Here is a 115,343-nt window from a genome sequence, read left to right on the forward strand (position 1 = left end):
CAGCGAGCGCAGGCGCCAGCGGTCCGAGGCGATCGGCTCGGTGCTGCGCAACGCGGCGTCGTTCCTCATCCTCGGCACCGCCGCGCTCACCGTCCTCTCGGGGCTCGGTATCAACCTGGGCCCGCTGCTGGCCAGCGCCGGTGTCGCGGGTGTGGCCCTCGGCTTCGGCGCCCGCAACCTGGTGCAGGACCTGTTGGCGGGCATGTTCATGCTGCTGGAGGACCAGTACGGCGTCGGTGACCGCGTGGACGTCGGCGAGGCCTCGGGCGTGGTGCTGGAGATCGGGCTGCGGGTGACGCAGCTCCGCGGCGACGGCGGCGAGATCTGGTACATCCGCAACGGCGAGATCAAGCGCGTCGGCAACCTCAGCCAGGGCTGGGCGATGGCGATGATCGACGTACGGGTCCGGGCGAGCGAGGACATGGAGGAGGTCAAGTCCGTCATCCTGTCCGCCGGCGAGGAACTGGCCCACGACTCCCCCTGGGACGAGATCCTGTGGGAGCCCGTCGAGGTGCTGGGCCTGGACGAGGTGACGCTCGACTCGATGGTGCTGCGGGTCTCGGCCAAGACGATGGCGACCAAGAGCCTGGGCGTGGAGCGCGAGCTGCGCTGGCGCGTGAAGCGGGCCCTGGACCAGCGCGGCATCCGGATCGTCGACGAGGAGTCGCTCGCACTGGAGGCCGCGCGGGCCCCCGTGGACCTCGACAAGGGCGAGGGCATCCCCTTCCAGCAGCAGCGCTGAGGCCCCTTCTCCCCCGGTTCTCCCCCCGGTTCTCCCCCAGGCCCCGCCCCACAGGTTCCGTCGGCCCATTGACGCCTGTCGGGCGGGGCCTTACTGTCCTGCGCATGAATGGGAAACCTTCCTAACAGTACGCGTATGGAGGCAGCGGAGATGGCCGGGACGACGCCGGGGACGCCCCGTGTGCTGCGGGCGATGAACGACCGGGCGGCACTCGATCTGCTGCTCGCGCACGGGCCGCTGTCACGCGGCCGGATCGGCAAGCTGACGGGCCTGTCGAAGCCCACCGCCTCGCAGCTCCTCTCCCGCCTGGAGGCCGCGGGGCTGGTCGTGGTGACGGGCACCAGCGAGGGCCGCCCGGGGCCCAACGCGCAGCTCTACGCAGTGAATCCGGCGGCGGCCCACGTCGCCGGGCTCGATGTGACCTCGACCCGGCTGCGGGCCGCCGTCGCGGACATCACGGGGCGCACCGTCGGCACGCACGAGGTGCCCACCCCGGGGCGGCGCTCGGCCGGGGCCGTGCCGCTGGTGCTGGAGGCGGTCGACGGCGCGGCGAAGGCCGCGGGCGTCCACCGCGGCGACCTCCAGCGCATCGTGATCGGCACCCCGGGCGCCTTCGACCCCAGCACGGGACGGCTGCGGTACGCCTCGCACCTGCCCGGCTGGCACGCCCCCACGCTGCTGGACGAACTGGCCGCGGCGCTGCCGATGCCGCTGGAGTACGACAACGACGTGAACCTCGTGGCCGTCGCCGAGCAGCGCCGGGGCGCCGCGGGCGAGCACGAGGACTTCGTGCTGCTCTGGAACGAGGAGGGCCTCGGCGCCGCCGTCGTCATCGGCGGGCGGCTGCACCGGGGCTGGACGGGCGGTGCGGGCGAGGTCGGCTTCCTGCCCGTCCCCGGCACCCCTCTCGTACGGCAGCCCGCGCAGGCCAACAGCGGCGGCTTCCAGGAGCTGGCGGGCGCCAACGCGGTGCTGCGCCTCGCGCGCGAACTCGGCCTGTCCTACGACCCGCAGGCGGAGATGAAGGACGCCGCCGCCGGTCTGCTGGCCCGCGCCACGGCCGAGGAGCGGGAGAAGGAGCACGCGGAGGCGTACGACACCCTGCTGCGGCGCTTCGCCACCGGCCTCGCGACCGGGCTGGCCTCGCTCGTCGCCGTCCTCGACCCGCAGCTCATCGTCGTCTCGGGCGGCGTGCTCGCGGCGGGCGGCGAGCACCTGCTCGACCTGGTGCGGGCCGAGCTGTCCGAACTGGCCGTGCCGCGCCCCCGGCTGGTGCCGGGCACGGTGACCGACGACCCCGTACTGAGCGGCGCGCTGGAGAGCGCGCTCGCGACGACCCGCGACGAGGTGTTCGACACCTCCCGCTGACCCGACCCCACCACCGGCTCCACGCTCTCCCCTTCTCCACCCCTCTCCGCCCCCACTCCACCCTTCACTGCCAAAGGGAGGCTCCGCCATGCCCGTACACGCGAGCGGAATCCGAAGGGCACCGGTCACTCTGTCCGCCACCGTCGCGGTCGCCGCCTTGCTGGCGAGCGCCTGCACGGGGTCCAGCGGCACCGCCGCGAACGACGACCCCGACGCCGAGACCACGATCACCTTCTGGCACGGCTGGAGCGCGCCCAGCGAGGTGAAGGCCATCGACGCGAATATCGCGGCCTTCGAGAAGAAGCACCCCAACATCACCGTCAAGACGGTCAAGAACGTCAACGACGACAAGCTCAACCAGGCCCTGCGCGCGGGCGGCGACAACGCCCCCGACGTCGTCTCGTCCTTCACCACCGACAACGTCGGCCGGTTCTGCTCCTCGAACGCGCTGGCCGATCTGGACCCGTTCCTGAAGAAGTCGCGCATCGTGCCGGAGAAGACGTTCCCGAAGACGATGCTCGACTACACGCAGTACAAGGGAAAGCGCTGCACCCTTCCGCTGCTGGGCGACGCGTACGGGCTCTACTACGACAAGGACGCGTTCCGGAAGGCCGGGATCGAGAAGCCGCCGAAGACGTTCTCCGAGTTCGACAAGGTGGCGAAGAAGCTCACCGTCGAGAAGGGCGACTCGTACGAGCGGCTCGGCTTCATGCCGAACTACCACGGCTACGAGACGACGATCGAGCACTACGGCGGCCAGTTCGGCGTCCGCTATTTCGACGGCGAGGGCAAGGCGAACGGCGCGCGCGACCCCCGGATGAAGCAGATGTTCCAGTGGCAGCGGGGCCTCGTGGAGGACCTGGGCGGATTCCGGAAACTGGAGAAGTACCGGTCCACGTTCGGCGACGAATGGGGACCCAAGCACCCCTTCCACACCGGCAAGGTCGCCATGCAGCTCGACGGCGAGTGGCGCGGCAAGATGGCGAAGGACGCGGGCGTGGACTTCGAGGTCGGCACGGCGCCGCTGCCCGTTCCCGACGACCAGAAGGACGAGTACGGGAAGGGCTATCTCGCCGGGACCGTCGTCGGGATATCCAACTCCAGCCCCAGGAAGAACGCGGCCTGGGAGCTGCTGAAGTTCATGACCACCGACACCGACGCGGTGGTCGGCTTCGCCAACGAGATCCACAACGTGCCCTCGACGCTGAAGGCGATGAAGTCCCCGAAGCTCGAAGACGATCCGAACTTCCGGACGTTCGTGGACATCGCCCGGCACCCGAAGAGCAGCCACGCGCCCGCAAGCCCCAACGGCGGCTCCTTCCTGCTCACGCTCCAGGACCTGAGTTACGCCGTGGAGTCCGGCAGGCAGAAGGACCTGGACGCCGGGCTGAAGAAAGCCGACGACCAGATCGACAAGGACATCGCGAGGGCGCGGTGAGCGCGGCGAATCCCGGACTGCGGGCGCGGCGCCGCAGGTCGGCGCTGCGCACGCTCGGATTCCTCTCGCCCTGGCTGATCGGGTTCGGCGTCTTCTTCGGCTATCCGCTCGCCGCGACCGTCTACTTCTCGTTCATGAAGTACGACGGATTCGCGGATCCGGTGTGGAACGGATTCGACAACTGGACGTACGTCTTCACCGACTACCCGTTCTTCTGGCCCGCGCTGGGGAACACCCTGTGGCTGGTCGTGGTGATGGTCTCGCTGCGGGTCGTCTTCGGCCTCGGGATCGGCCTCCTCGTCACGAAGATCAAGACGGCGCCCGGCCTCTTCCGCACCTTCTTCTATCTCCCCTATCTGGCCCCGCCCGTGGCCGCGACCATGGCGTTCGTCTTCCTGCTGAACCCCGGTACGGGCCCGGCCAACACCGTCCTGGACTTCTTCGGACTCCCGCAGCCCGGCTGGTTCAACGACGCGTCCTGGTCCAAGCCCGCGCTGACACTCCTCGCGCTCTGGGGAATCGGCGATCTCATGGTCATCTTTCTGGCCTCGCTGCTGGACGTGCCCAAGGAGCAGTACGAGGCGGCGGAACTCGACGGGGCGGGACCCTGGGCCCGGTTCCGCTATGTGACGCTGCCGAACATCTCGCCGATCGTGCTCTTCGCCGTCATCACCGGGATCATCGACACGCTCCAGTACTACACCCAGCCGATCGTCGCCTCGAAGGTCGCCAGCGGCGTGATCGGCGGCTCCGGGCAGCAATTCGAGCCCGGATATCCGGAGAAGTCCACGCTCACCGTTCCCCAGGTCGTCTACAACCTCGGGTTCCAGCGTTTCGACACCGGCGCCGCCAGCGTCGTCGCCCTGGTCCTCTTCGTGATCGCCATGGCCTTCACGGCACTGCTGATGCGCCGCCGCAGCGGCTTTCTGACGGCGGAGGACTGAGAACACCATGACCGCACTCCCGCTCTCCAAGACCGCCAAGCCGCTGCGGCTCGCGGCGCCCGCGCACCGTAAGGCGATGCTGCGCTGGATAGCCGTCCACGCGCTCGCGATTGCCGCCGCGCTCTTCTTCGTGCTGCCCTTCGTCTTCGTCCTGCTCACCGCGCTGATGAGCGACAGCCAGGCCCTCACCCGCGATCTGTGGCCGAACACCTGGGAATGGGGCAACTTCCGCACCGTGTGGGAGACCCCGGGCTTTCTGACCTGGTGGCGGAACACGCTGCTCTACGCCGGGCTCGGCACCGTCCTCGCGGTCGGCTCCAGCGTTCCGGTGGCGTACGCGCTCGCCAAGTTCCGCTTCCGGGGCCGGAATTCCATGATGATGCTCGTCATCGCGGCGATGATGCTGCCGCCGCAGGTCGTCATCGTGCCCATGTATCTGCTCTGGTCGAAGCAGTTCGGCCTCTCCGGGACGCTGTGGCCGCTCATCATCCCGTTCGCCTTCGGCAATCCGTTCACCATCTTCCTGCTGCGCCAGTTCCTGCTGACGATCCCCAAGGAGTACACGGAGGCCGCGCGGCTCGACGGCTGCGGCGAATTCCGGGCCATGGTCAAGGTCGTGCTGCCCATGGCGAAGCCGGGGCTGGCCGCCGTCGCGCTCTTCCACTTCTTCTACTGCTGGAACGACTATTTCGGCCCGCAGATCTACGCCTCCGAGAACCCCGGTGCCTGGACGCTGAGTTACGGCCTGGAATCCTTCAAGGGCGCCCATCAGACCGACTGGAACCTCACCATGGCGGCCACCGTTCTGGTCATGGCCCCGGTGATCGTCATTTTCTTCTTCGCCCAGCGCGCCTTCATCGAGGGCGTCACACTGACGGGAGTAAAGGGTTGAAGCTCGCAGTAGTGGGGGGCGGTTCCACCTACACCCCCGAACTCATCGACGGATTCGCGCGGCTGCGGGAGACCCTGCCGGTCAGCGAACTCGTCCTGATCGACCCCGCGGCGGACCGGCTGGAGAAGGTCGGCGGCCTCGCGCGGCGGATCTTCGCCCGGCAGGGCCACGAGGGGACGATCACCACCACGGACGACCTGGACGCGGGCGTCGACGGCGCCGACGCCGTGCTGCTCCAGCTCCGCGTCGGCGGGCAGGCGGCCCGCGAGCGGGACGAGACCTGGCCCCTGGAGTGCGGCTGCGTCGGCCAGGAGACCACCGGCGCCGGAGGCCTCGCCAAGGCGCTGCGCACCGTGCCCGTCGTCCTGGACATCGCGGAGCGCGTACGCCGCGCGAACCCCGAGGCGTGGATCATCGACTTCACCAACCCTGTGGGAATCGTCACACGCGCCCTGCTGGAGGCCGGCCACCGCGCGGTCGGCCTGTGCAACGTGGCCATCCACCTCCAGCGGAAGTTCGCCGCGCTCCTGGACACCGAGCCGGACCGGGTCCACCTCCAGCACTACGGGCTCAACCACCTCACCTGGGAGCTGGGCGTCACCCTCGGCGGCGGCCCGGACGGCGCGGGCGGCACCGACGTGCTGCCGAAGCTCCTCGCCGAGCACGGCCCGCGCATCGCCGAGGACCTGCGGCTGCCGCCCGGCGTCCTCGACCGCCTCGGCGTCGTGCCCTCCTACTACCTGCGCTACTACTACGCGCACGACGCGGTCGTCGACGAGTCCCGCACCAAGCCCTCCCGCGCCGCCGAGGTCGCCGCCATGGAGCGCGAGCTGCTGGAGATGTACGCCGATCCCGCGCTCGACGAGAAGCCCGCCCTGCTCGCCGAGCGCGGCGGCGCCTTCTACTCGGAGGCCGCCGTCGCCCTCGCCGCCTCCCTGCTGGGCGCCGACGGGGGCACGAGCGTCCAGGTCGTCAACACGTACAACAACGGCACCCTGCCCTTCCTCCCCGACGACGCGGTGGTGGAGGTCCCCGCGAGGATCTCGCGCGCGGGCGCGGCGCCCCTCGAAGCGCCGCCGCTCGACCCGCTGTTCGCGGGGCTGGTCTCGCACGTGACCGCCTACGAGCGCCTCGCGCTGGACGCGGCGCTGCGCGGCGGGCGCGAACGGGTGTTCAGGACCCTGCTGGCGCACCCCCTCGTCGGCCAGTACGACCGCGCCGAGCGCCTCACCGACCTCCTCCTCTCCCACAACCGGGAGCACCTCGCGTGGGCCTGACGAGCACCGGAGCGGGCGTGTGCGTCGCCGTCGACGCGGGCAACAGCAAGACCGACGTGGCCGTCCTCGACACCTCGGGACGCGTGCTCGGCGCGGCACGCGGGGGCGGCTTCCAGCCGCCGACGGTCGGCGTGGCCGAGGCCGTGGGAGGGCTGGAGCGGACCGTGCTGCGCGCGGCGGAGGCGGCCGGGGCCTCCCCCGCCGACTTCGCCCACGTCTCCGCCTGCCTCGCCAACGCCGACCTGCCGAGCGAGGAGCGCGCGCTGGAGTCGGCGCTGCGGGACCTGGGGTGGGGCGGGACCGCACATGTGGCGAACGACACGTTCGCGATCCTGCGCGCGGGGCTGCCCGACGACGGTTCCGTACGGCACGGCGCGGCGGTCGTGTGCGGCGCGGGCATCAACTGCGTGGGCCGCGCCGAGGACGGGCGTACCCACCGCTTCCCCGCCGTCGGCCACCTCTCGGGCGACTGGGGCGGCGGCTCGGGGCTGGCCTCCGAGGCCCTGTGGCACGCGGCCCGCGCGGCGGACGGCAGGGGCGCTCCGACGGCGCTCGCGCGGGTCCTGCCCGCGCACTTCGGGCTGCCGACGATGTACGCGCTGATCGAGGCGCTGCACCTGGGCGAGCTGCCGATGGCGCGGAAGCACGAGATCACCCCGCTGCTGTTCGCGTGCGCGCGGGAGGGTGACCCCGTCGCGCTCTCCCTCGTCCACCAGCAGGCCGACGAGATCGTCTCCCTCGCGGTCGTCACGCTCTCCCGGCTGGACCTGCTGGAGACGGCGAGCCCCGTCTTCCTCGGCGGCGGCGTGGTGACGGCCCGCCACCCCGAGCTGGACGCCCGTCTCGCCGAACAGCTCGCCCTCCGGGCCCCGAAGGCGACCGCGCACCTGGTGACGGCCCCGCCCGTGCTGGGCGCCGCGCTCCTCGCCCTCGACCAGGCGGAGGCCCCGCGGGACGCCCACGCGCGCGTGCGGGAGCACTACGCGTAGGGGCGGGCGTACGTACGAGGAGGGGCCCGGCGCGGTGTGCGCCGGGCCCCTCCTCGTACGGGGCGGGTCAGCCCCGGTGCAGCGTGATCGTCGTCCACGCGCCGACGTGGACGCGGTCGCCCTCCTTCAGGGGGACGGGGACGAACGGCTGGATCGGGTCCTCCGCGCCGTTGATCGTGGTGCCGTTGGTGGAGTCCTGGTCCACCACGGACCAGCTCCCGTCGGGCTGCTGCACCAGCACCGCGTGCTGGTGCGAGACGCCCGGGTCCTCCGGCTGACGGGCCAGGTCGATGTCCGGGGCCTCTCCCGTCGAGGCCCGGCGGCGGCCGATGGTGATCTGGTTGCCGGTCAGCGGAAGCTGCTGCTCCGGGGAGTACGCGGGCAGATTGAGCGCCGCGGCCTCGGGGCCGCTGCGGCCCATCATCGCCGTGAAGTACTCACGGTCCGGCGCGATCACGGCCACCCACGAACCGGGGCCCTGCTGCCCGTAGTCGGGCTGCCCGTAGTCCGGCTGGGGCGGCTGCTGGTGCTGCTGCTGCGGGAAGGGCGGCGGGCCCTGCTGGCCCGGCCCCTGCTGCCCGTAGTCCTGGTGCGGGGACGGGGGCGCGCCGGGGTAGCCCTGCTGGCCGCCCGGGGGCGGGCTGAGCACCCAGTCGCCGCTGGGCTGCGCGCCCTGGCCGGGCGGCGGGCCCTGCTGGCCGGGGTCGCCGTACGGCAGCGGCTCGGCGGGCCGGTTCATCTGCGAGGGCCGCGAGCGCTCGTAGTCGAGCCCCGGATCGTGGCCCTGGCCCTGCCCCTGGTCGTGGTGGCCGGGGTACGGCTGCTGGCCGCCCGGCGGCGGGAAGCCCCCGGGGCCGCCCGGCGGCGGACCCTGCTGGCCCGGGCCGGGGCCCTGCTGCTGACCGTGCGGGACGTACGTCGTGGGCGAGTGCGTCAGGAAGTTGTAGCGGCACTCCTCGCAGAACGGCGCCTGCACCTCGCGCGGGGTGCCGCACTGCGGGCACAGCTCGGGCCGGGCGCCCTGCTCGCCGCCGGGCGAGCCGGGACCGGGATAGCCGTATCCCTGGCCGGGCACGCCGGGACCGGGCGGCGGGCCGCCCTGCTGGCCGGGGCCGCCGGGACCGGGGTAGCCGTAGCCCCCTCCGTGCGCGGGCGGCGGCGGAGGAGGTGGCGGTACGGCACCAGCGGGCGCGGCGGGCGCGTGGGTCATGCGGTGACCGCACACCTCGCACCAGTCGTCGGCCGCCGACTGGTGACCGTTCGGGCAAGTCGGCATGGTGAGTGCCTCCCCCTCCGTGCTCCTGCTCTTCAGTACCTCTGGGTACGTGCTACTTCTTCACGCGGACCGTCTTGGTGGACCGCGTCTCCAGCGTCATTTCGTCCGCCTCGGCGACCTTCGCCTTCAATCGAACAGTACCCGCCGCCGCGTCCACGACGTCGACCACCTTCGAAAGCAATTTCGCAGTATCCGCGTTCCCGGATTCATTGGCCAGTTGTACCGCACGCCCGAGTTTTGCGGTTGCGCCCGCTTCGTCCCCGGTTTTCCGCATATCGAGACCGGCCTGGATGGCCTGGGCCAGCTCGGCCTGCCCCGTGTAGTGCGCGACCTGCGGATTGATCGACGTGGTGGCGACCATGTCGTCCGTCCACACGGCGCGGATCAGTCCCTGCGAGAGGGTCTGCGCCGGGCCGCCGTCCGGCGCCGGGAGGACGAGCGAGACGCGCGCCGCGAGCATCTCCTGGCCGACCCCGGCCGCGGGCACCTCGACGCACACGTGGTAGTCGCGGGACTCGTCGCCCCAGGAGCCCGTGGGATAGTCGCCCGCCCGCGCGCCCGACTGGGTACGGCGGTCGGTCAGCTCCTCCACCGTCGGCGCGACCTGCTTGACGAACTTGACCTCCGAGCCCTGCGGCGTCCACAGGCGGAGCGCCACATCGGCGACCTCCTTGCCCATGGCCGACTCCATCATCCGCGTGAAGTCGTCGGCGAGGCCGCCCGGATCGGCCACGATGTCCGCGGAGCCGAGCAGCGCCGAGGCGATGCCCGTGACCTCCTTGACCTCCCAGTCGGTGCCCACGCCGCGCGCGTCGCACGTGAAGCGCCCCGCGCAGGCGTCGAGCGCGGCCCTCAACTGCTCGGGCTCCTCGTGCTCGTTGCGCCCGTCGGTCAGCAGGATGCCGTGCCGGATCGCCACGTCCGCCGAGTTGAGCAGCCGGTCGGCCAGCCGCAGCCAGGTGCCGATGGCCGTGCCGCCGCCCGCGCTCAGGCTCCGCAGCGCGTCCTTGGCCTGCGCCCGCGTCGCGTCGTCCGCGACGGCGAGCCCCCCGCCGCCCGGGAACACCTCCTTGGCCTGGTGGGTGCCCGCGACGACCGCGAACGCGACGCCGTCGCGCACCGTGTCGATGGCGGCGGCCGTGGCGTCGCGCGCGTTGCGCATCTTGGTCGGCGGGTAGTCCATCGAGCCCGAGCAGTCGACCATGATGACGACGGCCGCGTCGGGCCCGTCGGACAGCGCCGCCCGCGCCGGGTCGGCGACCGGCAGGGGCAGGCCGCCCGTCGTCCCGCCGCCCGTCGAGGTCACGGTGACGATCGCGTTGACCTCCTGCGCGCCCTCCGGCAGGTACTCGTTCTGGTACACCTCCACCGAGAAGCGCGGGGCGTTCGACTTGGAGAAGTTGGCCATGTGTTCCGCTCCTGATGCTCTACAACGACAAGTAGACAAAGGGGCGGGCGGAAGTGCGGTGTCTCGCGGTGCTTCCCCCCGGTTCCGTTCTAGGACCGTCCCGGCATCAGGCCGATCCTGCCCGCCCGGACGGCGCGGGGAACGGGACCACGGCCACTGTTACGTTGTCGTGGCCCCCGCCGTCCAGGGCGTAACCGACCAGGTGCTGCGCCGAGTGCAGCGGCCGGTTGAGGGCGTCGTGCGGCACGGCGGCGGCCATCTCGTCCGCCGACTCCGCGTAGTTCCAGAGCCCGTCCGTGCACACCACCACTACACCCGCCCGGTCGGGCTTGAAGGAAGCGGTGTGCGGGTCCAGTTCGTACGCGTCGGCGCCGAGCCAGCCGGTGATGGCGTGCGCGCGGGAGTCCGCGTACGCCTCGGCCTCGTTCATCAGCCCGGCGGCGACCATCTGCGCCGCCCAGGAGTCGTCCTCGGTCAGCCGCGCCGCGGGCGCCGAACGGTCCTGGGGCACCCAGTACGCGCGGCTGTCGCCGACCCAGCCGACGGTGAGGATGCCGTCGGCGGTCAGCGCGCCGACGATGGTGCACGCGGGCGCGTTCTTCGACGGCTCCGGAGGGGTGTCCTCCGCCAGCACGTTGACGGCCTCGGAGGCGGCGACGAGCGCGTCGTGCATCGCCTGCTGCGGGTGCGTGCCGCGCACGACGGCGTCGCTCAGCGAGGCGCTCGCGGCCACCGCCGCCGCGGCAGAGGCCTCGTCGGGTCGGGTCGCGGAGGAGACCCCGTCGCAGACGACCGCGATCGTCGCGGGCACTCCGGAGGGGCCCGTCGTCTCGGTCACCGCGAAGTAGTCCTCGTTGCGGTGATGGCGCAGCCCCCGGTCGCTGGCGGCGGCCACGGTGTCCAGGGCGCGCTCCATGTGGTCGCGCTCGCGGGGCTGCTTGTGGCCGCAGTGCTCGCAGTAGCCGTCGTCGTCGATGGTGCCGGTGCCGCACGCCACGCAGCGCGGGCCCAGCAGTTCGGGCCCGCTCATCCCGCTGGGCACGTCGCCGAGGGGCTCGGAGCCCGCGCGCCGCGCGGGCTCGCCGCCGCCCACGTCGAGGAAGACGGTGCCGTCCCGGTCGTCCCCGCCGTCCCTGTCGTCGTGCCCGTCGTGACCGCGCGGCCCGTCCTCGCGCAGCGCGCGCGGATCGGCGGCACGGGGATCGGGCGCCGGGGCCGCGGACGGCGAGGGGGTGGCCTCCCGCGAGGCGCCGGGCCGCTCCTCGGTGGGCTCCGTCGGGCGCGCGGGCTGCAGCGTGAAGTCGGCGTCGGCGGAGGGGCGTCGGCCCGCGTCGGCGGACGGCCGCCGGGCCTCGCCGGCGGCGCCGAGACCGGCCTCGCCGCGCGCCGCGTCCGCGCGTCCGGCCTCCGCGTGCCGCCCCGGCGGGGGCGTGACGGGCAGGGACTCGCGTGCGGGCACGCCGTTGACCGGCAGCGTGGGCCGGTCCTCCCCCGGCGCGCCGGCACCGGCCTCGGCCGCCCGCCGCGCGGCCGCCAGGTCGGCGCCGCACGCGCCGCAGAAGCGGTCCCCCTCCTCCAGCGGCTCCGCGCAGCTCGGGCAGACGGACAGTTGGTCGAGCTGTGGCATGGTCACACCCACGTCCTGGGGCGGAAGCGGTTGGCCCGCTCCACCAGTTCGATCCTCTCGGTTCCCGTCTGCGCGAGCCGCGCGAGCAGGCGGTACGAGCGTTCCAGGCCGAAGCGCAGCCCCTCCTCGGTGAGCGGGCTGCCGAGCAATTGTCTCCCGGCCTCGTCGCCCGGGGGCGCGCCGCGACGGCACAGCGTCCAGTCGAGCGCGCAGCCGAGCACCTCGGTGGTCAGCTCCTCGCGGCGCACCGCGTCGAGGCTCACGTGCTGGAGCTCCTCGACCTGCCGCGCGGCGGCCTGGAGGTCGTCCAGCAGCGGCTCCTGCGGGGAGCGCTGGCGCAGCCGGGCGCGTACGGCGGCCACGCGCGCCGCCGTGAAGTGGATGGACGCCTCGGGGACGGACTCCAGCGCCCGTACGGCCCCGGTCCTGTCCCCCGCGGCGAGCCGCACCCGGGCGAGGCCGAACGCGGCGCTCACGTACGCCGGGTCGGTGGCCCACACCAGGCGGTAGTACTCGGCCGCGTTGTCCAACTGGCCCAGCACCTCGGCGCAGATGCCGAGGGCGAGCTTGGGCGCGGGCTCGCCGGGGAACGCGTCGTAGACCGCGTCGAAGGAGAGCGCCGCGGTCTCCCGGTCGCCGGAGACCAGCGCGGACAGGCCCCGGTACCAGACGACCCGCCAGTCGTCCGCGTGTTTGGCCTCCAGCGCGGCGAGGGCCTCGCCGGACGCGGCGGCGTCGTCCATCTCCAGCAGGGCGCGCAGCTCGCGCAGCCGCCGCTCGACGGAGTCGGTGGGCGCGCCCTCCAGCGCGGCCAGCAGATCGGCGGGCGCCGAGGCCATCAGGCCCGCGAGGAAGCCCGCGTTGGGGTCGGACGGGTCCACGCGCGGCACGGGCAGCGCCATCGCGGTGGGCCGCGCCTGGAACGGTACGAGCGCGACGGCGCCCGCGGCCTCCTGGGCGGCGGGCGTGCCGCCGTCGGGCCGCCCCGGCAGCCGTACGTGCGCGGGGGTGGTGCCGAACGCGCCGTGCGGGCCGCCGTTGGCGCTCTGCGCCATCAGCGTGGTGGCGGGGGCTGCCTCCTGGGCCGCCGGGGCCTCCTGAGCCCGCTGGGCCGGGATCGCGGGGGGTGCGGGCGGGGCGGGGAGGGCCGCCGGGGAGCCGGCCCCCTTGCCCCGCTTGCGGCCCGGCGCGGTCCGGCGGGCGCCCAGCAGCGAGGTGTCGCCCGTCACATGGGCGAGCAACTGCGTGTCCACGACGCGCAGCTCCGGCCCGAACAGGGTGGACATCGCGGGCCTCGGCCGCCCCGTCTGGAGCGCGACGACCTCCCGCAGCACGCCCAGGAGCTGCTCGGCCATCTCCTGCGCCGAGGCGAACCTGCGCTGCGGGTCGGGGTCCGTCGCGCGCACCAGGAGGCGGTAGAAGGACTCGTACTTCTGGAAGACCTCGATGTTCTCGGGGTCGGGCAGGGAGTCGACGAAGACGTTCGTGTAGCCCTGGAAGTCGAAGGTGAGGACGGCGAGCGTCCGCGCGACCGTGTAGAGGTCGGAGGCGACGGAGGCGCCCTCCTCGGCGACCTCGGGCGCCTGGTAGCCGACCGTCCCGTAGATCGCGCTGTCGTCGTCGTCCATCCGGCGCACCGCGCCCATGTCGATCAGCTTGAGCTGGTCGTCCTGCTGGATGGCGTTGTCGACCTTGAAGTCGCAGTAGAGCAGGTTGCGGCTGTGCAGGTGGCCGAGGGCCTCCAGCGCCTCGATGCCGTACGCGCACGCCTGCTCGACCGGCAGCGGGTCGCGCTTGCCGTCCGGGGTACGGCGGCCGTTGGCGATCTCCTTGAGGGACTTGCCGCCGACGTACTCCATGACGATGTAGCCGTCGAGGCTGCCGGTGCGCTGGTCGAGGTGCTCGACGAAGTTGTAGATGCGGACGATGTTGGAGTGCTCGATCTCCGCGAGGAACCGCCGTTCGGCTATGGCCGCCGCCATCGCGTCCTCGTCGCCCGTGTCGAGCAGGCCCTTGAGCACCACCCAGCGGTCGGAGACCGCGCGGTCCACGGCGAGGTACACCCAGCCGAGCCCGCCGTGCGCGAGGCAGCCCGCGACCTCGTACTGGCCGTGCACGATGTCGCCCCGGTCCAGCTTCGGCACGAACGAGTACGGGTGCCCGCACTTGGTGCAGAAGCCCTCCGTACGCCCCGTCCTGCTCCCCCGCGAACGGCCGACGGGCGCGCCGCACTCGCTGCTGGAGCAGAACCGCTTCCGCTCGGGGACCTCGGGGTTCTCCAGCACGACCGACGCCGGGTCGGGCTTGGGCACGTCCGGTATCTGCACGAGCCCCGCGCCCAGCCTGCCGCGCGAGGAGGAGCCCGCCGTCGAACGGCCGCTGCGCACCGAGACCGAGCGGGCCGAGGTGCGCCCGGACAGGTTCCGGGAGAGCCGCCCGGAGACCGAGCGGCGCGAGGACTGCGAGCGCGAGGAGGCGCGCGAGGACGAGGAACCGGTCCGCGTGGACCCGGTCGAGCCCGAGGAGCGGCTGTCGCGCCCCGCGCTCGTCATCCCGGTCGGCGCGGCACCGAGCATGCCGCCCGGCGCGACGACCGGGGCGAGCCCGCAGGTGTCGCAGTACAGCTCGCCGCCGCCCATGTCCTCGTACGTGCCCTCGCACTGGGGCCGCTGGCACGGCTTGTTCAGCACACTCGACTGCTCGCTCACGGCCTGTGGCCCCCTCGCCCCTCGTTCACTGCGTCTCCGCGCCGGTCTGCCGCTGGCCCGGCACCAGCACCTCCCGTGCCGCCTGCTGGTAGCGGAGCACCGCGTCCTCCGCCGCGCGCAGGTCGCAGGGCGCGCTCCACAGCATGCGGCGCGCCACGTCGTACCGCTCGATCAGCATCCGGTCCTCCGCCATGCCGTGCTGGGCGACCTTCGCCTTGTACGCGTCCAGCCTCCCGCGCAGCTCCGCGCGGACCGCGAGCGGGGCCGTGACGGCGGACAACTGGGCACGGGCGCGCTCCAGTTCGTCCTCGGCGCGCCGCTCCAGGCTCTCCAGCAGCGGCGAGAGCCGGTGCCACTGCGCGTGCCGCCGGTACTCGGCGGCGGTCGCCAACTGCTCCTGGAGCACCGTGGGCGGGCCGCTGACCGCGGGCACCTCGGACGCGGCGATCTTCGCCAGGACCTCGCCGCGCGCGGACCGCGCCTCGGCGAGCGTACGGTCCGCGCGGGTCAGCAGATCGCGCAGCTTCATCAGCCGCTGCTCCGCGTCCTGCCGCACGGTCAGCACCGCGTCGATCTCGCGGCGCACCTCCTCCAGGGCGCGCGCCGCCGCGTCGTACCGCGTGGTGTCCGGGCGTCCGCCGCCCGGGGCGCTGCTGCCGCCGGTGGACGCCCAGAAGGCCAGCGGGTCGGCGACCACCTCGGCGCGCAGCGCGGTCAGTTCCGCGGTGGTGCGCTCCAGGTCGTCGCCCGCCGGGTGCTCGCCGGGGCGGACGCCCACCGAGTGCGCCAGCGAGCGGACACGCTGCAGCTCGGCGGCGAGCAGGTCGATCCGGGCGGGCAGCGCGGACCAGACGGAGTCGGCGGCGGCGACGACGTCCAGCGCCTGCGCGTACCACTCGTTCATCCGCTCGACGAGCTGGCCGAGCGTCAGCTCCTGGGCCAGCCGCGGCCCCTCGGTCAGGCTCATGCCCTGCGCTCCGGCCGCGACGCCCGTCAGGCCGCCGGAGACGGTCAGGGTGCCGCGCAGCAGCCGGGTCAGCTCGGTCAGGTCGTCCCGGCTGGGCCAGCGGCGCCTGGCCCGCAGCTCGCGTGCCGACTCCAGGGTGCGGGAGTAGGTCTCGAACCCGTTCCACAGCAGGGTGATGGCCGCCTCGGCCTGCGCCCAGCGGTGCGCGGTGACGCCGGAGAGCTGGGCGCCCTCCAGCAGCCTGCGCCCCGCGTGGTCCTGGAGGGCGAGCAGCGACGACTCGACCGCCTCGTGCTCGGCGTCCAGCCGCTCCAGAGCACGATCGGCCTCCTCCCGGCTCATCACCGGTCCGGTGGGTCCCGCGGGCCCCATCGATCACCTCGCTGTTCTCTCGTACGAACGCTCGGACCGTTCGCTTCCCTCAGCGCCGCCCGTTCAGTCCTGTCAGTCCTGTTACGGGCGTCTCAGTCCCGGTAGACGGGCTTGGGAGGCGTGTCCTCGTCCTTCGTACCCCCCAGGTTCCCTTTCAGCCACTTGTCGTACGAGTCGCGCCACTGGTCCTTGCGGAACTCGCCGAGCACCTTGTTGACCCTGCGCACCAGGTCCTCGTCGTCCAGGTTCATCGCGATGCCGTACGGCTCGGTGGTGACCGGCTTGCCGATCAGCTCGACCGAGGGGTCCTGCGCGGCCTGTCCGGCACCCAGCGCGCTGTCGGTGACGGTCGCGTCGGCCTCGCCGAGCTGGAGCCTGACCAGGCAGTCGAGCTGGTTGGGGACGACGACGGGCTCGGCGCCCAGCTTCTCGTAGCGGCCCGAGGTCATGAGCTGCTCGGCGGTCGAACCCGAGGCGTAGCAGACCTTCTTGCCGCGCATGCTCTTGTCGAAGCCCTTGACCTTCGCGCGCTTCTTCGGCACCAGGAGCTGCTGGCCCGCCTCGAAGTAGGCGGTGGAGAAGTTCACCTGGAGCTTGCGCTCGCAGTCGATGGTCATGGTGCGCACGACCATGTCCACCTTGCGGTCGCGCAGCGCGGGGATGCGCTGGTCCGTGGGGATCGTCTTGAACGTCAGCTTGCCGTCCCTGTCGTCGCCGCCCAGCAGGTCCTCGGCGATGGCGCGGGCCAGGTCGATGTCGAAGCCCTCCAGCTTGCCGGTCGTGGGGTCGCGGAAGCCCCAGCGGAAGCTGTTCTGGTCGACGCCGACGACGAGCTTGCCCTTCTTCTTGATCTCCTTGACGGCCTTCCCGTCGTCGCCGTCGGGCCGCAGGCTCGCGGCGGCGGGCTTGCCGTCGTCGCACGTCTCGGGCTTGAACGGGGCCGCGGGCGCGGCGGGCGCGGCCGGTGCGGCGGCGGGTGCGGCGCCCTTCCGGTGCGGCGAGGACGGTTCCGGCGAGGCGCCGCCGGAGTCGCCCGCCGACAGCACGGTGGAGACCAGCACCGCGCCGACGACCGCGAGCCCGCTCGCGGCGACGGCGGCGGGCCTGCCCGGCCGGCGACGGCCGGATCCGTACGGGCGCCGACGCCGACGGCGCTCATCGGTGTGCTCTGCGCTTCCCATGGCTGTCTCCCCCCTCACCTGTACTCCGCGAGCCTGCGTCCGATTCCCCAGATCGCCACGGCCGCGCCCACGAGCGCGAGCACCAGGGCGCCGATGCCGAGGCCGTCGAACCAGCCGCGCCCGTCGTCGGCCGCCTTCTCGAACTGCTTCTGCTCATGGGCGCTGGCCACGCCCAGGCTGTCGTCGACCTCGTCGAAGCTCCGGCCCGTGCTGTCCTCGGCGCCGATGACCTTGGTGACGGCCTTGTCGTACTCGCCGCGGTCGTCCATGCGGCGGGCGTCGGCGTGCTGCTTCCGCCAGGTGTCGACGGCGCCCTTCGCGTCCTCGACGGCCTTCCGCCCGGCGCCGTCGTCGGCCATCGCGAGCGCGTCGTCGAGCTGGCCGCCCGCGCCCCTGCCGGAGCCGCGGCCGTCCCCGGCGACGTCGGCCATCTGCTTCTTGTAGCTCTTCTCGTACGCGGCTCCGCCGCCGCGCGCGACCAGCGTCATGTTCTCGTCGCCGCGCGCCTGGAGGGCCCCGATCCACGCCTCGTTGAGCGCCTGGAGGGAGCGTGCCCCCTTCTCGTCGGACTCGGCGAGCCCGGCGCGAGCCATGGCGTGGCCGCCGGTCAGCCACACCATGACGGCGAGCGTGGCGGCGGTGGCGGCGAGCAGGCCCGGGTTGAACACCCGGTTGGTGCGGCGGAAGTTGCGGCGCTGGGCCCAGACGAGGCCGCCCAGCGCGAGCACCCCGGCGCCGATCGCGAGGAACGGCCAGGACTTCGCGTCCTCGTAGTCGCCGCCGAGCCGCGCGGTCTCCGCCGTGTAGAGCTTGCGGGCCGCCGGGAGGAGTTCGCCGCGCATCTCCTGGTTGGCGTAGCGCAGATAGGCGCCGCCGAGGGGCAGTCCCTGGCGGTTGTTGGCGCGGGCCGACTCCACGAGGCCCGTGTAGCGCGGCAGTCCGCGGTTGAGTATCGCGATCTGCTTCTGGGCGCTCTCGGAGCTCTTGGAACTGGCCGCGGCGTTGACGAGCAGCTCGGACGCCTGGCGGATGTCCTTCTCGTACCGCTCGCGCACGTGGTGCGGCTCGTCGCCGCCCGCGAGGAAGCCGCTGGAGGCCGAGGTGTCGGCGTCGGCCAGCGAGCGGTAGACGCGGGCCGCGGCGGCGCTCAGCGGCTGGCTGTGGTCGACCACGGCGTCGGCGGACGACCGACGGTCGGAGACCTGCCAGGCCGTCACGCCCCCGAACAGCACGACGAGCGCGGCCAAGGCCGCGCCGATGGTCCTGAGTCTGCCGGGCTCCGTGAGGACGGCGCCCCGTATTCGGTGGACGCCCTCGGCCCAGGCGGTGCGCCGGGGAGCCGTCGCGGGCCCTGAGGCGGCGGCGGGGGCCGGTGGCGGAGCCGGTGCCGGGGAGGCGGGAGGCGTCGGTGGCGCCGGTGGCGCAGTCGGCGGCTGTGTCACGGCTTGGAGACCTCCCCCTGGGTCGCTGGCATGGGCCCTCCCCGATGTGCCCTCCGTGTGGTCTCACGCCGGGAACCGAGCCTTGGCCAGCAGTATGGCCGCAGGGAGCGGCAACCACACGGCTTTGGCTGGGATCTTGTTCGGATCGCGACCAGAGCGTACGCCCTCCATCACGCACCGGACGGGTCCGCGGTTCCCACGGCCGTCCCGCCCGTACCGCCCAGTGGCCAGGCGTACGGGCCGTACGGGTCGTCCAGCCAGGCCCACTGCCGGCCGTCCGCCACGGTGACCCCGTACCGCTCGCGTCCCGGGCGGCCCTCCCGGTGCCACAGGGCGTAGGCCTCCTCGGGCTCCAACCGGCCCCCGGAGACCGCGAGGAGGAAGCGGAAGCTGTCGTCCCGGCGGGCGTGCCCGGGCACCCCGGGCGTCGCCGGGGGCGGGGGCGGCGGCGCGGGGGTGCCGCCGCGCAGCGGCACGAAGTAGGCGGGGGTCGGCGTGAAGTGGCCCGAGGCGGCGGCCTCTTCGCGCTCCGGGGCTGTGTCCTCCGCGTGCCCGCGCTCTGCGGAGGCGGTCTCTCCGTGCCCCGAAGCGGCGGCCTCCCCGCCCACGCGCAGCGCCAGCAGCCCCGTGGCCAGCGGCGCGAGGATCAGCGCGTCCTTGGCGCACTGCGCGAGCCACGCGGGCGGTACGGACGGCAGGGCGCAGGTCGCGATGATCCGGTCGTACGGCGCGTGCGCGGGGCAGCCCCGGGCGCCGTCCCCGGTGATCACCCGGGGCCGGCGGCCCGCCGCCGCCAGGTGGGCGCGGGCCGCGTCGGTGATGTCGGGGTCGAGGTCGACGGTGGTGACGCGGGAGTCGCCGAGGCGGTGGCAGAGCAGCGCGGCGTTGTAGCCGGGCCCCGTGCCGATCTCCAGGACGGTCATGCCGTCCTCGACCCGGAGGTACTCCAGCATCCGCGCCATCAGAGAGGGCTGGCTGCTGGAGGAGATCAGCTCGCCGTCCCGGATGCGGGTGGCCAGCGGCTGGTCCGTGTAGACCCCCTCCCGCCAGCGCGCCCGGCGCTCCGGATCGGGGTCGTCGCGCCACAGCCGCTCGTACCCGCCGTCCCTCGCCGCCGCGTAATAGAACGGCACGAACAGCTCGCGGGGCACCTCGGCGAAGGCCGCGCGCCACGCGGGGTCGCTGAGCGCCCCGCCGGCCACGATCTCCCGGACGAGATCACAAGGTGCACCCATATTTCCAATGTGAGGGCAAAAAAGTGATCACGCGAGACCGGAACGAGATGTCCCGTGATTACGGTCTCCCCATGGCCGAGAACGCGATCATGGCCGAGGGGCTGCGCAAACGCTACGGAGGGACCCAGGCCGTCGACGGCGTCTCCCTCACCGTGGAGAGCGGCGAGTTCTACGGAATCCTCGGGCCGAACGGGGCAGGCAAGACCACCACCCTGGAGATCATCGAGGGGCTCCGGGAACCCGACGAGGGCGAGGCCCGCGTCCTGGGGCTCCCCTCCTGGCCCCGCGACCGGTCGCTGCTGCGCCGCATGGGCGTCCAGCTCCAGGCCTCGGCGTTCTTCGAGAAGCTGACCGCGCGCGAGCAGATCCGCACCTTCGCCGCGCTCTACGGCATCCCCGAGGAGCGCGCCGACGCGATGCTGGAGCGCGTCGGCCTGACCGAGAAGGCGGACGTCCGCGACGACAAGCTCTCCGGCGGCCAGGCCCAGCGGCTCTCCATCGCCTGCGCGCTCGTCCACGACCCCGAACTCGTCTTCCTGGACGAGCCGACGACCGGCCTCGACCCGCAGGCCCGCCGCAATCTGTGGGACCTGCTGCGGCAGATCAACGCCGAGGGCCGCACCGTCGTCCTCACCACGCACTACATGGACGAGGCCGAGACGCTGTGCGACCGGGTCGCCGTGATGGACCACGGCCGCGTGCTGCGCGTCGGCCCGCCGCGCGAGCTGATCGAGGAGCTGGGGGCCGACTCGCTGGAGGACGTGTTCCTGCAGCTCACGGGGCGGGAGTACCGGGAATGAGACGAATGGGACCCTTCTGGAGCCTTTCGGCCGCGATGACGAAGGGGCTGCTGCGCGACCGGGCGGCCGTCTTCTTCACGCTGGTCTTCCCGCTGATGTTCCTCCTCCTCTTCGGCGCCCTCTTCAAGGACCAGAGCACCCCGCAGGCCGAGATCACGCAGGTCGGCGACGTGAAGGTGCTGGACAGCATCCCCGCCAAGGAGCGCGAGGGGCTGCGCGAGGTCCTGAAGATCGAGAAGACGGACGGCTCGGCCGCCGCCCGCGAGGAGGCCCTGGAGGAGGTCCGCAAGGGCGACACCGACGCGGCCGTCTTCCAGCGCGGCAACGGCAAGGTCGAGCTGCGCTACTCGGCCGCCGACCAGACCCGCTCGGGCAACGTACGGGGCGTGCTCGACTCCCTCGTCCAGCAGGCCAACCAGCGCGCCACGGGCCAGCCGCCCGCCTACCGGCTGACGACGGCGACGCTGGAGGACCAGTCGACCAAGCCCATCCAGTACCTCACCCCGGGCCTGCTGGGCTGGGCGGTCGCGATGGGCGGTGTCTTCGGCTCCTCGTTCAACCTCGTGAGCTGGCGCAAGAAGCGCATCCTGCGCCGCCTGTGGCTCGCGCCCATCGGGCCGGGCGCGGTGATCGGCGCCCGGGTCGGTGTGAACCTGGCCATGGCCTTCGCGCAGACGGCGATCTTCCTGGGCGTCGCGCTGCTCCCGTATTACGGCCTGGAGCTGACCGGCCACTGGTGGCTGTGCCTGCCGCTGATCGCCTGCGGCACGCTCGCGTTCATGTCGATCGGCCTGCTCGTCGGCTCCTGGGCGAAGTCCGAGGAGGCCGCCAACGGGCTGGCCCAGATCATCATCCTGCCGATGGCCTTCCTCTCCGGCGCGTTCTTCCCCCTCGACGCGGCGCCCTCCTGGGTGCGCACCGTCTCGGAGTTCCTGCCGCTCAAGCACCTCTCGCAGGCCATGCAGGACGTGCTGAGCCGGGGCGAGGGCTGGGGCGCGGCGCTGCCGGTGATGGGCGGGCTGCTGCTCTTCGCCGCGGTGGTCTCGTTCCTCGCCTCGCGCCTCTTCCGCTGGGACGCGGCGTGATCCCGGCGGGCCGCCCGGCCGGTCCTAGGCCCGGAGTCCTCCGCCGGGCATCTGCGACCATGGAACGGTGATGGAGATTCCGCGCGGCAGCCTGGAGACGCAGACCTTCTACGAGCAGGTCGGCGGCGAGGACACCTTTCGACGGCTCGTGCACCGCTTCTACCAGGGCGTCGCCGAGGACCCCCTGCTCCGGCCCATGTACCCGGAGGAGGACCTCGGGCCCGCCGAGGAGCGGCTCGCGCTCTTCCTGATGCAGTACTGGGGCGGGCCCCGGACGTACAGCGACCAGCGCGGCCACCCGCGGCTGCGGATGCGCCACGTCCCGTTCAAGGTGGACCGCGCGGCGCACGACGCCTGGCTCCGGCACATGCGGGACGCGGTGGAGAGCCTGGAGCTGCCCGAGGCCCAAGAAGTCCGACTCTGGGACTACCTGGTGTACGCGGCCGGGTCTATGGTCAACTCCGCGGACTGAGGGACCGCCCCGCCGCCGACCCCCTCCGGGCACCGACCGGCCCGTCGCAGGAGCGCGCCGGTGACGGCGCGAGGAACAGGGGGAACGGGGGAAAGGGTTGACGGGCTTCGTACTGCTGCGGGTGCGCGCGCACCTGCTGCTGGTCGCCGCCGCGCTGCTGGCGGTCGTCCTCGCCACCTCCGTCCTCGCCGCGCTCACCGCCTTCTCCTCCGCGATCGGCGACGCGGGCCTGCGCCGGGCGCTCCAGCACCAGTCGGCGCCGCGCACGGTCCTCGACGTCCGCTCCGACGTCACCCCCGAGGACAGGGAGCGCACCGACAAGGCCGTACGGAAGGCCGCGCTCCGGTCGTTCGGCGGGCTGTCGGCCCGGGTCTCCGGGAGCACCAGTTCGGGCTCGTACGCGCTGCCGCGCGCGCTGCGCCCCGCCGATGCCGGGGGCGGGGACGAGGGCGGGGGCGGGGGCGGGGGCGGGGGCGGGGGCGGCAAGGACGCCGACCTCACCCGCTTCGCCTCGCTCGACCGCGACCGCGTCCGGATGACCGCCGGGAACTGGCCCTCGACGGCACGCGGTTCGGGCCCCGTCGAGGTCGCCGTGCCCGAACCGGCCGCGAGACGGCTGAAGCTGAAGCCCGGCGACACCTTCCGCGTCACCAGCAGACTGAGCGGCCCGCCGCCCGTACGCGTCAAGGTCACCGGTGTCTACGCGCCCCGCACCCCCGGCTCGCCCTACTGGCGCCTCGACCCGCTCAAGGGGCAGGGGATCCAGACCCTCGACTACACGACATACGGGCCGCTCGTCCTGCCCGACGGGGGCTTCGCCGAGGGGGCCGGGCGCGAGGCTGCGGAAGCGGGAGCGCCCGTTCCGGCGGAGGCGCGCTGGCAGGCCCGGGCGGACTTCTCCGGGCTGACCGCCGGACGCGTCGACGAGCTGCGCGAGCACGTCAAGGGCGCGGTGGCCTCCTTCGGCCGCGGCGACGGCACCTCGGGCGCCGTCGCCACCAGCGAACTCCCCAAGCTGCTGGACTCCTTGGACCGCACGCTGCTCGTCACCCGGTCCACGCTGCTGATCGCCGGGCTCCAGCTCGTCCTGCTGACGGGACTCGCGCTGCTGCTCGTCGCACAGCTCCTGGCCGCCGAGCGCGAGGGCGAGACCGCGCTGCTGCGGGCGCGCGGCGCCTCGCGCACGCGGGTATGCGCGCTCTCCGCGCTGGAGGCGCTGCTGCTGGCGCTGCCCGCCGCGCTCGTCGCGCCGCTCCTCGCGGAGCCCGCCGTACGGCAGTTGACCGGGCACGGGGCGCTCGCCCGCGCGGGCGTCGAGCCCGTCGTACGGCTGCCCGCCGGGAGCTGGTGGGTCGCGGCGCTCACCGCGCTGGGCTGCGCGGCGGTCCTCGTGCTGCCCATGCTGCGGCGGCGCGGCGGCGCGGGCGCGGGCGACCCGGAGCACGGCGGCGGCCCGAGCGCCGCGGGCGCCATGGGGGCCACGGACGGCGGGGGCACCGCCTCGCGCCGCCGCCGGGGCGCCGCGACGGTGCTGCGCGGCGGCGCCGACCTCGCGCTGATCGGCCTCGCGGCCGTCGCGTACTGGCAGTTGGAGCGCCGCGCCGACGGCTCCGGCGTGCTCAGCGGCGGTGGCGACGGTGGCGGTCGCGGTCGCGCCGGGGACGACATCGGCGGCGCCCTCGGCATCGACCCCGTACTCGTCGCGGCGCCCGCACTGGCGCTGCTGGCCGGGACCGTGCTGGTGCTGCGGCTGCTCCCCCTCGTCGCCCGCCTCGGCGAGCGCCGCGCGACGCGCGGCCGGGGCCTCGCGGCGGCCCTCGCGGGCTGGCAGCTCAGCCGCCGCCCGCTGCGCGGCGCGGCGCCCGCGCTGCTGCTCGTCCTCGCCGTGGCGACGGGCGTGTTCGCGGTCGGCCAGGGCGCGAGCTGGGACCGCTCGCAGGGCGACCAGGCGGACTTCCGTACGGGCGCCGACGTGGCCGTCGAGGGCACCTCGGCGGGCGCGCTCGGCCTCGGCGGGCTCTACGACCGGATGGACGGCGTCACGGCGGTCGCGCCCGTGGCCCGCTCGGAGGTCACGGCGCAGGGCGACCGCACCGTGCGGATCCTCGCCACGGACACGCGCGCCGCGGGCGACGGCCTGATGCGGCTGCGCGGCGACCTCGCGGACGAGCCGCTGCCCCGGCTCCTGCGCCCCCTGGCGGGGCCGGGCCGCCACGGCGCCGGAAAGGACCGCGCGGGCATCGTCCTGCCCGAACACACCCGTGCACTGCGGCTCGGCGTCCGCGTGGACGTACCGGATGTATCGGACGTACCTGGCGTATCGGACGAGGATTCCGAACGGAAGGGATCCAAGGACGCGGACGACGCCGAGGGCTCGGACGATGCCGAGGGCACCGTGGCGGTCACCCTGGAGGACCGGTACGGGATCCCGTACCGCCTCATCCTGGGCGGGGTCCCCGCCGACGGGAAGGAGCACACCCTCACCGCGCGGCCCGCGACCCCCGGCGGCGCCCCCGCAGGACCGCTGCGCCTCACCCGGCTCAACATCTCCTACCCCGCGCCCGAACGCGCGGGCGAGCGGCGGCTGTCCGTCATCTCCCTGCGCGCCGTGGACCGGAACGGCACGGCGCGGCCCGTGAAGACCCCGCCCGGCTCGCGCTGGCGCGGCACGTACCGCGCCGACGACCCCCTCAACGTCCTCGGCAAGGGCCCGTACGACAAGCCCCGCGCGGGCACCGGCCAGGTGCCGGACGGCAAGCGGCAGTTGGAGTTCCGCTACGCGACGGGCTCCGCGCCCGCGCCTCCCCCGCCCGCGGACCCGGTCCTCGTCTCGCTCGACTTCGTCGCGGAGGGCGCGCAGGCCGCGTCCCCCGGCGCCCCCGGCACCTCTCGGGGCCGGGCTCCGGCGCTGTCCGCCGTCGCGACGGACGCCTATCTGCGGACAACCGGCGCGAAGGTCGGCGACCGCGTCAAGGTCCAGCTCTCCGGAGCCGACCTGACCGCCCGTATCGCGGGCTCCGTACGCGAACTCCCCACCGTCGGACACCCGCCGGGCGGCGCGCGGGACGCGGGCGCGCTGCTGTTCGACCTGGCGGCGCTGGACCGGGCGCTGCTGGACGGGGACGACGATCCGCTGATCCCCGACAGTTGGTGGCTGTCCACGCGGCCCGGCGCCGCCGATGACATCGCGCGGGAACTGCGGGCCGACCCGGCCGTGGACAGCGTCCGGGTCCGCGACGAACTGGCCTCCGCCCTGCGGGACGACCCCCTCGGCGCGGGCCCGCGCAGCGCCCTGACGGCCATCACCCTGGCCGCAGCCGCGCTGGCGGCGACGGGCTTCGCGGTCAGCACGGCGGGCGCCGCACGCGAACGCGCGGGCGAGTTCGCGGTGCTGCGGGCCCTCGGCGCTTCCCGCCGCCGCCTCGCCCAGGCCCTCGCCGCCGAGCAGGGCCTGCTGGTGGCGCTGTCCCTGGCACTCGGGCTCGCCCTCGGCGTACTGCTGACGCGGCTCGTGGTGCCGCTGATCGTCCTCACCCAGGACGCCACCCGCCCGGTGCCGGACCTGCTGGTGACGCTGCCGCCGGGGCGGCTGGCGCTGCTGCTCGCCGCGGTGGTGGCGGTTCCCCTCGTCGTGGTCACGGCCACCGCGTTCCACCGCACGGACCCCGTCGAGGCCCTCCGCACGGAAGGCGGTGACTGACCCGTGCCCCTGCCCACACACCGACCGGCCGTACGCCGCCAGGCCGTACAACGACTGCCCGCACACCGACAGCTCGCCCACCGACTCGCCGCGCACCAACTGCCCGCGCACCGACGCGGCGACCTCACGGGGGCACGCACGCCCCGGCGCGCCCGCGCCGGCGAGGCGCCCGGCGCGGCTGCCGGAAGCGCGACAGCGGCCGGAACGGCCGGAGCCGTCGCCCCGGACAGGGGGTGCCGGATATGAGCCGGCTCGCCCTCCGATGGTTGGCCCCCTGGTGGCTGCGGGCGCGGTGGCGGGCGGCGCCCGGCGGGGCGGCGGCGTTCGGCGCGCTCGTGCTCGTCACCGCGTTCGTCGCCGCCGCGCTGCCGCGCGCCGTGGACGCCTCCGCCGACGACGCGCTCGCCGCGGCGCTGGACCGGGCCCGCCCGGGCGACCGGCTGCTGAGCGCGACGACCGTCGCCGACTCCGGCGCGGGCAGCCCCGGAGAGCTGCGCGAGCTGCTGAGCCCCGGCTCCGTCCGCGCCGCCGAACGGGCGGTGGCGGACGCCGTGAAGCCTCCGCTGCGGGTGGACCGTACGGACGCGGCGTACGGCGTGCACAACGCCAGCCCCGCGGACTCCGACACCCCGGGCCTCCCCCGCCCCTCCCGCGACCTGGACCCGAAGGCGACGCTGGTCGCGCAGGCGGGGCTCGGCGAGCGGGCCAGGGTGACCGAGGGCAGGCTGCCGGACGGGAGGACGCGCGGCGCGGAGGGGAAGCGCCGCGTCCAGGCGGCCGTCAGCGCGGCGACGGCGCGCACGATGAAGCTCCGGCCCGGCGACTCGTTCCGCCTCCCGTCCGGCTTCGGGCACACGACCGTCGAGGTGACCGGGATCGTCACGCCGCGCGGCACCCGGCAGGAGGTGCGCGGCAGCGCCTTCTGGAACGCCGAGGAGAGCATGGCCCGGCCCACCCTGGTCACCGTCCCGCAGATGGGCGGCTCCCCGAAGAAGTACTGGCACTTCACCGCGTACATCTCCCCGCGCACCACCCCCGCGCTGCTCGATCTGCGCGACGGGGCCGAACTCTTCTGGCACTACCCCGTCGTCCGCGGATCCCTGCGTGCCCACCAGGTCCCCGGCATCCAGCGGGAGCTGACGGCGCTGGCCGACGGGGCCGGGGCCACCCGGCTCCAGGACCGCGCGGGCGTCGGCACGATCACCTTCGACGCGGGGCTGTCGGAGACGTTCGGCGCGTTCCGGCACGAGCAGGACGCGATCTCACCGCTGCTGCTGATCGCCGGGCTGGGGCTGGCCACGACGGGCGGCACCGTGCTGCTGCTGGCCGGGGTGCTCGCGGCGGAACGGCGGCGGGAGGAGTGCGTCCTGTTGCGCTCGCGCGGCGCCTCGCTCCGGGGCCTCGCGGGACGACTGCTCGCCGAGACCGCGAGCGTCGCCGTGCCCGCCGGTGCCCTCGGCGCCGGGCTCGCGCTGCTGGTCACCGACGGGACGCGCGTCGGCTCCGCGCTGCTGGCGGCCGCTGCCGCCACCGCCGTCGCCGCGCTGGCGCTGCCGGTGCGGGCGGCGCTCGGCCAGCGGCGCGTGCGCGTCACGGCGGCGCGCGAGGACGTGACGCGCGCCCGGCCCTCGCGCCGCCGCACCGTCGTCGAACTGACCGTGCTGGCCCTGGTAGTGGGCGCCGTCGTGGCCGTACGGCAGCGCGGCACCTCGGACGGCGACGCGCTGCTCGCCCTGGCGCCCGTGCTGCTCGCGCTCGCCGCCGCGCTGCTGCTGTCGCGCTGCTACCCGCTGCCGCTGCGGCTGCTGAGCCGGGCGGCGAACCGGCGTCCGGGCCCGGTGGCGTTCCTGGGTCTGGCGCGCGCCGGGCGTGCGCCGTCGGCGGCCGTGTCGGGGCTGGCGCTGATCGCGCTGCTGGTGGCGCTGACGGTCGCCTCGTTCGGCGGCACGGTCCTGGCGGGCATCGCGCACGGCCGGGACACCGCGGCGCTGCGCGCCGTGGGCGCCGACGCCCGCATCGCCGCCCCGGAGAACGCCGAGCTGACCGCCTCCCTCGCCGCCCGCGCCCGCGAACTGCCCGGCGTCGACGAGGCGACGGGCTTCCGCCTCAACAGCGAGGCCGAACTCACGGGCGCCGACGCGGGGGTGACCGTCGTCCTCGCCGACGCCGACTCGTACAGCCGCCTGGCACGGGACACCGGCCAGGGCGCGTTCCCCGCGCGGGCGCTCGGCGGCAGGGGCGATTCCGCCTCAGGCGCCGTGCCCGCGCTGGTCTCGCCGGGGCTGCAACGGCGCATGGGCGGGGAACCGGCCGACCTGGTGCTGCCGGGCTTCCAGTTGCGCGTACGGGCCGCGCTCGCGCGCGAGCGGACCCCGGCGGCGCTCAGCGGCGCGTTCGTGGTGCTCTCGCGCGAGACGGTGGCGCGCGCCCACCCGGACGCGCGGGGCACCGCCCTCCTCGCGCCCAACACGGTGCTGGTGAGCGGCGACTCGCCGGATACCGGCGCGCTGCGCGCGCTCGTCCGGCGGAGCGACGCCGAGAACGGTCTGCGCGGCGACAACCGCAGTGCCCTGACCCTCCGCTCCCACGAGCGCGCCCGGTTCGCCGACACCGTCCTCCAGTCGGGCGCCGAACGCCTCTACACCGCCGCCGTCCTGGCCGCCACCGGGTACAGCGCGCTCGCCGTGCTGCTGTCGCTCCTCCAGAACGCGCCCGACCGCATCGCCCTGCTCTCCCGGCTGCGCACCCTGGGCCTGCCCCGGCGGCAGGCCCGCGGGGTGCTGCTGCTGGAGAGCCTGCCGCTGTACGCGCTGACCGCGTGCGCCGGGGTGCTGACGGGGCTGGCCACGGTGCCGCTCCTCGAACCCGGAATCGACCTCACGGCGCTCGCGGGCACACCCGACGACCTGCCCGTACGGCTGAGCGCCGACCCCGTCTCGCTCGTCCTGCCGCCGCTGGCCCTGCTGGCGCCGGCTGTCGCCGGAGCGCTGGTCCAGGCCAGACTGGCGGGGCGAGGGACCCACGACCTCCGCATGGAGCAGCGATGACGACCGGAACCGATCCCGTACGCACCGCCGGGGGCGCCTCCGAGGCCCGACCCGCCGCCCGCGCCGGCCTGACCGACCTGGAGCGCCGGGCGGCCGAGGCCGCACGCGAACGCCCGTACGGCGAGGACGCGCTGATCGTCTGCGACCGCCTGGTCCGGATCTTCAGCACCGACGGCGTGGAGGTCCAGGCGCTCCAGGGCCTCGACCTGCTGGTCAGGGAGGGCGAGCTGACGGCGCTGGTGGGCGCCTCCGGCAGCGGCAAGTCCACGCTGCTCAACATCCTCGCGGGCCTGGACACCCCGTCGGCGGGCAGCGCCACGGTCGCCGGATACGACCTGCTGTCGATGAACGCCAAGTCCCGGCTGCGCTACCGCAGGGAGACCGTCGGCTTCATCTGGCAGCGCACCTCGCGCAATCTGCTGCCCTATCTGACGGCCGCGCAGAACGTCGCGCTGCCGATGCGGCTACGCGGCGGCCCAAACGGGGAGCGCCGGTGGGGAAGGGGCCGGGCCGAGCGCGCCCGCGCCCTCGAACTCCTCGACCTGCTGGGCATGGCCGACGCCCGCGACCGCCGCCCGGCCCAGCTCTCGGGCGGCGAGCAGCAGCGCGTGGCCATCGCGGTCGCGCTCGCCAACAACCCGTCCGTCGTCCTCGCCGACGAGCCCACCGGCGAACTGGACACCGCCACCGCCGAACAGGTCTTCGCCGCCCTGCGCCGCGCCAACTCCGAGCTGGGCACCACGATCCTGGTCGTCACCCACGACGACGGCGTCTCCTCGCAGGTGAGCCGCACGGTCTCGATCCGCGACGGCCGTACGAGCACGGAGACGCTGCGCAGGACCGAACGGGGCGAGGGCGGCGGGGAGTCGACGGTCAGCCGCGAGTACACCACCATCGACCGCTCCGGACGGCTCCAGCTCCCCCCGGAGTTCACCGAGCCCCTCTCCATCCGCGACCGCGTCCTGCTGGAACTCCGCCCGGACCACATAGAGGTCCGCCCCGGCGACGAGGCCGGGGCGGAGACGGAGGACGAGGGGTCTTAGACGAGGGTGACGGCTAGACGGGCGTGACGCTCAGGCCCGCGCCCGCGGTGCCCGCCGTGCCTTCCCTGCGCACCAGCACGGAGCCGTACGGCGTGCGCAGCCGCTTCCAGGCGCCCGCCTCCAGCAGGCTCACCGGCTCCTCGCCGCGCAGGAAGCCCAGCGCGTGCGCGGCGTGCACCGCGCGCAGCGGAAGCCCGGTGCGGCCCAGCGGGCGGGACCAGATCTCCTCGGCGAGCGCGTCCAGCACGGGGCGCGTCCGCTGGTCCTCCGGCAGCTTGTCGGCCCGCTGGCGGAACTCCCCGACGGCTGCCGCCGCGACCGTACGCACCGCGTCCACCGGCACCGTCCCGAACTCGCTCCAGCCGCCGCGCGGCGGCAGCAGCCCCGCCCAGGACGGGCCGGTCACGGCGCCCGGCACGGCGACGGTCTCGCGCTCCTCGTCGATCCGCTCCAGCAGCTCACCGGCGGAGACGGTGACGTCCAGCTCGACCGGCTCCAGCAGCCTGCCCGTACGCACGGCCAGCACCTCGAAGCGCGCGGGCTTCGCGAACACGGCCGCCACGCCGTCGCCCGCCTGGATACGGACGGCCGCGTTCTTCTCCCAGCGCAGCAGCCTCCCGAGGAAGGCGGCGAGCCCCGCCGCCTCCCCGGGATCGGCGAAGACGAGCCCGCTAGCCGCGGTGACTGTCATCGATGTACCCCTCCAGGAAGGACTTCTCCTCGGCGGTCAGCCGCCGGGGACGCTCCTCCTCCAGGTCGTACGGCACGACGATCGTGCTGGCCCGCACATACGGCGCGCCCGCACGCCCGTCGCCCGCCGCCTCGGCCTCCGCGTCCTTGATCTCGTACGCGAAGGTGATCGAGGCGGCGCTCAGCTTGGTCACCCACATCTCGATGGTGACCGGGTCGTGCTGATGCGTCAGCGGGCGCAGATAGTCGATCTCGTGCCGCGCCACGACGGAGCCCCCGGTGAAGGCCGAGGGCGCCGACTGGCGTGCCAGCCGCGACGTGAAGTCGATCCGCGCCTCTTCGAGATAGCGCAGATAGACCGCGTTGTTCACGTGCCCGAAGGCATCCATGTCGGACCAGCGCAGGGGGCATCGGTAGCGGAACCGCACGCCGCTCAGCTCCGGGTCAGCTTCTTGTAGGTCGCCCGGTGCGGTCGGGCGGCGTCAGGGCCCAGGCGCTCGATCTTGTTCTTCTCGTACGACTCGAAGTTGCCCTCGAACCAGAACCACTTGCTGTCGCCCTCGTACGCGAGGATGTGCGTCGCGACGCGGTCCAGGAACCAGCGGTCGTGGGAGACGACCACCGCGCAGCCCGGGAAGTCGAGCAGCGCGTTCTCCAGGGAGGAGAGGGTCTCGACGTCGAGGTCGTTGGTCGGCTCGTCGAGAAGCAGCAGGTTGCCGCCCTGCTTGAGGGTGAGCGCGAGGTTCAGCCGGTTGCGCTCGCCGCCGGAGAGCACGCCCGCGGGCTTCTGCTGGTCCGGGCCCTTGAAGCCGAACGCCGACACGTACGCCCGCGAGGGCATCTCGACCTGGCCGACGTTGATGTAGTCCAGCTCGTCGGAGACGACGGCCCAGAGCGTCTTCTTCGGGTCGATGTTCTCCCGGCTCTGGTCGACGTAGGAGATCTTGACCGTGTCGCCGACCTTGATGGCACCGGAGTCCGGCTTCTCCAGGCCCTGGAGCATCTTGAACAGCGTGGTCTTGCCCGCGCCGTTCGGCCCGATGACGCCCACGATGCCGTTGCGCGGCAGGGTGAACGACAGGTCGTCGATCAGCACCTTCTCCCCGAACGCCTTGCTGAGGTTCTCGACCTCCACCACGACGTTGCCCAGGCGCGGGCCCGGCGGGATCTGGATCTCCTCGAAGTCCAGCTTCCGGGTCTTCTCGGCCTCGGCGGCCATCTCCTCGTAACGCGTCAGACGCGCCTTGGACTTGGCCTGGCGCCCCTTCGCGTTGGAGCGGACCCAGTCCAGCTCTTCCTTGAGCCGCTTCTGGCGCTTGGCGTCCTTCTGGCCCTCGACCTTGAGGCGGGACTGCTTCTTCTCCAGGTACACGGAGTAGTTGCCCTCGTAGCCGATGGCACGGCCACGGTCCAGCTCCATGATCCAGCCCGCGACGTTGTCCAGGAAGTACCGGTCGTGGGTGATCGCCACGACGGTGCCCGGGTACTGGGCGAGGTGCTGCTCCAGCCAGTTCACCGACTCGGCGTCGAGGTGGTTGGTGGGCTCGTCGAGCAGCAGCAGGTCGGGCTGCTCCAGCAGCAGCTTGCAGAGCGCGACGCGGCGCTTCTCACCGCCGGAGAGGTTGGTGACGGGCCAGTCGCCGGGCGGGCAGCCCAGGGCGTCCATGGCCTGCTCGAGCTGGGAATCGAGGTCCCACGCGTTGGAGTGGTCGAGCTGCTCCTGGAGCTTGCCCATCTCCTCCATCAGCTCGTCCGTGTACTCGGTCGCCATCTGCTCGGCGATCTCGTTGAACCGGTCGAGCTTCTGCTTGGTCTCGGCGACACCGTCCTGCACGTTCTCCAGCACGGTCTTCGACTCGTCCAGCGGGGGCTCCTGGAGCAGGATCCCGACGCTGTACCCGGGCGCGAGCATGGCGTCGCCGTTGGACGGCTGCTCGATCCCGGCCATGATCTTCAGCACCGTCGACTTGCCGGCGCCGTTGGGACCCACGACACCGATCTTCGCGCCGGGCAGGAAGCTCAAGGTGACGTCGTCGAGGATCACCTTGTCGCCGTGCGCCTTGCGCGCCTTGCGCATGGTGTAGATGTACTCAGCCAAGAGGAACCGTCCGGCAATCTGTAGGTGTTGATGAGCGGCCGCGCCGCGGGGATCGCTGTACAGCCGAGCCGCGTATGGACATACGCACCCCATCTTGCCGCACGCCCCGCCTGACCGGGAAACGGGATACCTCCCGCCCCTCCGCCGCCCCGCCCCCACGCCCGGCCCGGGGCCCCGACGCACGCGCCGCCGGGGGCGGATGAGAACCACGGGGAGTCAACAACCGCACACAGGGAGCGACATCCCCCCTGCGGGCAGCCGACTCCCCCGGCGGCAGACGGTCAGCGATCCGGCGGGCGGTCGGCGTGAGAGGTCAGCTCTCCCGGCGGCGGTCGGCGTGGACGGTCAGCTCTCCCGACGGCGGACGGCGTGGACGGTCAGCTCTCCCGACGGCGGACGGCGACGATCGTGGCGGCACCTATCGCGAGGAACGCGAGCGCCGCGCCGACGATCAGCGAGGTGTTCCCGCTGCCCGTCTGGGCGAGGTCGGTGGAACCGCCCATCGGCCGCTGCCCGCCGCCTCCGACCGTCGCGGGCCGCTCCGCCGGGGCGGCGGCGCTCCGCTGCTCCAGCCCTCCCTGGGACGTGGCGGGCGCGCAGTCGAGCACGCCGCTGAACGTCTTCTCGTACCCCCGCGGCCCATGGACCGGGATCCGGTACGGCTGGTCCTCCTTCACCGGCACCGTGACCGTCCCGCTCTTCCCCTCCGCTATGTCCTCGCGCTGACCGCCGACCCGGAGCGGGAAGGAGGCGTCCCCCTTGTTCGCCACGGTGATGTCGACGCCGCCCTTCGCGCAGTTCTCCGTGGCGTTCGCCGCGGGTATGGCGCCGCTGTCGGCCCAGTCCGCCGTCGCCTCGGCCGAGACCGTGGACTGGCTCGATCCCGCCAGGATCTGGGCCTGGCTCCGCCCCCGCACGCCCACGCCGGTGAACACCCGGCCCACCGGGATCTTCGTGGCCGCCTGCACGGTGAGCGAGGCGCCGCCCGGCTCGGCATCGCGGGGCACGTCGAAGTAGAGACGCGAGCCGTCGCGTGCGGAGTCGACCCGCTTGCCCTTCGCATCCACGATCCGCACACCCTGCGAGCCGGTGTCCGGGCCGGGAGTGACGGTGACGCCGGGCGCGTCCGTCCGCACGGTCACCGGCCCGAGCCGACCACCGCTCTTGCCGGACACCCCCGAGGGTTCGAGCGCCAGGGACGCCTTCGGTTCGGCGGCGCTCCTGGCCTTCTTCACCAGGAAGTCGGCCAGGCGCTCGGCGGCCGGGTCGACCGCGTCCACCCGGGGCGCCTCGACACCACGGGCCGCCCGCTCGGAGAACCGCCATATCGCGACCTGCGTCCCCGCCGCCGCGGTCCGCGCCGTGAGCTTCTTGGCGCCCGCCGCCTTCGCCAGCGCCTCCAGATCGTTCATCCGGGGATAGGAGTGCTGGACGATCCAGCGGATCTTGCCCGCGTTCCGATTGCCGTGCAGGGGCGAGGACTTCCAGTCCGACTCCTGATAACGCGTCTGGTCCTGCGCCGGGTTGAGCATGTCGACGCCGTACGTCTGGAGGGTGCCGCCGTCCTCGACGGACATCTCGAAGAGCCCGGCGCTGACTTCCTGCCGCTCGCCGCCGGAGCGGACGACCGCGTCACCGTAGGCCGTCAGCCCGTCGAGCGTGGCGGTGGCGCCGCCCCGCTGCTCGGGGACGCCCCCGGCCACGGCGGTCCCCGCGCAGGCCGCCATTCCGGCGGCGAGCAGCCCGGAGGCCACCGCGACAGCGGTCAGACGGCCGGTCAGCCGTCCGCGTGCAGAAGTCATGGTCTTCCCCTCTTGGCGGGCGGCCGGTCACAGCCGCATCTCCCGCCGCAAAGCTCTCAACCCCCGTGCTACCAAACCTCGTCGGTACCCGAGGGATAGTAGAGAGCAGACGCAACACAGTCCCCACGAACCCCGTCCATCAAGCATTCCGCATCGGAATCGTTATCACCGAATCCGGCGGATTGGGATGATCACGGCGCACCCCCCTGACCTGGAACGCTTCCTTCCGCCCCCTCCCCCATGCCCGGCACCGCGGCCCCGCTCGCCGCCATCTCGTGGGGCGCGAACCCGTTCCTGTCGGTCACTCCGGTCAGTCCCGGCTTCGCCGCCGATACCCGGACGAAGGCCGTTGTCCCCCGCGAGAGGTCGTGGCCCACCGAGGACGCCGTCAGATCGGCGGAGACATAGCGCCGCCCGTCCCTCTCGTTCTCCTGCACCCGGAGCTGGCCCTGCACGATGACGGGCTCGCCGCGCGACACCGACGACGCGATGTTCGTCGCGAGGGTGCGCCACGCCCACACCGTGAAAAAGCTCGTGAACGCGTCGGCCCAGCTTCTGCTCTGCTGGTCGAAGCGGCGCACCGTGCTCGCGAGCCGGAAGCGCGCCACCGGCACCCCTGAGGCCGCCACCCGATAGTCGACCGGTGTCGCGACATTGCCGACCACCGTCACATGGGACTCGTTCATCCCCACTCGCCTCCCCCTCGGCCCACCCCCGCGGGCCGTGTCGTCAGAAATTCCGGTTCCGGACCGGACCAGGCCGGACCAGGCCGGACCAGGCACTCGGCCCGGGCCAGGCACTCGGCCCGGGATTCCGTCCGGATCTCCGCCGCCTCCGTGCGCAGCGGAGATTCCAGACTGCCCCGCTCCGCCGAACCCGGCGGAGATCAAGGAATTTCTGTGGACGACCGGCTAGCTGTGGAAATCTCCGTCACCCGCACGAGTGAGTGCGCCGTCCACCGGCGCCGATGCCGGCGGCACCGCCGACGCCGCCGCTGACGCTGACGCCGCGACCGACACCACCCCCGCCGCGATCGCGTACTGCTCGCGCACCTCGCGGTAGCGCACCAGCTCTGCGGCCACCGGCTCCAGCACCCGCGACCGCCCGCAGGCAGCCGCCAGCCGTCGCAGCCTGCGCTCCTCCTCCTGCCCGAACGCCCGCGCGGGGCCGCGAGCGGCGACCATGCAGAGCCACGCGAGGAGCGGTCCGCCCGCCGCCCCGACGGCGACCAGTGCCGTCGCGAGCGGCCATGCCGACGCTCCGCCAGCCATTCCGAGCACGGCCGCCACCAGCCACAGGGCGCCCAGCACCTGGAACGCGAGCAGCAGCCCCTGCCCCGCGACCACGGCGCCCCGCCACGGCAGGCGGGGCACCCCCGGCCCCCCGCCCTTCTCGTCCCGCATCACCGCGTCGAGCGCCTCGGGCAGCCCGTCCGAGCCCCGCCGCGTGGTGTCCCGTACGTTCCGCGCCCACGCCTCCGGCAGTCCGCGCGACGCCTGGCCGGCGAGTTCCCGTACGGCCCGTGCGACCACGGGGCGCGTCGCCCGCGCGGCCGAACCCACGGGGCGCGGAGCACCGGGCTCCGCCGGAACGGGCGTCTCCACGGCGAAACCCGGCAGGTCCGTGCCGGAGGAGCTGGACAGGCCGGACGGGCCCGATGCACCGGAAGGGCCGGATGCACCGGATGCACCGGGCGTACGGGCCAACCCCCTGGCAATGGCCCGCGCCCGCGTCCGCTCCCCCTGCCAGCGGCGGAGATGGGTCCACGGGGTGGCCGAGGCGCGCTCGGCGTGGCGGAGCCAGGCGCGTTCCGCCGCCTGCCCCACCGCGGCGGCGCCGACCGCGAGCGCGAGCCGGTCCTCGAAGTCCTCCCGGACCTCGTCGGTGAGGCCCTGGGGCGGCACATCGCCGTACGCGTCCGGAACGGCGCCGGGGCCCGGCTCCGCGTAGACGGGGCGCAGCCTCTCCATGGCGCCGTCGAGGTCGGCGGTCAGCCGGAGCGTGGCGGCGCGCCGGGAGGCGGCGAAGCCGCCCAGCTCCTCGCGGAGGTCAGCGACGCCCTCGCCGGTGAGCGCCGAGGCCGACAGGACACACGCGCCCGGTTCGCCGTGCTCGCCGAGGGCCATGCCGTCGTCGTCCAGCAGCCGCCGCAGATCGTCCAGTACGGCGTCCACGGCGTCGCCGGTCAGCCGGTCCTTCTGGTTGAGGACGACGAAGGTGACCTCGGCGTGTCCCGCGAGGCGCCGGAGATAGCGCTCATGGAGCACCGCGTCCGCGTACTTCTCCGGGTCGACGACCCAGACCACCGCGTCCACCAGTTCCAGCATCCTGTCGACCTGTTCACGGTGGCCCTGGGCGACGGAATCGTGGTCCGGCAGGTCGAGCAGCACCAGGCCGCCGAGTTCGGCGTCGTTCCTGCGGTGCCGTGCGTGGGGGGCGATGCCGAGACGGTCGAGGAGCCCGTCGGCGCCGTCCACGCCCTCGGCCTGCCAGGTGCAGGCGACCGGTGCCGCCGTGGTCGGACGGCGCATGCCCGTCTCGGAGAGCTGGTCCCCCGTCAGGGCGTTGAAGAGGGACGACTTTCCGCTGCCCGTCGCGCCCGCGAGGGCCACCGTCGTGTACGCGCTGGGCAGGCCGCGCCGTGCCGCCGCCTCGTCCAGCACCCGCCCGGCCTCGGCGAGCACCTGTGTGTCCAGGCGCGTACGGGAGAGGCCGACCAGTTCGCGCAGTGCCCCGAGGCGCTGCCGCAAGGAGTCATCCGCCGCGTCTCTTTCTCTCGCGTCCTCCCGTGCGGTACGGCCGTAGGGCTCCGTCCGGCCGTACGGAATGGACGTCGCCGGAAAGGGCGTATCGGCCCTGGTCAGGGGCGAGGCTGCGACGGGTGCGGAGGGACCGGAGGGCCCGGCGCTTTCATGCGCCCCTTCCTCCGGGGGGCATGCCGCCGTTTTCTCGGGCCGTTTGGGTGCCCCACGCGGAGCCCCACGCCGTACCGGCAGTACGGGGACCCTCCGTACGACCCCTCTGACGCGCCCTTCGTCCGTACCGTCCTCGGCCGGGACGGCCGGAACGGCCGCGCGTCGGGCGATCAGCCCGTCGTCCCAGGACCTGCTCTGCCCGCGCACGGCGTCCCGCACGGCGTCGCCGCCCTCCGCGCCCTCCGCGCCCCCCGCGGCCTCCTCCGGAACGTCCGCGCCGTCGGCCCCCTCCGTCATCTCCGTCATCGGATTCACCTCTCCCTCTGTCCGCCCGAAGGCGAGAGTTCCTGCGCCGCGCGTCCGCCGGCCCCCGGCCCGCCCGGACCGCCCGGCCGGTGCGTCCCCAGTCCCGTCACACGCTCCGCGCCGACCCGGCTCAGCAGGGAGAACGCGGCGACCAGTTCCGCCTGCGGCTCGGGGCCCGCCTCCAGGGCGTCCAGCGGGGCGAGCCTCCTGTCGCGCTCCTCGTACAGGGCGCGGTCCACGCAGCCGTTCAGCAACTGGGCGGCGCGTTCCCGCAGGCCCTTCACCCTCTTGTCGCCCAGCAGCGCGTTCAGCGATCTGCGCGCGCCGCGGACCCGCCGCCCGCCCAGCAGCATGGCGACGAGCAGCGCGGCCGCCCGTTCGGCGTCGTGCGCGGAGGCGTTCTCCGCCGTACGGGCCTCTTCCTCGGCCAGCTCCTCGACGCAGCGCCGCCAGCGCCGTACGAGAACGCCCGCGCGCCCGTGCGGGTCCCGATCCTCGGCGCCGTCCGCCGTGCCGGGCGGGTCGAGGAGGTCCGCGAGGTCCGCGAACGGTCCGTTCCTGCGGGCCTCGGCGATCCGCTCGTCCGCCGCCGCGACAGCGCCCGCGAGCAGCGCGGTCAGCCCGTCCTCGAAGGCGTCGAGCAGCTCCTCTCCGGCGCTGTCGCGGGGGAAGCCGCGCCAGCGCGCCGCGGCGTCACCGGCGAGCAGCTCGCCGTCCGCGATCCGCTTGCGCGCCCGCGCCCCGGCCTCCTCGTACGCCCTGTCGGTCTGCTGGGCCAGGTGCAGCGCCGCGGCGTACTGTGCGGCCGAGGCGCCGGCCAGCGCGGAGATACGGGCGCGGAGCGACCCGATCGCCCCCGCGGCGGTCCGTTCGGCGACGGCCTCCCTGGCCTCGGGGTCCTCGGCGCACCGTTCCAGCCACCCCTTCAGCCCGGAGACCGCCGAGACGGGCAGCAGGCCGGAGCCGCCAGCGGACTCGGGCAGCTCCGGGATGGTGAAGCGGGGCACCTCGCCCAGGCCCTCGCCCTCCAGCAGCGTCCCGTACTGCCGTGCGACCTCCGCGGCCATCTGGTGCGGCACCCGGTCGAGCACGGTGGCGAGCGTGACGTCGTACTCCTTGGCCGTGCGCAGCAGGTGCCACGGCACCGCGTCCCCGTACCGCGCGGCCGTCGTGACCAGCACCCAGATGTCCGCCGCGCAGATCAGCTCGGCCGCCAGGTCGCGGTTGCGGGCGACGAGGGAGTCGATGTCCGGCGCGTCGAGCAGCGCGAGCCCGGCGGGCAGCCCGACGTCGGTCTCGATGCGCAGGGCGCGCGGTCTCGCGCCCGCGCCGCCGGAGCCGCCGGGACCGCCGCCCTCCTCCCGCTCCTCGTCCCCGCCGTCCGCCGCGTCCGCCGCGTCCTGCGCGCTCTCCTGCCGGGGCACCCAGACCCGTTCCAGCCGGGGCAGTACGCGCTGTCCCGCGAACCACGCCCTGTCGTCCGGATGGCAGACCAGAACAGGCGTGCGCGTCGTCGGACGCAGCACCCCCGCCTCGGTCACCCTGCGTCCCACGAGCGAATTGACGAGGGTGGACTTGCCCGCCCCCGTCGATCCGCCGATCACCGCGAGCAGCGGCGCCTCGGGGGTACGCAGCCTCGGCACGAGGTAGTCGTCGAGCTGGGCGAGCAGTTCGGCACGGGACCGGCGCGCCCGTTCGGCGCCTGGCAGCGGCAGGGGAAAGCGTGCGGCAGCGACACGATCGCGCAGTGCGGTGAGCGCGTCGAGCAGTTCCGGCCGTACGTCCAAGATCGCCACATGTGCAGAATGCCCAATTTTGGGGCGTATTTGAAGCGTATTCGCGGTACGGGGCACCGAAAATGGCAGCTTTCGGCAGTCAATGGCCCCATTCGCCCCTCATGACCCACCCTGCAACCCCGCCGCAGCCATAACGAGTGCGCAACACCCTCACCCCGCAGCGCCAAAAGCGCTGCGGAAATCGCACCCGCCTGCGATTATCGGGATCGCTTCACTGAACCTCCACACGGCGTCGCGGACGTGAAGCGAGCAGGACGAGCCTCCCGGCCCCCTATCCTTGACCCCGCCATGGTCGCTCCGGGGGCGCGCCCGCCGACCGCGACGAAGACCGGCCCCCGTAGCTCAGTGGATAGAGCAGGTGCCTTCTAAGCACTTGGCCGCAGGTTCGAGTCCTGCCGGGGGCGCTCTCCTCAGCCCTCCTTCGGAGGGCTTTTTTGCTGGTCAAGGTGCCTTCTGGCACTCGCCCCCGCAAAGCGGAGCACTTCCTTCCATGCGTGGAATGACCCCGCGCATGTCATGCGCCCGCTCGCTCATCGGGCTCTTGAACTCGCGTTCGATCGGGGTTGCCTTGCGGGCCTTGGCTCGGACACGCCGACAGACCGGCCCCGCGGGCATGCCGCGACGCGCGGACGCGATCCCGCTCGGCACGCCCGGTGCCGTCCGTGAGCTGGACGCTCCCCGGTGGTGCTCCGCGTCTACGACGGTCTTGACACGGCGAGGTTTTGATACGCGGACGATATGTGCCCGCTCGTAACATCGGGAGTATGCGTGTGTCGACCGTCGAGGACGAACCCTGTGCGGCGGCAGCCATGCGCGGTGACCTGCGCCTGGAAGCGATCGCGGCCGACCGCCCCACGGAACGGTTCGCACTGCGGGAACTCGTCCTCCGGCTCCCGGCGCTCGACCGCGGGCGTGCACCGCGCGAGCGTCTCGGTGAGCCGTGGATCATCGCCGCGGTCTCCGGCGGCGGCTACCGAACCGGTGCACAGCCGCGGGCCGGAGCCGGGGGAGAGAACCATGGGTAGAGCGCCGGGATTGAGTGTCCGCCTCAAGTTCACCCTCAGCTACGCCGGATTCCTCGTGCTCGCCGGTGCCCTGGCGCTCGTCGCCGTAGGAGTCTTCCTCCTGCGACAGGGGTGGTTGCAGACCAACGAAGAGGGGGCGTGGAAAAGCAACCCGGTCATCGACTTCGTGCGGGATTTCGCGCCCACGGCAGCCGCGGTCATGGTGTTCCTCCTCGTATTCGGCCTTCTGGGAGGATGGGTCCTCGCCGGTCGTATGCTCGGCCCCCTGGCTCGCATCACCAATGCCACCCGCACGGCCGCCACGGGATCGCTCTCGCACCGTATCCGGATGCCGGGACGCCAGGACGAGTTCCGCGAACTCGCCGATGCCTTCGACGCGATGCTCGCACGGCTTGAAGCACACGTCGCCGAGCAGCAGAGATTCGCGGCGAACGCCTCGCACGAACTACGCACCCCGCTGGCCATCTCGAAGTCGCTCCTCGACGTGGCCCGCACCGATCCGTCGTACGACACCGGCGAAGTCCTCGACCGCCTCCAGGCTGTCAATACCCGGGCGATCGACCTCACCGAGGCGTTGCTCTTGCTCAGCCGGGCCGACCGGCGGTCCTTCACCCGAGAACAGGTCGACCTGTCCCTCCTCGCGGAAGAAGCCACCGAAACGCTGCTCCCTCTCGCGGAAAGGAACGGCGTCACCATCGAGACCCGCGGCGACATCACCCCCGCGAGCGGATCGCCGGCGCTGCTGCTGCAACTGACCATGAACCTCGTGCACAACGCGATCGTCCACAATCTGCCTGGACAGGGCAGGGTCTGGGTCATTACCGGCGTCCACTCCGGCGCCGTGATGCTCACGGTCGAAAACACCGGCGAGATACTGCCTCCGCACCTGGTCTCGACGCTCACCGAACCATTCCAGAGGGGCACCGAGCGCATCCACGCCCATCAGGCGGGCGTCGGGCTCGGCTTGGCCATCGTCACAGCCATCACCCGCGCACACGACGGCACCCTCACTCTCACCCCGCGCGACACCGGCGGCCTGCGCATCACGGTGGCACTGCCCGCGCGTACGTCCCCCCAGTCGTAATACGCGCCCCGCCATGTGCGTGGCCCTGCTCTCGACGGCCTCGCCTGCGGCCGGCACCCCCGGACCGATAAAGCGGACCGGTAAAGCAGGCCGGCAACGTATCGGCAGCGTATCGAAAACTGCATACGCGCCCGCAACACCCCGTTTCCTTGAATGGGGGCATGACCTACAGCGAACCAGTGGGAATCACCGCTTTCGGATGCGGGCGGGACGAAGCCGCACGGTTCCGGGAGCTGGCGCCCCGATTCGGGGTGACGTCGACGATCACGGAATCCGCGGTGTCGGAGGACAACGTCCGCCTGGCATCCGGAAACCGGTGCATCAGCGTCGGACACAAGACGCCGATCACCCCGGCGACACTTCGCGCGCTGCGCCGGGCCGGTGTCTCCTACATCTCCACAAGGAGCATCGGGTACGACCACATCGACGTGGATTACGCGGGCCGCGTCGGCATTTCCGTCGAGAACGTCTGCTACTCCCCCGACGGCGTCGCCGACTACACGGTGATGATGCTGCTGATGGCGGTGCGCCACGCCAAGTCCACCGTCCGCCGCGCGGATGTGCACGACTACCGGCTGCACCACGTGCGGGGGAAAGAGCTGCGCGACCTGACCGTCGGCGTGGTCGGAACGGGGCGCATCGGCACGGCCGTCATGGAAAGGCTCCGCGCCTTCGGCTGCCGGATATTGGCGTACGGAAATCGCGCCGTTGAATCCGGCCGCCCTGGTCCCCCCGGTGCCCCCGGCGGCCCCGGCGCCTCCGACGACCCCGGCGACGAGGTCTCGCTCGATGAATTGCTGACGTCGAGCGACGTCGTCACGCTCCACGCACCGCTCAACGCCGGGACGTACCACCTTCTCGGCCGTGCACGCATTCAGCGGATGAAACCCGGCGCGTTCGTGGTCAACACCGGGCGCGGTGCCCTCATCGACACCGTCGCGCTGGTCGCGGCGCTGGAGGACGGGCGCCTGGGCGGTGTCGCCCTCGATGTCGTCGAGGGCGAGGAAGGCGTGTTCTACGCCGACCGACGGAACGCCCCCATCGACAGCAAGCCACTGCTGCGGCTGCAAGAGATGCCGAACGCTTTCATCAGCCCGCACACCGCGTATTACACGGACCGTGCCCTGAGCGACACGGTCGAGAACTCGATCACCAACTGCCTGGAATTCGAAAGCAGGAATCAGCATGTCTAAGGCCAAGCTTCAGGTCGGAATCCTGTTCGGAGGCTGCTCGGAGGAACACCCCGTCTCCATCAAGTCCGCGCGGGAGATCGCGCGGAATCTCGACCCGGACACGTACGAGCCGCACTTCATCGGGATCACCCGCGACGGCGCCTGGAAACTCTGCGAGGGCCCCGCCGCGGACTGGGAGAGCGGCGCATATCAGTCCGTCGTGCTCTCCCCGGACCGCGGCGTGCGCGGACTGCTCGTCCTCGATCAGGGGAAGTACGAGACGATCGGCCTCGATGTCGTAGTGCCCGTCCTGCACGGCAGGCTCGGGGAGGACGGCGCGATACAGGGCCTGCTCGAACTGTCCGGAATCCCGTACGTGGGCTGCGACGTCCAGAGTTCCGCGCTGGGCATGGACAAGTCCCTCGCCTATCTCGTCGCCGCGGGCGCCGGAATCGCCACGCCGGACTTCTGGACGGTCGCGGCGGGCGAGGACATCGACGCCGAGCGGCTCACCTATCCCGTCTTCGTGAAGCCGGCCCGCTCGGGATCGTCCTTCGGGGTCAGCAAGGTGGCGAACGCGGAAGAACTTCCGGCCGCGCTGGACGTCGCCCGGCGGTACGACACGAAAGTCCTGGTCGAGGAGGCGGTTGTCGGCAGCGAGGTCGGATGCGCCCTCCTGGGCGGCGGAGCGGACCTGACCGCGGGAGAAGTCGACCACATCGCCCTGTCCCACGGATTCTTCCGGATCCACCAGGAGGACGAACCCGAGACCGGCTCCGACAATGCGACGCCGATCGTCCCCGCCGACATTCCGGCCGAATCCCGGGCACGCGTCCAGGAAGTGGCGAAGGCCGTCTACCGGGCCCTGGGCTGCGACGGACTCGCCCGCGTGGACCTGTTCCTCAAGGACGACGGACAGATCGTCCTCAACGAGGTCAACACATTCCCCGGCATGACCTCCTACAGCCGGTATCCGAGGATGATGGCCGCCGCCGGGATTCCGCTGTCCGAAGTGCTCGACCGCCTGGTGACCGGGACGCTCGCCCGGGCCCTGACTCCGACGGAGCAGGCCGATGCGTGACGACTTCGTCTTCATAGACGAGTACATGCCCGGAGTCCGCTGGGACGCCAAGTACGCCACCTGGGACAACTTCACCGGAAAACCGGTCAACGGATACCTGGCCAATCGCATCGTCGGCACCAGGGCCCTGTGTGCGGCATTGCAGAGCGCACGGGAAGAGGCGGCCTCGCACGGATTCGGCCTCCTCCTCTGGGACGGCTACCGCCCGCAACGTGCCGTGGACTCCTTTCTGCACTGGTCGGAGCAGCCGGAGGACGGCCGCACCAAGCACCGCCACTATCCCCATATCGACCGGCCGGCGATGTTCGAGAACGGATACGTGGCCGCCAAGTCGGGCCACAGCCGCGGCAGTACCGTCGACCTGACGCTGTACCACCTGGAAAGCGGCGAACTCGCCGCCATGGGCGGCGACCACGACCTGATGGACACGGTCTCGCACCACGGAGCGGAAGGAATCCCGCGCGACGCGGCGGAAAACCGCAGGCGTCTTCGCGCCGTCATGGAGACCAGCGGATTCAGCTCCTACGCATGCGAGTGGTGGCATTACACGCTCAAGGACGAGCCCTACCCGGACACCTATTTCGACTTTCCCATCACACAGGTGAGTCTGGGATGAAGGGCTGTGGGCTCCGGCGGTCCGGCGGTCCGGCGGTCCGGCGGTCCGGCGGTCCGGCGGTCCGGCCGGAGCCCACCACCAGAGCACTCCACCAGAGCCCACCACCTATCGCCCGCGTATCGAGAACCGCATACGCCCCGGCAACACCCCGCCTCCTTCACTGAAGCCATGACTCAGAGCCAGCCGTCCCTCACCCCGCCCCCGCCCCCGCCCCCGCTCTCCCTCGCCGAGATCGCCGCGCTCGTCGGAGGCCGGGTCACGGGGGACGCGACCGTCGCGGTGAGCGCGCCGGCCGTACTCGACAGCCGGTACGGCGAACCGGGCGGTCTCTTCGTCGCCATGGCCGGTGAGCGCGTCGACGGCCACGACTACGCGGGCCGCACCCGTGCGACCGCCGTTCTCGGCTCACGGCCGACGCCGCTCCCCACGGTCGTCGTCGACGACGTACCGGCCGCACTGCAGATACTCGCCGCCCACGCCGTGACCCGGCTGCGCGAGGCGCTGACCGTCGTCGCGGTGACGGGCTCGCAGGGCAAGACCAGCACCAAGGACCTGCTGTCCGTGGTCCTTTCGGGCGCCGGGCCGACCGTCGCCACACACGGTTCGTACAACAACGAACTCGGCGTGCCCCTGACCATGCTGCGCGCCCACGCGCGGACCCGCTTCCTCGCCCTGGAGATGGGCGCCCGCCACCTCGGCGACATCGCCCACCTCACCGGCCTGGTCGCCCCCGACATCGCGGTCGTGCTCAACGTCGGCCAGGCCCACATCGGGGAGTTCGGCTCGCGCGCGGCTATCGCACGGACCAAAGGCGAACTCGTGCGCGGCCTCGCGCCCGGCGGGACCGCCGTCCTCAACGCCGACGACCCCCGTGTCACCGCGATGCGCGCGCTGACCGACGGGCCGGTCCTGACCTTCGGCCGCACCGGACACGCCGACGTGCGTGTCCAGGACCTGGTCCTCGACCGCCTGGGCCGGGCGACGTTCACGCTGCGCGCCTCCGGCACCTCGGCCCGCGTCGCGCTGCCGCTCGTGGGCGCCCACCAGGCACTCAACGCGGCGGCCGCCGCCGCGGCGGGACTCGCGGCCGGCATCCCCCTGGTCACCTCGGCCGTGGCCCTCAGCACCGCCTCACTGTCCGGGCGGCGCATGGAGCGCCGCGCCCTGGCCTGCGGCGCGACCCTGATCGACGACTCCTACAACGCCAACCCCGACGCCACCCGCGCCGCCCTGGACACGCTCGCGGCCATCGCGGGCCGCCGCCGTATCGCCGTACTCGGCGCGATGCTCGAACTCGGCGCCGACAGCGAGGCCGAACACCGAGCCGTGGGCGAGTACGCGGCCGCGCGCGCCGACCTGGTGGCCGTCGTGGGCGAGACCGCCCGTCCCGTCGCCGACGCCGCGGGGGAACGGGCGGTCCCGCTCACCGACAACCGGGCAGCCACCGCCTGGCTGCGCGAGACCCTCACCGGCGGCGACGTCGTCCTCGTCAAGGCGTCGCGCGGCGCCCGCCTCGACGAGGTGGCCGCCGCACTCGGGTGACCGCGCGGCGCGGGCTCAGCGCCCGCGCCGCCGCATGTACAGGTCGAAGGCGCGGTAGACCAGCGGTCGCAGCGGCAGGTCCCACTCCCCGACGTACCGCACCGCCCGCCCCCCGGTGCCGACCTTGAACCGGATCAGGCCCGCATGGGGATCGGCGCTGTCGAGCGTGGGCGTGATGCCCCGCAGGTCGTACACGTCGCAGCCCGCCGCCAGGGCGTCACGGATCATCGCCCACTGGCACGCGTGGGATCCCCGCACCTCACGTCTGGCCGTCGAGGAGGCGCCGTACGCGTACCAGGCGTGCGCGCCGACCCGCACCAGGATCGCGGCAGCCACCAACTCGCCCTCGTGGCGTGCCAGATAGAGCGCGATCCGCCCGGGGTCCTCGGCGCTCAGCTCCCCGAACATCGTCTCGAAGTACGCCAGCGGCCGCGGCGTGAATCCGTCGCGCGCGGCGGTGTGCGCGTACAGCTCGTGGAACGCCGCGAGGTCCGACGCGGCACCGGCCGTGACCTCGACCCCCGCCTTCACGGCCTTCTTGATGTTGCGGCGCCACTGCTGGTTCATGGCCTTCAGGACGTCGTCCTCGGACCGTCCCGCCAACGGCACCTCGAACGTGAACTGCGGCTGCCCGGCCCCGAACCCGTCCTCGGGGTTCTGCGGCAGCCAGCCTGCCGCCCGTAGCCGTCGGCTCACCGCGGCACCGGCCGGGTCGACGTGGCCGTCGGGGATTCCGGTGAGCCGCCGCACCCCCGGATCGGCCAGGCCGTCCTTGACCCGCGCCGCGTTCCAGGTGTGCGTCCGCAACGGCGGGCACAGCCGGATCGCGAAAGCGCCACGGGCCCTGAGATACGCCGCCAGCGGGTCGAGCCACGCACCGATGTCCCCGGCCCAGTCGATGTCGGGACCCCACGGCACATACGCGAGCGTGAACCGCGACAGGCCCGGCACCGGCCGGTGAAGGACGAGCCCGGCCCCCACGAGCCGCCCGCCGTCGAGCCATCCGAGCGACTCGGCGCGCCACTCCGTCTTCACCCGCCCCCACGCCGGGGTCTGCGCGAAGTTCACCGACCGCCGCGCCCGTACGAAGGCCAGGTGCTCGGCGTCGCTGATCGGCGCGACGACCGGCGTCACGGGGAGGGGCAGGGGTGCTGGTTCGCAGGAGGACATGACGCCAGCCAAGTCGGCCGTGTGTTGCCGGCGCGTATCCGCTTTTCGATACGCCGACGATATGCGCCGCCCGGGCGCTCCGCGCCGACCTGCCCCTGAGAGTTCCGAGGTGTTGTCATGTGCCGGAAGAACGCAGGGTGGTGCGCAGCGGGCGGCGCACCGGGCGCCGCCTCAACGGGGAGGTTCCACCATGCGCAGGATCTTCAAGGCCGCCGCGATGCCGCTGGCGGCGTTCGGCGCGACGTGCGCGCTGGCGATGCCGGCCGCTGCCGCGCCCGGCGACGGGCCGGCCGTGCGGGGCAGCAACGAGAAGGTCAATGTCTACGACTATTCCAACGGCTACAAGGACTTCGCGGGCTACGTGAAGTTCAAGCACAAGGGCGACTGGTTCCACACCTACCGCCAGAAGAGCCCTGGCAACCGCATCTACGTCCAGTACGACAAGGACAATGTCCCCGACAGCGTGAAGACGATCGAGGGCGGTCTGAACCCGGGCGACCGCACGAAGCGCAACACGAACCTTCCCGAGGGGACCGTCTACAACATCAGGGGCTGCGTGCAGGTGGACTGGGGCTCCGACTACTGCTCGGGCTGGCAGAAGTTCACCGCCTGACTCCGAGTGCGGGCGAGGCCCGGGGCGTCGGGCGGGGAGCCCGCCGCCCCGGGCCCTGCCCCGCCCGCCCCGGCCCTCCCGGGAGGGCTTCGCTCAGGGGCTCCTGGTGCGTGCTCGGCCCAGGGGGAGGATGTTGTCGGCCCGGGTGCCCTTGGCGTCGAGGGTCAGATCGAACCGGACCCGCTCGCCCGGGAGCAGGGCGCGGGTGGCGGGGCCGAGGACGGCCGAGTGGTGGGCGGCGATGTCGGGACCGCCGTGGTCCTGGGCGATGACTCCTACGCCCTGTTCGGAGTCGAACCACACCACGGTCCCTTCGGGCACAGGTCACCACCGCCGTCGTGAGGGGGCTCGGGATCGCGCACAGCGTCCACCCGCGCGCGAACGGCAGCAAGATGTGCCGCGCCGGTCGCGCGAGGCGCACCCCCGGCGCCCGCCGCGGCCCGCACCACCCCCGGGGGGCACCGCTCAGGCGATCTCCAGGACCGCTTTGCCGTGGAGCCGGCGGTCGAGGAGGGCCTCGGCCGGTTCGGCGGCGCGGGTCCAGGGGCCGCGCCAGGTGATCTGCGGGTCCAGGGCGCCCGCCGCGAGTTCGGCGGACAGCCAGGTGAGGTCGCGGGCGAGGCCGTGGCAGGCGGGCAGGTAGAACGTCGCGATCGTACGGTCGTGGCGGCCCCCGTCGCCGAAGAAGGCACCGGCCGGGAAGCTCTCGCGCAGGTCGGGGGCGTGGCCCACGGCGACGAGCGTGCCGCCCTCGGCCAGGCGCTGGTGGGCGGCGACGAGTTGGGGACCGCCCACCAGGTCGATGACGGCGTCCACCGGGGACGTGAGGGCCTCCGGGCCCTCGACGACCTCGTGGGCGCCGAGGGCCCGGAGGCTGTCGCCGTGCCGGGCGGGGTCGCCGGTCGAGGCGGTGACGTGCGCGCCGCCGCGCCGGGCGAGCTGGACGGCGTAGCGTCCGGTGCCGCCCGTGGCACCGGTGACCAGGACGCGGCGACCGAGGACGGGCCCCGCGCGGTGCAGCGCGCGGAGGGCCGTGGCACCCGCGACGGGGACGGTGCTCGCCGCGCCGAGATCCGCGCCCTCGGGGACGGTGCCGATCAGGTCGGTGTCCACGGCGCGGAGTTCGGCCCAGGCGCCGCCGAGGGCGAGGGTCGTCACGGGGGTTCCGGCGGCGGGGCCCGAGCCGTCGGCGGCCGGGCGAGCGACGACGCCCGCGGCGTCCCAGCCGAGGACGGTGCCGTCCGGCGCGTCCTCCAGGCCGTGCTTGATCTCGCCGTAGTTGAACGAGGTCGCGGTCACCCGGACCAGCGCCTGGTGGGGCGCGGGGTCGGGGTCCTGGACCTCGCCGAGGCGGAAGCGGGCGGGGGCCGTGCGGTCGATGAGCAGGGCGCGCATGAGGGCACCTTCCGGAGGGCGGATGAGGAGACGTCGTCCATTTATGCCACTCAGTGGCACTTGCTTTCAAGTGGCGTTCGCTTCTCCATGGCGCCCCCGCTAAGGTGGCGGCATGCCCGAAGCCGCCCCCGCCCCCGCCCCCGCCCCCGGCCGGCAGGACCGTCACCGACTGCCGCTCCGCGAGCGCAAGAAGCTGCGCACCCGTCAGGCGCTGATCGAGACGGCCCTCGACCTGTTCACCGAGCGGGGCTTCGACGGGGCGACGCTCGACGAGCTGTGCGAGCGGGTCGAGGTCTCCAAGCGCACGTTCTTCCGCTACTTCACGAGCAAGGAGGACGTGGCGATGGCGCCGACCCAGGACATGTGGACGGCGCTGCTGGAGGACCTGGAGAGCGTGGAGCCCGAGGGGCGCACGCTGCTGGCGGTGCTCCAGGACGTGCTTCTCGGCGCCCTCGCGCGGATGCCGGACGACGGCTGGGCGCGCCGGGTCCGGCTCAGCCACCGGCTCGCCGAGCGGTCACCGTCGATGGACGCGCACGGGCTGCACTTCTGCGACCGCACGGGCCGGGCCGCGCTCGACGTGCTGCACCGCCGGTTCGACCTGGGCGGCGCGGCGGACCCGCGGCCCCGGCTGGCGCTGGACCTGGTGATCGCCTCGTTCCACTGGGCCCTGCACACCTGGATCGCGCGGCCCGGCTCCCCGGGGCGCGCGCGGCTGGCGGACGATCTGCGGGACGCGTTCGCGGCCGTACCGGGGAGTCTGACACTCAAGCCGGGGCCGACGACGGCCCGTTAGACCCCTGAGGTCTCTGAGGTCTCTGAGGCCCTTGAGGCCTCGGCGGGCCGGACGTCCTCGAAGTCCGGCGTGCCCGGTTCGGGCGCGAGCCGGGCGGCGCGGGCCGTGAAGCTGATGGCGTGGTACCAGCCGCAGAGCATCAGTAGATCCAGTGCCTGCTCCCGGGTGAACTCGGCCATGAGGCGCTCCCACAGCGCGTCGTCCAGGTCGTGCTCGGCGTGCAGCGCGTCGGCCATGTCGAGCAGCACGCGGTCGCGCTCGTCCGTCCAGCAGGGGTCGGCACTCGAACCGTGCGCGAGGGAGGAGACCTGCTCGTCCGTCAGCCCGGCGCGGGCGGCGAAGCGTGCGACGTGGACGCCCCATTCGTACGCGCATCCGCACAGCGCGCAGGTGCGGTCGATGACGATCTCGCGTTCGCGGACGCCGACACCGAGGCGGCGGCTGAGCTGGTACGCGCCCCAGCCGTGCATGGCCTCGGCGAGCGGGACGCTGCGCGCGAGGGTGCGGAAGAGGGCGAGGGGAGGCTCGTCGCCGGGCATCATGCGGCGCAGCACCGCGTCGGCGTCCGGCGGATACGGGGCTTCGAGCGGCGGGACACGCGGAGTCGGCGTCATGGGCGGCGGGTCCTCCTTCGGGCCGGAGCGGCGCGCTTCGGTTTGCGAAGCACACCGCCGCACCGCACGGTACTGCTTCTGTTTCCGAAGCACCATCCCCTGAGGGCCCTCAGAAGGGGCCCCGGAAAAGTCCTAGCCCCCTGCCCGGTGGATCTCGATGTCTCCGTAGCTCGTACGGGCGTGGACCTCGACCGTCTCTCCCGTGCCCGGGCCCCGTGTCGGTTCGAGGGAGCTGTGGACCGTGCCCGCCTTGGAGTGGACGTCGAGCCAGGCGGCCGTGCCCTCGCGGACGCCGATCCGGAGGTCGCCCGCCGAGGTCTCCAGGCCGATCGTGCCGCGTACGACCTCGCCGAGGCGGAACGAGCCGTTCGCGGACCTGGCCGTGACGTCGCGGTGGGCGAGGCCGACGGTGGCGCCGCCGTTGGCGAGGCGCAGCCGGAGGTCGCCGGTGACCTCGCCGATACGGGTGTCGCCGTTGGAGTTCTTGACGACGGCCTCGCCGTCGATCACGCCGATCCGCACCTCGCCCGAGCCGGTGGTGACCTCGGCGCGGCCCGCCACATGGTCGGCGGCGATGTCGCCGTACTGGGTGGTCAGCCGCGCCGCCTCCGTACGGCCCGTCCGGATGTCGCCGGCGGAGGTCTTCAAGCGGCACTCCCCCAGCGCGCCCTCGCACACGAAGTCGGCGAGCGAGGCGACGCCGTCCAGCCGGGAGCCCTCGGGGAGCGCGATCTCGACGGTGACCGAGCCCGGCCTGCCGAAGAGGCCGCGCGCCTTGGGCGACCTGACCTGGAGCGTGCCGTCCGCGTAGCCGACGCGGACCTGTTCGACGGCCTTGCGGTCGGCCTCGCTCTCCTCGGAGCTGGGGCGGACGGTGACGGTGGTGTCCGTACGCGCGGCGGCGTCGATACGGACGGCGCCGACGGTCAGTTGGAGCGAGACAGCGATCGGCCCCGGGGTCTCGAAGCGCTCCATGGTCAGCGCACCCAGCCGGTGAGGCTCTGCTTGCCGCGCCCCGCGCGCCCGGCCGTACCGGTGTCGCGCCGGGCGGCGCCACCCTCGGGGTCGAGCGCGGAGGAGAGGGCGCGGACGAGCCAGGCGTTGAGGGAGAGGCCCTCGTGCGCGGCGGCCTCCTCGGCGCGGAGCTTGAGCTGGGCGGGCAGCCGGAGGTTGATGCGGGAGGTGCCGCCCTCGTCCGCCGCGAGGGCCGCGGCCGTGCCCGGGGCCCCGCCCGGACCCGAGCCCGGAACCGAGCCCGGAACCGGACCTGAGCCCGGGCCCGCGGCCGGCGCCGATGTCGCGTCCGGCCCGTCCGCCGGGCCGCCCTCCTCGCCCGACGGCGGCGCCGTGACGACGAAGTCGGGGTCGAGGCCGCGCAGGCGTACGTCCACGGAGCCGGGGGCGAGTTCGCGGGTGATCTCGCCCATGGCGTCGGAGAGCACGTTCAGCAGAGCGAGACGGGCGGCCGACTCCAGCGGCGCGGCGAGGCGTTCGGCGAGGACGCGCGCGTCCTCGCCCCCGGCCTCGGCGGCCACGGCCAGCTCGCGCCGGAGGTTGTCGACGTACGGCGTGAGGTCCATGGCGCCATTATGGCGCCACCCGCGCACTGTCCAGCCCGCTGTCCCGCGCGGTACGGCGGAGGGCGGGCCCCGCGCTGTTAGCTTGCGGCACATGGGGCACGATCACGGGCCTCCCGGTGGCGCGCTCTCCGCCGGGGGACGGCACCGCAGGGCGCTCGCCGTCGCGTTCTTCCTCACGCTCGCGTACGCGGGCGCGGAGGTCGTCGGCGGCATCGTCTTCGACTCGCTCGCGCTGCTGTCCGACGCGGCGCACATGGGCACCGACGTGCTGGGCCTCGGCATGGCCCTGGCCGCGGTCACGCTCGCGCGCAGGGAGGGGCCCCGGCAGCGCACGTACGGCACCTACCGGCTGGAGGTGCTGGCGGCGCTCGCGAACGGGGTCCTCCTCTTCGGCGTCGCCGTCTACGTCCTGGTCGAGGCGGTGCTGCGGTGGGGCGAGCCGCCCGAGGTGCCGGGGCTGCCCCTGCTGCTGGTCGCCACCGGGGGCCTGGTGGTGAACCTGATCAGCTTCCGGCTGCTCTCCTCGGGCGCGAAGGACAGCCTCAATCTGAAGGCCGCCTATCTGGAGGTGCTGGGGGATCTGCTCGGCTCGGTGGCGGTCATCGTGGGCGCGGGGCTGATCCTGCTGACGGGCTGGCGCTACGTGGACCCCGTACTGGGCGTGGGGATCGGGGTGTTCATCCTGCCGCGCGCGGCACGGGTGGCGGGGCAGGCGGTGCGGATCCTGATGGAGGCGGCGCCACCGGGGCTGGACGTGGCCGCCGTCGAGGCGGACATGGCGGCGCTGCCCGGCGTGGCGGAGGTGCACGACCTGCACATCTGGACGGTCACCTCCGGCATGGACGCGGCGAGCGGCCATGTGGTGGCCGAGCCGTCGAGCCGCCCGACGGAGGTACTGGAGGGAGTGCTCGCGCTGCTGGACGAGCGGTACGGCATCACGCACGCGACGATCCAGGTGGAGGAGCCGGGACAGCGGCGTGACGGGCACGAACACCCGGAACATTAAGGGCAGATCGGACATCCCGCCAGGCGAGGGGGCGGGGCCATTGCGCAGATCACAATCAAACCCCCCTCTCCTGTGACGCTTGTCTCCGACGTCTATGTCACACCGGGTCCGCCGGTTTCGCTCGTACTCGCACCACCTGCACAGACGCGACTCAGGGGTGTCAAGTGCCCTTAGCGATCTTTGCTGGAGCTTTTGGACGCATCCGGACACGTGTGCTTACTGTCGCTCCGCTCGACCCGCTCGCCTCTTCCCCGTGGTGAGCAGCCGCGACTGTAAGGAAAAGAAAGACCATGCTGTTCTCCGGCAAGGGCCGTCACCGCCGTCCCTCCAAGGCCGTCCGTATCGCCACCCTGACCGGTGTCGCGGGTGCCGCTGTCGCCGTTCCGCTCATGTCCGCCACGGGCGCCCAGGCCGCTTCGGTCGACACCTGGGAGAAGGTCGCCCAGTGCGAGTCCGGCGGCAACTGGTCCATCAACACGGGCAACGGCTACTACGGCGGCCTGCAGTTCAACAACTCCTCCTGGGCCGCCGCCGGTGGCACCAAGTACGCTCCCCGCGCCGACCTGGCCACCAAGGAGCAGCAGATCGCCACCGCCGAGAAGCTTCTCGCCATGCAGGGCCCGGGTGCCTGGGCCTGCGCCGGTGCCGGCAACCTCCAGGCCGGTGGCCCCTCCGCCAACGTGAGCCCGGGTGCCTCGCAGCAGCAGAAGCCCGCGCAGCCGAAGCCGGCCCAGCCGCAGCAGAAGCAGGCCGCGCCGAAGCCCGCGCAGCCCAAGCCCGCGCAGCCGCAGCAGCAGGCCCCGAAGCCGGTGCAGAAGCCGGTCCAGCAGGCCCCGCAGCAGGCGCCGCAGACCGGTGAGGGCAACTACACCGTGAAGTCCGGCGACACCCTGTCGTCCATCGCCGCCGCGCACGGCACCACCTGGCAGAAGCTCTACCAGGACAACAAGAGCACCGTCGGCGGCGACGCCGACCTCATCCTGCCCGGCCAGAAGCTGCAGATCGGCTGACGCCGACGCGCCTCTGCCGTACCGCAGACGCACCGCAGACCGCCGTGGTCCGCGCCCCTACCCCCGAGGGCGCGGGCCACGGCTTCTGTGTGCCCGCAGGTCCCGCGTGCGTCCGTATGCCCAGCGCGGGTCCGTACGCCCTGCGCGGGTCCGTACGCCCTACTGCCGTGACCTGAGGCCGTCCGCCCTGTCGATCGTCTCCGCCAGGGTCGAGACGGCCCCGTCGCCCGTCTCCTTCGCGAGGCCGCGTGCCTCCGCCCCCAGCGTGCGGAGCGAGGGCGCGCCGGGCAGCGCCGGGCCCGGCGCGTCCGAACGCAGGGCGTGCGCGAAGTACGCCGCGACCGCCGCGAGGCGGAGCCGGGGCGGGGTGCCCTCCGCGTTCTCGCCCCACAGCCCGTCGCCGGTGAGCGCGTCCACCCCGATGCGCCGGGACCGCTCGTGCGGCGCGCGGGTCTCCGGGTCCTGCCACCGTACGGTCGCCCGCGCGGCGTTCCCCTCCGCGTCGTGCTTGAGGCGTACGGCGTAGAGCGCGGTGACGGTGTGGCCGGGGCCGATCTCGCCGCCGTCGACCGAGTCGTCCCGGAAGTCCTCGTCGGCCACGGCCCGGTTCTCGTAGCCCAGCAGCCGGAAGCGGGCGACCGCGTCCCGGTCGAAGGTGACCTGGGCCTTGGCGTCCCTGGCGCGCACCACGACGTTGCGCGGCAACTGCTCGACGAAGACCTCGCGGGCCTCTTTCTCGCTGGAGACGTAGGCGGTGTGGCCGTCGCCCCTGTTGGTGAGGCGCTCCATCAGGTCGTCCCCGTAGTCGCTGCCGACGCCGACGCCGAAGAGCGTGATGCCGTGCTTCTTCCGGTTCTCGGAGACCTTCTCCAGGATCGAGCCCGCGTCGGTGCTGCCGGTGTTGGCGAGCGCGTCGGAGAGCAGGACGACGCGGTTGGTGCCGCCCTCGCGCCTGCCCTCGGCCGCCTCCTCGTAGCCACGGGTCACGCCCGCGCCGAGGTTGGTGTCCTGCTGCGGCTCCAGCCCGGCGACGGCGTCGCGCAGCCGTTCGCGTCCGCCGCCGCCCAGCCGGGTCATGGGCAGCACGGTCTTCGCGGTGTCGCTGAAGGTGACGAGGGCCGCCGAGTCCTCGGCGCGCAGGTGGTCGGCGGCGGTCCTCAGCGCCTTCTTCGCGAGGTCGAGGCGGCCCGGTTCGGCCATGGAGCCGGACACGTCGAGGACGAACGTCAGCGCGGCGGGCGGCCGGTCGGCCTCGGGCGCCTGTGCCTTGGTGGCCAGCCCGACGCGCAGCAGCGACCATCCGGCACTGGTGGTACGCGCCCCGTCGGCCGAGACGGAGAAGCCGTCGCCCTCGGGGCGCGCGTAGTCCTGCTGGAAGCTGTTGACGAACTCCTCCGTACGGACCGTGCCCGGCGCGGGCAGCCGCCCGCTCTTGAGGGTGCGGCGCGCGTAGCTGTACGACGCGGTGTCCACGTCGAGCGCGAACGTCGAGCGGAAGTCCGGCCGCCGGGAGGTGTCCTGGGGCTCCCCCGACTCCCCGGGCTGCCCGGCGTCCCCCTCCGGGCCCGGCGTGCCCTCCCCCACATAGCCGCCGCCCGGCCCCCTCGCGTCGGGGGCCGCCTCCTTCGCGCCGCCCTTCCGCGCGTGGTCGGCCGAGTCCGTGTCCCCGCCTCCCGAGCATCCGGCGGCCAGCAGGGCGGCGGCCGTCACCGCCACCACCGTCCAGCGCCCCGCCGCCCGTGCCCCCGCCGCCCGTGCCCCCGCTGCCCGTACTCGCGTCGCCCGCGCTCCCGCCGTCCGTACTCCCGCTGTCCGCCTCATCCGTCCGCCCCCGACTTCCTCGTCCCGGGTGTCCCGCTCCTGACGGGAATGTGACGCACTCCGGGCGATTCCGGCCCCGGGACGAGGGTTGCGAAGGCGTGACGATACGGACGCGGAGCGGCTCGTTCCTCCGCCGCTCCGTGCCCTACGGGCGGGCCGCGGGCTGCCAGCCCGGGGCGAGTTCGTCGAGGAGCGCGGCCGTGCGCGGCGGCAGTCCCCGGTCGGCGCCGTGGAGCTGGGCGCTGCGCTCGGTCACCCAGGTGACGGCCTCGCGGAGCAGCGTCTCCTCGCCGGTCGCGTGGGCGGTGCGCAGCAGCTCCTCCCACAGCCGCTCGTCGGAGGGCGCCGTGCGCAGCGCCGCGCGGACCGCGCCCAGCGCTCGGTCGGGCTCCTGCGCGCGGGCGTGCTCGGCGGCCAGCGCGAGCCCCGTCTCCGCGACGAGCAGCGGGTGCTGCGCCTCGGCGACCTCGTGGGCGAGCCAGCCGTAACGGCCCTCCGTCCGGTCGGCGAGCAGCGGTCCCCGCGCCAGCTCCATGGCGTCGGTGAGCTGCCGCCTGCGCACGGCGGCGGACAGCCGGGCCCCGCCCGGCCCCGTCGTGCCGTGGTGCAGGGTGCGCAGCACGTCCCAGTCGGAGACGACCGAGGAGGAGAGCACGAGCCGCCCGTCGCCGTCGGCCGTCAGCCGGGGCCTGCCGTCCGGGTCACGGCCCAGCCAGTCACGCAGCCGCGCGACGAGCGCGTCCCGTACGTCGTCGGTGACGCCCTTCGGCCACAGCGCCGAGGCCAGCACCCTCGGGTGCACGCCCTCGCGGCGCAGCAGGAGCAGCGCCAGGGCCTCGTGGAGCAGCGCGCTGCGGGACTCCTCGGGCTCGGGCAGCCCGAGGATCTCGTACGGGCCGAGCAGGCGCGCGTAGACGCCGGGCCGCCCGCCGTCGCTGAGGTCCACCCGGAAGCCGGGGCCCTGCTCGGGCGCGGCGGGGCTCTCCGTGTCGGCGAACAGCTCGACCACGGCGGCGCGCAGGTGGTCCGGCAGGAGCTGGGCGCGCAGTTCGAGCCCCATCTGCGGCGCGCGCAGCACGCCGTCCGGCGCGATGTCGAACTCCCAGACGGCGCCCGGGAGCTGCCGCCTCCCCGTGCTCACCAGGAAGCCGATGCCGAGCGGATCGGAGGCGCCCGCGAGCGCCGCGAGGCGCGCGGCCTCCTCGTCCGTAGGATCCGAGCCGACGACCACGAGGTGCGGCACCCACTGGTGCTCGCCCCGGGCCGGGCCCGTACGCCCGGCGAGCACGGTGTCCTGGCCCGCGCCGCGCAGCGCCCCGCGCCGTACGCCCGACTCCGTCTCCATCGCCTGGAGCAGCCCGGAGAGGTCGGCGACGTGCCGGACGCGGGCGGGCGCGAGCGGCGTCAGGTCCTCGCCGAAGCCGACGAGGGTGAGCGTCATCCTGTCCGCCCAGCCGCTGGTGGCGAGTTCGGCGACGAGCGAGGCCAGCACGGCGGAGCGCTCCTCCGCCTCGCCCGTGACCGTGACGAGGCCCGGCACCGACTCCAGGTTCAGCAGCAGCCGGGCGTCGCCGCGCATGCCGAGGCTGACGAGCCCGGGGTACGGGGCCGCCACGGAGCCGCCGACATCCACCCGGGTGTGCGTGCGCTGGATGCTCCAGAAGCTCGCGTTCTGCCCGAACCGCCAGGGGGCCGGGGGCTGTCCGCACTCCTCGGACAACTGGAGGTGCAGCTCCTGGTCGGTCAGCCAGGCCGCGTAGACGACCGGCAGGGTCCTGCCCTGCGCGCCGAGGTCCTCCGAGAGCCCGCGCAGCGCGCGGTCGAGGAAGCGGACGGCGCCCGGGTCGGCGCCGACGAACAGCGCGTCCCGTACGAGCGCCGCGGGCTCGGAGGGCGGCGGGAAGTCGTGCGCGGGCGTCCGGCCGCCGCCTCCGGTGACGGCCTTCCACAGCGCCTCGCGGCGCCGCCTGCCGAGCGCGGCCAGCAGCCCGGCGGCCAGCAGGGGCGCCCCGATGAGGGCCTCGGGCAGGCCGATCGGCGAACCGCCCTCGTCCCCGCTCCCGTCCCCGCCCTGGTCCCCGCCCTGTCCCGCGTCGGCCTGGGGCGTGTGCTTCTCGTCGGCCTGTACGTCGGGCCCCGAGGTGTCCGCCTCGGGCGCGGGGGCCGGGTCGGTCTCGGGGGCGGGGGCGGAGTCGGTGTCGGGGGCGGACGGCGCTTCGGAGGGCGCCTGCGCTGCCGGGTCCTGCTCGGGCGCGGGGTCCCCCGCGTGCCGTCCCTTCTCGCCCTTCTCGCCCTTCTCGCCCTTCTCCCCGGTCGCCGTGTCCGGTGCGGGGCGGGCCTCCGTGTCGCCCGAGGCGTCGGTGCCCTTGTCCCCTCGGGACGGGCCCTCGGCGGAGTCCGACAGGTCGGTGGACGACTCGTCGCCCGCGCCGGGCACGCCCGCGTGCGCGAGGTCGGAGCGCGGGTCCTTCTTGCCGCCGCCCTTGTCGGCGCCGTCCTTGCCGCCGCCGTCGCCCTTGCCCGCTTCGGGCTTGTCGGTGTCCGGCTTGCCGGTGCCGCCGTCCCGTACCGCGTCGTCCTCCGAGGCGCCACCGTCCCCCTTGCCGGGCGCGCCCTTGTCGGGCCCGGCCTTGTCGGGAACGTCCTCCGCGATGTCGCCGGGCTGGTCGATGCCGGGGCCGGTGTCGTCGGACGCGTCCTCCGAGTCGCCGGGCCGCGTCGGCTCCTGCGCGCCGGGCCGCTCCGGGACGGACTGCTCCTGGCGGTCGGGGGTGTGCCGGGACGGGGGGACGTCGAGCTTCTCCTCCTTGCCGTCCCGCTCCTCCGGCCGGTCCGGCGACGGGGACGCGTCCTCGGACGGCGTCGACCGGTCCGGACGGCCCTGGTCCGTGCCGCCCTTGTCCGCGCCGTCCGGCCGGGACGGCGTGTCCGGCCGGCCCGCGTCGTGGCGTGCGCCGCCGTCCGGGCTCTGGGAGTCCCAGTCGCCGCCGTTGCCCTGGTACTCCTCGAACTGCCGGCGCTGCTGCTCGCTGATCTCCGGTGCCTCGTCGGGCATCTCGACCAGCTCGCCGCCGTGCGCGTCGGCGGGCATCTCCATGATCCAGCCGGGCCGGATGAGGCTGGCCTCGGACAGCTTGGAGCCGTCGGGCTGCTCGCGGTCCTTGTTGAGGCGGTAGATCTCCTTGTAGCGGCGGCCGTCGCCGAGGTGGCGCTCGGAGATCTCCCAGAGCGAGTCGTGGTGGCGGCCCTCGGGAGGCTGGATCCGGTAGAACTTCGTGGACCCCTGCGTGCCCCCCGCCTTACGGGCCTCGCCCGAACCGCCGGTGGAGTACGAGGCCGGGGTCAGGTGGTCGCTGCCGCCCATCGTGCCCATGCCGGAGCCGCCCCGCCCGTCGGCGTGGGCCGCGCCCGTACCGTACGCTCCGTGCCCGCCGTGCTGGCCCGGGAGGAGCTGGGCCGCGGCCACGGTCCGGCCGTCGTTCTGCTGCGGGAAGGACTGGCCGAGCTGGGCGATGCCGGGCGCGAAGCTCGCCGCGGTCGAGCCCAGCAGCAGGACGGCGGCGACGAGTTGCCGGGCCAGCATCTGGCTCGGCCCCGCGCCGGGCACGTGCGCGGGCAGCCCGACGCCCGAGACGGCGGCCTTGACCTCGACCAGGACGCACGCGGTGAACTGCGCCCAGGCCAGCCACACCACGACCGTCAGCACGTTGATGAACATCCCCGCGCTGACCTCGTCCTGGAGCGAGCCCAGCGAGGGCAGGCTGTGCGGCAGGGGCCAGCCGATGAAGTACGCGAGGGCGCCCGGCACGCCCACGAGCAGCACCGTCAACGCGAGGAAGGCGAGCAGCGCCTTGACCACGTCGCCGAACGTCCGCCGGGTCCGCACCTGGACGGGCGTACGCGAACGGGGCGTACCGGAGGGTCCGGAGGGTGAGGTGCTGCGGCGGGCCATGTCGTGTGCTCCCCGTGAGACGTCGCTGATGCTGTGGAGTTGCCGCTGCTCCTGACGGCGCGGCCGGTCCGGCGCTATCCCGTCACGGACTCCGCCTTCGCCGTGCCGTGGACCTCGACGGGCTCGGTGTAGAAGAGGCCGGTGAGCACGGGCCGGTAAGTGAGCCGGATGCGCACCTCGACCTGTTGCGCGCTGGCGGCGACGCAGCCCGACGCGGCGACGTCGGCGCCGGACAGCCCCGACTGCTGGGCGAACTCGGTGACGCGTGGCTGGCAGTTCTCGTAGTTGATGGGCGCGTTCTTGCCCTGGCTCTCGCGCAGGGCCTCCTCGTCGATGTCCTGCGCGGCGTACCGCGCGGCCTGCTCGGCGATGTCGGCGGCGCGCTCGCGCTGCGAGATGGACAGGCCGCCGTCGACGACGAAGGCGGCGAGCACCATGAACAGCACGGCGAAAAGGATCACGGCCCCGGCGCCGGATCCGCGGTCGCCCTCCCGCCGGTGCCACGCGCGGAGCGCGGCCAGCCGGTCCCGTACGACCTGGCCGTTCACCCTGTCCTCCGGTACGGGTCGATGGGGGAGCTGGACTTGCCGGTGATGGTCTTGCCGATGTCGAGGCCCAGCATCCCCAGGCCGCGCACCTTGCAGCTCACCTCGACGGTGAAGATGCCGCCCGAGCGGTAGTCGCCGCCCGCCCGGACCTCGATGCCGTTGGCACAGGTGTCCTTGAGGGTGGCCTCGGCCGCGTCCCGGGCCGCGCCGGTGGCGGCGTTGAAGTCGCCGTGCTGGAGCGAGCCCGCGCGCGCGGCGTCGCGCGCCGCGCCGTCCACCTGGCCACGCCCGTCGACCAGTTGGCCGAAGGCGACCAGCACCAGGATGAACAGCATCATCACGGGCGCGAGGATCACGACCTCGATCGTGGAGAGACCTCTGTCCTCCCGTACGCCCATCAGCCACCCCCGTCCGGGACGAAGCGCTCGACGGGCCCCTGCGAGACCGCGTGCACCGTGAAGTCGAGCCCGGGGAAGACCGAGGGCACCTTGGCCTCGATCTCCACGCCGACCGTGTCCTGCTCGGGCTGGAGCGTCGTCACGTCCGGCTTGAGCACGAGCTGCGGGCCGAGCTGGTCGATGTACTCGCCGACCTTCTGCTGCGCCTCGCCGCGCCAGCCGCCCGCGTTGGCGTCGGCCTGCTGCCGGGCCTTGCGGGCGCCCGCCTGCGCGGCGGCCTGCGCCACGTGGTCGGCGAAGAAGTAGAGCGCGAACTGCACCGTGGCGAAGATCAGGAAGAAGAGCACCGGGGTGAGGATCACGAACTCGATTCCGCTCATGCCGCGGTCGCCGCGGTCGGAGATCTCCTCCCACCTGCGGCGTACGCCCCGCACGAACCGGTCCCGTCCCACCTGCCGACGCCCTGTCCCTAGTCGCAGGTTCCGTTGGCGTCCGCGTCGTCGATGCAGTCGCTCACCTTGTCGGCGCCGTTCTTCAGCGCCATGTTGATGATCGCCGCGACCACGCCGACGATGGCGACGACGACCGCGGAGATGATCACCCACTCGACGGCCGAGGCGCCCCGGTCGAGTTCGCCGGAGCGGGCCCGCTGGATACGGCCGCGGAGGAAGGTCACCATCAGGTCGACGGCGGGGTGGCTCGTCGGTTTGAAGGGGTTCACCGGCATCGTTCTCGGTCCTTTCGGAAGAGGAGAGGTGGGGGAGGGAGGGCCCGGTCAGATCTGGAAGACGCGCATGGCGGCGGGAAAGATGAGAAAGACGAGAAAGCCGGCGCACAGCATGAGCTGTGCGACGAGCATCGACTGCGACTTCTCCCCGGCGCTGCCCTCGATCTCCGCTAGCTCCCTGTGCCGCATCGTCTCGGCGCGCGACGCGAGCGAGGCCCGCACCTTCGCGCCGTCGTCGGCGACCAGCGCCAGGGAGGCCGACAGGTCCTTCAGCTCGTCCACGCCCAGCCGTACGCCGAGCTGGCCCAGGGCCTGCCACTGGCTCTGCCCCGTGATCCGCGCGTCCGCGAGGGCGTCCCGGATCCGGCGCAGCGCCCATCCGTCGCTGACCTCGCTGGCCGCCTTCAGGGCCTCGGGCAGGCCGCGCCCGCCCGCGAGGTTCATGGCGACCAGGTCGAGATAGGCACCGACCACGCGCCGCAGGTCACGCCGCTTGTCGGCGGCGTCGCGCCGGACCTCCAGGTCCGGCAGCATGAAGAAGAGCCCGGCGAAGAAGAGCGCCAGCCACACCGGGATCAGCGGGCTCTGCCCGAACCCGGCGAGCCAGGCCAGCGAGAAGAGGAACGGCCCGAAGAAGAGCCCGGTCGCGCCCAGCAGCACCTTCGTCGCGAGGAAGTTCTCCCAGCCGCGCTCCAGGACGTCCAGGTCGGAGCGGAGGCTGCGCATCTCCCAGCCCTGCCGCACATAGAACGCGGCGAGCCGCTCCCCGAGCCGGGCCCGGGGCTCCGCGAACGGGCCCGTCAGCTCGGGCCCGGTGGCGGCGCCCGGCACGGGCTGGTGCGCGGCGGCGCGGGCGCGCAGCGCGTCGATCTCGGCGACCGAGGCGACGGCCCCCTTCTTGCCGGGCGCGATCGCCCGTACGAGCAGGAAGAGGCCGAGGCCTATGAGGGCGCCGGTCAGCGCGGTCAGCGTGAAGGTGTTCATCGCGGCAGCGCCTCCCCCGGGGACGCGGGCACGCCGTCCGCCGCGCCGGCCGCGGGCTGCTGCCCGTCCCGGGGCGTCAGCGCGCCCTCCTCGGCGCGGGTCAGGAACCGCTCGGGCGTCTCGATCCGCGACAGCTTCCGCAGCCACCAGAAGCCGCAGGCGAACATCGCGCACACGCACAGCAGCACGACCTGGCCCAGCGGGGTGCCGTAGGGCTTGACGAAGTCCCGGTTGAAGACCGCGAGTCCGAGGACGAACGCCACGCTGACGCCGACCACGATCTGCACGCTGCGGCGCGTCGAGGCGCGCTGCGCCATCACGCGCTGCCGCATGTCCACCTCCTCACGCGCCGACTTGGCGAGCGCGCCGAGCACCTCGCGCAGACCGGGCCCGCGCAGCCGCGAGTTGAGGATCAGCGCGGCCACGACGATGTCCGCCGAGGGGTCGTTCAGCTCGTCGGCGAGGTGCTGGAGCGCGTTCGGCAGCGGCGTACGGGCGCGCAGCCGGTCGATCAGCGCGTCGAGATGGGGACGGAGCGAGGGCGCGGCGGCCCGCGCCGAGGCGGGGATCGCCTGTTCGAGGCCGACGGCGCCCGCGATGGTGTCGCGCAGCGACTCCGTCCAGGCGGCCAGCGCCTCCACGCGGCGCATGGCCGCGCGCTCCTCGGCCGCGCCGCCGAAGAGCCGGTCCCAGAGGAAGACGAGCACGCCCGTGGCGATCGCGGCCACCGGCCAGCGCGTCAGCAGCAGCACGAGGAGACCGCCGCACACGGCGATCGAGCCCCGCTTGCTCATGAACCGCGCCAGCTCGGAGGCGCGTTCGCCCGCCTTCTCCTTCTCGGCGTGCGACTTGGCGGGCAGTCCGCGCACCGCGACGATCAGCAGCGCGAGGCCGCCGCCCACCGCGACGCCGCAGCCCAGCGCGTACAGCGTGTCCAGGGAGAAGATGCCGCTCATACCACCCGTGACAGGCACTTCTCACCCCCAGTTTCCGGTCGGCTTGTATCCGTAGACGGACAGTTCCTGCGCACAGGAGATCGGGGCGTGGGCCATGACCCGCCCGTCGGGCGTCTCGGTGAACACCTCGCTGGAGAGCACCCGGCCGTCCACCCCGTTGATCTCCCGTACGGAGGTCACGGAGCGGCTGAGACGCCCGCCGGTCTGGTAGGCGTTGCGCCGCTCGACGAAGACCACGAAGTTGATCGCCCCGGCCACGAGCATCTGGCTGGCCTCGATCGGCAGCCGCTCGTTGGCCTGGAGAGCGTAGGTCGAGATGCGGTTGAAGACCTCGCTGGAGCTGTTGGCGTGAATGGTGGACAGGGACCCGTCGTTGCCCTGCGACATCGCGTTGAGCATGGTCACGATCTCGTCGCCGAGGACCTCGCCGACGATCACCCGGGACGGGTTCATACGCAGCGACCTGCGCACCAGTTCGGCCATGGTGATGGCGCCGTGCCCCTCGGAGTTCGGCAGCCGCTCCTCGAACGCGACGACGTTCGGGTGCAGATCCGGGAAGTGCTCCAGGCCCAGCTCCAGCGCGCGCTCGACGGTGATGAGGCGCTCGTGCGCCGGGATCTCGTTGGCGAGGGCCCGCAGCAGTGTCGTTTTGCCCGCGTTGGTCGCGCCCGCGATCATGATGTTCTTGCGGGCGCGGACGGCGGCGGTCAGGAAGCTCCCCAGCTCCGGGGTGAGCGTCCCGTTCCCAACCAGGTCGGAGACGAAGACCTTGCCCATGCGGGCACGGCGGATGGAGAGCGCGGGGCGCCGCGTCACGTCCATCACGGCCGAGAGCCGGGAGCCGTCCGGGAGCCGCAGGTCGAGCTGCGGGTTCGCGGAGTCGAACGGCCGCGAGGACAGGCCCGAGTAGGCGCCCAGTATCTGGATCAGCTCGACGAGTTCCTCGTCGGACTCGGCGACGGGCTCGCCGCGCGTCTCGTGCCCGTTGGCGTAGCCGACGAACACCTGGTCGTAGCCGTTGACGTCGATGTTCTCGACCTCGGGGTCGTCCAGCAGCGGCTGGAGGCGGCCCACGCCGAAGAGCGCGGCGTGCACGGCGGCGGCGTACGCCTCCTCCGCGCGCGCGTCCGGAGGGGTGCGCCCGGCGGTGATCTCCGAGCGCGCGTACTCCTCCAGGATCTGCGCGATGACGGCACGCGCGAACTGCCGCTCGTCCTCGGTCGTCATCGGCGCGACGCCGGACGCCTGATCGATCCGACGCTGATCGGCGATCCGGTCCCCGGCCTCCTGCCGGAACCGCTTCACCAGGGTGTGGTCGACGGTGGTCTCACTCACGCCGGCCTCCCGAACGGTCGGTATACGGGCCGAACAGAGACTGCCCCTTGCCGTGCTTCGCGGGGAGCGCCGAGCATCGTGGCCGCTCGCGCAGTTCCCCGCGCCCCTGACGGGGCACGTCTGCTTCTCCCTGCTGTGCTTGGGAGGTCTGCCACTGGGGGTACCCCCTGCTCGAAGAGCTTGGGGGAGCAGGGCTGGCAAGCGCAGCCCTCTTCGCCGGGTGCGTGGTGCTCATTGGCCTGCCCCCTCTGCCCGGGGCAGTCGGAATTGCTGGGTCTCGTCCGGAGTGGGCTGGGGCTGAGGCTGGGCCCGCGACTGGAGGTTGCCGCCCTGGAACCGCCGGGCACGCGCCTGCTCCAGGTCCTCGGAGAGGGGACGAGGCTGCGGCATGGGCTGGGCCGGAGGCTGAAGCTGAGCCGGAGGCTGAGGCTGAGCCGGAGGCTGAGAGGCGGGCGCACCCTGGGGAAGCTGGCCCGCGGGCCGGGGCCCAGCCGCGAGCTGACCCGGCGCCTGCTGAGGCGAGGACGGCGCCGTCGTCCACGCCGCCCCGTACTGCCGGTGGAGGTCGACGGCGACCTTGCGCACCGACCGTACGAGCAGCGACTTGTCGACGCGCCCCCTCCGCCGCCCCGCCAACTGCGCCGCCCCCGCGGAGTCGTGCGCCAGCACACCCATCACCTGGGCCCCCGCGCGGGAAGCGACCAGCATGTCGTTGACCTGCCCGGCGATCTTCGCGCTGCCCTGCGCCTCGGCGATCAGGACCACGCCGATCAGCGGCTGGGCGAGCTGCGCCGCGCCCCGGTGGCCGCCGTGCAGCCGCGCGGAGAGCGTGGCGGCGCGGTCCCGTACGCGCGCGAGCTGCTCGGGCTCCGTACGGGACAGCAGCAGCACCAGCGCCGCGTGCTCGAAGAGCGCGACGGACGCCGACTCGGGTCCCACGCGCCCGCAGTCCGCGATGACGTCGGCCGCCGACGCCGGGTCCGGCACGTCGGCGAGCGTGGCGAACGCGCGGCCGAGCGTGGCCCACTGACCGGCGAGCCCGGCGGACTGCTCGGCGTTGCCGAGGCCGACGAGCACGTCGAGGCCGCCGGAGAGCCGCTGGGTGTGCTCCCAGAGCTGCTCGGGGGCGAGCCCCCGGCGCGCGCTCGCGGCGAGCGAGAGCATGCCCGTGTTGGGTTCGAGCGGACCCCCGTCCGCGCTCGCGCTCCGGTAGACGAGGTCGCCGCCGGCCGTGTCCACCTCGGCCAGCAGCGCGCGGCGCGGCCACACCGCGGACAGGGCGACCGCCGCCGTGGTGACGCCGGGCGCGCCCTTGTCCGCGGCGAGTGCGATCAGCGCCATCTAGCTCCGCACCTTCTTCCCGCTGTCCCCGTTGTCCCCGCTGGTCCTGCTGTTCCTGCTGTTCCCCGTTGCTCCCCCGTGCCCTCCGCCGGGGAGGGCCGGTTCCCGCTCAACTGCCACTGCCGGACCCGGGTCCGAGAACCAGGGACACTTCGCCGCTGGAGGCCGCCGAGGTCAGGGCCGCTGCGTCGGACTCGTCGACGACGACGGAAACCGGAAGATCCCCGCTGAACGAGGAATCCTCGGTGTTCTTCTTGATGGACTGCACCCTCGCGCCCTCGGTAATCAGCGTGTCGGTCCTGCCGGAAGAACTCCCGCCGCCCGTACCGCCATTACCGGAACCGCCCGTGCCGCCGCCGGAGGAACCCCGGTCGCCCACGCGGTACGCAGCGACGGAATCCCCTTCTTCGAGCCGGGCCGGATACTGGCCGCTCTTCAGGGAGAGACCGACGACGACCTTTCCGTCCGCGAGCCCCTTCTCCTTGGTGAGCATGCTGCCCACGAGAACGGCTCCGTCGACGAGATCGGTGGCGGCGCGGTACTTCTTCAGCAGACCGCGCTGTTCCCAGCGGACGTACTTGATGTCGCTGTCCTCGGCCACCATCACCGATTTGATCGCCGAGTCCGGCACGGGCTGCCCCTGGGGCACCCGCTCCGTGATCGCGATCGCCTCGATACGGTCGCCCGCGCGCATCACCAGGACGGTCGCGCCGAGCGCGCCGAGCAGCACCAGCAGCACGGCCAGGGCGGCCAGCGCGGGCTTGCGCTCCCGGGGAGCCGAGGGCAGCCGGTCCCCGGCGAGGGCCGTGCCCGTGGCCGCGCGATTCGCACCCGCGGCGCTGCGCTCCTGGGTCTTCATATCACCACCCCCGTCACCATTTGCACCAACTAACCCCCGTCACCTCTATGTCGGACATACCCCCGTGAACCGACAGGTGACCACGCCGTGTAAATCCAAGGCACAGTATCAGCGCCCCACGCCCCCCTCAAGGCGCTTCCTGGCCCCAGGAACGCCCTGCAGAAGGGGAGTTCCCTGTGTCTCACGCAGGGACAGGAAGAACCGGTTCCACAATCTGTGCCAGCTTCACGTATTCGCCGCGCGGAGTTCTCCGCAAGGGGCGCGGGAACAGCAAAAGTTGACGATGCAACCGCGAACACGGAGCCCCCGGAAGGCCCTTCGGAAGATCACCGCATGCGTGCTGGACAGCGCCGCGGTGCAGACAGAAGAAGAGACGGAACAGGGGAAAGGGGAGGGACTCCGATGAGCGGCAGGACCGAGAGGGTCATGCGGACCGCGGCACGCGGTCTGCTCGGGACGGTGGGACGCGCGAGCAAGGGCGTCCGCATCGGCCACCGGCACGGCTTCGACAGCGCCCTGGCACACGACTACGTGTACGCGAACACGCCGCACGGCCTCCTGGGCGTCCTCGGCGCGGGACGGCTCGTCGACCGCGCGTACCTCGGCGCCCGGGAGGCACGCGCGCTCCGCGCCCGGTACGCGCTGCTCCAGCGGATGCTGCGCGAGGAGATCGCGGGCAGGGGCGGCGAGATCGTGGTGCTCGACGCCGCGTCGGGCCCCGGGCGCTGCCTCCAGGACCTGGTCGCCGAGGAGCAGCCGGGCGGCCAGCTCCGGGTGGTCTGCCGGGATGTGGCGCCCGAGGCACTCGCGCGGGGCCGCCGCCTGGCGCGGGAGCGGGGGCTGCCGCCGGGGGCGCTCACGTTCGAGTGGGGCGACGCGCTCGACCCCGCGCCGCTCCCGGGCGGGCTGCGCCCGGACCTGGTGGTGGTCCCGGGGCTCTACGAGCGGATCGCGGACGGCGAGACGGTGCGCGCCTCGCTGGAGGCGCTGCGGGCGCTGCTCGCGCCCGGCGGAACGCTTCTGTTCACGGCGCGGCGCGGACGGCCGGCCGACGAGGCCGGGATCTGGCCCGTGAAGGCGGGCTTCGCCGAGGACGCGGTCAGCAGCCGCCGCGAGGCGAGCGGGCGATTCTCGGTCACGCGCTGCGCCACCGTGTGATGTCCGGAGACGTACGAACCCGGCAATCAGCGTCCCGGAGGCTCCCCGCGCGGACCGCTCCCGGCGGCGCGTGCGGCGGGGCCCGGTCGCGACGGAGAGCCGATGCCCCCACCCCCGTCGAAGGCATCGGCTCCCGTCGGACACCGCGTCTCCCCGTCGCGGTGTGCCGTCATCCTGACACTCCCCGTCGCGAAGACACACTTCCTGATCCTGGCAATCTTTACGCCCCATTTACGTCCGGCTCGGGGTGGAACCGTGCCCGGTTCCAGCGGTGATCGACACCTGTGCCACGTCTCCGCCACGGAACGGGCACAGATCTCCGGACAGGGAACGGGCGAGCGAACCCCCGAAACGGGCATGCGTGATGTGGGAACGGGCAGCGGGAGCGGACTACAGATCGTTTTCCGGCCAGCCGAGCAGCCGGGCGCCCAGCTCCGCCGTCTCCAGCGTGAAGCGCTGCAGGGCGTCGCCAGGGTCGTAGCCGGTGAGGGTGCGGATGCGCTCCAGGCGGTAGGAGAGGGTGCGCACGCTCACGCCGAGCCGGCGGGCGGCCTCCGCGTTGACGTAGCCCGCGGCGGCGCACACCTCCAGCGTCTCCAGCAGCGGCCGGGCCCCGCCGCGCGCCTGACCGAGCGGCCCGAGGACGGTCCGTACGAGGTCCGCCATGGCCTCCCGGTCGCGCAGCAGGACCGGGAAGACGAGCATCTTGCCCGCGTGCACCCGCACGGCGGGCACGCCGATGCGGTCGGCGAGCCGCAGCGCCTCGACGGCCTCCTCGTAGCTGCGCACCACGCCGCCCGCGCCCGCGTGCTCGCGCCCGAAGGCCACGCGCCGCGCCGCCGCGTAGCCGCGCCCGGGGTCCTCGGCGAGCCGCGCGAAGGCCTCCATCACCGTGCTGTCGCCGCTGCCCGCGATGCACACGAGCCGCCCCTCCTTGGTGGAGAGCAGCACGTCGTGCTCGCCGAACCGGCCCAGCAGCTCGCGCTCCACGCGCCGCACGGTGGGGTGCACGTCGTCGTACTTCTCGGCCGCAGCGGCCACCGCCACCACGTGCCGGTCCGCCAGGTGCAGCCCGAAGCGCTGGGCGCGCTCGGCGAGCCTGCCCAGGTCGCTGCGCCCGTAGAGGAGGTCGTCGATGAACTCGCGCCGCTCGCCCTCCTCCTGCCGTACGGCCAGCCGCTGCGCCCGCTCGTGCCCCTCCCCCAGCGCGGCGACGACCGCGTCGACGGCGCCGAGCACGGAGTCGCCCGTACGGATGTGGCCGCGGGGCCCGAGGGCGCCCGCTCCCAGCACGCCGGGCAGCGTGGCCCACAGCCGCCGGGTCTCGGTGAGATAGAGGCCGACGAGTCCCCGGAGCCCGTAGCCGCTCTCGGCGGCGCGTTCGCCCAGCTCGCGGAAGGCGTCCAGCTCGTCGCGGCGCGGCAGCCGCCCGGTGTCCGAGATCACCGCCAGCAGGCGGGGGTAGGAGCCCAGGAACTCGCTGGGTATCGGCTCGCGCTTCATAGGACGGGCTTCATCTGGGTCGCTGCTTCTCCGGGTCGGCGGGGGCACAGCGTATGCGAGGTCCCCTTGCGCACGTCCGTACGCGTACGAGTACGGTGTCAGGGAGACGTCAAGATCACGTCAAAGGTGTGCCGGGAAGACTGGTCGGCGGCGCGGGAGCCCCTCCCCGGGGGCCACCGCGTCCCCCTGCCGTTCCCGCACCCGCACGGAGAGCCTCCCCATGACGTCCCCCTCCCCCTCGCCCTCCTCCTCCACGTCCCTGTTCGGCCGCCCCTCGGCCAAGGAGCGCAAGCACCTCACGGACGCGCTGCGCACCGAGACCGTGGGCGGGATGGTGCTGCTGTTCGCGGCCGTGGTCGCGCTCGTCTGGGCGAACACCCCGCTGAGCGGCGTGTACGACACGGTGCGGGACTTCCACTTCGGCATCCCGGCGCTCGGCCTGGACCTCTCCGTGGAGCACTGGGCCTCGGACGGCATCCTGACGATCTTCTTCTTCGTCGCCGGGATCGAACTGAAGCGCGAGCTGACCGTGGGCGAGCTGCGCCGCCCGGCCGCCGCGGCGCTGCCCGTGGTCGCGGCGGTCTGCGGGATGGCGGTGCCCGCGCTGTTCTACGTCGCGGCGAGCGCGGCGGGCGGCGGGCAGATGCAAGGCTGGGCCATCCCGATGGCGACGGACATCGCCTTCGCGCTCGGCGTCCTCGCGGTGATCGGCACGAACCTGCCGTCCGGGATCCGCGCCTTCCTCCTCACCCTCGCCATCGTCGACGACCTGGGCGCGATCATGGTGATCGCCGTCTTCTACACCTCGACCCTCAACTGGTGGGCGTTCGGCGGCGCGGTCGCCGGGCTCGTCCTCTTCCGCGTGCTGCACGTCAATCTGCGGGTGCGGGGCTGGTACGTGTACGTGCCGCTGGGCCTGGTGATCTGGGGGCTGATGTACAACAGCGGCGTGCACGCGACGATCGCGGGCGTGGCCATGGGCTTCCTGCTGCGCGTCTCGACGAAGGAGCCGGACGAGGTCTCCACCGGGGAGCGCGTCGAACACCTGGTCCGTCCGCTGTCGGCGGGGTTCGCGGTGCCCGTCTTCGCGCTGTTCTCGGCGGGCGTGGCCGTCTCGGGCTCGGCGCTGGCCGAGACGTTCCGGCAGCCGGAGGCGCTCGGCGTGATGCTGGGGCTGGTCGCGGGCAAGTTCCTGGGCGTCTTCGGCGGCACGTATCTCGCGGCGCGCTTCACCCGGGCCCGCCTCAACCCCGAACTGGCGTGGTCGGACGTGGCGGGCGTCGCGATGCTCGCGGGCATCGGCTTCACCGTCTCGCTGCTGGTGACGGAGCTGGCCTTCACGGGGCCCGCCGTGACGGAGCACGCGAAGGCGGCGGTGCTCGTCGGCTCCCTCTTCTCCGCGCTGGTCGCGTGCGTCCTGCTGAAGGTGCGCGACGCGAAGTACCGGGCGATGTGGGAGGAGGAGACCCGCGACGAGGACGCGGACGGCGTCCCCGACATCGACCAGGACCCGGACCCGTCCCGCCGCCCGACGGAGGCGGCCCGCCGCACCGAGGGCTCCTAGCCCGTGCCGGGCGGCACATGGCTGCCCTCCCCTCAGGGCTGGGCAGGGGGTGCCCCTGACGGGGCGCTCAGAGGAGTGCCCTCAAGGGGCGCGGGGAACTGCGCACCCAGCCACGGCGCACTCGCACCCTGCGAAGCACAGCACGGGGCACCCTCTGCTCAGCCCCCGTCCCGGCCACGCCCTATTTCTTCTTCGCGGGCGACGTGACCAGTCGCAGAAAGCGGGGCCGGTAGTAGGCGACGTCCTGGTGGATGACGCTGGAGTTGTTCATGACGTTCACGTCGTAGCTCATCAGCAGCTCGCCACCGCTCGTGTCGAACTCGGCGTGCGCCTGCGGGTTGTAGGGGACCGCGCCCGCCTCCTTGCCGCCCGGCGGCAGCGGCGGCGCGGCGACCTTGCTGGGTCCGTGCCAGGGCCCGGTCGGGGTGCACGACCAGTACGAGACGACGTCCGTCAGCCCGCTGCCGCCCGCGTCCATCGTCATCAGCAGCCAGGTGTCGCCCCGCCGTACGACCGTGTACGTGCCGGTCGCGCCGCGCTGGTCGGTCTCGCCGACGAGTATCGGCACGGACTTCGCCGGGTCGCCCTGCCAGCCGAGCCCCTTGGCGCCCGCGCTGGACTTGCCCTCGGTGCCGCGCCCGGCGCCGCCCCAGTACTCCCACGCGTCCTTGTCCGCGAGCCGCCCCTCGGGGGCGCGCGCGACGTGGGCCCGCGAGGGCTTGCCGCTCACGCTGCCCTCGTCCGCGCCGAAGACGTACGTCCAGCCGCCCTCGGTGATCGCCGAGGTGCCGTAGAGCACGCGGCGTTCGACGTCGGTGTGGCGCGGCTCGTAGATCGTGCGGATGTCCTCGACCTCGAGGTCGGGCAGCGAGAGGGTGGCGACCTCGCTCGCCCTCGGCACCCCGAAGATCCAGGGCGCGGTCCCGGCCTCGCGCTGCCAGAGCAGCACCCGGACGACCTTCTCCTTCGACCCCGGCGACCTCGGCTCGACCACGCCCTGTACGGGCCAGCGCCACGCCTCGCGGCCGTCGCCGGTGGCGGTACCGGGGAAGAGCGCTGTCGGCCGGCTCTCCTCGCCGCCGAGCAGCGTGCGCTGGAAGCGGCCCTCGGCCGACATCACGAGCCCGGAGTTGCGCACCCAGACGGGGTTGGGCTTGCGGCTCTTGCCGCCGTAGACCTCGTCGAGGAAGGTGTCGGCCGACAGCCACAGGGTGCGGCCGTCGGGCAGCCGTACGGTCCGGGTGCCGTCGCCGCCCGTCCAGTCGTCGAGGCGCGCGTTGTCGTTCCCGTACCGCGCCAGCTCCGCGTTCATCCCCTCGGCGGCCCGCCACCCCGTCACGCGCGCGCCGGAGCACCCCCGGTCCTCGCCGCTCCCGGGCGCGGACAGCAGCACGGCCACGAGCAGCAGGGCCGCGGCCAGCCCGAGCCAGGCGGTCTTCGAGGTGACAACGGTGGGGACGGTGGGGGGAGTTCTGCGGAACGCTCTCCGACGCGGCATCACGCCACAGGCTAGGCCGCGCCACCCCTCCCCCGATTGTCACGCGCCTCACAAATCTCGGGGTTATGGTCGCATGCTTTCCGTGTCGCCCCCTGTGGTCTACGCGCGCGCAAGACACCTGGCGGGACGCCCGGTCCTGGACAGGACGGGAGGTGACCCGTGTTCTCGCATGTCACGACATCACCGGCACTCCGCGAATATGGCCTGAATACCGTTACCCAAAGCTTTCTCAGGTCTTTTTCGGAGAACGCTCTCAGTCGTACGCTTACCGCGCCGCAGCACGCGTCCCCAGAAATTCGCGGTCTGCTCCTCCTTTCCCTCTCTCCGCGTTTCTCTCCGGAATTCCCCGCGCGGCACACCCTTGTTTCCGAAAGGAGATGTCAGAGCGATGTTCGGTGCCCTGCTCACCGGCGGATTCGCGGCGCTTCTCGCGTCCACGACGCCCGCCCAGGCCGTACCGGCGGCTGCCGAGATCCCGCCGCAGAAGATCGAGGTGTCCGTCCAGACCGTCAACGGTTCCGGATGCCCCAGGGGAACGACCGCCGTGGGCGTCTCCCACGACAACACCGCGTTCACCGTCACGTACAGCGATTATCTCGCGAGAGCGGGCGGCGACTCCGATCCGACCGACATGCGCAAGAACTGCCAGCTCAACCTCAACGTGCATGTGCCGCAAGGATTCACCTACGCCATCGCCGCCGTGGACTACCGCGGATTCGCGCACCTGGAGAACGGCGGCCAGGGCCTCCAGAAAGCGAGCTACTACTTCCAGGGCTCCTCCGACACCGCGCGCCAGAGCCACAGGTTCGAGGGCCCGCTCTCCGACAACTGGCAGACCAGGGACAGCACGGACTACAGCGCGCTGGTCTGGGCGCCCTGCGGCGAGGACAAGAACTTCAACATCAATTCCGAGCTGAGGGTCAACGCCGGTTCGAGTGGCGCCAAGAACACCAGCTTCATGTCCATGGACTCGACCGACGGCAGCGTGAGCACGGTCTTCCAGCTCGCCTGGAAGAAGTGCTGAGCACCGAGTAGCCCCATCCGCCACCAGAAATGAGGGAACCATGCCCGGTGCTCTTCTGGCCGGCGGCGCCTTGGCCGCCCTGCTCGCCTCGACTCTCGCCGGTACGTCCGCCCACGCGGGCGGCCCGGTCTTCGAGGACCCGCCCGACGACTCGATCGTCATCAAGATCGCGACTGTCAACGGCTCGGGGTGTCCCCAGGGCACCGCCGCCGTCGCCGTCTCGCCGGACAACAAGGCGTTCACCGTCACCTACTCCGACTATCTGGCCCAGGTCGGCAAGGGCGCCAAGCCCGTCGACTTCCGCAAGAACTGCCAGCTCAACCTGATCATGCACGTGCCGCAGGGCTTCACGTACGCGATCGCCAGCGTGGACTACCGCGGCTACGCCCACCTGGAACAGGGCGCCTCCAGCATCTCCAAGGCGAGCTACTACTTCCAGGGCTCGCCCGAGACCACGACGCACACCCACAACTACGCCGGGGCCTACGACGACAACTGGCAGGCCACCGACAAGACCGACTACGCCCATCTCGTCTGGGCCCCCTGCGGTGAACTCCGCAACTTCAACATCAACACCGAGCTGCGCGTCAACGCGGGCACCTCGGACACCAAGAACACCACGAGCTTCATGACCATGGACTCGACCGACGGCGACGTGAGCACCGTCTACCACTTCGCCTGGAAGAAGTGCGACCAGCCGCCGAAGCGGCCGCCGCAGCGCCGGTAGTGATCCGACCGGTCCGACCCCGTCACGGGCGGGTCCCGCGCCCCTCGGACCCGCCCGTGACGGCTCCTTCGGGCGTACGCATACAGTGCGGGGACACACAGCGCGACAGCACGGGGGAGAGCTTCAGATGGCGGCGGGTGCGGGACAGCCCGGGGAACTGCTGCGGCGCGAGCTGGCCGGGCGGCTGCTCTTCTCGTGGACACTGCTCGTCCTGGGGCTCTGCGCCGGTACGGGCATGATCTTCGCGGGCATCCACGACCGGGTCCGGAACACGGCCACCAGCCCCACGGCGGCGCTCGGTTCGCTGATCGCCGGAATCCTGGTCACCCTCGCCGCGCTCGCCCTCTCCGCGCTGCTCGCCCTGCGCAGCCGGGACCGCGTCCGGCTCTTCCGCGCGCACGGCCCCGAGGTGCTCGCGATCGTTCCCCCGCTGCGCGGAGCACGGGCCGCGTGGACCACCGTCTCCACGCTCGGACTGCTGCTCGGCGCGCTCTTCCTCGTGGCCGGACTCGTCGAGGCGGCCAAGGACGACCCGTACGAGCAGGCCGACCCATACATCTACGCCGCGCTGCTCCTGTGGGCCGTACTGGTGTGCGCGGCGGGCGTGGCGGGGATCGTGAAGGCCCGCCGCTTCACCTCCCCCGGTCCCGGCACCGGTCCCGGCACCGCCCCCGTGGACCTCGCCAAGCCGGGGCGGGGCACCGCGCGTCCGGCCCGCCCCACCGCGCCGCCCCTCTACCTGCGGATCAGCGGCGAGCCCCTCGCCCCGCACCGGCTCAGTCCGCGCCTCGCCGCCCGTATCGCCGGGCTCTCCCGGGGCGCGGCCGTCGCGCTCGCGCTTCTCGCGACGCTCGTCGGCGGCGTGCTGGCGGCGGCCACCGCGCTGCTCCCCGTGCACCTGGGCACGGGCACCTTCTGGCTGCTGTTCTTCGGCACCGGGCTCTATCTCCTCGTGCTCTACCTGGAGTTGATCCACTACGGGCCGCGCCGCCGGTACGCCGTGCTCCTCGCGGGCGCCTTCATCGGGCTGCTCGTCGTCGCGGGCACCGGCTTCAGCACGGCGGTGCTGCTCGACCGGGGCCGCTGGGTGGACACCACCGTGGAGAGCGTGCGGGACTCCTCGAAGGGCGGCCCGAGCTGCGCGCTGCTGCCGGAGGGCGACGACACCGTGCTGAGCAGGCGGATGAGCTGCCGCGGGCTCGACGTCGGCGACGAGGTCCGCGTCTTCCACGACCCGGACGGCGAGGCCTCGCCGCGCCGTTCGGAGCCCGGCGGGATGACCGGGTTCACCGTCGGGTGGAACGCCGTCACGGCCGCCGCGCTCGGCCTCGCGCTGATGTCGGCCCTCTACGGGCACCGCCGCAGGCGCGAACTCGCCCACGCCCAGGACCCGGGCGCGGACAGGGGCAGGGGCACGGGCACGGGCCGGAACCAGGGCACGGGAGACACGGAAGACACGGGAGACGACTCATGACCACCGCCCCCACCCCTCCCTCCTCCGGGCCCCGGGCCGTCTATCCCGACCTCGCGGGCAAGGTCGCCGTCGTCACCGGCGGTTCGCGCGGGATCGGCGCCGAGACCGGGCGCGCGCTGGCCGCGCAGGGCGTCGCCGTCTGCCTCGTCGGCCGGGACAGGGCCGCGCTCTTCTCCGTCGCGGAGAGCATCGGCAAGGCGGGCGGCCGGGCCACGGGCGCCGTCGCCGACGTCACGGACGCGCGGGCGCTCGGACGGCTCGCCGAGCGGGTCGCCGGGGAGCTGGGCCCCGTCGACATCGTCGCGGCGTTCGCGGGCGGCCGGGGCACGCCCGTCCCCGCGCTCGAACTCGGCGAGGACCGCTGGCGCCAGGCGCTCGACACGGAGCTGACCTCGGCGTTCCTGACCCTGCGTACGTTCCTGCCCGGCATGGTCGAGCGGGGCGGGGGCGCGTGCCTGACGATCTCGTCGCCGCCCGAGCGGCGGCCCGGCGGCGCCAACCTCGCCCACGGCGTCGCGAACGCGGGCCTCACCGCGCTGACCGCCCAGCTCGCCGCCGAGGTCGGCCCGTACGGCGTCCGCGTCAACTGCCTGGCCCCCACCACGGTCCGCACCGGACGGGTCGCCCGGCAGATGCCGCCCGAGGCCCAGCGGGAGGCCGCGGCCCGGCATCCGCTGGGGCGGCTGGGCGAGGCGGCGGACGTGGCCTCGGCCGCGCTCTTCCTCGCCTCGGACGCCGCCTCGTGGCTCACCGGGCTGACGATCGACGTCGCGGGCGGGCGTATCACCAACTGAGCTTCGCCCGCCGTCAGTTGCGCGGCGACCTGGGTGCGGCTAGAGAAGACACCGTTCCTCCGCACCAGAGAACGGACGTCGCCATGCCACTCGACTGGAAGCTCGTCATCGACTGCGAAGACCCGCACCGCCTGGCCCACTTCTGGGAGCGGGCCCTCGGCTACACGGCCGAGGACAACAGCGCCCACATCGAGCGCCTGCACAGCATGGGCGCGATCACCGAGGGCCAGATCGCCACGGACGACCGGCACGGCGGACGCAAGGCATGGCGGCACGCCGCGGCCATACGCCACCCGCACGACCCCGTCGACCCCGACACCGGGGCCGGACTGGGCAGACGCCTGCTCTTCCGCACCGTCCCCGAGGAGCGACAGGGCAAGGACCGGCTCCACCTGAACCTGCACCCGGGGCCCGACGCGCGCGAGGCGGAGGTCAAACGGCTGGAGGCGCTGGGCGCGACCACGCTGCGCGTGGTCGTCGAGCCGGGCGGCCACCTCGTGGCGATGGCCGACCCGGAGGGCAACGAGTTCGAGGTCCGGTGAGTCCCTGACCGGCAGCCGCGCCCCTACTTCGGCTACTTCGGCTACTTCGGCTACTTCGGCTCGACCGCCTCCGCGAGGTCGTCCAGCGCGTCCGTCAGCAGGTCCGCCGTCCGCAGCCCGACGGGCGGCGGATCGCCCGCGCGCGCGTTCCACCGCTCCAGCGCGGCATGGACCTCGCTCCAGTCCACCGGCTCGCTCTCCCGTACGGCCGTGACGGCGGCGGCGACCGCGGGCGCCAGCGCGGCGGCGAAGTCGGCCGCGCCCCGCGAGGGTTCCGCGTCACGGCCCGGGATGTGCGCCTCCAGCAGCATCGCCGCGCGGCCCATGGTCACCAGCGCCGACTGCGCGCCCGTCGCGGACCGCTGGGAGAGCCGCCCCCGGTGCCGTACGGGCTCGGCCTCGGCGCGGCTCACGGACTGGTCCCACTCCTGGCGCGCGGCCCGCGCGTCGAGCAGGGCCTCGCGCACCTGGCGCGGGGCCCGTTCGGCGGGGTCGGCGAGGGTGTCGAAGAGGGCGATGGCGTACCGCCCGTTCGCCTCCAGCCAGTCGGCGAGCCGGTCGCGCAGCAGCGGGGTCTCCCAGGCGGGGAAGAGCGCGTAACTCAGCATGGCCAGCACCCCGCCGGTCGCGGTCAGCCAGACCCGTTCGAACGCGGTCTGCGACCACAGGGTGCCCGCGATGCCGAGCAGGAAGACGACGTACGCGCCGGTGCAGGCCGAGGTGATCGCGTACCCCGTCCCCATCAGCAGATACATCAGCCCCACCGCCACCACGGCGAGCCCGGCGCTCAGATACGGGCCGGGCCCCAGCACGGCCATCAGTCCGCCCGCGACGCCGACCCCGACGAGCGTCCCCGCGAAGCGCGCGACGCCCCGCTCGTACGTACGGGAGAAGTCCGGGCGCAGCACCATCACGGCGGTCAGCGGGACCCAGTAGCCGTGCGCGGGCGGCAGTGTCTTGCCCAGCAGATAGCCCGCCGAGGCGACGGCGCTGACGCGCACCGCGTGCCGCAGGATCGGCGAGGACCAGCGCAGTTCGCGGCGGAAGGCGCGCAGCGCGATCGGGACCATCGCGGCGAGCGAGGGCCGGTGCAGATGCCGGGGCCGCTGCGGCTTGCTGACCGGGAAGCCGTGCCCTTCCCACTCCCCGTCCAGCGTCTGCCAGGTCTCGCGCGGCCGCAGCCCCGTCCTGCTCACCTCAACGGGCTCCTGCGCGGCCTCCACCGCGTCGTCGGTGAGCGCGATCAGCCGCAGCGCGGCCTTGCGCGCGGGCCCGCTCAGCACGCCGCCGCCCTCGGGCACTTGGAGGATCTCCAGCGCCTCCTCCGGGATCCGCACCCGCTCGCCGCGCCGGATGGCCCGCGCGGTCGCGTCGAGCACGGTCGCGGCGGCGCCGAGCAGCTCCCGCACCCGGGTCCGCTCGGGCCCCTCCAGCGGCGCCCCGCCCACGACGGGGTCGGCGAGCGAGCCGAGCACCGGCCGGAACCGCTCGGCCATCGCCCGGTACCCGTGCAACTGCCGGGGCCTGCGCCGCGCCTGCCGCGGCGTGATCGCCGCCGCGCTGCGCGCCTCGATCAGCGGCTCGGGGTCGAAGGGCGCCATCGGATCGTGCCGCAGCCGCCGCGCGTAGTCCGCGACGCCCGCGAGCGCGTCGGCCAGCGTGTCCCGCCGCTCGCCCCACGGCCGTACGGGGAACAGCACGATCAGCCCCGCCTGCACCACCCCGCCGAGCGCGATCAGCCCGGCGTGGCTGAGCGCGCCCAGCAGGGTCGTCGGCAGGGTGACGGTGATGAGCATGACGGCGACGTTCAGCGCCGCCACGACCCCCGAGGTGGGCCCTATCCCCCACGCCATCCCGGCCAGGAACGCCCACACCGCCACCAGCAGCACGAACGCCGACGTGGAGCCGATCAGCAGATACCCGAGGAACGTCGAGAGCGCCAGCCCCGCCGCCGCGGCCAGCGCCAGCACGGGCCGCGGCCGCCAGCTCCGCTGAAAGGTCGCCACCCCCGAGGCGAAGGCCCCGAACGCGCTGGACACCGCCAGCTCCGGCGACCCCACCGCCAGCGCCACCCCGATCACGACGGCCACCCCGCACGCCCCCCGCAGCGCGATCAACGGCGTCAACGAGGCCCGCTCCACACTCAGCCCGGACACGGCCGTCTCCTTGAGCGCCCGGAGCCAGGGCAGGGGTGTCGCCATCACACCCTTGAGAATACGGGGACAGAAGGGGACGAAGACACTGGTGTGCCCGTCCCCTTCTGTCGCGCCGTGGCGTGCCGTGCCACGTGGTGGCGTGCCGTGGCGTGCCGTCAGTGGTTGCTCGGGAAGCCCAGGTTGATGCCGGCGCTGTCGGACGGGTCGGGCCAGCGGGTGGTGATGACCTTGCCGCGGGTGAAGAACTGGACGCCGTCGTTGCCGTAGATGTGCAGGTCGCCGAAGAGGCTCTGCTTCCAGCCGCCGAAGGAGTGGTAGCCGACGGGGACCGGGATCGGGACGTTGACGCCGACCATGCCGGCCTCGACCTCCAACTGGAAGCGGCGGGCCGCGCCGCCGTCGCGGGTGAAGATGGCGGTGCCGTTGCCCCACTTGCTGGAGTTGATGAGGGTGATCGCCTCGTCGTAGGTCTCGGCGCGGACCACGCACAGGACGGGGCCGAAGATCTCGTCCTCGTAGGCGGCCATGCCGGGGCGGACCTTGTCGAGGAGGGAGACGCCGGTGAAGAAGCCGTTCTCGTGGCCCGGCACCGTGAGGCCCGTGCCGTCGACGACGACCTCGGCACCCTCGTCGGCGGCGCCCTTGACGTAGGAGGCGACCTTGTCGCGGTGCTCGCGGGTGATGAGGGGGCCCATCTCGCTGGCCTCGTCGTTGCCGGGGCCGATGCGGAGCGCCGCCGCGCGTTCGGCGATCTTCGAGACGAGGGTGTCGCCCGTGTCGCCCACCGCGACGACCACCGACACCGCCATGCAGCGCTCGCCCGCGGAGCCGTAGGCCGCGTTGATCGCGTTGTCGGCGGCGTGGTCGAGGTCGGCGTCGGGGAGCACCATCATGTGGTTCTTGGCGCCGCCGAGCGCCTGGACGCGCTTGCCGTTGGCGGTGGCCTCGGCCTGGATGTACTTCGCGATGGGCGTCGAGCCGACGAAGGAGACGGCGGCCACGTCCGGGTGGGTCAGGAGCCGGTCGACGGCCACCTTGTCGCCGTTGACGACGTTCAGCACGCCGTCCGGAAGGCCCGCCTCCGCGGCGATCTCCGCGAGGCGGTACGAGGCGGAGGGGTCCTTCTCGCTCGGCTTGAGGACGAAGGTGTTGCCGCAGGCGATGGCCAGCGGGAACATCCACATCGGGACCATCGCCGGGAAGTTGAACGGCGTGATGCCCGCGACGACGCCGACCGGCTGCCGGATCGAGGCGACGTCCACGCGGGTGGAGACCTGGGTGGACAGCTCGCCCTTGAGCTTCTCGGGGATCCCGCAGGCCAGTTCGAGGATCTCCATGCCGCGGGCGACCTCGCCGAGCGCGTCGGAGTGCACCTTGCCGTGCTCGGCGGTGATCAGCGCGGCGATCTCGTCGCGCCGCGCGTCGAGCAGCTCGCGGTACTTGAAGAGGAACGCGGTGCGTTTGGCCAGCGACGACTGGGACCAGGAGGCGAGGGCGCCCTTGGCCGCCGCCACCGCCGCGTCCACCTCCTCGACGGAGGCCAGGGAGACGCGGGTGGGCTGCTCGCCGGTCGTCGGGTCGTAGACGGGGCCGAAGGTGCCGGACGCGGACTCGACGGGCTTGCCGCCGATCCAGTGGCCGAGGGTCTTCTGGGATGCCATGGGTGCGGGACCTTTCTCAGGGGAGTTCATCGGGGCGGGGCGGCGGCGTTCATACGTGGCGGCGCCGGCGGGCGGCCTGGCGTTCGTACTCCTCGCGCGCCTCCCGGGCCGCCTCGCGGTCCGAGGTCTCGGCGACGACGACGTCCCACCATGCCTGCGCGCCGGGGGCCGCGACCTCGGAGGAGGTGTCGGTCTCGACGTACACGCACGTCGGCCGGGACGAGGCGCGCGCCGTCTCCAGCGCCTCGCGCAGTTCGGCGTACGTACGGGCGCGGAGCACGTCCATGCCGAGCGAGGCGGCGTTGGCGGCGAGGTCCACGGGGAGCGGGTCGCCGGTGTAGGTCCCGTCGGGGGCGCGGTAGCGGTAGGCGGTGCCGAAGCGCTCGGCGCCGGTCTGCTCGGAGAGGCCGCCGATGGAGGCGTAGCCGTGGTTCTGGAGCAGGATCATGTTGATGTTGATCCCCTCCTGCACGGCCGTGACCAGCTCGGTGGGGAGCATGAGGTACGTGCCGTCACCGACGAGCGCCCATACGGGGCGGCCGGGGGCGGCCATCCGCACGCCGATCGCGGCGGGGATCTCGTAGCCCATGCAGGAGTAGCCGTACTCCAGGTGGTACTGGCGCGGGGAGCGGGCGCGCCACAGCTTGTGCAGGTCGCCGGGGAGCGAGCCCGCGGCGTTGATGACGATGTCCGTGTCGTCGACGACGGAGTCGAGCGCGCCGAGGACCTGGGTCTGGGACGGCACGGCCTTCTCGTCGGGCACCGCGTACGCCGCGTCGACCACGCGTTCCCAACGGGCCCTGCCCTCCGCGTACTCCGCCTCGTACGCGCGCCCGACGTGGTGGCCCGCCAGCGCGTCCGTGAGCGCTTCGAGCCCGGCGCGCGCGTCGGCGACGAGGGAGCGCGCGCCCAGCTTGTGCGCGTCGAACGAGGTGATGTTGAGGTTGAGGAAGCGGACGCCGGGGTCCTCGAAGAGCGTCGAGGAGGCCGTGGTGAAGTCCGTGTAGCGGGTGCCGACGCCGATCACGAGGTCGGCGGTGCGGGCGAGTTCGTCGGCGACGGCGGTGCCGGTGTGGCCGATGCCGCCCACGTCGGCGGGGTGGTCGTGGCGCAGCGAGCCCTTGCCCGCCTGGGTGGAGGCGACGGGGACGCCGGTCGCGTCGGCGAAGGCCCGCAGCGCGTCCTCGGCCTCGCTGTGGTGGACTCCGCCGCCCGCGATCAGCAGGGGCCGGCGCGCCGCGCGTACGGCCTCGGCCGCCTCCGCGACCGCGTCGGCCTCCGGCACCGGGCGGCCCACGCGCCACACGCGCTCGGCGAGGAACTCCTCGGGCCAGTCGTACGCCTCGGCCTGCACGTCCTGCGGCAGCGCGAGCGTGACGGCGCCGGTCTCGGCCGGGTCGGACAGCACGCGCATCGCCTGGAGCGCGGCGGGGATCAGCGCCTCGGGCCGGGTGACGCGGTCGAAGTAGCGGGAGACGGGGCGCAGCGTGTCGTTGACCGACACGTCGCCCGCGTACGGCGATTCGAGCTGCTGGAGCACCGGGTCGGGGGCGCGGCTGGCGAAGATGTCGCCGGGCAGCAGCAGGACGGGCAGCCGGTTGACCGTGGCGAGGGCGGCGCCGGTCACCAGGTTGGTGGCGCCGGGGCCGATGGAGGTGGTGACGGCCTGCGCGGACAGCCGGTTGTGCTGGCGCGCGAAGCCGACGGCGGCGTGCACCATGGCCTGCTCGTTGCGGCCCTGGTGGTACGGGAGCGGGGCGCCCGGCCCCTGGCCGTTCTCGACGAGCGCCTGGCCGATCCCGGCGACGTTGCCGTGGCCGAAGATGCCCCAGCAGGAGTCGACGAGCCGGTGGCGGACGCCGTCGCGCTCCGTGTACTGCGCGGCGAGGAACTGGACGAGCGCCTGCGCGACGGTCAGCCGCACGGTCCGGTCGGCGGTGGTCACTTGGCGCCCTCCTCGTCCTGGGAACCTGCGGAATCCTTCGCCCCGTACAGCGGCAGCCTTGGATCCACCGGCGTATCGGCCCACGCGCCACGGATCCATGCGTGATCAGGATGGTCGCAGATAAGCCACGCGCGATCCACCCCCGGACCGGCCATCACATTGAGGTAGTACATGTCGTGCCCCGGCGCCGCGATCGACGGCCCGTGCCAGCCGTCGGGGATCAGCACGGCGTCGCCGCTGCGCACCTCGGCGAGCACGTCGGTGCCCTTGCCCTGCCCGCTGGGGGTCACGCGCTGGTAGCCGAGCCCTTCGGTACGGCCATGGGGCGCGATCTCGTAGTAGTAGATCTCCTCCAGCTCGCTCTCGACGCCGTCGCGGAACTCGTCGTGCTTGTGCGGCGGGTACGAGGACCAGTTGCCGCCCGGGGTGAGCACCTCGACGGCGATGAGCTTGTCGGCCCCTTCGAAGACTCCCGCGGCGCCGAAGTTGTTGACCTGGCGCGAGCAGTTGCCGGAACCGCGCAGCTCGACAGGGACGTCCTCGGCGGCGCCGTACCGCGCGGGCAGCCGCCGCTCGCAGCGCGCCCCCGTCAGCGCGAACCGGCCGCCGCGCTCGCTGGTGATCCGTACGTCCGCGTCGCGCGGCACGTACGCGAAGTCGCTCACGCCGCTGAAGACGCTCGCGCGGCCACGCAGCGCGAAGCTCTCGCCCTCGGTCTCCACGGTGCAGCCCCCGCTGAGCGGCAGCACGATCCACTCGCTCCCGCCGGTCCCGAACGCGTGCGCGCCGCCCGGCTCCAGCTCCAGCACGCGCAGCGAGGAGTACCCCCAGTCGGCCCGCTCGGGGTCGATGTCCAGCGCGTACGGCCCGGCGGCCGCGGTTCCGGCCGGCAGGTGGAAGCCGTGCTCGAAGTCGGTGTCCGTCATGTCTCCGTGGCCCCTTTCAGAGCAGCCCGACGGCCGTGTCCACGGCCGCGCTCACATCGCCGTCGGCGGGATAGAGCAGCGAGCGTCCCACCACCAGGCCCCGCACCGTGGGAAGGCTGAGCGCCTTGCGCCACTTCTCGTACGCCCCCTCCTGGTCGCCGTTCACCTCGCCGCCCAGCAGCACGGCGGGCAGCGTGGAGGTCTCGCACACCCACGCCATGTCGTCCGGGTTCTCGGTGACCGGCAGCTTCAGCCAGGTGTACGCCGAGGTGCCGCCGAGTCCGGAGGCGATGGCGATCGACCGTGCGACGGCCTCCGCGCCCAGGTCGTTCTTCACCTTGCCCTCCACCCTGCGGGAGAGGAACGGTTCGATGAAGAGGGGCAGCCCGCGCGCGGCCATGTCGTCCACGGCACGGGCGGTGGACTCCATGGTGCGCAGCGAGCCCGGGTCGTCGTAGTCGATGCGCAGCAGCAGCTTGCCCGCGTCGAACCGCAGCCGCTCGATGTCCTGCGCGCGGTGCCCGGTGAACCGGTCGTCCAGCTCGAACGCGGAACCGGCCAGACCGCCCCTGTTCATCGAGCCGAGCACGACCTTGTTCTCCAGCGCGCCGAGCAGGAGCAGGTCCTCCAGGATGTCGGCGGTGGCGAGCACGCCGTCCACGCCGGGCCGGGAGAGGGCGAGCGTGAGCCGCTCCAGCAGCTCGGCGCGGTTGGCCATGGCGAGCTTGTCGTCGCCCACGGAGAGCGCCCCGCGCGCCGGGTGGTCCGCGGCGACGATCATCAGCCGCCCGCTCTCGCCGAGGAGCGGCCGCCGCTCCCGGCGCGCGGCGGCCTCGGCGACGGCCTCGGGATGCCGGGCCCGCGTGCTCACGAGCGAGGAAATACTGACGGAGTTCAACGGGGACTCACTTTCGGAACGTGACGGGAGGTGCCCCGAAGGGGCGCGGGGCTGTGTTGATCTTGCGGCTCCGCCGCGTGGGCGCGGGCAACCACAACGCACGCGAGGACCGGAACGCACCGGCAGGGGCAGCCCCTGCCCGGCCCCCGGAACGGAGGCCCGCGGCGGGGTGCGGCTCAGCCACGGAGCAGCTCCTCGACCTCGTCGGGCCGCGGCATCGCGGAGGAGCAGGCCAGCCGCGAGGCGACGAGCGCGCCCGCGGCGTTGGCGAACCGCATCGTCCGCTCCAGGTCCCACCCGGCGAGCAGCCCGTGGCAGAGGGAGCCGCCGAAGGCGTCCCCGGCGCCGAGCCCGTTGACGACCTCGACGGGACGGGGCGGCACCTCCGCGGCCGTACCGTCGCGCCGCATCGCGAGCACGCCCTTCGGGCCCTGCTTGACGACGGCCAGCTCGGCCCCGGACTCCAGCAACGCCTCGGCGCAGGCGCGCGGTTCACGGGTGCCCGTCGCGACCTCGCACTCGTCGACGTTGCCGACGGCGACGGTCGCGTGCGCGAGCGCCTCCCGGTAGACGGTGCGGGCCGCCTCCTTGGCCTCGTCCTCGGTGAGCGTGCCGTCGGGGCCCGCGCCCCAGAACATGGGCCGCCAGTCGAGGTCGAAGACGGTGGCGACGGCCGTACCGCGGACGGCGTCGCGTGCGGCGAGGGCGGCGAGGGTCGCCGTGCGGCTCGGCTCCTCGGACAGCCCCGTGCCCGTCATCCAGAAGATGTCCGCGGCGGCGATGCCGTCGAGGTCCAGCTCCTCCGGGTGGATCTCCAGGTCGGGCGCCTTGGGGCGGCGGTAGAAATACAGCGGGAAGTCGTCGGGCGGGAAGATCTCACAGAAGGTCACCGGGGTCGGATACCGCCGAACGGGTGTCACCCAGCGGTCGTCGACGCCGAAGTCACGGAGTGCCTCGTGGCAGTACGTGCCGAAAGGGTCGTCGCCGGTACGGCTGACGACCGCCGTCGTACGGCCGAGGCGCGCGGCGGCGACGGCGACATTGGTGGCCGAGCCGCCGAGGAACTTGCCGAAGGTCTCGACCCGCTGGAGCGGCACCCCCGTCTGGAGCGGATAGATGTCGACGCCGATGCGGCCCATCGTGACGACCTCGTGCTTGGCCATGGGTGGGGTGCCCTCTCTTCCGACCTCTTCCGACGCGCAACGAGGTCCATCGTCCGCCGCGGCGGGGGCGACTGTCAATAGTTTGTCCTTACATACTGACGTAGCTATGGGTGGATGGTCACGAGCGTCACCGTTACTCGGGCTTCGCGTCACATCCGCACCACAGGCACGCGCATGGCGTCACTCTGCGTCGTTCACCGGGCACGGGCTGAGTGATCAACTGCCACCCCCTGGGAGGTGCGAGAGATGACCGACCGACGACTCTGGTCGTACAAGGAGATCGCCGCGCACATCCGCGTCCAGCCGGACACGGTGCGCTCCTACCGGAAGCACGGCCTGCTGCCACCGCCCGACCTCGTGGAGGGCGGGAGGCCCTTCTGGTACGCGGACACCATCCGCGCCTGGGTCGCCCGGCGCCCCGGGCACCGGGGAGGGAGGTGACTTGATACCTCCGGGGGGTATAGCCTGGTGCGCGAGCACGCCGCACGCCACACAGGAACGATTGCGAGGACCGGCCCATGAGCACCGTCACCACCGTCTACCAGGTCTCCGGAATGAGCTGCGCCCACTGCGAGAACGCGATCTCGGAGGAGGTCTCGAAGCTCGACGGCGTCTCGGCCGTGAAGGCCGTGGCCTCGGCCGGAGAGGTCACCGTGACCTCGGCGGCGCCGCTGGACGACGAGGCCGTCCGCGAGGCCGTCGACGAGGCGGGTTACGACCTGGTGGGCCGAGCCTGACCCCCGACCCCGAGAACAAGAGCCCCGGGGATATGCCCCCGGGCAGCGAAAAGCGCCCCGTCGTCCAGGTCCCCCCACGGGCCCGTCGACGGGGCGCTTCCGTTTCCCGGTCATGGATTCCCCCCACGGGATCCTGGCCGGGCGCTTGCTGGCTGCACGTACGGGCGGGAGGGCCGCTCAAAGCTCCCCGGGCACGTTCACCCTCTCTGCACACCAAGCACATCCCCCAAGACGTACCTGGTGACTGGCTCCAGCTCCGCCGGGAGGCCGTTGCCAACCGGTTAGACACGCGACCCCCGCCAATGGTTACCCCCCAAAAACTGTGATCTACGTCTCTCCCCTCATCTGCACATACGGAAGGCCCTGGTCCGCTTGGACCAGGGCCTTGAGGGCGGAGAGGGACAGGCTCAGCGGGCCTCGACCGGCACGTACTCGCGCTCGACGATGCCCGTGTAGATCTGCCGCGGGCGGCCGATGCGGGAGCCCGGCTCCTTGATCATCTCGTGCCACTGGGCGATCCAGCCCGGCAGCCGGCCGAGGGCGAAGAGCACGGTGAACATGCTCGTCGGGAAGCCCATGGCCCGGTAGATCAGGCCGGTGTAGAAGTCCACGTTCGGGTAGAGCTTGCGCTCGACGAAGTAGTCGTCGGAGAGGGCGTGCTCCTCCAGGCGCAGGGCGATGTCGAGCAGCTCGTCGCTCTTGCCCAGCGCGGAGAGGACATCGTGCGCCGCGGCCTTGATGATCTTCGCCCGGGGGTCGAAGTTCTTGTAGACCCGGTGGCCGAAGCCCATGAGCTTGACGCCGTCCTCCTTGTTCTTCACCTTGCGGATGAAGGAGTCGACGTCGCCACCGGCGGCCTGGATGCCCTCCAGCATCTCCAGCACGCTCGCGTTGGCCCCGCCGTGCAGCGGGCCCCACAGCGCGTTGATGCCGGCGGAGATCGAGGCGAACATGTTCGCCTGCGAGGAGCCGACGAGGCGGACCGTGGACGTCGAACAGTTCTGCTCGTGGTCCGCGTGGAGGATCAGCAGCTTGTCGAGGGCGTTGACCACGACGGGGTCGAGATCGTACTCCTGCGCGGGGACCGAGAAGGTCATCCGGAGGAAGTTCTCGACGTACCCCAGGTCGTTGCTGGGGTAGATGACCGGGTGCCCGACGGCCTTCTTGTACGCGTACGCCGCGATGGTCGGGAGCTTGGCCAGCAGCCTTATGGTCGACAGGTGACGCTGCTGCTCGTCGAACGGGTTGTGGCTGTCCTGGTAGAAGGTCGACAGCGCGCTGACCACGGAGGACAGCATCGCCATCGGGTGGGCGTCACGCGGGAAGCCGTCGTAGAACCGCTTGACGTCCTCGTGCAGCAGGGTGTGCGAGGTGATCTCGTCCTTGAAACCGGCGAGCTCGTCGACGGTCGGCAGCTCCCCGTTGATCAGGAGATAGGCCGTCTCCAGGAACGTGCCGCGCTCCGCGAGCTGCTCGATGGGATAGCCGCGGTACCGCAGAATGCCCTGTTCACCGTCGAGGTAGGTGATGGCGGATTTGTACGCGGCGGTGTTGCCGTAGCCCGAGTCCAGGGTCACCAGACCGGTCTGGGCGCGCAGCTTGCCGATGTCGAAGCCACGGTCGCCCACCGTGCTGTCGACGACCGGGTAGCTGTATTCGCCGTCTCCGTAGTTGATTACTACGGATTTCTCGCTGTCGCGGTGTTCGCTCACGTCATCCCTCACCGACGTAGTGCCTCTTCTTCGAGGTGCCCTGACTCTTTCCACTCTCCCCCATTTAGCGCAGTGCGGTGCACTCGGGGTCAGCCAAGGGGCTCCATGGTGGCACGGAGTGCCGCCCTTTATAGCTATCCTGCACCCTCGAAGCCGCCGGGGTCACCCCCTGGAGCGCCGCCGCCCCCGGTGCCGCCCGCGAGAACCCCGCTGAGACGGTGCGCCAGCGCCGTATGACGCCGTCCTGCCGAGACCGTGCGCACTGCCTGCGCGAGCGCCCTTCGCGAGCCCACCAGGACCACCAGGCGCTTTGCCCTGGTCACAGCCGTATAGAGCAGATTGCGCTGGAGCATCATCCAGGCTCCCGTGGTGACGGGAATCACCACGGCGGGATACTCGCTGCCCTGCGAGCGGTGGATGGTGACGGCGTAGGCGTGGGACAGCTCGTCGAGTTCATCGAAGTCGTACCCCACCTCCTCGTCCTCGTCCGTGAGCACGGTGAGCCGCTGCTCGTCGGGGTCGAGAGCGGTGACGACGCCGACCGTGCCGTTGAAGACGCCGTTCGCTCCCTTCTCATAGTTGTTCCTGATCTGAGTGACCTTGTCACCCACACGGAAAACCCGCCCGCCGAAGCGCTTCTCCGCGAGGCCGGGGCGGGCCGGGGTGACCGCCTGCTGCAACAGCCCGTTCAGCGTGCCCGCGCCTGCCGGGCCGCGGTGCATCGGGGCGAGCACCTGGACGTCGCGCCTCGGGTCGAGGCCGAACTTCGCGGGGACCCGGCGGGCGGCCACGTCCACCGTGAGCCGGCCCGCCTCCTCCGTGTCGTCCTCGACGAAGAGGAAGAAGTCGCTCATGCCCTGGGTCAGGGGCTGCGCGCCCGAGTTGATCCGGTGGGCGTTGGTGACCACGCCCGACTGCTGAGCCTGGCGGAAGATCCGCTGGAGCCGGACCGAGGGGACGGGCCCCTCCTCGGCGAGCAGATCGCGCAGCACCTCGCCCGCGCCGACAGACGGCAACTGGTCGACGTCGCCGACGAGCAGCAGATGGGCGCCCGGGGGCACGGCCTTGATGAGCTTGTTGGCCAGCAGGAGGTCGAGCATCGACGCCTCGTCGACCACCACCAGGTCGGCGTCGAGCGGTCTCTCCCTGTCGAACGCCGCGTCGCCGCCCGGCTTCAGCTCCAGGAGCCGGTGCACGGTGGACGCCTCGGCCCCCGTCAGCTCCGCCAGCCGCTTGGCGGCCCGCCCGGTCGGCGCGGCGAGCACGACCTTCGCCTTCTTCGCGCGGGCCAGCTCGACCACCGAGCGCACCGTGAACGACTTGCCGCAGCCCGGGCCGCCCGTGAGCACCGCGACCTTCTCGGTGAGGGCGAGCTTGACCGCTTCCCGCTGCTCCGGGGCGAGTTCGGCGCCGGTGCGGGTGGCGAGCCAGCCCAGCGCCCTGTCCCAGTCGACGTCCCGGAAGGAGGGGAGGCGGTCCTCCCCGGTGCGCAGCAGCCGGAGGACCTGCGCGGAGAGGGACAGCTCCGCGCGGTGGAAGGGCACGAGATAGACGGCGGTCTGCTCGCGCCCGGGCTCCTCCGGGTCGGGCACCTTCTGCCGGACCACGCCCTCCTCCTCGGCCGCCAGCTCGCCCAGGCACTCGATGACCAGGCCGGTGTCGACCTGGAGGAGCTTGACCGCGTCGGCCAGGAGGCGCTCCTCGGGGAGATAGCAGTGGCCCTGGTCGGTGGACTGCGACAGCGCGTACTGCAAGCCGGACTTGACGCGCTCCGGGCTGTCGTGCGGGATGCCGACGGACTGGGCGATGCGGTCCGCGGTGAGGAAGCCGATGCCCCACACGTCGGCCGCCAGGCGATACGGCTGGTTCCGCACTATGGAGATGGAGGCGTCCCCGTACTTCTTGTAGATCCTCACGGCGATCGAGGTCGAGACGCCGACGCCCTGGAGGAAGACCATCACCTCCTTGATGGCCTTCTGCTCCTCCCACGCCTCCGTGATCTTCCTGGTGCGCTTGGGGCCGAGGCCCGGGACCTCGATGAGGCGGGCGGGCTCCTTCTCGATGACGTCCAGCGTGTCGAGGCCGAAGTGCTCGGTGATGCGGTCGGCGAAGACGGGGCCGATGCCCTTGACGAGACCCGAGCCGAGATAGCGGCGGATGCCCTGGACGGTGGCGGGCAGCACCGTCGTGTAATTCTCCACCGTGAACTGGCGGCCGTACTGCGGGTGGGAGCCCCATCGGCCCTCCATCCGGAGCGACTCCCCGACCTGGGCGCCGAGCAACGAGCCGACCACCGTGAGCAGTTCGCCACCGCCTCTTCCGGTGTCCACGCGCGCGACGGTGTACCCACTGTCCTCGTTCGCGTACGTGATCCGCTCTAGGACCCCTTCGAGCACGGTGGCTTGGAACGTCATGTCACAGACCGTAACGCCGCATGCGCCCGCCCCGGCACCCCTGTGGATAACTGGCGGGAGATGGACGCGAGTTGTACGAAGCGCGCACACAGCGTGACATGGTCACGATCTCGCATCGGCCCCTTGCGTTCCGGCGCACGCATCACTTCTCATTACCGATGTAATCGTTTCCACGCGAGCAACGGCACATGTTCCGGCACCCGTCCGACTGCCGCGCGTCTGGGGACACTTCCACCCCCCGTTCACCCTGGGAATCCGGCACCGCAATGGCAGGCATCAAGGACGTGGCGGCACGTGCCGGCGTCTCCGTCGCCACGGTCTCCCGTGTCCTGAACGGGCACAGCGGCGTACGCGCCGACACCCGTTCGCGCGTCCTCTCGGCGGTCTCCGAACTGCGCTACCGGCCCAACGCGGTGGCCCGTTCGCTGCGCACCGACCAGACGCGCACGCTCGGGCTGATCATCAGCGACGTACTGAACCCGTTCTTCACCGAACTCGCCCGCGCCGTCGAGGACGCGGCACGCAGCCGCGGCTACAGCGTCATCATCGGCAACGCGGACGAACGCCTCGCGCTCCAGGACCACCACGTCCGCACGCTCCTCGACCGCCGCATCGACGGTCTCCTGGTCTCCCCCGCCGAGGGCGACTCGGTCGCGCTGCGCGAGGCGGCGCTCTCGGGGATCCCGATGGTGTTCGTGGACCGCTGGATCGAGGGCATCGACGTCCCGGTCGTACGGGCCGACGGGCGCGCAGCGGTGCGCGAGCTGGTCGGGCACCTGTACGGGCTCGGCCACCGCCGCCTCGCGATCATCACGGGCCCCGTGGCGACCACCACCAGCAACGAACGCGTGGAGGCCTTCCGTTCGGCCCTGCGCGAGTACGGACTGCCGCTGCCCGAGGCGTACATCGGGCAGGGCGACTTCCAGACCGAGAGCGGCAGGCGGGTCACGAGCGCGTTCTTCGGGCTCGACGAGCCGCCCGAGGCCGTCTTCGCCACGGACAACCTGATGGCGCTCGGCGTGATGGACGAACTGCGTCTGCGCGGGCTGCGCGTGCCCGACGACATGGCGCTGGCGGCGTTCGACGACATCGCCTGGTTCCCGCACATCGACCCGCCCGTCACGGCGATCGCGCAGCCGACGCCCGAGCTGGGGCACCGGGCGGTCGCCGCGCTCACCGATCTCGTGGAGGGCCGGAGCGCGGACTCCGTCACGCTCTCCGCCCACCTCATACCGCGCCGCTCCTGCGGCGAAGACGAAAGGAGCCGCCGTTGACCACCCCCGATCCTCCCCCGGCACGGGAGTTGCTGCGCATGGAGGGCATCAGGAAGGTCTTTCCTGGCGTGGTCGCCCTCGACGGCGTGGACTTCGACCTGCGTGCGGGAGAAGTGCACGTGCTGCTCGGCGAGAACGGCGCGGGCAAGAGCACCCTCATCAAGATCCTCTCGGGCGCCTACCGCGCGGACGCCGGACGGATCCTGCAGGGCGGAAAGGCGGTGCGGATCTCGGACGCGGAGTCCGCGGAGAAGCTCGGCATCGCCGCCATCCACCAGGAATTCAACCTGGTGCCCCATCTGTCCATCGCGGAGAACATCTTCCTGGGCCGCCAGCCGCGCCGCATGGGCCTGGTGGACCGCAAGAAGATGGAGGCCGACGCCGCCGTCCTGCTCGGCCGGGTCGGCGTGGACGCGCCACCGCGCACCCCGGTGAAGGACCTGGGCATCGCGGGGCGCCAGATGGTGGAGATCGCCAAGGCGCTCAGCCTCCGGGCGCGCGTGCTCATCATGGACGAGCCGACCGCCGTGCTGACCGCCGAGGAGGTCAACCGGCTCTTCGCCATCGTGCGCAAGCTGCGCTCCGAGGGCGTCGGCATCGTCTTCATCACCCACCACCTGGAGGAGATCCCCGCCATCGGCGACCGGGTCACCGTGCTGCGCGACGGGCGCACCGTGGGCCAGGTCCCGGCGAAGACCCCCCAGGACGAGCTGGTCCGCCAGATGGTCGGGCGCAGCATCGAGCAGCAGTTCCCGCGCGACACCGGCCACGTCGCCCCCACCGACCAGCCGCTCCTGCGGGTGCGGGGGCTGCGCAGGGCGGGCGTCTTCCACGACATCGGCTTCGAGGTGCGCGCCGGTGAGGTCGTGGGCATCGCCGGCCTGGTGGGCGCGGGCCGTACGGAGGTGGCCAGGGCCGTCTTCGGGGCCGACCGGTACGACGCGGGGACCGTCGAGGTCCTCGGGCGGAAGCTGCCGGGGAACGACGTGTGGGCCTCGCTCGCGGCGGGGCTCGGCCTCGTGCCCGAGGACCGCAAGGGCCAGGGTCTGGTCGCGGGCGCTTCCGTGCAGGAGAACCTCGGCCTGGTCACGCTGCGCAAGGCCACGCGCGGCGGCTTCGTCGACCGGGCGGGGCAGCGGCGCGAGGCGTCCCGGATCGCCGACCGGCTGGGGGTGCGGATGGCCGGGCTCCAGCAGCAGGTGGGCACCCTGTCCGGCGGCAACCAGCAGAAGGTCGTCATCGGCAAGTGGCTGCTCGCGCAGTCGCGCGTGCTGATCCTCGACGAGCCCACACGCGGCATCGACGTCGGCGCCAAGGTCGAGATCTACCAGCTCATCAACGAGCTGACGGCCTCGGGCCACGCCGTACTGATGATCTCCAGCGACCTCCCCGAGGTGCTGGGCATGAGCGACCGGGTCCTGGTGATGTCCCAGGGCCGGATCGCGGGAGAACTGACCGCGCGGGAAGCCTCCCAGGACGCCGTGATGGCCCTGGCAGTCGGCACCTCCGCGCCTGGAGCGAACGAGACGATGGAGGACTCTCCCCGTGGCCATTGACACGCAGCCGGGTCACCGCCTGGACAAGCGCCCCGGCAGCAGCGGGCCGCCGCAGGTGATACGCAAGATCCTGCTGGACAACGGCGCGTTGAGCGCGCTCGTCGTGATGGTCGCCGTCATGGCCATCCTGTCGGGCAACTTCTTCACGACGACCAACCTGGTGAACGTCGGCGTCCAGGCGGCCGTCACCGCGATCCTCGCCTTCGGTGTCACCTTCGCCATCGTCTCGGGCGGCATCGACCTGTCCGTGGGCTCCGTCGCGGCGTTCTCCGCGGTCATGCTGGGGTGGTTCGCCAAGGAGGGCACGCCCCTGTGGATCAGCGTGATCCTCGCGATCCTCGTCGGCACGGCGTGCGGTCTCGTGAACGGTGTGCTGATCTCGTACGGCAAGCTCCCGCCGTTCATCGCCACGCTCGCCATGCTCTCCGCCGCGCGCGGCCTCGCCATGGTCGTCTCGGACGGCACCCCGCTCCTGCTTCCCCAGGGCATCTCCTGGGTGGGTGAGAACCTCAACGACTACATCGCCACCCCCGTGATCATCATGGTGCTCATGGGTCTGGTCGCCGGGCTCGTGCTGACCCGTACGTACAGCGGGCGTTCGATGTACGCGATCGGCGGCAACGAGGAAGCGGCGCGCCTTTCCGGAATTCGCGTAAAGCGGCAGAAGCTCGTCATCTACGCACTGGTGGGCGCCTTCGCCGCCATTGCCGGAATTGTGCTGGCTTCCCGGCTCGTCTCGGCGCAGCCGCAGGCCGCCACAGGTTACGAACTGGATGCGATTGCGGCCGTCGTCATCGGCGGCGCGAGCCTCGCGGGAGGCGTCGGAAAGGCCTCCGGCACGCTGATCGGGGCGCTCATCCTGGCCGTTCTCCGCAATGGTCTCAATCTTCTGGATGTGTCCGCTTTCTGGCAGCAGGTGGTCATTGGGGCGGTGATTGCGCTGGCTGTGCTTCTCGATACACTGCGTCGCCGCGCATGATCTTTGTGCGACGGGGGAGTACGCGTAGTTCATTCATCTGCCGACTGCAAGGAATGCAGCAATGAGCATGAGAAAGAGCACGTCCGCGGTCGTGTTGGCGACGGCTGTCGCCCTCACTGTGACCTCCTGCGGATCCGACTCCAAGTCCGGAGACGGAAAGGAAAAGGTGAAGCTCGGCTTCGCCATATCCGCGCTGAACCAGCCGTTCATGGTTCAGATGAAGGAGGGCGCCGAAGCGGAAGCGAAGGCCCAGGGCGCCTCGCTGAGCGTCCAGGACGGAAACGATGACGCCTCGACCCAGGCGAACCAGGTCCAGAACTTCACCTCGCAGCAGGTGAAGGGCCTCATCATCAACCCGGTGGACTCGGACGCGGCGGGCCCGTCCGTGAAGGCCGCGGCCAACGCCAAGATCCCGGTCATCGCCGCCGACCGCAGCGTCAACAAGGCGAAGGTCGAGGCGACGGTGGCCTCGGACAACGTCGAGGGCGGCAAGATGGCCGCCAAGGAGCTGGCCGACCAGCTCGGCGGCAAGGGCGAGATCCTCCAGATCCGCGGCCAGGTGGCCACCTCCGCGGCCCGCGAGCGCAACAAGGGCTTCACCGAGGGCCTGAAGAAGTTCCCGGGCATCAAGGTCGTCGCCAAGCAGCCCGCGGACTTCCTGCGCGCCAAGGGCCTGGACGTCACCCAGAACGCCATGCAGGCGCACCCGGACATCGACGGTGTCTTCGCCGAGAACGACGAGATGGCCCTCGGCGCCATCAAGGCGCTCGGTGCCAAGGCCGGCAGCGATGTCAAGGTCGTCGGCTTCGACGGCACTCCTGACGCCTTCAAGGCCGTCAAGAAGGGCACGATGAACGTCACCATCGCGCAGCAGCCGTCCGAGCTGGGCAAGATGGCCGTCCGTAACGCCATGCGGGTCATCGACGGTGCCACCATCGACAGCCAGATCAAGGTCCCGGTCAAGGCCGTGAACAAGAAGAACGTGGACCGGTTCGCCTGACGGGCGGAACGGAGCGCAAGGGGCCCTTAGGGGCCCGCACAGGGCCCCCGCACGGGCCCGAAAGGGAGCACCGGATGCACGATTACGACCTTCTGGTCGTAGGGTCCGCCAACGCCGATCTGGTCGTCGGAGTCGACCAGCGGCCCGCGGCGGGCGAGACGGTGCTCGGGTCGGATCTCGCCATCCACCCGGGCGGCAAGGGCGCGAACCAGGCAGCGGCGGCTGCCCGGCTCGGTGCCCGTACCACTCTGCTCGCGCGCGTCGGGGACGACGCGTACGGGCGGATGCTGGGGCAGGCCCAGAGGGACGCGGGCGCCGACACCACCGGCCTCCTGGAGGGCAAGGACGCACCCACCGGCGTCGCCCTCATCACGGTGGACTCCGCCGGTGACAACAGCATCGTCGTCTCGCAGGGCGCCAACGCCCGGCTCACGCCCCAGGACGTGGCCGCGGCACGCCCCTTGTTCCAGGCGGCAGCGGTCGTCTCCCTCCAGTTGGAGATCCCCTTGGAGACGGTCGCGGCGGCGGCGCTGACCGCCGCCGGTTCGGGAGCGCGCGTCGTGCTCAACCCCTCGCCACCAGCGCCGCTCCCCGACGACGTGCTCGGCCTCTGCGACCCCCTGGTGGTCAATGAGCACGAGGCCCGCCGCCTGCTGGAAGGCCGCACGGAGGGAGGTTCCGGGAATGACCTGCCCGGAACGCCCGAGGCGTGGGCCGAAGCCCTGCTGGAACTCGGACCGCGCTCCGTCGTGGTGACCCTGGGCGCCGCGGGCGCCCTCGTCGCGACACCCGGGACCGCCACGGTCCGCGTGCCGAGCCCCGCCGTCGAGGCCGTGGACACCACGGGCGCGGGCGACGCCTTCACGGGCGCGCTCGGCTGGCGGCTGGGACGCGGGGACGGGCTGGTGGACGCGGTGCGGTACGCCGTGCGCGTCGGCTCGTTCGCCGTGACACGGGCAGGGGCGCAGGAGTCGTACCCCAGCGCCGAGGAGATCGAGAAGGCCGGCGGGACCGGTGGGACCAGCGAGAAAGGCACGCTCACGTGAAGAAGTCCGGAATACTCAACCGCCATCTCTCCGGAGCCCTGGCCCGGTTGGGGCATACCGACCTCGTCATGGTGTGCGACGCCGGACTGCCGATCCCGGAAGGCCCCGCGGTCGTGGACCTCGCCTTCCGCGCCGGGGTGCCGTCCTTCGCCGACGTGCTGGACGGACTGCTGGAGGAGCTGGAGGTCGAGGGCGCGACGGCGGCACGCGAGGTGCGTGACGTCAACGCGGCCGCCAGCGGACTGCTCGACCGGCACTTCTCTGAGCTGGAGCTGGTCCCCCACGAGGAATTGAAGTCCAGGACGCACCTGGCGCGGCTCGTCGTGCGTACGGGCGAGGCCAGCCCGTACGCCAACGTGCTGCTGCGCTGCGGCGTGCCGTTCTGATGTGACGCTCTGACGGGCCGTCCCCGACCAGGGCGGTCCGAGGAGCCGGGAAAAACTCGAAGGGCCCGGTCCACAGGACCGGGCCCTTCGCTACCCCCCTCGGATCCTCCCCCTCGTTTCCCCCCGGGGAGTTCCGATACAGGTTTGACCCGCGTCCCCCGGCAAGGGTTGTACCGGCTCTGCTGATTTCCTTCCGGCTCAGCCGAGCACGTGACGGACGTACCGTTCCGCCGTCTCACGCGCCACTTCCGTCCCGTCGCGCTCCCACAGCGCGGGGTTGAAGATCTCGACCTCGACGGCTCCCCCGTATCCGGCGGCGTCGACCGCGCGGCGGAAGGCCCGCAGATCCACGGAGCCGTCCCCGAGCTGACCCCTGCCCAGCAGCACACCCTCGGGCAGCGGCGTGACCCAGTCGGCCACCTGGAAGGCGGCGATACGCCCGGCCGCGCCCGCGCGGGCGATCTGTTCGGGCACCCGCTCGTCCCACCACAGGTGGTAGGTGTCCACGACGACGCCCACCTCGTCGGCGGGGAAGCGCTCCGCGAGGGCGAGGGCCTGGCCGAGCGTGGAGACGACGCAGCGGTCGGAGGCGTACATGGGATGCAGCGGCTCGACGGCGAGCCGCACCCCGCGCTCCCTGGCGTACGGCCCGAGTTCGGCCAGCGCCTCGGCGACCCGTTCGCGCGCGCCCGCCAGGTCGCGGGAGCCCTCGGGCAGCCCACCGGAGACGAGGACAAGGGTGTCCGTGCCGACGGTGGCCGCCTCGTCCACGGCCGCGCGGTTGTCGTCGAGGGCCCTGCGGCGGGCGGCGGGGTCCCCGGCGGTGAAGAAGCCGCCCCGGCACAGCGAGGTCACGGTCAGCCCGTGGTCGCGCACGAGCCGCGCCGCCTTCTCGGGCCCGTACCGCTGGACGGGCTCGCGCCACAGGCCCACGCCGGGGACGCCCAGCCCGGTCAGCGCCTCGCAGAGGGCGGGCAGGGAGAGCTGGCGGACGGTCTCCTGGTTGAGGGAGAGCCGCGCGAGGTCGCCGGTCACTGGGGCACCCCCTGGAGCGCCAGCAGGGACCGCATACGGGAGGCGGCCAGGCCGGGGTCGGGGAAGAGGCCGACCGCGTCGGCGAGTTCGTAGGCCCGCGCCAGATGGGGCAGCGAACGCGCGGACTGGAGACCGCCGACCATCGTGAAGTGGTCCTGGTGCCCGGCCAGCCAGGCGAGCAGCACGACGCCCGTCTTGTAGTAGCGCGTCGGCGCCCGGAAGAGGTGCCGGGCGAGCGGGACGGTGGGGTCCAGGGCCGCGCGGAACGCCGTACGGTCCTCCGTGTCCAGCCTGCGCACGGCGTCGGCGGCGAGCGGCGCGAGCGGGTCGAAGACGCCCAGCAGCGCGTGGCTGAACCCCTCCTCGTCGCCCTCGATCAGCTCCGGGTAGTGGAAGTCGTCACCCGTGTAGCACCGGACGCCCTCGGGGAGACGGCGCCGCAGCGCGACCTCGCGCCCCGCGTCGAGCAGGGAGACCTTCACGCCGTCCACCTTGCCGGGGTGGGCGGCGATGACGCGGAGGAAGGTCTCGGTGGCCGCGTCGAGATCCGCGCTGCCCCAGTAGCCCTCCAGCGCGGGGTCGAACATCGGGCCGAGCCAGTGCAGGATCACCGGCCGCGCGGCCTGCCGCAGCAGGTGCCCGTAGACCTCCTCGTAGTCCTCGGGTCCCCTCGCCGCCGCGGCGAGGGCGCGTGAGGCCATCAGGATCGCCTGTGCGCCGCTCTCCTCGACGGTCTGGAGCTGGCGCTCGTAGGCCGCGCGCACGGCCGTCAGCGGGTGTTCCGCGCCGGTCAGGTCGTCGGTGCCCGCGCCGCAGGCGAGGAGGCCGCCGACCGCCTTCGCCTCGGCCGCCGACCGGCGGATCAGCTCGGCCGCGCCGTTCCAGTCCAGGCCCATGCCGCGCTGCGCGGTGTCCATGGCCTCGGCGACGCCCAGCCCCTGGGCCCACAGATGGCGCCGGAAGGCGAGCGTGGCGTCCCAGTCGAGCGCCGCGGGCCCGTCCGGCGTGCTGTCGGCGAACGGATCGGCCACCACGTGCGCGGCGGCGAAGACCGTACGGGACGACAAAGGCGCGTCCTCTTGCCGTACGGACGGTACGGGCGGTACGGACGGTACGGACGGTACGGACGGTACGGACGAAGGCACGTCCGTACGGGGCGTGTACACACGCGTCGTCCCGTCCGGTACGGGCAGCAGAACAGGGCCGCTCACAGCGTCAGCTCCGGTACGTCGTAACGCCTGCCCTCTGCCGACGACTTGAGGCCCAGCTCGGCGAGCTGCACCCCGCGCGCGCCCGCGAGGAGGTCCCAGGACCAGGGTTCGTCCAGGACGACATGGCGCAGGAACAGCTCCCACTGGGCCTTGAACCCGTTGTCGTACTCCTGGTTGTCCGGCACCTCCTGCCACTGCTCGCGGAAGGGCTCGGTGGAGGGCAGGTCCGGATTCCACACGGGCTTGGGCGTGCCCGCGCGGTGCTGGAAACGGCAGCGGCGCAGCCCGGCGACGGCGGAGCCCTCGGTGCCGTCCACCTGGAACTCGACCAGCTCGTCCCGGTGGACGCGCACCGCCCAGGAGGAGTTGATCTGCGCGACGACGCCGCCGTCCAGTTCGAAGACGCCGTACGCGGAGTCGTCGGCCGTCGCCTCGTAGGGCTCGCCGCGCTCGTCCCAGCGGCGCGGGATGTGCGTGGCGGCGAGCGCCTGGACGGAGCGGACCCTGCCGAAGAGGCCGTGCATCACGTACTCCCAGTGCGGGAACATGTCGACGACGATGCCGCCGCCGTCCTCCGCGCGGTAGTTCCACGAGGGGCGCTGGGCGTCCTGCCAGTCGCCCTCGAAGACCCAGTAGCCGAACTCGCCCCGTACGGACAGGACGCGGCCGAAGAAGCCGCCGTCCACCAGCCGCTTGAGCTTGCGCAGGCCCGGCAGGAAGAGCTTGTCCTGGACGACGCCGTGCTTGACGCCCGCGCGGTCGGCGGCGCGTGCCAGGTCGAGGGCGGCGCCGAGGGCCGTGGCGGTGGGCTTCTCGGTGTAGATGTGCTTGCCCGCGGCGATGGCCTTCTTGAGGGCGTCCTCGCGGGCCGAGGTGACCTGGGCGTCGAAGTAGATGTCCACGCTGTCGTCGGCGAGGACCGCGTCCAGGTCGGTGGAGACGGCGGCGGGGTCGAGCCCGTACCGCCCGGCGAGGGCGGCGAGCGCCTCCGGGCGGCGCCCGACGAGGACCGGTTCGGGCCAGAGGGTGTCGCCGTTGCCCAGGTCGAGGCCGCCCTGCTCGCGCAGGGCGAGGATCGAGCGGACGAGGTGCTGCCGGTGTCCCATCCGGCCCGTCACGCCGTTCATGGCGATCCGCACTGTCTTACGCGTCACGTGGGTCCTTCCCTCTCCGGTCCGGTGCCGTCCGTTCCGTCAGTCCGACCGTTCCGTCGGCGCGCCCGCATAGCAAGCGCTTTCTACGGGTCAAGCTAACCGCCAATGCGTCCGTTCAACAAGGGACTTGCCCGCCGGTCCGCCGGGTGGTTCCCCGGCCCGTGGCGCGCCGCGCGTCCCCCTGCGCTCAGAGCTTCCCCCGCGCCCCCGCCGTGTCCCACTCCGCCGTGCGCGCGCCGTACAGGGCCGTCCGTACCGGGGCCACGGGGGCGCCGGGAATGAGAACATGACCCCGCTCTCCCCCACGCGGACGATGACGGCGGAACCCCTACGGAGGACCCGATGGCTGTGACCCTCGCAGACGTGGCCGCGCGGGCCGGGGTCTCCGCGGCGACGGTCTCGCGCGTGCTCAGCGGCAATTACCCCGTCGCCGGGGGGACCAGGACCCGGGTGCTGCGCGCCGTGGAGGAGCTGGAGTACGTCGTCAACGGGCCGGCGAGCGCCCTGGCGGCCTCCAGCTCGGACCTGGTGGGCATCCTGGTGCACGACATCGCGGACCCGTTCTTCGGCATCATCGCCGGGGCTGTCCAGAGCGAGATGGGCGACGGCGACGGGAGCGGCGGCCGGAACGGGCGCAAGCTGGCCGTCGTCTGCAATACGGGCGGCTCTCCGGAGCGCGAGCTGACCTATCTCACGCTCCTCCAGCGCCAGCGCGCCGCCGCCGTCGTCCTCACGGGCGGCGCCGTCGAGCACCCGGAGCACAGCCCCGCGCTCGCCTCCCGGCTGCGCCGTCTCGCGGACGGCGGGACGGCGGTCGTGCTGTGCGGCAGGCCGCCCCTCCCGGAGCCCGACGCCGCCCCCGGGGCGCCCGCGCCCGTACCCGGACAGCGGGCCGCCACGGACGAACCCGCGGGCGGTACGGAAGGGGGCGCGCGGCCGGGCGGAGGCGTACGGCCGGACGGGGGCATACGCCCCGGCGGAAGCGCACGGCCCGAAGGAGGCACACGGCCCGACGGCGGCGCACGGTCCGAAGGGAGCGGCATCGTCACCGTCTCGTTCGACAACAAGGGCGGCGCCCGGCGCCTCACCGAGCACCTCCTCGCCCTCGGCCACCGCACCATCGGATACGTGGCGGGCCCGGCCGAGCGCACCACCACCCGCGACCGGCTCGACGGCCACCGGCTCGCCCTGGGCGCCCACTCCCCCGCCCTCTTGGAGGACGCCGAACGGCTCACCGTGCACGGCGGCGCCTACGACCGCTCCGCCGGGTACGACGGCGCGCTCGAACTGCTCCGCCGCACCCCGCGCGTGACCGCCGTCATCGCCGCGAACGACACGGTCGCGCTGGGCATCTGCGCGGCCCTGCGCGACCAGGGGCTGCGCATCCCGGAGGACATCTCCGTCGCGGGCTTCGACGACCTCCCGTTCAGCGCCGACGCCGCCCCCGCCCTCACGACCGTGCGGCTGCCCCTGCACGACGCGGGCGTACGCGCCGGGCGGCTCGCCCTGGGCCGTCAGGCCCCGCCCCCGGGCGGCGTCGCGACCGTACAGGCCGAGCTGATGGCACGCGCCTCCACGGCGCCGCCCCGCGCGGACTGAGAGGGCACGTCGGGCCCTTGTCGGACAGGACAGTCATCTGGTCCTCTGTGCGCATGCGACTCGCCTTCTCCACCCTTGGCACCCCCGCCCTCCCTCTTCCCGATGTGCTCCGCCTCGCCACGGACAACGGCTTCCACGGCGTGGAGCTGCGCGCGCACCCCGAGGAGCCGGTCCATCCGGGCATCGGGCTGACCGAACGGGTCGACGTGGTCGAGCGGTTCAAGGACGCGGGCGTCGAGATCCTCGCCCTCGCCGGATACCCCCGCATGGCGGAGAGCGGCGACGACGAACAGGTGCTCGCCCAGGTGCGCTCCCTCCTGGAGCTGGCGCGCGACCTCGGCGCGCCCTACGTCCGCGTCTTCCCGGGCGGCGGCGACGCCGGGATCGCCGAGAGCGACGCGACGGCCGTACGCCGTCTCGGCAAGGCCGCCCCGATGGCGGCGGACCTGGGCGTACGCGTCCTGCTGGAGACGCACGACTCGCACCGTACGGGGACGGACGTGGCCCGGGTGCTGAGGGCCGTGGGGCATCCCTCGGCGGGTGCGCTGTGGGACGTGATGCACACCTGGCGGGGCGGCGAGGAGCCCAGGAAGAGCTACGACGCGCTCGCCCCGTACCTCGGCTATGTGCAGGTGAAGGACATCCCCGCCATGGACGACACGACGCCGCTCCCGCCCGGCGACGGGGTACTGCCGTTGGCCGAGGCCGCCGCTCTTCTGCCTCCTGACGGACCCTGCGAATGGCTCTGCTGGGAGTACGAGAAGCGCTGGTACCCCGAGGTCCCCGAACTGGCCGGGCTGCTGCCCCGGGCGCGCGCCCACATGGAACGCCTGCTCGACCGCGATACCTGATCCCGTACGCCAACTCCCCTGATGCGGCGACTTGGGCGGAAAGAAGGAACCTTCTCCCTTCTTCGTCCGTCCCACCGGCGTACCGCCTGAGAGTCGCCGCGGCACGGTGTCAGCCTCGCTGCTGGCTGCGTCGCTGACCACCCTCTCCACCGCCCGCGGTCGGCGGTACGCCGCCACCGGTGCGCCCCTCCAACCGCGCTGGTGGCGGCCCTCGCCTCCGGCTCACCCCTTCGACGTATGGCCTCTGGGCGCGCGCCCGGGGCAGGCTGTGGTCCGGGGAGCTGGGAACGACCGGGGGGAGCCGGGCACACCATGCGTATCCATGCGATGCGCGCTGCCGTGCTGGCCGCGGGGTGCGCGATGGTGCTCGCGCTCGCGGCGAACGGCTGCACGCAGCGGTCGGGTCCGGCGAGCACGGACGAGGACGGGCCCGGCGTCTCCGCGGTCGACGACAAGACGTTCCTGGCGCCCGGCGAGTGCGGCACCCGCAACCGGCAGCGGGTCGAGGAGGTCGGCTGCGGCACGGAGCGGGCAGGGGCCAAGGTCCTGGCACGGCACGAGGGTTCCGCGGCGAAGGGCCCCCGCTGCCCCGAACGGACGGACTACGTCCTGCACATCAGCGAGCGCCGCCCCGAGTCCGACGAGGACGGCGAGGACGGCGAGTCCGACGAGGACAGCGCCGGCCCGCTCCCCCGCGGCTACGCCTGCATGCGGAACCTGGAGGCCCCGCATCCGGGCGATCCCGGAGGCGGCGGCGGTGCCCGCACGATCGTGGGCGACTGCGTGTACACGACGTCGCGGGAGACCGAGGTGAAGGAGACCCCGTGCGCGCCCCGCGCGGGCAGGCACGCGCCGGAGTTCGAGGTGGTGCGCCGGACGGCCGGGCGGGCCGGCTGCCCGGCTGGCACGGCGCTCTTCGTCGATCTGGGCGGCGCGCGGCCGGTGGGCTGCGCACGGCGCGTCTGAGCGCGTGTGAGGCGGTGGAGACGGTCGTCCCCACGCACGTGTGCCCGGCACCGCCGGAGCGGTGCCGGGCACGCGAGGCGTTACGGCCGCAGCGTCATCTCACGCTTGTCGGGCCGGTCGAGCTTCTTGTTGTACGACGTCAGCCTCTTGGGCTTCTCGCCCGGGTCGACGTCCACGTCGGCCCACTTCAGGAGCATGCGCGTGGCCTTCTCCTTGTCGCCCGCCGCAAGCTTGGCGATGTTGGAGCCGTGGTTCTGGCCGGGCGCGGTGAACAGGGCGGAGTCCTTGGCGCCCTTGCCCAGACGGAACGGCTCGGCGCTCCACGGGTCGTTCTCACCGTTGACGAAGAGCATGCCCTTCGCGTGGTGGCGCACCCAGTTGTCGACGTCCCGCATGGCCTTGTCGTTCTTGTTGAACCGCATGGAGATGTCGCGCGGCACGTACGTCCGCGGCACGTTGATGCCCGGGTACTTGCGGACGTCGTCGAGCAGGGGCTCCTCGTAGTCGGGGGAGCCGAGCTGGGTGCCCGCCTGGTAGTAGTACGGCGTGTAGGGCAGCATGCCCTGGTCCGTACCGGCGGACCAGCCGCCGATCTCGTCGGCCCACTTGTACAGCTCGTCCGTCGAGGCCTTCTCACCGGGGACCGTTCCGCACTCGTCCAGCAGGTGGTACTGCCAGAAGCCCCAGACCAGGTCCTGCGCGACGATCTCGAACGCCTTGTCGGCGCTGCCCGCGAGCTTGAAGGTGTAGTCGTTCTCCTTCGCCCACTTCTTCAGGCGCGGCACCATCTCGTCGCGGCGCTCGAAGATCTCGTGCTGGGTGCTGTTCAGCCTGTCGCGGCACTCCTTGGTGCCGACGTTCTTGAAGAAGTCGTAGTAGGCCGAGTCTTCCTTGTTCCGCACGTCGTTGGGCGCGACGTACGCGACGGTGCCGTCCATGTCCTTCGGGTAGAAGCGGCGGTAGTACGTCGCGGTCATGCCGCCCTTGCTGCCGCCGGTGGAGATCCAGTTCTCGCCGTAGATCTTCTTCAGGGCCTTGAAGATGCGGTGCTGGTCGCTGGCGGCCTGCCAGATGTCGAGCTTCGACCAGTCGGCCGGTTCGGGCCGGGACGGGGTGAAGAAGCGGTACTCCATGGAGACCTGGTTGCCGTCCGTCATCTGCGTCGGCTCGCTGCGCGACGGGTTGGTGTTCAGCCCGTAGCCGGAGGTGAAGAAGACGGTGGGGCGGTCCTCTCCCTTGTGGAGAAGGGAGATCCGCTGCTTGAAGGTCCCCTTGGAGGGGTGCCGGTGATCGACCGGCTGCTTGTAGTTGAGGACGAAGTACCGGTAGCCGTCGACCGGCTTCTCCTCGATGAGGCTCATCCCCGGAATGGCGAGGATGCGGTCCTTGATGTCCTTCTTCGCGGCGGGCGCGGCGGGCGCGTCCGACGGTGCCGCGCCCGCCGTGGCGGCGCCGGCGCTGACGGTGCCTATGAGCACCACCAGTGACAGCAGCCATCTGAGCGTTCTTCGCATAAACCCTCCCCTGGGTTCACAAAAGTCGTCGTGAACCTATCGGCGCCGTCACGGCTCCGCCAGACCCAGTTGTACGTATGCGGGAACGTGATGACCGCTGAGCGGTCACCCGGGAAGGTCGGGGCTACGCTGCGGCCATGACCGACGCCTCCGCCGACACCTCCCCCGACGCCTCTCCCGCCCCCTCCGTCCCGCTCGTCACCGGACCGCGCGGCATGGCCCTGCTCTCCTTCCACCGGGAGCCGGAGGACGCCCGCTCCCCCGCCTACGTCCTGGTCGTCCTGCGCCACGGCGAACGGCTGCTGATGGTGTACGAACGGGACCGCGAGTGCTGGGAGTTGCCGGGCGGCGGCATCGAGCCGGGCGAGACGGCCCGAGCGGCGGCGGTCCGCGAGGTCCGGGAGGAGACGGGGCAGCGCGTACGGGAGGAGGACCTGCGCTTCGTCGGGTTCAGCCGTACCGCGCTCGGTCCCGAACGCGGCGTCCTGGAGGGCGCCCTGTTCACCGGCGAGATCCCGGGCCCGCTGCCCTTCGCGCCGAACAGCGAGATCACCGCGATCCACTGGCGCGGACCCGGCGAGCCCCTGCCGTACGGCCGTGTCCAGACGGTCGACGAATATCTGGTCGCCCTCTGCCACGAGTGAGGCGTACGGTCGGCGCGTGCCGGCACCCCAGGGGTTCACGTATCAGGAGCGGCCCGGCGGTTCCGTGACCGTCTCGCACCACGGCCGCCCGGTGACGACGCTGCGCGGACAGCGCGCGGAACGCTTCCTCGCCGAGGTGCGCGGCGGCGACGAGCAGCAGGTGATGGCCCGCTGGACGGGCAACTACAAGCGCGGGAACGAACGCGCGGCGAAGAACCACCCCCGCAACCGCCGCCCCTGACGGCAAAGGGCACCCCCTCCTCCGGAGCGGAGAAGAGGGTGCCCTCACGTGGCGTCAGGCTCCCACGGGTTCGGCCTCGCCGGAGAACGTGCGCCACAACTTCGCGTACCGCCCGTCCAGGGCCAGCAGCTCCTCGTGGGTGCCGTCCTCCGCCACCCGGCCGTGGTCGAGGACGACCACGCGGTCGGCCCGCGCGGCGGTCGTGAGGCGGTGCGCGACGACCAGCGTGGTGCGCGTCCCGGCCAGCCGGTCCGTCGCCTGGTTGACCAGCGACTCGGTGGCCAGGTCGAGCGCGGCCGTCGCCTCGTCCAGCAGCAGGATGTCCGGGTCGACCAGCTCCGCGCGGGCCAGGGCTATCAACTGCCGCTGTCCGGCGGACAGGTTCCGGCCCCGCTCGGAGACATCGTGCAGATAGCCGTCCGAGAGGGAGGCGATCATGTCGTGGGCGCCGACCGCGCGGGCCGCCGCCTCGACCTCGGCGTCGGTGGCGTCCATACGGCCGTAGGCGATGGCGTCCCGCACCGTCCCGGGGAAGAGATAGGGCTCCTGCGGGACGACGCCCAGCCGGTGCCGGTACGTCGTGAGGTCGAGGCTGCGCAGGTCCGTCCCGTCGACACGGACGGCGCCCTCCGTCGGGTCGTAGAACCGCGCGACCAGCTTGACGAGGGTGGACTTGCCCGCGCCGGTCTCGCCGACGAACGCGACGGTCTGGCCCGCGGGAATCTCCAGGTCGATGCCGGTGAGGGCCGCTTCCTCGCCGGTGGCGGCATCGGCCGTCGCGTACCGGAAGCGGACGTCGTCGAAGACGATCTCGCCGCGCAGCGCGGCCGGTTCCTCCGGCCGGTCGGCCTGCGGGGTGCTCGTCTCCTCGCGCAGCAGCTCCTGGATGCGGCGCAGCGAGACGGCGGCCTGCTGATAGCCGTCGAAGACCTGGGAGAGCTGCTGCACGGGGGCGAAGAACAGCTCGATGTAGAGCAGATAGGCGACCAGGGCGCCCGCGCTCAGCGTGCCGTTCTCGATGCGGCCCGCGCCGACGACCAGGACGGCGGCGGTCGCGAGGGAAGCCAGGAGCTGCACGAACGGGAAGTAGACCGAGATCAGCCACTGTCCGCGCACGCGCGCCCTGCGGTACCCGTCGCTACGCCGCTCGAACTGGTCGATGCCGCGCTCCTCGCCCCGGAACGCCTGCACCATCCGGAGCCCGGCCACGGACTCCTGAAGGTTCGCGTTGACGACACTGACCCGCTCGCGCGCCAGCTCGTACGCCTTCACGCTCTGGCGGCGGAAGAAGAACGTGCCGACGACCAGCAGCGGCAGTGTCGCGAAGACGACCAGCGCCAGCTCGACGTCGATGACGAGCAGGGCGGCCAGGATGCCGAGGAAGGTGAAGGCCGAGACGACGGCGGTGACCAGGCCGGTCTGGAGGAAGGTGGACAGCGCGTCGACGTCGGTCGTCATCCGGGTCATCACGGCACCGGTCAGATGCCGCTCGTAGTAGTCGAGGCCGAGGCGCTGCAACTGGGCGAAGATCTTGACGCGCAGCGCGTACAGCACGCGCTCTCCGGTCCGCCCGGTCAGCCGCATCGAGCCGAACTGCGCGCCCCACTGGGCGACCACGACGACGAGCGCCAGCACGGAGGCGGCCCAGACGGCGGACAGGGCGCCCTTCTCGACGCCGTCGTCGATGCCGTGCCGGATCAGCACGGGCAGCAGCAGCCCGAACCCGGCGTCCAGGGCGGCGAAGAGCAGCGCGACCAGCAGCGCGGCGCCGAAGCCGCGCAGCAGCCGCCGCAGCCCGTAGGACTCCTCGCGGCCCTCGGCGCGGGCCTCGTCGATGTCGGGGGTGTCCAGCGCGGGCGGCAGAGCCTCGACCTTGGCGAGCAGCTCGGGGCTGCCGGGCATCCCGGCCAGCTCGGAGGCGAAGGAGCCGGGGCGTCCGCTCTGCGCGGCCGTGCCGGCGCCCGCGCCGCCGGAGGCGTCCGTACGGGCGCCGTCCGCGTCCTCGTCCTCGGCGCGGACCCACAGCTCGGGGGTGACGCCGTCGACCGTACGGTGCTCGTCGTGCGCGGCCATGCCCGCCGGGTCGCGGTCGATCTCGCCCAGCTCGTCGGGGTCGGTCAGCAGGCGGCGGTACAGGGCGCAGCGGGCGGTCAGCTCCTCGTGGGTGCCGAGGTCGACCAGGCGGCCGCCGTCGAGGACGGCGATGCGGTCGGCCAGCGCGAGGGTGGACTGCCGGTGCGCGATGAGCAGCGTGGTGCGGCCCGCCATCACGCCGCGCAGCGCCTCGTGGATCTCGTGCTCGACGCGGGCGTCGACGGCCGACGTCGCGTCGTCCAGCAGGAGGAGCCGCGGGTCGGTGAGGATGGCGCGGGCGAGCGCTATGCGCTGGCGCTGGCCGCCGGAGAGGGTGAGGCCCTGCTCGCCGACCGTCGTCTCGTACCCGTCGGGCAGCTCGGCTATGAAGCCGTCGGCCTGGGCGGCGCGCGCGGCGGCCCGTATCTGCGCGTCGGTGGCGTCCGGGGCGCCGTAGGCGATGTTCTCCCGGATGGTCTCGGAGAACAGGAAGCTGTTCTCCGGCACGAGGCCGATGGCGGAGCGCAGGGAGTCGAGGGTCAGCTCGCGCACGTCCTGCCCGCCGACGCGGACGGCGCCGCCCGTCACGTCGTAGTACCGCGGGAGCAGCATGGAGACGGTGGACTTGCCACTGCCGCTGGTGCCGACCAGGGCGACGGTCTCGCCGGGCTCGATGCGCAGGCTGAAGCCGTCCAGGACAGGCTTCCCCGTGGCGTATCCGAACGTGACGTCGTCGAACTCGACGGACGCCTCCGCGTCCTCGGGCAGCTCGCGCGCGTCGGGGCTCTCGGCCATCTGGGGCTCGGCGTCGATGAGGTCGTAGACCCGCTCCACGCCCGCGCGGGCCTGCTGGCCGACGGTGAGCATCATGGCGAGCATCCGGACAGGGCCGACGAGCTGCGCCAGGTACGTCGAGAAGGCGACGAAGGTGCCGAGGGTGATCTGGCCGCGCGTGGCCATCCAGCCGCCGAGCGCGAGCATGGCGACCTGGCCGAGGGAGGGGATGGTCTGGAGCGCCGGGGTGTAGCGCGCGTTGAGCCGGACGGTGCGCAGCCGCCCGGCGAACAGCTTGCGGCTGATGGCGCGCAGCTTGGTGGTCTCCTGCTCCTCCTGCCCGAAGCCCTTGACCACGCGGACGCCGGTGACCGCGCCGTCGACCACGGAGGCCACGGCGCCGGCCTGCTGCTGGGCGTACCAGGTGGCGGGGAAGAGGCGCTTGCGGCTGCGGTCGGCAATCCACCACAGCAGCGGGAAGACGGCGAGCGAGACGAGGGTGAGCAGCGGCGAGAGGGCGACCATCACGACGAGCGCGACGAGGAACAGGAGGATGTTCCCGATCATCATCGGCAGCATGAACAGCAGGCTCTGCACGAGCTGGAGGTCGCTGGTGCCGCGCCCGACGACCTGTCCCGTGGACAGCTCGTCCTGGCTGCGGCCGTCGAGCCGGATGATCGAGCGGTACATCTCGGTGCGCAGGTCGTGCTGCACGTCGAGGGCGAGCCGCCCGCCGTAGTACCGCCGGGCGTACGTGAGCACGTAGATGACGACGGCCGCGGCGATCAGCAGGCCGATCCACGTCCACATGCCGCCCTGGCCGCCGACGACCACGTCATCGATGATCACCTTGGTCAGCAGCGGCACGAGGGCCATGACGCCCATCCCCGCGAGGGAGGCGCCGAGCGCGAGAATCACCGCGCGTCTGTACCGCCAGCAGTATCCGGCCAGCCGACGTGCCCACCCCGGCTGCGTCTCCGTGCGACGACCCACGCCCCGTCCCTCCGCAATGCTCCGTTCACGATTCCCTGCCGGAGGCGGCAACGCGCGACGGTGTGCTTTTCATCCCGGTCAGCGCTCCGAGATGCGGAAACGGACTTGAGACCTAGGACCCCGCGCCCCGCGCGGGCGCCCGCGCGCCCCCGCGCCTACCGGTGGGGCAGGCGCACGCTGAGGGCGTAGAGCCGGGTGATCTGCCCGGCGCTCTCGTTGTCGTCGCTCGCGAGCAGCAGCCGGAGGCGCCCGCCGGGGGCGTGCCCGGTGACGGCCATGGCCTCGACGTTGTCGAGCAGCGGGTTCTTCTGGGGCGAGGGGTTGGGGGCGCCCAGGTCGGGGCAGTCGCCGAGGTCGGCGAGGAGCGTCTTGCGCGCGAGGCGGACGCCGCCGGTCTCCGTGAGCTTCTCGACGCGGCTCACGTCGCTCGCGCGGCGCGGATCGGCGAGATACAGCCGGACGGTGTTGCCCGCGCCCTTCTCCCAGCCGCGTTCCAGGACGAGCAGCCGTCCGTGGCCCGCGTCGGCGATCTCGGCGACGCCGAGCTTCGGGTCGACGGGATAGCCCCACTGCCGGGCGAGCGCGTACGCCCCGTGTCCGACGTCCTGTCCGTGCCCCTTGCCGCCGTGCCGCTGCCAGCTCTGGAGGCGCACGAGGGTGCGTCCGTGCGCGTCCTTTCCGTCGCCCGCCAGCGGGCCCTCCATGGACGCCACCAGGGAACGTCCGCCGTACCGCGCGGTCAGGCCCTCGAACGTCTGGTTCTGCTGCGCCCTTCCGGCCGGGGCGACCCGCAGCGCGTCCGGTACGGGCAGCCGCTCCCCCGTGTACGCGCCCCGGCGGTCGTAGCGCCGTACGGAGGGCTCGGTCTCGGAGGTGACCAGGCGGCTGCCGTCGTGCTCGACGACGAGCCCCTCGGAGTCGAGCGGCCCGCCGTTCTCGTCGGCCAGGGGCGTCGCGGAGACCGTACGGGCGTCGGGCGTGCCGCCGTGCGTCCGTACGGCGAGCGAGAAGAGCGCGGAACGGTCGGACAGGGCGGCGATACGTCCGTGCGCGTCGGGGGCGAGCGCGGAGAGACCGGCGACGGGGAGCCCGTCGTGTGCGGTCTTGTCGAGCGCGTCGGAGTACCCGCCGAGCGCGACGGACGGCGAGCAGGCGTTCCGGGGCGCGGCGGGGCCCCCGGTCGCGGCCGCCGTTCCCGTGACGCAGGTGGCGAGGGCCGCGACGGCGGTCGCGGCGGCCAGCGGTATCCGGATACGCATCGTCTGCCCCCTTCGTGGCGCACCTCGCGCCCATGGCGCAACGGGCGTGCGCCACGGGCACGTTAAACGGCCGTACCGGCGGTCGCCAGGGATGTCACCGGCCGCTCACGCGGCGGCCGTCGGACGGTCCTCCTCCGTTTCCGCGACGGTCAACGCCGCTTCCGGGACGGTCACGGCGGCGCACCGCGCGGCCACGTCGTCCATCGCGAGACCGAGCGCGGACGCGAGCGCCGCGACGGTGAAGAAGGCCGGGGTGGGCGCCCTGCCGGTCTCGATCTTGCGCAGCGTCTCGGCGGAGATCCCGGCTGCGGCGGCGACCTCGGTCATGCTCCGGGCGCCGCGCGCGGCACGCAGCAGTTCGCCGAGGAACCGGCCGCGCTCGCGCTCCAGGGGAGTGAGTGGTGTACGGACCATGCCGTGATACTAATACCGGTATAAGAATTGGAACCTCGGGAGGGGAGCACTCATGGTGGAGATCAAGACGGACGCGGACCTCGACGGCATGCGCGAGGCCGGCCGGGTCGTCGCGGAGATCCTGCGCGCGACCGGCGAGGCGGCAGCCGTGGGCGTCGCCCTGCGCGAACTGGACGAGGTGGCCCGGGAGGTGCTGCGCGCCGCGGGGGCGACCTCGCCGTTCCTCGGCTACCGGCCGTCGTTCGCGCCGACCCCGTTCCCTGCCGCCATCTGCACCTCCGTGAACGACGCGATCGTGCACGGCGTCCCGGACGACTACCGGCTCCGCGACGGGGACCTGCTGAGCATCGACTGCGGCGCCACGCTCGACGGCTGGACCGGCGACGCCGCCGTCACCGTCACCGTCGGCACCCCGCGCCCGGAGGACGAGGTGCTGCTGAAGACCACCAGGAGCGCCCTGGAGGCGGGCATCGCGGCGGCGCTCGCGGGGTCCAGGATGGGCGACATCTCGCACGCGATCGGAAGCGTGGGACGGGGCGCGGGATTCGGCATTCCCGACGGCTTCGGCGGCCACGGCATCGGCCGCGCGATGCACGAGGACCCGCCCGTGCCGAACGAGGGCAGGCGGGGCCGGGGCTTCCGGCTGCGGCACGGACTGGCGCTGGCCATCGAGCCCATGCTGACCGCGGGCGGCGGGGACGCGTTCTACACGGCGCCGGACGGCTGGACGCTCCGGACGACGGACGGGAGCCGCGCGGCGCACTTCGAGCACTCGGTGGCCGTCACGGACGAGGGGCCGCGGATCCTGACCGCTCCCTGACCGCGCCCTGGTGAGGGGCGCGGTCCGGATGCGCGGGTCCCGAGGACCGAGGGCGGCCCGGCGAGCGGACGGGCTCTGCCGGGACCGCCCTGGCCGGGCGGCGCGTTCCCTGGGTGCGGACAGGAAGGCACCCCCCACGAGGCCAGACCTGCCGCCTACCGCGCCGCCATCCCGCGGGACCGCGTTCCGCAGTCTGTCGAGATCTCACCCGCAATGCACATCGACCGATCAAATTTAGTAACGTCCCGTATTAAACCAGTGGCACATAGTGACGTCGACGGAGAACTTTCGCGCTCCCGTCAAGCCCCGACGACCAGCACCAATCACCCGGGGGCACCGTCGGAGGCCCGGCACGGTGTGCGATCGGACGAATACCGGGCGTCCCCAACACGACCGGAAACAGTGGTCAGACGGGGGTCAGGGACGCTCGGGAGCCGGTTCCGCTTCGCGCGCGGCGGCGATCTGCCGCGTCATGAGCGTCGTCAGCTCGTACGCGGTGTGCGAGGCGGCGACAGAAGTGATCTCCGCGTGGTCATAGGCGGGCGCGACCTCCACCAGGTCGGCCGAGACGAGATTGCAGTCGGACAGCCCGCGGAGGATCTCCAGCAGTTCGCGCGAGGTGAGCCCGCCCGCCTCGGGCGTGCCCGTGCCGGGCGCGTGGGCCGGGTCCAGGACGTCGATGTCCACGGACACGTACAGCGGCCGGTCCCCGATCCGCTGGCGGAGCTGGTCGGTGACCTCGTCCACGCCGCGCCGCATCACATCGGCGGACGTGACGATCCCGAAGCCCATCTTGGCGTCGTCGTCCAGGTCCTGCTTGCCGTACAGCGGCCCGCGCGTGCCCACGTGCGAGAGGGCCGCGGTGTCCAGCAGCCCCTCCTCGGAGGCCCGTCGGAACGGCGTCCCATGGGTGTAGGCCGCGCCGAAATACGTGTCCCAGGTGTCCAGATGGGCGTCGAAGTGGAGCAGCGCCACGGGGCCGTGCTTACGGGCCATCGCGCGCAACAGCGGCAGCGCGATGGTGTGGTCCCCGCCGAGCGTCATCATCCGCGCCCCGCTGTCGAGGATCTCCCCCGCCACGTGCTCGACCGTCTCGACGGCCTCGCCGATGTCGAACGGGTTCACCGCGATGTCGCCCGCGTCGGCGACCTGGGCCAGCGCGAAGGGCGACGCGTCCTGCGCCGGGTTGTACGGCCGCAGCAGCCGGGACGCCTCACGGATGGCGTTGCCGCCGAACCGCGCGCCCGGACGGTACGAGACCCCCGTGTCGAAGGGGACCCCGACGACGGCGACGTCCGTACGGCCGCCCGTCTCGTCCAGGCGGGGAAGCCGCGCGAACGTCGCGGGCCCCGCGTACCGGGGGACGCGCGACGAGTCGACGGGGCCGCGGGGAGCGCCGCCCTGCGGCTCGGGTGCGTTGCTGGTCAGGCTGCTGATCATGTGCCCGAGGGTAGACGCGGGGACGCCGTCTCCCGTTGGACGGATCTGAGCGTGGGCGGGCCGCCTTTTGGACACTCCGTCCATCGAGCGGAAGTACGAGACACAATGGCCACATGTCACAGCCTCTGTCACTGCCCCTGCCCTTCCCGGCGGCCCCCGCCCGCGGAGCCCTCATAGAGCACCTGGTCCGCACCCGTATCGCCGGTGACGTGGCCACTCCCCGGGAGAACAACCTCTCCCACTACCGCAAGCTCGCCAACGGCGACCGGCACTACTGGCTCGGTCTCGAACTCGGCGGCCGCTGGGAGGACGAGCAGGACGTACTGGCGGTGATGGCGGAGCGCTGCGGCGTCAACGACGACCCGGACTACCGCACCGGACAGGACACCATCGACCCCGAGCTGACCGTCGGCGCGCTGGACCGCGCGGCGGCCGAGCTGCGCAAGGCCGCCGAGGGCCGGCGGCGCGTACTGTTCGCGACCGGTCACCCGGGCGCGCTGCTCGACATGCACGGCACCCTGGCCATGGCCATGCGGCTGGCGGGCTGCGACATCGTGCGCTCGCCCCTGGGCGTATTCGCCGACGACGGCGTGGTCGTGCAGTTCCAGGGCGTCGCGGCCTACGAGCGCGGGGCGACCCTCTGGCACACCCACTCCCCCGCCCCCATGGCGGGCATCCTGGACGGCCTGGAGCAGGCCGGAGAGCCCCTGCCCGACCTCGTGGTCGCCGACCACGGCTGGGCGGGCTGCGCGGCGCAGCGCGGCCTCACGGCGGTCGGCTTCGCCGACTGCAACGACCCGGCGCTCTTCCTCGGCGAGTCCGAGGGCACCCTCTCGGTCGCGGTCCCGCTGGACGACCACGTGGCCGACCCGCGCTTCTACGAGCCCATGACGGCGTACCTGCTGGAGGCCGCCGGGCTGACGAGCCCCTCGGAGCCCGCCGCGTGACCACGCGGCGGACGGTCGTGACCACG

At 72.8% G+C, this 115,343-nt stretch carries 91 protein-coding genes, 1 tRNA gene and 3 pseudogenes (1 of these 95 running past the window's edge); 45 read left to right on the plus strand and 50 right to left on the minus strand.

The genetic code is table 11. The features are described 5' to 3' along the window. The 7 genes from ABD343_RS26600 to ABD343_RS26630 form a co-directional block, all read left to right on the plus strand. Nucleotides 1–742 carry the 3' portion of a mechanosensitive ion channel family protein gene (locus ABD343_RS26600; protein ID WP_344531858.1) on the plus strand. It extends 278 nt beyond the left edge of the window, so 742 of the gene's 1,020 nt are visible here — the last part of the coding sequence; the start codon falls outside the window, past its left edge; its stop codon occupies nt 740–742. Between the two features lie 150 nt (nt 743–892). Continuing rightward, the gene (locus ABD343_RS26605) at nt 893–2,110 is read left to right on the plus strand and encodes an ROK family transcriptional regulator (protein ID WP_344532256.1); all 1,218 of its coding nucleotides are present in this window, start codon (nt 893–895) and stop codon (nt 2,108–2,110) included. An 88-nt stretch (nt 2,111–2,198) separates the two neighbouring features. After that, nucleotides 2,199–3,548, plus strand: coding sequence for an ABC transporter substrate-binding protein (locus ABD343_RS26610; protein WP_344531859.1), 1,350 nt, complete (start codon nt 2,199–2,201; stop codon nt 3,546–3,548). Beyond that, nucleotides 3,545–4,492 carry a carbohydrate ABC transporter permease gene (locus tag ABD343_RS26615; RefSeq protein ID WP_344531860.1) on the plus strand — a complete coding sequence of 316 codons (948 nt, stop codon included), beginning with the start codon at nt 3,545–3,547 and terminating at the stop codon, nt 4,490–4,492. The genes ABD343_RS26610 and ABD343_RS26615 overlap by 4 nt, the downstream gene beginning before the upstream one ends. Before the next feature lie 7 nt (nt 4,493–4,499). Then, nucleotides 4,500–5,384, plus strand: a complete 885-nt coding sequence (locus ABD343_RS26620; RefSeq protein ID WP_344531861.1) for a carbohydrate ABC transporter permease — start codon at nt 4,500–4,502, stop codon at nt 5,382–5,384. Beyond that, on the plus strand, nt 5,381–6,661 hold the full coding sequence (locus tag ABD343_RS26625; RefSeq protein ID WP_344531862.1) for a 6-phospho-beta-glucosidase: 1,281 nt from the start codon (nt 5,381–5,383) through the stop codon (nt 6,659–6,661). The genes ABD343_RS26620 and ABD343_RS26625 overlap by 4 nt, the downstream gene beginning before the upstream one ends. Continuing rightward, the gene (locus tag ABD343_RS26630) at nt 6,652–7,650 is read left to right on the plus strand and encodes an N-acetylglucosamine kinase (protein WP_344531863.1); all 999 of its coding nucleotides are present in this window, start codon (nt 6,652–6,654) and stop codon (nt 7,648–7,650) included. The genes ABD343_RS26625 and ABD343_RS26630 overlap by 10 nt, the downstream gene beginning before the upstream one ends. Nucleotides 7,651–7,717: 67 nt before the next feature. On the opposite strand, the gene ABD343_RS26635 is transcribed toward ABD343_RS26630, so the two are convergent. From ABD343_RS26635 to ABD343_RS26670, 8 genes are all read right to left on the minus strand, one after another. Then, nucleotides 7,718–8,926 carry an FHA domain-containing protein gene (locus tag ABD343_RS26635; protein ID WP_344531864.1) on the minus strand — a complete coding sequence of 403 codons (1,209 nt, stop codon included), beginning with the start codon at nt 8,924–8,926 and terminating at the stop codon, nt 7,718–7,720. A gap of 52 nt (nt 8,927–8,978) precedes the next feature. Then, entirely contained in the window at nt 8,979–10,334 is a 1,356-nt protein-coding gene (locus ABD343_RS26640; RefSeq protein ID WP_344531865.1) for a vWA domain-containing protein, read from the minus strand. Between the two features lie 106 nt (nt 10,335–10,440). Next, a complete protein-coding gene (locus tag ABD343_RS26645) occupies nt 10,441–11,961 on the minus strand; it encodes a PP2C family protein-serine/threonine phosphatase (RefSeq protein ID WP_344532257.1) in 1,521 nt (506 codons plus the stop codon). Nucleotides 11,962–11,963: 2 nt separating this feature from the next. Next, nucleotides 11,964–14,669, minus strand: a complete 2,706-nt coding sequence (locus ABD343_RS26650) for a serine/threonine-protein kinase (RefSeq protein ID WP_344531866.1) — start codon at nt 14,667–14,669, stop codon at nt 11,964–11,966. A 25-nt stretch (nt 14,670–14,694) separates the two neighbouring features. After that, the gene (locus ABD343_RS26655) at nt 14,695–16,008 is read right to left on the minus strand and encodes a coiled-coil domain-containing protein (RefSeq protein ID WP_344531867.1); all 1,314 of its coding nucleotides are present in this window, start codon (nt 16,006–16,008) and stop codon (nt 14,695–14,697) included. Between the two features lie 92 nt (nt 16,009–16,100). After that, nucleotides 16,101–17,189, minus strand: a complete 1,089-nt coding sequence (locus tag ABD343_RS26660; protein WP_344531868.1) for a glutamate ABC transporter substrate-binding protein — start codon at nt 17,187–17,189, stop codon at nt 16,101–16,103. Nucleotides 17,190–17,203: 14 nt separating this feature from the next. Beyond that, nucleotides 17,204–18,631 carry a hypothetical protein gene (locus ABD343_RS26665; protein WP_344531869.1) on the minus strand — a complete coding sequence of 476 codons (1,428 nt, stop codon included), beginning with the start codon at nt 18,629–18,631 and terminating at the stop codon, nt 17,204–17,206. Nucleotides 18,632–18,801: 170 nt separating this feature from the next. After that, nucleotides 18,802–19,866, minus strand: a complete 1,065-nt coding sequence (locus ABD343_RS26670; RefSeq protein ID WP_344531870.1) for a methyltransferase domain-containing protein — start codon at nt 19,864–19,866, stop codon at nt 18,802–18,804. A gap of 71 nt (nt 19,867–19,937) precedes the next feature. Between ABD343_RS26670 and ABD343_RS26675 the strand changes: the two genes are divergently transcribed. The 6 genes from ABD343_RS26675 to ABD343_RS26700 all read left to right on the plus strand — a co-directional run bounded on the left by ABD343_RS26675 (nt 19,938) and on the right by ABD343_RS26700 (nt 30,013). Further along, nucleotides 19,938–20,666: an ABC transporter ATP-binding protein gene (locus tag ABD343_RS26675; protein WP_344531871.1), complete on the plus strand. Its 729-nt coding sequence runs from the start codon at nt 19,938–19,940 to the stop codon at nt 20,664–20,666. Next, complete coding sequence (locus ABD343_RS26680; protein WP_344531872.1) at nt 20,663–21,751, plus strand: ABC transporter permease; 1,089 nt, start codon at nt 20,663–20,665, stop codon at nt 21,749–21,751. The genes ABD343_RS26675 and ABD343_RS26680 overlap by 4 nt, the downstream gene beginning before the upstream one ends. Nucleotides 21,752–21,821: 70 nt before the next feature. Then, a complete protein-coding gene (locus tag ABD343_RS26685; RefSeq protein WP_344531873.1) occupies nt 21,822–22,223 on the plus strand; it encodes a globin in 402 nt (133 codons plus the stop codon). Nucleotides 22,224–22,320: 97 nt separating this feature from the next. After that, the gene (locus ABD343_RS26690) at nt 22,321–25,923 is read left to right on the plus strand and encodes an FtsX-like permease family protein (RefSeq protein ID WP_344531874.1); all 3,603 of its coding nucleotides are present in this window, start codon (nt 22,321–22,323) and stop codon (nt 25,921–25,923) included. A gap of 242 nt (nt 25,924–26,165) precedes the next feature. Beyond that, nucleotides 26,166–28,970, plus strand: coding sequence for an FtsX-like permease family protein (locus ABD343_RS26695; protein ID WP_344531875.1), 2,805 nt, complete (start codon nt 26,166–26,168; stop codon nt 28,968–28,970). Further along, nucleotides 28,967–30,013 (plus strand): ATP-binding cassette domain-containing protein, encoded by a 1,047-nt coding sequence (locus ABD343_RS26700; protein ID WP_344531876.1) that lies wholly within the window; start codon nt 28,967–28,969, stop codon nt 30,011–30,013. Before ABD343_RS26695 ends, ABD343_RS26700 begins: the two co-directional genes overlap by 4 nt. 13 nt (nt 30,014–30,026) lie before the next feature. Here ABD343_RS26700 and ABD343_RS26705 read toward each other — a convergent pair whose 3' ends face one another. The 7 genes and pseudogenes from ABD343_RS26705 to ABD343_RS26735 form a co-directional block, all read right to left on the minus strand. After that, nucleotides 30,027–30,704, minus strand: a complete 678-nt coding sequence (locus ABD343_RS26705) for a DUF8185 domain-containing protein (protein WP_344531877.1) — start codon at nt 30,702–30,704, stop codon at nt 30,027–30,029. Continuing rightward, on the minus strand, nt 30,685–31,131 hold the full coding sequence (locus tag ABD343_RS26710; protein WP_344531878.1) for an acyl-CoA thioesterase: 447 nt from the start codon (nt 31,129–31,131) through the stop codon (nt 30,685–30,687). Before ABD343_RS26710 ends, ABD343_RS26705 begins: the two co-directional genes overlap by 20 nt. A gap of 5 nt (nt 31,132–31,136) precedes the next feature. After that, nucleotides 31,137–32,801 (minus strand): energy-dependent translational throttle protein EttA, encoded by a 1,665-nt coding sequence (ettA, locus tag ABD343_RS26715; protein WP_344531879.1) that lies wholly within the window; start codon nt 32,799–32,801, stop codon nt 31,137–31,139. 377 nt (nt 32,802–33,178) lie between these two features. After that, nucleotides 33,179–34,603 carry a thioester domain-containing protein gene (locus ABD343_RS26720; RefSeq protein WP_344531880.1) on the minus strand — a complete coding sequence of 475 codons (1,425 nt, stop codon included), beginning with the start codon at nt 34,601–34,603 and terminating at the stop codon, nt 33,179–33,181. A gap of 191 nt (nt 34,604–34,794) precedes the next feature. Further along, nucleotides 34,795–35,289, minus strand: a complete 495-nt coding sequence (locus ABD343_RS26725) for a single-stranded DNA-binding protein (RefSeq protein ID WP_344531881.1) — start codon at nt 35,287–35,289, stop codon at nt 34,795–34,797. A 1,044-nt stretch (nt 35,290–36,333) separates the two neighbouring features. Then, nucleotides 36,334–37,599: pseudogene (locus ABD343_RS41035) on the minus strand (YfjP family GTPase); the annotation flags it as partial. Between the two features lie 230 nt (nt 37,600–37,829). Beyond that, nucleotides 37,830–39,611: a dynamin family protein gene (locus tag ABD343_RS26735; RefSeq protein ID WP_425578298.1), complete on the minus strand. Its 1,782-nt coding sequence runs from the start codon at nt 39,609–39,611 to the stop codon at nt 37,830–37,832. 340 nt (nt 39,612–39,951) lie between these two features. On the opposite strand from ABD343_RS26735, the gene ABD343_RS26740 reads away from it, so the two are divergent. From ABD343_RS26740 to ABD343_RS26770, 7 genes and pseudogenes are all read left to right on the plus strand, one after another. Beyond that, a tRNA-Arg gene (locus ABD343_RS26740) sits at nt 39,952–40,024 on the plus strand. Nucleotides 40,025–40,384: 360 nt separating this feature from the next. Continuing rightward, nucleotides 40,385–40,468 (plus strand): annotated as a pseudogene (locus ABD343_RS41040) (response regulator transcription factor); the annotation flags it as partial. Between the two features lie 169 nt (nt 40,469–40,637). Next, nucleotides 40,638–41,729, plus strand: a complete 1,092-nt coding sequence (locus ABD343_RS26750; RefSeq protein WP_344531884.1) for a sensor histidine kinase — start codon at nt 40,638–40,640, stop codon at nt 41,727–41,729. Between the two features lie 161 nt (nt 41,730–41,890). Further along, a complete protein-coding gene (locus ABD343_RS26755) occupies nt 41,891–42,922 on the plus strand; it encodes a D-isomer specific 2-hydroxyacid dehydrogenase family protein (protein WP_344531885.1) in 1,032 nt (343 codons plus the stop codon). Further along, complete coding sequence (gene vanA / locus ABD343_RS26760; RefSeq protein WP_344531886.1) at nt 42,915–43,982, plus strand: D-alanine--(R)-lactate ligase; 1,068 nt, start codon at nt 42,915–42,917, stop codon at nt 43,980–43,982. The genes ABD343_RS26755 and vanA overlap by 8 nt, the downstream gene beginning before the upstream one ends. Continuing rightward, nucleotides 43,975–44,598 carry a D-Ala-D-Ala dipeptidase VanX gene (vanX, locus tag ABD343_RS26765; RefSeq protein WP_344531887.1) on the plus strand — a complete coding sequence of 208 codons (624 nt, stop codon included), beginning with the start codon at nt 43,975–43,977 and terminating at the stop codon, nt 44,596–44,598. The genes vanA and vanX overlap by 8 nt, the downstream gene beginning before the upstream one ends. A 168-nt stretch (nt 44,599–44,766) precedes the next feature. Then, nucleotides 44,767–46,140: a UDP-N-acetylmuramoyl-tripeptide--D-alanyl-D-alanine ligase gene (locus ABD343_RS26770; RefSeq protein WP_344531888.1), complete on the plus strand. Its 1,374-nt coding sequence runs from the start codon at nt 44,767–44,769 to the stop codon at nt 46,138–46,140. 15 nt (nt 46,141–46,155) lie between these two features. Here ABD343_RS26770 and ABD343_RS26775 read toward each other — a convergent pair whose 3' ends face one another. Then, nucleotides 46,156–47,310: a lipid II:glycine glycyltransferase FemX gene (locus ABD343_RS26775; RefSeq protein WP_344531889.1), complete on the minus strand. Its 1,155-nt coding sequence runs from the start codon at nt 47,308–47,310 to the stop codon at nt 46,156–46,158. Between the two features lie 190 nt (nt 47,311–47,500). On the opposite strand from ABD343_RS26775, the gene ABD343_RS26780 reads away from it, so the two are divergent. Continuing rightward, nucleotides 47,501–47,923: a hypothetical protein gene (locus tag ABD343_RS26780; protein ID WP_344531890.1), complete on the plus strand. Its 423-nt coding sequence runs from the start codon at nt 47,501–47,503 to the stop codon at nt 47,921–47,923. Between the two features lie 93 nt (nt 47,924–48,016). Here the strand turns inward: ABD343_RS26780 and ABD343_RS26785 are convergent, their stop codons facing one another. Continuing rightward, nucleotides 48,017–48,244 (minus strand): cold-shock protein, encoded by a 228-nt coding sequence (locus ABD343_RS26785; RefSeq protein ID WP_344531891.1) that lies wholly within the window; start codon nt 48,242–48,244, stop codon nt 48,017–48,019. 144 nt (nt 48,245–48,388) lie between these two features. After that, the gene (locus ABD343_RS26790) at nt 48,389–49,318 is read right to left on the minus strand and encodes a zinc-binding dehydrogenase (protein WP_344531892.1); all 930 of its coding nucleotides are present in this window, start codon (nt 49,316–49,318) and stop codon (nt 48,389–48,391) included. Nucleotides 49,319–49,430: 112 nt separating this feature from the next. Here ABD343_RS26790 and ABD343_RS26795 point away from each other — a divergent pair, with 112 nt between their 5' ends. Beyond that, nucleotides 49,431–50,114 (plus strand): TetR/AcrR family transcriptional regulator, encoded by a 684-nt coding sequence (locus ABD343_RS26795; protein WP_344531893.1) that lies wholly within the window; start codon nt 49,431–49,433, stop codon nt 50,112–50,114. On the opposite strand, the gene ABD343_RS26800 is transcribed toward ABD343_RS26795, so the two are convergent. The 3 genes from ABD343_RS26800 to ABD343_RS26810 all read right to left on the minus strand — a co-directional run bounded on the left by ABD343_RS26800 (nt 50,111) and on the right by ABD343_RS26810 (nt 52,308). Continuing rightward, nucleotides 50,111–50,728, minus strand: coding sequence for a carboxymuconolactone decarboxylase family protein (locus ABD343_RS26800; protein WP_344531894.1), 618 nt, complete (start codon nt 50,726–50,728; stop codon nt 50,111–50,113). The genes ABD343_RS26795 and ABD343_RS26800 overlap by 4 nt on opposite strands. Nucleotides 50,729–50,860: 132 nt before the next feature. Further along, nucleotides 50,861–51,703: a DUF4097 family beta strand repeat-containing protein gene (locus tag ABD343_RS26805; RefSeq protein ID WP_344531895.1), complete on the minus strand. Its 843-nt coding sequence runs from the start codon at nt 51,701–51,703 to the stop codon at nt 50,861–50,863. Nucleotides 51,704–51,705: 2 nt separating this feature from the next. Then, nucleotides 51,706–52,308: a toxin-antitoxin system HicB family antitoxin gene (locus tag ABD343_RS26810; RefSeq protein WP_344531896.1), complete on the minus strand. Its 603-nt coding sequence runs from the start codon at nt 52,306–52,308 to the stop codon at nt 51,706–51,708. Nucleotides 52,309–52,399: 91 nt separating this feature from the next. Between ABD343_RS26810 and ABD343_RS26815 the strand changes: the two genes are divergently transcribed. Both ABD343_RS26815 and ABD343_RS26820 read left to right on the plus strand, forming a co-directional pair. Next, nucleotides 52,400–53,314 carry a cation diffusion facilitator family transporter gene (locus ABD343_RS26815; protein WP_344531897.1) on the plus strand — a complete coding sequence of 305 codons (915 nt, stop codon included), beginning with the start codon at nt 52,400–52,402 and terminating at the stop codon, nt 53,312–53,314. Nucleotides 53,315–53,604: 290 nt separating this feature from the next. Next, nucleotides 53,605–54,324: a LysM peptidoglycan-binding domain-containing protein gene (locus ABD343_RS26820; RefSeq protein ID WP_344531898.1), complete on the plus strand. Its 720-nt coding sequence runs from the start codon at nt 53,605–53,607 to the stop codon at nt 54,322–54,324. Nucleotides 54,325–54,483: 159 nt separating this feature from the next. Here ABD343_RS26820 and ABD343_RS26825 read toward each other — a convergent pair whose 3' ends face one another. The 11 genes from ABD343_RS26825 to ABD343_RS26875 form a co-directional block, all read right to left on the minus strand. After that, nucleotides 54,484–56,145 carry a vWA domain-containing protein gene (locus tag ABD343_RS26825; RefSeq protein ID WP_425578275.1) on the minus strand — a complete coding sequence of 554 codons (1,662 nt, stop codon included), beginning with the start codon at nt 56,143–56,145 and terminating at the stop codon, nt 54,484–54,486. Nucleotides 56,146–56,290: 145 nt separating this feature from the next. Further along, nucleotides 56,291–60,097 (minus strand): hypothetical protein, encoded by a 3,807-nt coding sequence (locus tag ABD343_RS26830; RefSeq protein ID WP_344531900.1) that lies wholly within the window; start codon nt 60,095–60,097, stop codon nt 56,291–56,293. 74 nt (nt 60,098–60,171) lie between these two features. After that, nucleotides 60,172–60,645, minus strand: coding sequence for a Tad domain-containing protein (locus ABD343_RS26835; RefSeq protein ID WP_425578276.1), 474 nt, complete (start codon nt 60,643–60,645; stop codon nt 60,172–60,174). Beyond that, nucleotides 60,642–61,043 carry a TadE/TadG family type IV pilus assembly protein gene (locus ABD343_RS26840; protein ID WP_344531901.1) on the minus strand — a complete coding sequence of 134 codons (402 nt, stop codon included), beginning with the start codon at nt 61,041–61,043 and terminating at the stop codon, nt 60,642–60,644. Before ABD343_RS26840 ends, ABD343_RS26835 begins: the two co-directional genes overlap by 4 nt. Continuing rightward, nucleotides 61,043–61,423 carry a TadE family protein gene (locus tag ABD343_RS26845; RefSeq protein WP_344532260.1) on the minus strand — a complete coding sequence of 127 codons (381 nt, stop codon included), beginning with the start codon at nt 61,421–61,423 and terminating at the stop codon, nt 61,043–61,045. The genes ABD343_RS26840 and ABD343_RS26845 overlap by 1 nt, the downstream gene beginning before the upstream one ends. A gap of 89 nt (nt 61,424–61,512) precedes the next feature. Beyond that, complete coding sequence (locus ABD343_RS26850) at nt 61,513–61,770, minus strand: hypothetical protein (RefSeq protein ID WP_344531902.1); 258 nt, start codon at nt 61,768–61,770, stop codon at nt 61,513–61,515. A gap of 48 nt (nt 61,771–61,818) precedes the next feature. After that, nucleotides 61,819–62,754, minus strand: coding sequence for a type II secretion system F family protein (locus ABD343_RS26855; protein WP_344531903.1), 936 nt, complete (start codon nt 62,752–62,754; stop codon nt 61,819–61,821). Then, a complete protein-coding gene (locus ABD343_RS26860) occupies nt 62,751–63,710 on the minus strand; it encodes a type II secretion system F family protein (RefSeq protein WP_344531904.1) in 960 nt (319 codons plus the stop codon). The genes ABD343_RS26855 and ABD343_RS26860 overlap by 4 nt, the downstream gene beginning before the upstream one ends. A 21-nt stretch (nt 63,711–63,731) precedes the next feature. Continuing rightward, nucleotides 63,732–65,045 carry a TadA family conjugal transfer-associated ATPase gene (locus ABD343_RS26865; RefSeq protein ID WP_344531905.1) on the minus strand — a complete coding sequence of 438 codons (1,314 nt, stop codon included), beginning with the start codon at nt 65,043–65,045 and terminating at the stop codon, nt 63,732–63,734. Nucleotides 65,046–65,276: 231 nt separating this feature from the next. Next, entirely contained in the window at nt 65,277–66,386 is a 1,110-nt protein-coding gene (locus ABD343_RS26870) for a hypothetical protein (RefSeq protein WP_425578277.1), read from the minus strand. A gap of 109 nt (nt 66,387–66,495) precedes the next feature. Next, nucleotides 66,496–67,245, minus strand: a complete 750-nt coding sequence (locus ABD343_RS26875) for a hypothetical protein (protein ID WP_344531906.1) — start codon at nt 67,243–67,245, stop codon at nt 66,496–66,498. A 402-nt stretch (nt 67,246–67,647) separates the two neighbouring features. Here ABD343_RS26875 and ABD343_RS26880 point away from each other — a divergent pair, with 402 nt between their 5' ends. Further along, nucleotides 67,648–68,403, plus strand: a complete 756-nt coding sequence (locus ABD343_RS26880; protein WP_344531907.1) for a class I SAM-dependent methyltransferase family protein — start codon at nt 67,648–67,650, stop codon at nt 68,401–68,403. 390 nt (nt 68,404–68,793) lie between these two features. Here the strand turns inward: ABD343_RS26880 and ABD343_RS26885 are convergent, their stop codons facing one another. Beyond that, entirely contained in the window at nt 68,794–69,906 is a 1,113-nt protein-coding gene (locus ABD343_RS26885) for a PucR family transcriptional regulator (protein ID WP_344531908.1), read from the minus strand. Between the two features lie 220 nt (nt 69,907–70,126). On the opposite strand from ABD343_RS26885, the gene nhaA reads away from it, so the two are divergent. Further along, on the plus strand, nt 70,127–71,470 hold the full coding sequence (nhaA, locus tag ABD343_RS26890) for a Na+/H+ antiporter NhaA (protein ID WP_344531909.1): 1,344 nt from the start codon (nt 70,127–70,129) through the stop codon (nt 71,468–71,470). 181 nt (nt 71,471–71,651) lie between these two features. Here nhaA and ABD343_RS26895 read toward each other — a convergent pair whose 3' ends face one another. Continuing rightward, complete coding sequence (locus ABD343_RS26895; protein WP_344531910.1) at nt 71,652–72,968, minus strand: glycoside hydrolase family 183 protein; 1,317 nt, start codon at nt 72,966–72,968, stop codon at nt 71,652–71,654. Between the two features lie 388 nt (nt 72,969–73,356). Between ABD343_RS26895 and ABD343_RS26900 the strand changes: the two genes are divergently transcribed. The 5 genes from ABD343_RS26900 to ABD343_RS26920 all read left to right on the plus strand — a co-directional run bounded on the left by ABD343_RS26900 (nt 73,357) and on the right by ABD343_RS26920 (nt 77,529). Beyond that, the gene (locus tag ABD343_RS26900) at nt 73,357–73,992 is read left to right on the plus strand and encodes a DUF4360 domain-containing protein (protein WP_344531911.1); all 636 of its coding nucleotides are present in this window, start codon (nt 73,357–73,359) and stop codon (nt 73,990–73,992) included. A gap of 40 nt (nt 73,993–74,032) precedes the next feature. Continuing rightward, entirely contained in the window at nt 74,033–74,719 is a 687-nt protein-coding gene (locus ABD343_RS26905; RefSeq protein WP_344531912.1) for a DUF4360 domain-containing protein, read from the plus strand. Between the two features lie 127 nt (nt 74,720–74,846). Next, nucleotides 74,847–76,193: a hypothetical protein gene (locus tag ABD343_RS26910; RefSeq protein ID WP_344531913.1), complete on the plus strand. Its 1,347-nt coding sequence runs from the start codon at nt 74,847–74,849 to the stop codon at nt 76,191–76,193. Continuing rightward, nucleotides 76,190–76,987 (plus strand): SDR family NAD(P)-dependent oxidoreductase, encoded by a 798-nt coding sequence (locus ABD343_RS26915; protein WP_344531914.1) that lies wholly within the window; start codon nt 76,190–76,192, stop codon nt 76,985–76,987. The genes ABD343_RS26910 and ABD343_RS26915 overlap by 4 nt, the downstream gene beginning before the upstream one ends. Nucleotides 76,988–77,070: 83 nt before the next feature. Then, the gene (locus tag ABD343_RS26920) at nt 77,071–77,529 is read left to right on the plus strand and encodes a VOC family protein (protein WP_344531915.1); all 459 of its coding nucleotides are present in this window, start codon (nt 77,071–77,073) and stop codon (nt 77,527–77,529) included. A 50-nt stretch (nt 77,530–77,579) separates the two neighbouring features. Here ABD343_RS26920 and ABD343_RS26925 read toward each other — a convergent pair whose 3' ends face one another. From ABD343_RS26925 to iolC, 6 genes are all read right to left on the minus strand, one after another. Next, complete coding sequence (locus ABD343_RS26925; RefSeq protein ID WP_344532261.1) at nt 77,580–79,730, minus strand: FUSC family protein; 2,151 nt, start codon at nt 79,728–79,730, stop codon at nt 77,580–77,582. A gap of 110 nt (nt 79,731–79,840) precedes the next feature. Then, on the minus strand, nt 79,841–81,346 hold the full coding sequence (locus tag ABD343_RS26930; protein WP_344531916.1) for a CoA-acylating methylmalonate-semialdehyde dehydrogenase: 1,506 nt from the start codon (nt 81,344–81,346) through the stop codon (nt 79,841–79,843). A 49-nt stretch (nt 81,347–81,395) separates the two neighbouring features. Then, nucleotides 81,396–83,390, minus strand: coding sequence for a 3D-(3,5/4)-trihydroxycyclohexane-1,2-dione acylhydrolase (decyclizing) (gene iolD, locus ABD343_RS26935; RefSeq protein ID WP_425578278.1), 1,995 nt, complete (start codon nt 83,388–83,390; stop codon nt 81,396–81,398). Then, nucleotides 83,288–84,217 (minus strand): 5-deoxy-glucuronate isomerase, encoded by a 930-nt coding sequence (iolB, locus tag ABD343_RS26940; protein ID WP_344531918.1) that lies wholly within the window; start codon nt 84,215–84,217, stop codon nt 83,288–83,290. Before iolB ends, iolD begins: the two co-directional genes overlap by 103 nt. Before the next feature lie 16 nt (nt 84,218–84,233). Continuing rightward, on the minus strand, nt 84,234–85,115 hold the full coding sequence (locus ABD343_RS26945; protein ID WP_344531919.1) for a Cgl0159 family (beta/alpha)8-fold protein: 882 nt from the start codon (nt 85,113–85,115) through the stop codon (nt 84,234–84,236). 176 nt (nt 85,116–85,291) lie between these two features. Then, nucleotides 85,292–86,278 (minus strand): 5-dehydro-2-deoxygluconokinase, encoded by a 987-nt coding sequence (iolC, locus tag ABD343_RS26950; protein WP_344531920.1) that lies wholly within the window; start codon nt 86,276–86,278, stop codon nt 85,292–85,294. A 246-nt stretch (nt 86,279–86,524) separates the two neighbouring features. Here iolC and ABD343_RS26955 point away from each other — a divergent pair, with 246 nt between their 5' ends. Further along, nucleotides 86,525–86,719: a helix-turn-helix transcriptional regulator gene (locus tag ABD343_RS26955; protein ID WP_344531921.1), complete on the plus strand. Its 195-nt coding sequence runs from the start codon at nt 86,525–86,527 to the stop codon at nt 86,717–86,719. Between the two features lie 77 nt (nt 86,720–86,796). Further along, on the plus strand, nt 86,797–87,015 hold the full coding sequence (locus ABD343_RS26960) for a heavy-metal-associated domain-containing protein (protein WP_344531922.1): 219 nt from the start codon (nt 86,797–86,799) through the stop codon (nt 87,013–87,015). Between the two features lie 407 nt (nt 87,016–87,422). Here the strand turns inward: ABD343_RS26960 and ABD343_RS26965 are convergent, their stop codons facing one another. Together ABD343_RS26965 and recD2 are read right to left on the minus strand one after the other, a co-directional pair. Continuing rightward, nucleotides 87,423–88,727: a citrate synthase gene (locus ABD343_RS26965; protein WP_344531923.1), complete on the minus strand. Its 1,305-nt coding sequence runs from the start codon at nt 88,725–88,727 to the stop codon at nt 87,423–87,425. Nucleotides 88,728–88,861: 134 nt separating this feature from the next. Beyond that, the gene (gene recD2, locus ABD343_RS26970; protein WP_344531924.1) at nt 88,862–91,141 is read right to left on the minus strand and encodes an SF1B family DNA helicase RecD2; all 2,280 of its coding nucleotides are present in this window, start codon (nt 91,139–91,141) and stop codon (nt 88,862–88,864) included. A gap of 266 nt (nt 91,142–91,407) precedes the next feature. On the opposite strand from recD2, the gene ABD343_RS26975 reads away from it, so the two are divergent. The 5 genes and pseudogenes from ABD343_RS26975 (at nt 91,408) to rbsD (ending at nt 97,382) form a co-directional block, all read left to right on the plus strand. Continuing rightward, on the plus strand, nt 91,408–92,415 hold the full coding sequence (locus ABD343_RS26975; RefSeq protein WP_344531925.1) for a LacI family DNA-binding transcriptional regulator: 1,008 nt from the start codon (nt 91,408–91,410) through the stop codon (nt 92,413–92,415). 38 nt (nt 92,416–92,453) lie between these two features. After that, entirely contained in the window at nt 92,454–93,971 is a 1,518-nt protein-coding gene (locus ABD343_RS26980) for a sugar ABC transporter ATP-binding protein (protein WP_344532262.1), read from the plus strand. A 19-nt stretch (nt 93,972–93,990) separates the two neighbouring features. Continuing rightward, nucleotides 93,991–95,950, plus strand: a pseudogene (locus ABD343_RS26985) (ABC transporter permease/substrate-binding protein). Between the two features lie 74 nt (nt 95,951–96,024). Continuing rightward, a complete protein-coding gene (locus ABD343_RS26990) occupies nt 96,025–96,996 on the plus strand; it encodes a ribokinase (RefSeq protein ID WP_344531926.1) in 972 nt (323 codons plus the stop codon). Then, nucleotides 96,993–97,382: a D-ribose pyranase gene (rbsD, locus tag ABD343_RS26995; RefSeq protein ID WP_344531927.1), complete on the plus strand. Its 390-nt coding sequence runs from the start codon at nt 96,993–96,995 to the stop codon at nt 97,380–97,382. Before ABD343_RS26990 ends, rbsD begins: the two co-directional genes overlap by 4 nt. Before the next feature lie 198 nt (nt 97,383–97,580). Here rbsD and ABD343_RS27000 read toward each other — a convergent pair whose 3' ends face one another. Genes ABD343_RS27000 through ABD343_RS27010 form a run of 3 tightly spaced genes read right to left on the minus strand, consistent with a single transcriptional unit; the run spans nt 97,581 to nt 100,782 of the window. Beyond that, nucleotides 97,581–98,417: a sugar phosphate isomerase/epimerase family protein gene (locus tag ABD343_RS27000; protein ID WP_344531928.1), complete on the minus strand. Its 837-nt coding sequence runs from the start codon at nt 98,415–98,417 to the stop codon at nt 97,581–97,583. Continuing rightward, on the minus strand, nt 98,414–99,628 hold the full coding sequence (locus tag ABD343_RS27005) for a dihydrodipicolinate synthase family protein (protein ID WP_344531929.1): 1,215 nt from the start codon (nt 99,626–99,628) through the stop codon (nt 98,414–98,416). Before ABD343_RS27005 ends, ABD343_RS27000 begins: the two co-directional genes overlap by 4 nt. Continuing rightward, the gene (locus ABD343_RS27010; protein WP_344531930.1) at nt 99,625–100,782 is read right to left on the minus strand and encodes a Gfo/Idh/MocA family protein; all 1,158 of its coding nucleotides are present in this window, start codon (nt 100,780–100,782) and stop codon (nt 99,625–99,627) included. Before ABD343_RS27010 ends, ABD343_RS27005 begins: the two co-directional genes overlap by 4 nt. Nucleotides 100,783–101,124: 342 nt before the next feature. On the opposite strand from ABD343_RS27010, the gene ABD343_RS27015 reads away from it, so the two are divergent. From ABD343_RS27015 to ABD343_RS27025, 3 genes are all read left to right on the plus strand, one after another. Further along, nucleotides 101,125–102,381 (plus strand): LacI family DNA-binding transcriptional regulator, encoded by a 1,257-nt coding sequence (locus ABD343_RS27015; protein WP_344531931.1) that lies wholly within the window; start codon nt 101,125–101,127, stop codon nt 102,379–102,381. A gap of 53 nt (nt 102,382–102,434) precedes the next feature. Then, nucleotides 102,435–103,232: a sugar phosphate isomerase/epimerase family protein gene (locus tag ABD343_RS27020; protein ID WP_344531932.1), complete on the plus strand. Its 798-nt coding sequence runs from the start codon at nt 102,435–102,437 to the stop codon at nt 103,230–103,232. A gap of 312 nt (nt 103,233–103,544) precedes the next feature. Beyond that, nucleotides 103,545–104,198 (plus strand): hypothetical protein, encoded by a 654-nt coding sequence (locus tag ABD343_RS27025; RefSeq protein ID WP_344531933.1) that lies wholly within the window; start codon nt 103,545–103,547, stop codon nt 104,196–104,198. 80 nt (nt 104,199–104,278) lie between these two features. Here ABD343_RS27025 and ABD343_RS27030 read toward each other — a convergent pair whose 3' ends face one another. Further along, nucleotides 104,279–105,712, minus strand: a complete 1,434-nt coding sequence (locus ABD343_RS27030; protein ID WP_344531934.1) for a S28 family serine protease — start codon at nt 105,710–105,712, stop codon at nt 104,279–104,281. Between the two features lie 137 nt (nt 105,713–105,849). Between ABD343_RS27030 and ABD343_RS27035 the strand changes: the two genes are divergently transcribed. Next, nucleotides 105,850–106,356: an NUDIX domain-containing protein gene (locus ABD343_RS27035; protein WP_344531935.1), complete on the plus strand. Its 507-nt coding sequence runs from the start codon at nt 105,850–105,852 to the stop codon at nt 106,354–106,356. A gap of 16 nt (nt 106,357–106,372) precedes the next feature. Next, on the plus strand, nt 106,373–106,597 hold the full coding sequence (locus ABD343_RS27040) for a hypothetical protein (RefSeq protein ID WP_344531936.1): 225 nt from the start codon (nt 106,373–106,375) through the stop codon (nt 106,595–106,597). Between the two features lie 54 nt (nt 106,598–106,651). Here the strand turns inward: ABD343_RS27040 and ABD343_RS27045 are convergent, their stop codons facing one another. The 3 genes from ABD343_RS27045 to ABD343_RS27055 all read right to left on the minus strand — a co-directional run bounded on the left by ABD343_RS27045 (nt 106,652) and on the right by ABD343_RS27055 (nt 112,110). Next, nucleotides 106,652–110,437 (minus strand): ABC transporter ATP-binding protein, encoded by a 3,786-nt coding sequence (locus ABD343_RS27045; protein WP_344531937.1) that lies wholly within the window; start codon nt 110,435–110,437, stop codon nt 106,652–106,654. 155 nt (nt 110,438–110,592) lie between these two features. Beyond that, nucleotides 110,593–111,696: an esterase-like activity of phytase family protein gene (locus tag ABD343_RS27050; RefSeq protein ID WP_344531938.1), complete on the minus strand. Its 1,104-nt coding sequence runs from the start codon at nt 111,694–111,696 to the stop codon at nt 110,593–110,595. Nucleotides 111,697–111,801: 105 nt separating this feature from the next. Then, complete coding sequence (locus ABD343_RS27055; RefSeq protein WP_344531939.1) at nt 111,802–112,110, minus strand: helix-turn-helix domain-containing protein; 309 nt, start codon at nt 112,108–112,110, stop codon at nt 111,802–111,804. A gap of 52 nt (nt 112,111–112,162) precedes the next feature. Between ABD343_RS27055 and map the strand changes: the two genes are divergently transcribed. After that, a complete protein-coding gene (gene map, locus ABD343_RS27060) occupies nt 112,163–112,930 on the plus strand; it encodes a type I methionyl aminopeptidase (protein WP_344531940.1) in 768 nt (255 codons plus the stop codon). 417 nt (nt 112,931–113,347) lie between these two features. On the opposite strand, the gene speB is transcribed toward map, so the two are convergent. Further along, nucleotides 113,348–114,370 carry an agmatinase gene (gene speB / locus ABD343_RS27065; RefSeq protein ID WP_344531941.1) on the minus strand — a complete coding sequence of 341 codons (1,023 nt, stop codon included), beginning with the start codon at nt 114,368–114,370 and terminating at the stop codon, nt 113,348–113,350. Nucleotides 114,371–114,483: 113 nt separating this feature from the next. On the opposite strand from speB, the gene ABD343_RS27070 reads away from it, so the two are divergent. Further along, nucleotides 114,484–115,317 (plus strand): phosphatase, encoded by an 834-nt coding sequence (locus ABD343_RS27070; RefSeq protein WP_344531942.1) that lies wholly within the window; start codon nt 114,484–114,486, stop codon nt 115,315–115,317. The last annotated feature ends 26 nt before the right edge of the window (nt 115,318–115,343 follow it).

This window comes from Streptomyces albiaxialis, assembly GCF_039530985.1.
Lineage (GTDB): Bacteria > Actinomycetota > Actinomycetes > Streptomycetales > Streptomycetaceae > Streptomyces > Streptomyces albiaxialis.

Coding starts and splice junctions, on each gene's coding strand:
- ABD343_RS26605 (WP_344532256.1), top strand. CDS start 893: ATGGCCGGGACGACGCCGGGGACGCCCCGTGTGCTGCGGGCGATGAAC.
- ABD343_RS26610 (WP_344531859.1), top strand. CDS start 2,199: ATGCCCGTACACGCGAGCGGAATCCGAAGGGCACCGGTCACTCTGTCC.
- ABD343_RS26620 (WP_344531861.1), top strand. CDS start 4,500: ATGACCGCACTCCCGCTCTCCAAGACCGCCAAGCCGCTGCGGCTCGCG.
- ABD343_RS26635 (WP_344531864.1), bottom strand. CDS start 8,926: ATGCCGACTTGCCCGAACGGTCACCAGTCGGCGGCCGACGACTGGTGC.
- ABD343_RS26640 (WP_344531865.1), bottom strand. CDS start 10,334: ATGGCCAACTTCTCCAAGTCGAACGCCCCGCGCTTCTCGGTGGAGGTG.
- ABD343_RS26645 (WP_344532257.1), bottom strand. CDS start 11,961: ATGCCACAGCTCGACCAACTGTCCGTCTGCCCGAGCTGCGCGGAGCCG.
- ABD343_RS26655 (WP_344531867.1), bottom strand. CDS start 16,008: ATGGGGCCCGCGGGACCCACCGGACCGGTGATGAGCCGGGAGGAGGCC.
- ABD343_RS26660 (WP_344531868.1), bottom strand. CDS start 17,189: ATGGGAAGCGCAGAGCACACCGATGAGCGCCGTCGGCGTCGGCGCCCG.
- ABD343_RS26670 (WP_344531870.1), bottom strand. CDS start 19,866: ATGGGTGCACCTTGTGATCTCGTCCGGGAGATCGTGGCCGGCGGGGCG.
- ABD343_RS26675 (WP_344531871.1), top strand. CDS start 19,938: ATGGCCGAGAACGCGATCATGGCCGAGGGGCTGCGCAAACGCTACGGA.
- ABD343_RS26680 (WP_344531872.1), top strand. CDS start 20,663: ATGAGACGAATGGGACCCTTCTGGAGCCTTTCGGCCGCGATGACGAAG.
- ABD343_RS26685 (WP_344531873.1), top strand. CDS start 21,822: ATGGAGATTCCGCGCGGCAGCCTGGAGACGCAGACCTTCTACGAGCAG.
- ABD343_RS26695 (WP_344531875.1), top strand. CDS start 26,166: ATGAGCCGGCTCGCCCTCCGATGGTTGGCCCCCTGGTGGCTGCGGGCG.
- ABD343_RS26700 (WP_344531876.1), top strand. CDS start 28,967: ATGACGACCGGAACCGATCCCGTACGCACCGCCGGGGGCGCCTCCGAG.
- ABD343_RS26705 (WP_344531877.1), bottom strand. CDS start 30,704: ATGACAGTCACCGCGGCTAGCGGGCTCGTCTTCGCCGATCCCGGGGAG.
- ABD343_RS26720 (WP_344531880.1), bottom strand. CDS start 34,603: ATGACTTCTGCACGCGGACGGCTGACCGGCCGTCTGACCGCTGTCGCG.
- ABD343_RS26725 (WP_344531881.1), bottom strand. CDS start 35,289: ATGAACGAGTCCCATGTGACGGTGGTCGGCAATGTCGCGACACCGGTC.
- ABD343_RS26750 (WP_344531884.1), top strand. CDS start 40,638: ATGGGTAGAGCGCCGGGATTGAGTGTCCGCCTCAAGTTCACCCTCAGC.
- ABD343_RS26755 (WP_344531885.1), top strand. CDS start 41,891: ATGACCTACAGCGAACCAGTGGGAATCACCGCTTTCGGATGCGGGCGG.
- vanA (WP_344531886.1), top strand. CDS start 42,915: ATGTCTAAGGCCAAGCTTCAGGTCGGAATCCTGTTCGGAGGCTGCTCG.
- vanX (WP_344531887.1), top strand. CDS start 43,975: ATGCGTGACGACTTCGTCTTCATAGACGAGTACATGCCCGGAGTCCGC.
- ABD343_RS26770 (WP_344531888.1), top strand. CDS start 44,767: ATGACTCAGAGCCAGCCGTCCCTCACCCCGCCCCCGCCCCCGCCCCCG.
- ABD343_RS26775 (WP_344531889.1), bottom strand. CDS start 47,310: ATGTCCTCCTGCGAACCAGCACCCCTGCCCCTCCCCGTGACGCCGGTC.
- ABD343_RS26780 (WP_344531890.1), top strand. CDS start 47,501: ATGCGCAGGATCTTCAAGGCCGCCGCGATGCCGCTGGCGGCGTTCGGC.
- ABD343_RS26790 (WP_344531892.1), bottom strand. CDS start 49,318: ATGCGCGCCCTGCTCATCGACCGCACGGCCCCCGCCCGCTTCCGCCTC.
- ABD343_RS26795 (WP_344531893.1), top strand. CDS start 49,431: ATGCCCGAAGCCGCCCCCGCCCCCGCCCCCGCCCCCGGCCGGCAGGAC.
- ABD343_RS26800 (WP_344531894.1), bottom strand. CDS start 50,728: ATGACGCCGACTCCGCGTGTCCCGCCGCTCGAAGCCCCGTATCCGCCG.
- ABD343_RS26805 (WP_344531895.1), bottom strand. CDS start 51,703: ATGGAGCGCTTCGAGACCCCGGGGCCGATCGCTGTCTCGCTCCAACTG.
- ABD343_RS26810 (WP_344531896.1), bottom strand. CDS start 52,308: ATGGACCTCACGCCGTACGTCGACAACCTCCGGCGCGAGCTGGCCGTG.
- ABD343_RS26815 (WP_344531897.1), top strand. CDS start 52,400: ATGGGGCACGATCACGGGCCTCCCGGTGGCGCGCTCTCCGCCGGGGGA.
- ABD343_RS26820 (WP_344531898.1), top strand. CDS start 53,605: ATGCTGTTCTCCGGCAAGGGCCGTCACCGCCGTCCCTCCAAGGCCGTC.
- ABD343_RS26825 (WP_425578275.1), bottom strand. CDS start 56,145: ATGAGGCGGACAGCGGGAGTACGGACGGCGGGAGCGCGGGCGACGCGA.
- ABD343_RS26830 (WP_344531900.1), bottom strand. CDS start 60,097: ATGGCCCGCCGCAGCACCTCACCCTCCGGACCCTCCGGTACGCCCCGT.
- ABD343_RS26840 (WP_344531901.1), bottom strand. CDS start 61,043: ATGGGCGTACGGGAGGACAGAGGTCTCTCCACGATCGAGGTCGTGATC.
- ABD343_RS26845 (WP_344532260.1), bottom strand. CDS start 61,423: ATGAGCGGAATCGAGTTCGTGATCCTCACCCCGGTGCTCTTCTTCCTG.
- ABD343_RS26850 (WP_344531902.1), bottom strand. CDS start 61,770: ATGCCGGTGAACCCCTTCAAACCGACGAGCCACCCCGCCGTCGACCTG.
- ABD343_RS26855 (WP_344531903.1), bottom strand. CDS start 62,754: ATGAACACCTTCACGCTGACCGCGCTGACCGGCGCCCTCATAGGCCTC.
- ABD343_RS26860 (WP_344531904.1), bottom strand. CDS start 63,710: ATGAGCGGCATCTTCTCCCTGGACACGCTGTACGCGCTGGGCTGCGGC.
- ABD343_RS26870 (WP_425578277.1), bottom strand. CDS start 66,386: ATGGCGCTGATCGCACTCGCCGCGGACAAGGGCGCGCCCGGCGTCACC.
- ABD343_RS26875 (WP_344531906.1), bottom strand. CDS start 67,245: ATGAAGACCCAGGAGCGCAGCGCCGCGGGTGCGAATCGCGCGGCCACG.
- ABD343_RS26880 (WP_344531907.1), top strand. CDS start 67,648: ATGAGCGGCAGGACCGAGAGGGTCATGCGGACCGCGGCACGCGGTCTG.
- ABD343_RS26885 (WP_344531908.1), bottom strand. CDS start 69,906: ATGAAGCGCGAGCCGATACCCAGCGAGTTCCTGGGCTCCTACCCCCGC.
- nhaA (WP_344531909.1), top strand. CDS start 70,127: ATGACGTCCCCCTCCCCCTCGCCCTCCTCCTCCACGTCCCTGTTCGGC.
- ABD343_RS26895 (WP_344531910.1), bottom strand. CDS start 72,968: ATGCCGCGTCGGAGAGCGTTCCGCAGAACTCCCCCCACCGTCCCCACC.
- ABD343_RS26900 (WP_344531911.1), top strand. CDS start 73,357: ATGTTCGGTGCCCTGCTCACCGGCGGATTCGCGGCGCTTCTCGCGTCC.
- ABD343_RS26905 (WP_344531912.1), top strand. CDS start 74,033: ATGCCCGGTGCTCTTCTGGCCGGCGGCGCCTTGGCCGCCCTGCTCGCC.
- ABD343_RS26910 (WP_344531913.1), top strand. CDS start 74,847: ATGGCGGCGGGTGCGGGACAGCCCGGGGAACTGCTGCGGCGCGAGCTG.
- ABD343_RS26915 (WP_344531914.1), top strand. CDS start 76,190: ATGACCACCGCCCCCACCCCTCCCTCCTCCGGGCCCCGGGCCGTCTAT.
- ABD343_RS26920 (WP_344531915.1), top strand. CDS start 77,071: ATGCCACTCGACTGGAAGCTCGTCATCGACTGCGAAGACCCGCACCGC.
- ABD343_RS26925 (WP_344532261.1), bottom strand. CDS start 79,730: ATGGCGACACCCCTGCCCTGGCTCCGGGCGCTCAAGGAGACGGCCGTG.
- ABD343_RS26930 (WP_344531916.1), bottom strand. CDS start 81,346: ATGGCATCCCAGAAGACCCTCGGCCACTGGATCGGCGGCAAGCCCGTC.
- iolD (WP_425578278.1), bottom strand. CDS start 83,390: ATGGATCCGTGGCGCGTGGGCCGATACGCCGGTGGATCCAAGGCTGCC.
- iolB (WP_344531918.1), bottom strand. CDS start 84,217: ATGACGGACACCGACTTCGAGCACGGCTTCCACCTGCCGGCCGGAACC.
- iolC (WP_344531920.1), bottom strand. CDS start 86,278: ATGGCCAAGCACGAGGTCGTCACGATGGGCCGCATCGGCGTCGACATC.
- ABD343_RS26955 (WP_344531921.1), top strand. CDS start 86,525: ATGACCGACCGACGACTCTGGTCGTACAAGGAGATCGCCGCGCACATC.
- ABD343_RS26960 (WP_344531922.1), top strand. CDS start 86,797: ATGAGCACCGTCACCACCGTCTACCAGGTCTCCGGAATGAGCTGCGCC.
- recD2 (WP_344531924.1), bottom strand. CDS start 91,141: ATGACGTTCCAAGCCACCGTGCTCGAAGGGGTCCTAGAGCGGATCACG.
- ABD343_RS26975 (WP_344531925.1), top strand. CDS start 91,408: ATGGCAGGCATCAAGGACGTGGCGGCACGTGCCGGCGTCTCCGTCGCC.
- ABD343_RS26980 (WP_344532262.1), top strand. CDS start 92,454: ATGGAGGGCATCAGGAAGGTCTTTCCTGGCGTGGTCGCCCTCGACGGC.
- ABD343_RS26990 (WP_344531926.1), top strand. CDS start 96,025: ATGCACGATTACGACCTTCTGGTCGTAGGGTCCGCCAACGCCGATCTG.
- ABD343_RS27015 (WP_344531931.1), top strand. CDS start 101,125: ATGGCTGTGACCCTCGCAGACGTGGCCGCGCGGGCCGGGGTCTCCGCG.
- ABD343_RS27020 (WP_344531932.1), top strand. CDS start 102,435: ATGCGACTCGCCTTCTCCACCCTTGGCACCCCCGCCCTCCCTCTTCCC.
- ABD343_RS27025 (WP_344531933.1), top strand. CDS start 103,545: ATGCGTATCCATGCGATGCGCGCTGCCGTGCTGGCCGCGGGGTGCGCG.
- ABD343_RS27030 (WP_344531934.1), bottom strand. CDS start 105,712: ATGCGAAGAACGCTCAGATGGCTGCTGTCACTGGTGGTGCTCATAGGC.
- ABD343_RS27035 (WP_344531935.1), top strand. CDS start 105,850: ATGACCGACGCCTCCGCCGACACCTCCCCCGACGCCTCTCCCGCCCCC.
- ABD343_RS27050 (WP_344531938.1), bottom strand. CDS start 111,696: ATGCGTATCCGGATACCGCTGGCCGCCGCGACCGCCGTCGCGGCCCTC.
- ABD343_RS27055 (WP_344531939.1), bottom strand. CDS start 112,110: ATGGTCCGTACACCACTCACTCCCCTGGAGCGCGAGCGCGGCCGGTTC.
- map (WP_344531940.1), top strand. CDS start 112,163: ATGGTGGAGATCAAGACGGACGCGGACCTCGACGGCATGCGCGAGGCC.
- speB (WP_344531941.1), bottom strand. CDS start 114,370: ATGATCAGCAGCCTGACCAGCAACGCACCCGAGCCGCAGGGCGGCGCT.
- ABD343_RS27070 (WP_344531942.1), top strand. CDS start 114,484: ATGTCACAGCCTCTGTCACTGCCCCTGCCCTTCCCGGCGGCCCCCGCC.